This window comes from Citreicoccus inhibens (assembly GCF_019039035.1).
In the GTDB taxonomy this organism is placed as follows: domain Bacteria; phylum Myxococcota; class Myxococcia; order Myxococcales; family Myxococcaceae; genus Citreicoccus; species Citreicoccus inhibens.
Genome location: NZ_JAHNZT010000004.1, coordinates 57,672 through 173,014 on the forward strand (window position 1 = coordinate 57,672; position 115,343 = coordinate 173,014).

General features: G+C 68.9%; 87 protein-coding genes, 4 pseudogenes and 2 riboswitches (2 of these 93 cut by a window edge). Of the genes and pseudogenes, 46 read left to right on the plus strand and 45 right to left on the minus strand.

All coding sequences use genetic code 11. The features are described 5' to 3' along the window. Both KRR26_RS06720 and KRR26_RS06725 read right to left on the minus strand, forming a co-directional pair. Positions 1-1,662 carry the start of a DUF4215 domain-containing protein gene (locus KRR26_RS06720; protein ID WP_217079400.1) on the minus strand. Its footprint begins 2,142 nt before the window's first position, so only the first 1,662 of its 3,804 coding nucleotides appear in the window; its start codon is at positions 1,660-1,662; its stop codon lies off the left edge, out of view. A gap of 12 nt (positions 1,663-1,674) precedes the next feature. Then, complete coding sequence (locus KRR26_RS06725) at positions 1,675-3,489, minus strand: OmpA family protein (RefSeq protein WP_120203385.1); 1,815 nt, start codon at positions 3,487-3,489, stop codon at positions 1,675-1,677. A gap of 277 nt (positions 3,490-3,766) precedes the next feature. Here KRR26_RS06725 and KRR26_RS06730 point away from each other — a divergent pair, with 277 nt between their 5' ends. Then, positions 3,767-5,635, plus strand: coding sequence for a sulfatase-like hydrolase/transferase (locus KRR26_RS06730; RefSeq protein WP_120203292.1), 1,869 nt, complete (start codon positions 3,767-3,769; stop codon positions 5,633-5,635). A 290-nt stretch (positions 5,636-5,925) separates the two neighbouring features. Further along, positions 5,926-6,198 carry a hypothetical protein gene (locus KRR26_RS06735; RefSeq protein WP_217079401.1) on the plus strand — a complete coding sequence of 91 codons (273 nt, stop codon included), beginning with the start codon at positions 5,926-5,928 and terminating at the stop codon, positions 6,196-6,198. Between the two features lie 297 nt (positions 6,199-6,495). On the opposite strand, the gene KRR26_RS06740 is transcribed toward KRR26_RS06735, so the two are convergent. Further along, positions 6,496-7,290 carry a glycerophosphodiester phosphodiesterase family protein gene (locus tag KRR26_RS06740; RefSeq protein WP_120206129.1) on the minus strand — a complete coding sequence of 265 codons (795 nt, stop codon included), beginning with the start codon at positions 7,288-7,290 and terminating at the stop codon, positions 6,496-6,498. Positions 7,291-7,383: 93 nt separating this feature from the next. On the opposite strand from KRR26_RS06740, the gene KRR26_RS06745 reads away from it, so the two are divergent. The 9 genes from KRR26_RS06745 to KRR26_RS06785 all read left to right on the plus strand — a co-directional run bounded on the left by KRR26_RS06745 (position 7,384) and on the right by KRR26_RS06785 (position 16,632). After that, complete coding sequence (locus tag KRR26_RS06745) at positions 7,384-7,950, plus strand: Crp/Fnr family transcriptional regulator (protein WP_217079402.1); 567 nt, start codon at positions 7,384-7,386, stop codon at positions 7,948-7,950. A 181-nt stretch (positions 7,951-8,131) separates the two neighbouring features. After that, a riboswitch (cobalamin riboswitch) is annotated at positions 8,132-8,345 on the plus strand. A gap of 263 nt (positions 8,346-8,608) precedes the next feature. Further along, positions 8,609-9,973, plus strand: a complete 1,365-nt coding sequence (locus KRR26_RS06750) for an aminotransferase family protein (RefSeq protein WP_217079403.1) — start codon at positions 8,609-8,611, stop codon at positions 9,971-9,973. An 8-nt stretch (positions 9,974-9,981) separates the two neighbouring features. After that, positions 9,982-11,541: an aldehyde dehydrogenase family protein gene (locus KRR26_RS06755; protein ID WP_120206126.1), complete on the plus strand. Its 1,560-nt coding sequence runs from the start codon at positions 9,982-9,984 to the stop codon at positions 11,539-11,541. A 20-nt stretch (positions 11,542-11,561) separates the two neighbouring features. Next, a complete protein-coding gene (locus KRR26_RS06760; protein ID WP_217079404.1) occupies positions 11,562-12,935 on the plus strand; it encodes an acetyl ornithine aminotransferase family protein in 1,374 nt (457 codons plus the stop codon). Between the two features lie 18 nt (positions 12,936-12,953). Beyond that, complete coding sequence (locus KRR26_RS06765; RefSeq protein ID WP_217079405.1) at positions 12,954-13,862, plus strand: CoA transferase subunit A; 909 nt, start codon at positions 12,954-12,956, stop codon at positions 13,860-13,862. Then, complete coding sequence (locus KRR26_RS06770) at positions 13,852-14,625, plus strand: CoA-transferase subunit beta (RefSeq protein WP_233576894.1); 774 nt, start codon at positions 13,852-13,854, stop codon at positions 14,623-14,625. The genes KRR26_RS06765 and KRR26_RS06770 overlap by 11 nt, the downstream gene beginning before the upstream one ends. Positions 14,626-14,646: 21 nt before the next feature. Beyond that, a complete protein-coding gene (locus tag KRR26_RS06775; RefSeq protein WP_217079406.1) occupies positions 14,647-15,849 on the plus strand; it encodes a thiolase family protein in 1,203 nt (400 codons plus the stop codon). Further along, positions 15,846-16,202 carry a hypothetical protein gene (locus KRR26_RS06780; protein ID WP_217079407.1) on the plus strand — a complete coding sequence of 119 codons (357 nt, stop codon included), beginning with the start codon at positions 15,846-15,848 and terminating at the stop codon, positions 16,200-16,202. The genes KRR26_RS06775 and KRR26_RS06780 overlap by 4 nt, the downstream gene beginning before the upstream one ends. Next, the gene (locus KRR26_RS06785) at positions 16,192-16,632 is read left to right on the plus strand and encodes an acyl-CoA thioesterase (protein ID WP_217079408.1); all 441 of its coding nucleotides are present in this window, start codon (positions 16,192-16,194) and stop codon (positions 16,630-16,632) included. Before KRR26_RS06780 ends, KRR26_RS06785 begins: the two co-directional genes overlap by 11 nt. An 18-nt stretch (positions 16,633-16,650) precedes the next feature. Here KRR26_RS06785 and pdxR read toward each other — a convergent pair whose 3' ends face one another. Further along, positions 16,651-18,297: a MocR-like pyridoxine biosynthesis transcription factor PdxR gene (gene pdxR, locus KRR26_RS06790; RefSeq protein WP_328707068.1), complete on the minus strand. Its 1,647-nt coding sequence runs from the start codon at positions 18,295-18,297 to the stop codon at positions 16,651-16,653. 103 nt (positions 18,298-18,400) lie between these two features. Between pdxR and KRR26_RS06795 the strand changes: the two genes are divergently transcribed. Continuing rightward, complete coding sequence (locus tag KRR26_RS06795) at positions 18,401-19,129, plus strand: NIPSNAP family protein (RefSeq protein ID WP_217079409.1); 729 nt, start codon at positions 18,401-18,403, stop codon at positions 19,127-19,129. Between the two features lie 25 nt (positions 19,130-19,154). Beyond that, positions 19,155-19,661, plus strand: a complete 507-nt coding sequence (locus KRR26_RS06800; RefSeq protein WP_217079410.1) for a hypothetical protein — start codon at positions 19,155-19,157, stop codon at positions 19,659-19,661. Positions 19,662-19,670: 9 nt separating this feature from the next. Here KRR26_RS06800 and KRR26_RS06805 read toward each other — a convergent pair whose 3' ends face one another. The 4 genes from KRR26_RS06805 to KRR26_RS06820 all read right to left on the minus strand — a co-directional run bounded on the left by KRR26_RS06805 (position 19,671) and on the right by KRR26_RS06820 (position 21,767). Next, a complete protein-coding gene (locus KRR26_RS06805) occupies positions 19,671-20,450 on the minus strand; it encodes a hypothetical protein (protein WP_217079411.1) in 780 nt (259 codons plus the stop codon). 51 nt (positions 20,451-20,501) lie between these two features. Continuing rightward, positions 20,502-20,702 (minus strand): hypothetical protein, encoded by a 201-nt coding sequence (locus tag KRR26_RS06810; protein ID WP_120206116.1) that lies wholly within the window; start codon positions 20,700-20,702, stop codon positions 20,502-20,504. A gap of 72 nt (positions 20,703-20,774) precedes the next feature. Continuing rightward, positions 20,775-21,299, minus strand: coding sequence for a GNAT family N-acetyltransferase (locus tag KRR26_RS06815; protein ID WP_217079412.1), 525 nt, complete (start codon positions 21,297-21,299; stop codon positions 20,775-20,777). Positions 21,300-21,347: 48 nt separating this feature from the next. After that, entirely contained in the window at positions 21,348-21,767 is a 420-nt protein-coding gene (locus KRR26_RS06820; protein ID WP_217079413.1) for a DUF4267 domain-containing protein, read from the minus strand. 146 nt (positions 21,768-21,913) lie between these two features. Here KRR26_RS06820 and KRR26_RS06825 point away from each other — a divergent pair, with 146 nt between their 5' ends. Together KRR26_RS06825 and KRR26_RS36670 are read left to right on the plus strand one after the other, a co-directional pair. Beyond that, the gene (locus KRR26_RS06825; RefSeq protein WP_217079414.1) at positions 21,914-22,897 is read left to right on the plus strand and encodes an AraC family transcriptional regulator; all 984 of its coding nucleotides are present in this window, start codon (positions 21,914-21,916) and stop codon (positions 22,895-22,897) included. Between the two features lie 50 nt (positions 22,898-22,947). Beyond that, complete coding sequence (locus KRR26_RS36670) at positions 22,948-24,735, plus strand: hypothetical protein (protein ID WP_233576892.1); 1,788 nt, start codon at positions 22,948-22,950, stop codon at positions 24,733-24,735. A 68-nt stretch (positions 24,736-24,803) separates the two neighbouring features. Here the strand turns inward: KRR26_RS36670 and KRR26_RS37785 are convergent. The 6 genes and pseudogenes from KRR26_RS37785 to KRR26_RS06850 form a co-directional block, all read right to left on the minus strand. Beyond that, a pseudogene (locus KRR26_RS37785) lies at positions 24,804-25,235 on the minus strand (glycoside hydrolase family 6 protein); the annotation flags it as partial. After that, positions 25,162-25,431, minus strand: a pseudogene (locus tag KRR26_RS37790) (glycoside hydrolase family 6 protein); the annotation flags it as partial. The pseudogenes KRR26_RS37785 and KRR26_RS37790, both read right to left, overlap by 74 nt. Positions 25,432-25,494: 63 nt before the next feature. After that, positions 25,495-28,962, minus strand: coding sequence for a methylmalonyl-CoA mutase family protein (locus KRR26_RS06835; protein WP_217079415.1), 3,468 nt, complete (start codon positions 28,960-28,962; stop codon positions 25,495-25,497). 76 nt (positions 28,963-29,038) lie between these two features. Further along, on the minus strand, positions 29,039-30,025 hold the full coding sequence (gene meaB, locus KRR26_RS06840) for a methylmalonyl Co-A mutase-associated GTPase MeaB (protein WP_217079416.1): 987 nt from the start codon (positions 30,023-30,025) through the stop codon (positions 29,039-29,041). Beyond that, entirely contained in the window at positions 30,022-32,208 is a 2,187-nt protein-coding gene (scpA, locus tag KRR26_RS06845) for a methylmalonyl-CoA mutase (RefSeq protein WP_217079417.1), read from the minus strand. Before scpA ends, meaB begins: the two co-directional genes overlap by 4 nt. Then, entirely contained in the window at positions 32,208-34,103 is a 1,896-nt protein-coding gene (locus tag KRR26_RS06850; RefSeq protein WP_217079418.1) for a methylmalonyl-CoA mutase family protein, read from the minus strand. The genes scpA and KRR26_RS06850 overlap by 1 nt, the downstream gene beginning before the upstream one ends. A 143-nt stretch (positions 34,104-34,246) precedes the next feature. On the opposite strand from KRR26_RS06850, the gene KRR26_RS06855 reads away from it, so the two are divergent. Further along, entirely contained in the window at positions 34,247-35,005 is a 759-nt protein-coding gene (locus KRR26_RS06855; protein ID WP_217079419.1) for a dienelactone hydrolase family protein, read from the plus strand. Between the two features lie 3 nt (positions 35,006-35,008). Here the strand turns inward: KRR26_RS06855 and KRR26_RS06860 are convergent, their stop codons facing one another. Then, complete coding sequence (locus tag KRR26_RS06860) at positions 35,009-35,899, minus strand: LysR family transcriptional regulator (protein WP_158611467.1); 891 nt, start codon at positions 35,897-35,899, stop codon at positions 35,009-35,011. A 151-nt stretch (positions 35,900-36,050) separates the two neighbouring features. On the opposite strand from KRR26_RS06860, the gene KRR26_RS06865 reads away from it, so the two are divergent. Beyond that, positions 36,051-37,259, plus strand: coding sequence for a serine hydrolase domain-containing protein (locus KRR26_RS06865; protein ID WP_217079420.1), 1,209 nt, complete (start codon positions 36,051-36,053; stop codon positions 37,257-37,259). A gap of 9 nt (positions 37,260-37,268) precedes the next feature. On the opposite strand, the gene KRR26_RS06870 is transcribed toward KRR26_RS06865, so the two are convergent. From KRR26_RS06870 to KRR26_RS06900, 7 genes are all read right to left on the minus strand, one after another. After that, a complete protein-coding gene (locus tag KRR26_RS06870) occupies positions 37,269-37,592 on the minus strand; it encodes a Rieske (2Fe-2S) protein (protein ID WP_233576891.1) in 324 nt (107 codons plus the stop codon). Positions 37,593-37,642: 50 nt separating this feature from the next. Then, positions 37,643-38,980, minus strand: coding sequence for a homogentisate 1,2-dioxygenase (gene hmgA / locus KRR26_RS06875; protein WP_217079421.1), 1,338 nt, complete (start codon positions 38,978-38,980; stop codon positions 37,643-37,645). 30 nt (positions 38,981-39,010) lie between these two features. Then, positions 39,011-40,084, minus strand: coding sequence for a 4-hydroxyphenylpyruvate dioxygenase (gene hppD, locus KRR26_RS06880; RefSeq protein WP_120206100.1), 1,074 nt, complete (start codon positions 40,082-40,084; stop codon positions 39,011-39,013). A 196-nt stretch (positions 40,085-40,280) separates the two neighbouring features. Then, positions 40,281-41,657, minus strand: coding sequence for a hypothetical protein (locus KRR26_RS06885; RefSeq protein ID WP_217079422.1), 1,377 nt, complete (start codon positions 41,655-41,657; stop codon positions 40,281-40,283). 55 nt (positions 41,658-41,712) lie between these two features. Continuing rightward, on the minus strand, positions 41,713-42,030 hold the full coding sequence (locus tag KRR26_RS06890; protein ID WP_217079423.1) for a hypothetical protein: 318 nt from the start codon (positions 42,028-42,030) through the stop codon (positions 41,713-41,715). A gap of 34 nt (positions 42,031-42,064) precedes the next feature. Beyond that, positions 42,065-43,777, minus strand: coding sequence for a XopAJ/AvrRxo1 family type III secretion system effector zeta toxin (gene xopAJ, locus KRR26_RS06895; protein WP_120206095.1), 1,713 nt, complete (start codon positions 43,775-43,777; stop codon positions 42,065-42,067). Positions 43,778-43,973: 196 nt separating this feature from the next. Further along, positions 43,974-44,825: an alpha/beta hydrolase gene (locus tag KRR26_RS06900; RefSeq protein WP_120206093.1), complete on the minus strand. Its 852-nt coding sequence runs from the start codon at positions 44,823-44,825 to the stop codon at positions 43,974-43,976. A 110-nt stretch (positions 44,826-44,935) separates the two neighbouring features. On the opposite strand from KRR26_RS06900, the gene KRR26_RS06905 reads away from it, so the two are divergent. The 6 genes from KRR26_RS06905 to KRR26_RS06930 all read left to right on the plus strand — a co-directional run bounded on the left by KRR26_RS06905 (position 44,936) and on the right by KRR26_RS06930 (position 52,167). Further along, positions 44,936-45,364 (plus strand): hypothetical protein, encoded by a 429-nt coding sequence (locus KRR26_RS06905; protein ID WP_217079424.1) that lies wholly within the window; start codon positions 44,936-44,938, stop codon positions 45,362-45,364. 96 nt (positions 45,365-45,460) lie between these two features. After that, positions 45,461-47,509 carry a radical SAM protein gene (locus KRR26_RS06910; RefSeq protein ID WP_120206090.1) on the plus strand — a complete coding sequence of 683 codons (2,049 nt, stop codon included), beginning with the start codon at positions 45,461-45,463 and terminating at the stop codon, positions 47,507-47,509. A 98-nt stretch (positions 47,510-47,607) separates the two neighbouring features. Further along, positions 47,608-48,258 carry a carbonic anhydrase gene (locus tag KRR26_RS06915; RefSeq protein WP_120206089.1) on the plus strand — a complete coding sequence of 217 codons (651 nt, stop codon included), beginning with the start codon at positions 47,608-47,610 and terminating at the stop codon, positions 48,256-48,258. Between the two features lie 291 nt (positions 48,259-48,549). Then, on the plus strand, positions 48,550-49,569 hold the full coding sequence (locus tag KRR26_RS06920; protein WP_328707069.1) for a DUF3142 domain-containing protein: 1,020 nt from the start codon (positions 48,550-48,552) through the stop codon (positions 49,567-49,569). Further along, positions 49,556-51,598 (plus strand): hypothetical protein, encoded by a 2,043-nt coding sequence (locus KRR26_RS06925; RefSeq protein ID WP_120206086.1) that lies wholly within the window; start codon positions 49,556-49,558, stop codon positions 51,596-51,598. Before KRR26_RS06920 ends, KRR26_RS06925 begins: the two co-directional genes overlap by 14 nt. Before the next feature lie 86 nt (positions 51,599-51,684). After that, positions 51,685-52,167 (plus strand): flagellar hook-length control protein, encoded by a 483-nt coding sequence (locus tag KRR26_RS06930; RefSeq protein ID WP_120206084.1) that lies wholly within the window; start codon positions 51,685-51,687, stop codon positions 52,165-52,167. On the opposite strand, the gene KRR26_RS06935 is transcribed toward KRR26_RS06930, so the two are convergent. After that, complete coding sequence (locus tag KRR26_RS06935) at positions 52,133-53,065, minus strand: LysR family transcriptional regulator (protein ID WP_217079426.1); 933 nt, start codon at positions 53,063-53,065, stop codon at positions 52,133-52,135. The two genes, KRR26_RS06930 and KRR26_RS06935, sit on opposite strands and share 35 nt — an antisense overlap. A gap of 179 nt (positions 53,066-53,244) precedes the next feature. On the opposite strand from KRR26_RS06935, the gene KRR26_RS06940 reads away from it, so the two are divergent. Further along, the gene (locus KRR26_RS06940; protein ID WP_217079427.1) at positions 53,245-57,303 is read left to right on the plus strand and encodes a coiled-coil domain-containing protein; all 4,059 of its coding nucleotides are present in this window, start codon (positions 53,245-53,247) and stop codon (positions 57,301-57,303) included. 31 nt (positions 57,304-57,334) lie between these two features. On the opposite strand, the gene KRR26_RS06945 is transcribed toward KRR26_RS06940, so the two are convergent. Continuing rightward, positions 57,335-57,760, minus strand: a complete 426-nt coding sequence (locus KRR26_RS06945; protein WP_233576900.1) for a DUF2569 family protein — start codon at positions 57,758-57,760, stop codon at positions 57,335-57,337. Between the two features lie 301 nt (positions 57,761-58,061). Between KRR26_RS06945 and KRR26_RS06950 the strand changes: the two genes are divergently transcribed. Both KRR26_RS06950 and KRR26_RS06960 read left to right on the plus strand, forming a co-directional pair. After that, a complete protein-coding gene (locus tag KRR26_RS06950; RefSeq protein ID WP_120206077.1) occupies positions 58,062-58,595 on the plus strand; it encodes an ureidoglycolate lyase in 534 nt (177 codons plus the stop codon). Positions 58,596-58,922: 327 nt separating this feature from the next. After that, complete coding sequence (locus tag KRR26_RS06960; RefSeq protein WP_217079428.1) at positions 58,923-61,295, plus strand: ABC transporter permease; 2,373 nt, start codon at positions 58,923-58,925, stop codon at positions 61,293-61,295. A 79-nt stretch (positions 61,296-61,374) separates the two neighbouring features. On the opposite strand, the gene KRR26_RS06965 is transcribed toward KRR26_RS06960, so the two are convergent. Both KRR26_RS06965 and KRR26_RS06970 read right to left on the minus strand, forming a co-directional pair. Beyond that, positions 61,375-62,001: a DUF2306 domain-containing protein gene (locus KRR26_RS06965; RefSeq protein ID WP_217079429.1), complete on the minus strand. Its 627-nt coding sequence runs from the start codon at positions 61,999-62,001 to the stop codon at positions 61,375-61,377. Between the two features lie 121 nt (positions 62,002-62,122). After that, complete coding sequence (locus tag KRR26_RS06970) at positions 62,123-63,328, minus strand: serine hydrolase domain-containing protein (protein ID WP_217079430.1); 1,206 nt, start codon at positions 63,326-63,328, stop codon at positions 62,123-62,125. A gap of 409 nt (positions 63,329-63,737) precedes the next feature. On the opposite strand from KRR26_RS06970, the gene KRR26_RS06975 reads away from it, so the two are divergent. From KRR26_RS06975 to KRR26_RS36675, 3 genes are all read left to right on the plus strand, one after another. Next, positions 63,738-64,922, plus strand: a complete 1,185-nt coding sequence (locus KRR26_RS06975; RefSeq protein ID WP_120206070.1) for a hypothetical protein — start codon at positions 63,738-63,740, stop codon at positions 64,920-64,922. Between the two features lie 727 nt (positions 64,923-65,649). Then, entirely contained in the window at positions 65,650-71,685 is a 6,036-nt protein-coding gene (locus KRR26_RS06980) for an RHS repeat-associated core domain-containing protein (protein ID WP_217079431.1), read from the plus strand. Positions 71,686-71,731: 46 nt separating this feature from the next. Next, positions 71,732-73,135 (plus strand): hypothetical protein, encoded by a 1,404-nt coding sequence (locus KRR26_RS36675; protein ID WP_236068373.1) that lies wholly within the window; start codon positions 71,732-71,734, stop codon positions 73,133-73,135. Between the two features lie 231 nt (positions 73,136-73,366). Here KRR26_RS36675 and KRR26_RS37795 read toward each other — a convergent pair. Together KRR26_RS37795 and KRR26_RS06990 are read right to left on the minus strand one after the other, a co-directional pair. Further along, positions 73,367-73,684: pseudogene (locus KRR26_RS37795) on the minus strand (globin domain-containing protein); the annotation flags it as partial. Then, positions 73,669-73,974 (minus strand): putative quinol monooxygenase, encoded by a 306-nt coding sequence (locus tag KRR26_RS06990; RefSeq protein ID WP_120206065.1) that lies wholly within the window; start codon positions 73,972-73,974, stop codon positions 73,669-73,671. The pseudogene KRR26_RS37795 and the gene KRR26_RS06990, both read right to left, overlap by 16 nt. Positions 73,975-74,122: 148 nt before the next feature. Between KRR26_RS06990 and KRR26_RS06995 the strand changes: the two genes are divergently transcribed. After that, positions 74,123-74,344 carry a cupin domain-containing protein gene (locus KRR26_RS06995; protein WP_217079432.1) on the plus strand — a complete coding sequence of 74 codons (222 nt, stop codon included), beginning with the start codon at positions 74,123-74,125 and terminating at the stop codon, positions 74,342-74,344. Here the strand turns inward: KRR26_RS06995 and KRR26_RS37975 are convergent. From KRR26_RS37975 to KRR26_RS07015, 5 genes and pseudogenes are all read right to left on the minus strand, one after another. After that, positions 74,335-74,460: pseudogene (locus KRR26_RS37975) on the minus strand (AHH domain-containing protein); the annotation flags it as partial. The gene KRR26_RS06995 and the pseudogene KRR26_RS37975 overlap by 10 nt on opposite strands. Positions 74,461-74,575: 115 nt before the next feature. Then, positions 74,576-76,606: a membrane dipeptidase gene (locus KRR26_RS07000; RefSeq protein ID WP_120206062.1), complete on the minus strand. Its 2,031-nt coding sequence runs from the start codon at positions 76,604-76,606 to the stop codon at positions 74,576-74,578. Positions 76,607-76,811: 205 nt separating this feature from the next. Then, positions 76,812-77,840: a serine/threonine-protein kinase gene (locus tag KRR26_RS07005; RefSeq protein ID WP_120206060.1), complete on the minus strand. Its 1,029-nt coding sequence runs from the start codon at positions 77,838-77,840 to the stop codon at positions 76,812-76,814. A 36-nt stretch (positions 77,841-77,876) separates the two neighbouring features. Continuing rightward, on the minus strand, positions 77,877-79,031 hold the full coding sequence (locus KRR26_RS07010) for an oxygen-binding di-iron domain-containing protein (RefSeq protein WP_120206059.1): 1,155 nt from the start codon (positions 79,029-79,031) through the stop codon (positions 77,877-77,879). Positions 79,032-79,295: 264 nt separating this feature from the next. Then, positions 79,296-79,676, minus strand: coding sequence for a hypothetical protein (locus KRR26_RS07015; RefSeq protein ID WP_120206057.1), 381 nt, complete (start codon positions 79,674-79,676; stop codon positions 79,296-79,298). A gap of 94 nt (positions 79,677-79,770) precedes the next feature. On the opposite strand from KRR26_RS07015, the gene KRR26_RS07020 reads away from it, so the two are divergent. Continuing rightward, the gene (locus tag KRR26_RS07020; RefSeq protein WP_217079433.1) at positions 79,771-80,547 is read left to right on the plus strand and encodes a hypothetical protein; all 777 of its coding nucleotides are present in this window, start codon (positions 79,771-79,773) and stop codon (positions 80,545-80,547) included. 1 nt (position 80,548) lies between these two features. On the opposite strand, the gene KRR26_RS07025 is transcribed toward KRR26_RS07020, so the two are convergent. Next, a complete protein-coding gene (locus tag KRR26_RS07025) occupies positions 80,549-81,808 on the minus strand; it encodes an NAD(P)/FAD-dependent oxidoreductase (protein ID WP_328707070.1) in 1,260 nt (419 codons plus the stop codon). A 242-nt stretch (positions 81,809-82,050) separates the two neighbouring features. On the opposite strand from KRR26_RS07025, the gene KRR26_RS07030 reads away from it, so the two are divergent. From KRR26_RS07030 to KRR26_RS07050, 5 genes are all read left to right on the plus strand, one after another. After that, positions 82,051-82,674 carry a class I SAM-dependent methyltransferase gene (locus KRR26_RS07030; protein WP_120206054.1) on the plus strand — a complete coding sequence of 208 codons (624 nt, stop codon included), beginning with the start codon at positions 82,051-82,053 and terminating at the stop codon, positions 82,672-82,674. A gap of 108 nt (positions 82,675-82,782) precedes the next feature. Continuing rightward, positions 82,783-84,801, plus strand: a complete 2,019-nt coding sequence (locus KRR26_RS07035; protein ID WP_328707071.1) for an ArnT family glycosyltransferase — start codon at positions 82,783-82,785, stop codon at positions 84,799-84,801. 282 nt (positions 84,802-85,083) lie between these two features. Further along, complete coding sequence (locus tag KRR26_RS07040; RefSeq protein ID WP_217079436.1) at positions 85,084-87,933, plus strand: PPC domain-containing protein; 2,850 nt, start codon at positions 85,084-85,086, stop codon at positions 87,931-87,933. Between the two features lie 85 nt (positions 87,934-88,018). Further along, positions 88,019-92,023 (plus strand): PPC domain-containing protein, encoded by a 4,005-nt coding sequence (locus KRR26_RS07045; RefSeq protein ID WP_217079437.1) that lies wholly within the window; start codon positions 88,019-88,021, stop codon positions 92,021-92,023. A 263-nt stretch (positions 92,024-92,286) separates the two neighbouring features. Beyond that, a complete protein-coding gene (locus KRR26_RS07050) occupies positions 92,287-92,730 on the plus strand; it encodes a hypothetical protein (protein WP_147422954.1) in 444 nt (147 codons plus the stop codon). 87 nt (positions 92,731-92,817) lie between these two features. Here the strand turns inward: KRR26_RS07050 and KRR26_RS07055 are convergent, their stop codons facing one another. Next, positions 92,818-94,350 (minus strand): FAD-dependent monooxygenase, encoded by a 1,533-nt coding sequence (locus KRR26_RS07055; RefSeq protein WP_217079438.1) that lies wholly within the window; start codon positions 94,348-94,350, stop codon positions 92,818-92,820. A gap of 117 nt (positions 94,351-94,467) precedes the next feature. Between KRR26_RS07055 and KRR26_RS07060 the strand changes: the two genes are divergently transcribed. Continuing rightward, a complete protein-coding gene (locus KRR26_RS07060; protein ID WP_217079439.1) occupies positions 94,468-95,073 on the plus strand; it encodes a TetR/AcrR family transcriptional regulator in 606 nt (201 codons plus the stop codon). Between the two features lie 160 nt (positions 95,074-95,233). Here KRR26_RS07060 and ahcY read toward each other — a convergent pair whose 3' ends face one another. Continuing rightward, complete coding sequence (gene ahcY / locus KRR26_RS07065) at positions 95,234-96,664, minus strand: adenosylhomocysteinase (protein WP_120206043.1); 1,431 nt, start codon at positions 96,662-96,664, stop codon at positions 95,234-95,236. An 86-nt stretch (positions 96,665-96,750) separates the two neighbouring features. Continuing rightward, a riboswitch (S-adenosyl-L-homocysteine riboswitch) is annotated at positions 96,751-96,822 on the minus strand. A 224-nt stretch (positions 96,823-97,046) separates the two neighbouring features. Here ahcY and KRR26_RS07070 point away from each other — a divergent pair. Continuing rightward, positions 97,047-97,484, plus strand: a complete 438-nt coding sequence (locus KRR26_RS07070) for a hypothetical protein (protein ID WP_120206042.1) — start codon at positions 97,047-97,049, stop codon at positions 97,482-97,484. Positions 97,485-97,541: 57 nt separating this feature from the next. Here the strand turns inward: KRR26_RS07070 and KRR26_RS07075 are convergent, their stop codons facing one another. Next, positions 97,542-98,942: a M28 family metallopeptidase gene (locus KRR26_RS07075; RefSeq protein WP_120206040.1), complete on the minus strand. Its 1,401-nt coding sequence runs from the start codon at positions 98,940-98,942 to the stop codon at positions 97,542-97,544. Positions 98,943-99,131: 189 nt separating this feature from the next. Between KRR26_RS07075 and KRR26_RS07080 the strand changes: the two genes are divergently transcribed. Further along, positions 99,132-99,812: a hypothetical protein gene (locus KRR26_RS07080; RefSeq protein WP_120206039.1), complete on the plus strand. Its 681-nt coding sequence runs from the start codon at positions 99,132-99,134 to the stop codon at positions 99,810-99,812. A gap of 143 nt (positions 99,813-99,955) precedes the next feature. Here the strand turns inward: KRR26_RS07080 and KRR26_RS07085 are convergent, their stop codons facing one another. The 5 genes from KRR26_RS07085 to KRR26_RS07105 all read right to left on the minus strand — a co-directional run bounded on the left by KRR26_RS07085 (position 99,956) and on the right by KRR26_RS07105 (position 105,956). Then, on the minus strand, positions 99,956-100,480 hold the full coding sequence (locus KRR26_RS07085) for a DUF3592 domain-containing protein (protein ID WP_120206037.1): 525 nt from the start codon (positions 100,478-100,480) through the stop codon (positions 99,956-99,958). Between the two features lie 55 nt (positions 100,481-100,535). Further along, positions 100,536-101,696: a hypothetical protein gene (locus tag KRR26_RS07090; RefSeq protein ID WP_217079440.1), complete on the minus strand. Its 1,161-nt coding sequence runs from the start codon at positions 101,694-101,696 to the stop codon at positions 100,536-100,538. Positions 101,697-101,758: 62 nt separating this feature from the next. Next, positions 101,759-102,895: a DUF6348 family protein gene (locus KRR26_RS07095; protein ID WP_217079441.1), complete on the minus strand. Its 1,137-nt coding sequence runs from the start codon at positions 102,893-102,895 to the stop codon at positions 101,759-101,761. A gap of 27 nt (positions 102,896-102,922) precedes the next feature. Further along, positions 102,923-104,893, minus strand: coding sequence for a patatin-like phospholipase family protein (locus KRR26_RS07100; RefSeq protein ID WP_217079442.1), 1,971 nt, complete (start codon positions 104,891-104,893; stop codon positions 102,923-102,925). Between the two features lie 136 nt (positions 104,894-105,029). Further along, positions 105,030-105,956 carry a hypothetical protein gene (locus tag KRR26_RS07105; protein WP_217079443.1) on the minus strand — a complete coding sequence of 309 codons (927 nt, stop codon included), beginning with the start codon at positions 105,954-105,956 and terminating at the stop codon, positions 105,030-105,032. Between the two features lie 179 nt (positions 105,957-106,135). On the opposite strand from KRR26_RS07105, the gene KRR26_RS07110 reads away from it, so the two are divergent. After that, positions 106,136-106,720, plus strand: a complete 585-nt coding sequence (locus tag KRR26_RS07110) for a YdeI/OmpD-associated family protein (RefSeq protein ID WP_328707072.1) — start codon at positions 106,136-106,138, stop codon at positions 106,718-106,720. Positions 106,721-106,788: 68 nt separating this feature from the next. Here KRR26_RS07110 and KRR26_RS07115 read toward each other — a convergent pair whose 3' ends face one another. Then, complete coding sequence (locus tag KRR26_RS07115; RefSeq protein ID WP_120206027.1) at positions 106,789-108,405, minus strand: alkaline phosphatase family protein; 1,617 nt, start codon at positions 108,403-108,405, stop codon at positions 106,789-106,791. A gap of 89 nt (positions 108,406-108,494) precedes the next feature. Continuing rightward, a complete protein-coding gene (locus KRR26_RS07120) occupies positions 108,495-108,665 on the minus strand; it encodes a hypothetical protein (RefSeq protein WP_217079445.1) in 171 nt (56 codons plus the stop codon). Between the two features lie 201 nt (positions 108,666-108,866). Here KRR26_RS07120 and KRR26_RS07125 point away from each other — a divergent pair, with 201 nt between their 5' ends. From KRR26_RS07125 to KRR26_RS07150, 6 genes are all read left to right on the plus strand, one after another. Further along, positions 108,867-109,010, plus strand: coding sequence for a hypothetical protein (locus KRR26_RS07125; protein WP_217079446.1), 144 nt, complete (start codon positions 108,867-108,869; stop codon positions 109,008-109,010). 202 nt (positions 109,011-109,212) lie between these two features. After that, positions 109,213-110,331: a hypothetical protein gene (locus tag KRR26_RS07130; protein ID WP_217079447.1), complete on the plus strand. Its 1,119-nt coding sequence runs from the start codon at positions 109,213-109,215 to the stop codon at positions 110,329-110,331. Between the two features lie 2 nt (positions 110,332-110,333). Beyond that, on the plus strand, positions 110,334-111,149 hold the full coding sequence (locus KRR26_RS07135) for an AHH domain-containing protein (protein ID WP_217079448.1): 816 nt from the start codon (positions 110,334-110,336) through the stop codon (positions 111,147-111,149). Positions 111,150-111,154: 5 nt separating this feature from the next. Continuing rightward, on the plus strand, positions 111,155-111,775 hold the full coding sequence (locus KRR26_RS07140) for an imm11 family protein (protein WP_147422952.1): 621 nt from the start codon (positions 111,155-111,157) through the stop codon (positions 111,773-111,775). Further along, a complete protein-coding gene (locus KRR26_RS07145; protein ID WP_120206017.1) occupies positions 111,772-112,557 on the plus strand; it encodes an Imm49 family immunity protein in 786 nt (261 codons plus the stop codon). The genes KRR26_RS07140 and KRR26_RS07145 overlap by 4 nt, the downstream gene beginning before the upstream one ends. Before the next feature lie 475 nt (positions 112,558-113,032). Next, positions 113,033-113,965, plus strand: coding sequence for a transglycosylase domain-containing protein (locus KRR26_RS07150; protein ID WP_217079449.1), 933 nt, complete (start codon positions 113,033-113,035; stop codon positions 113,963-113,965). On the opposite strand, the gene KRR26_RS07155 is transcribed toward KRR26_RS07150, so the two are convergent. After that, positions 113,919-115,343, minus strand: the 3' portion of a protein-coding gene (locus tag KRR26_RS07155) for an O-antigen ligase family protein (protein WP_217079450.1). 300 nt of this gene lie beyond the right edge of the window; 1,425 of the gene's 1,725 nt are visible here — the last part of the coding sequence; its start codon lies off the right edge, out of view; it ends in the stop codon at positions 113,919-113,921. The two genes, KRR26_RS07150 and KRR26_RS07155, sit on opposite strands and share 47 nt — an antisense overlap.

Consider the following 115,343-nt stretch of genomic DNA (forward strand, 5'->3'; position numbering starts at 1 on the left):
CGCCGCGGGCTGGCTGCACGCGTAGCCCGGCTCCGCGCGGCACTCGGTGCCGCAGCCATCCAGCGGCGTGAGGTTGCCGTCGTCGCACTGCTCACCCGGATCCACCTGGCCGTTGCCGCACGTCTTCACGCACGGCTGGCCCACCACGGGGCACGCATAGCCCAGCTCCAGCGTGCACGCGTTGGAGCAGCCATCGCCCAGGTTGCTGTTGCCGTCGTCGCACAGCTCGCCCGGATCCAGGTGGCCGTTGCCGCACAGGGTGGCGCACTTGGAGGGGACATCCGAGCACTCGTAGCCGCGCTCGATGCGGCACGCCGCGGAGCAGCCATCCGAGTCGAACACGTTGCCGTCATCGCACTGCTCGCCGGGGTCGATGGCCCCGTTGCCACACGTCTTCACGCAGGCCTTGCCCTCGGTGGGGCAGGAGTAGCCACCCTCCACGCGGCAGCTCGCGTTGCAGCCGTCGCCCGACTTGGAGTTGCCGTCGTCGCACTGCTCGCCCGGGTTGAGCGCGCCGTTGCCGCAGGTGGCGGCGCAGGTGCTCGGCTGACCGGTGCAGCCATAGCCCGGCTCGATGCCGCAGGAGTTGCTGCAGCCATCGCCGTTGGCCGTGTTGCCGTCGTCGCACTCCTCGCGCAGCGAGATGACGCCGTCGCCGCACTTGTCGTCATACGCATCCACGAACAGGTAGCGGAAGGCATTGGGCGTGGCCGCCTCATTCTCGTTGCACAGCTCGATGCGGTTGAGGCCCACGCGCCAGGGCGAGGTGGCACCGAACTCGCGGAAGATGTTCTTCTGCCAGGGCTGGCCCGGCGGCTGGCTGATGACCGTGGGCGTCACGCTGGCGCCGTTGACCTTCGCGCTGTCGAACTGGTTGTCATTGAAGGTGGCCAGCCGCAGGCGGAACTGCGCCACGTTGGTCGTCGAGGGGACCATGAAGTCCTGGTACACGCAGACCGGCGCGCCCAGCGGCGCCGCCATGTAGCGCGCCGTCTGAAGCTCCTGGGGCCAGTCATTGGCGTTGCGCACGGCCGTGTCCGAGGGCGCGTTGGAGCCCACGTAGAGCCAGTGCGAGTCCTTGCCGGACTCCAGGCGCCGGTTGTGCTCATCCACGCCCGTGTTGAACACCGCCACGCCCGCGCGGACGCAGCGGCTGGGGCTGCCCGCGCACGCGAAGCCCGGCTCCACTTCGCACTGGCGGCTGCAGCCGTCGCCCTCGAAGCGGTTGCCGTCATCGCAGATCTCCTGCGCGTAGGACGGGTACTGCCGGTTGTCGAAGACGCCGTTGCCGCACAGCGACAGGTCGCACGTCGCCGAGCACCCATTGCCGGTGTCCACCTTGTCACCATCATCGCAGGCCTCGCCCACGTTGATGATGTTGTTACCGCACAGGCTCGCCAGCGAACAGGCGCGCCCGGGCACGTGGCAGAGGTAGCCCGCCTCGATGACGCCCGTGGCGGAACAGCCGTCGCCGCTCACGGTGTTGCCGTCGTCACACTGCTCGCCCGGCTGGAGCCGCCCGTCCCCCACGATGGAGAAGGACTGATGGGTCAGCGTGGAGGCCGCCGTCGTCGTGCGCGGCGCCTCCGACTCGCAACCCGTGAGGGAGGAAAGCAGCGCGAGCACCAGCGCCGCGGATTTGAGAGTCACACGTGTGTTCATGGAATGCATGCCTCAGTTCTTCTCGAGGGTGTCGGAGGTGGGGGCGCCCTGCTGCACCTGCACGCCCTCCGCCTCACCCAGAATCTTGAATTCCACGCGGCGGTTCTTCGCGCGGCCTTCCAGGGTCTTGTTGTCCGCGATGGGCTGCGTGGGGCCCAGGCCCTTGGACTCCAGGCGCTCGCGGCTCACGGCCTTGTTCACCAGGTACTTCACCACGGCCTCGGCGCGGCGCTGGGACAGGTCCATGTTGTAGTTGGCGTCACCCTTGTTGTCCGTGTGCCCCTCGATGCGCACCTTCTGGATGTTGGGGTGCGACGCGAGGATGGAGGCCACGGTGTCGAGCAGCTTGTTGCTGCGCGCGCTGATGACGTCCTTGTTCTGCTCGAAGTAGATGGACTCGAGGATGCGGATCTGCCCCTCGTCAATCTGCGCCAGCTGCTTCTCCTTGCAGCCCTTGTTCTTCTCCGGGCCCTTCTCGTCCGGGCAGTTGTCCAGCCGGTCCACCAGACCGTCGCCATCGCGATCCTGGTCGGGGCAGCCGCGGTTCTCCTTGGGGCCCGGCTCGTTGATGCACGCGTCCTTCGCGTCCGCGATGCCGTCCTTGTCGTTGTCCAGGTCCGGGCACCCGTCGGTGTCCTCGAACTGATCCATGTCCTCGGCCTGGTTCGGGCACGCGTCCTTCGAGTCCGCGATGCCGTCGCCATCCGAGTCCGGATCATCCGGGCAGCCGTCCGTGTCCTCGAAGCCGTTGATGTTCTCGGCCTGGGCCGGGCAGCGGTCCGCCAGATTCATGATGCCGTCGTGGTCGTCATCCGTGTCCGCGCAGCCGTTGAGCTGGGCGAGGCCCTTCTCGGACGGGCAGCGGTCCGCGACGTTCTTCACGCCGTCGCCGTCCGCGTCCAGGTCGGGACACTCCGCGATGGAGTAGGGACGCCCCTCCACACATTCCGCCACCCGAGCCCCGTCCGCGCCAAACGACACGCCGGCGAGCACGCGGAACTTGGGGGTCCCCGGCGTCTGGCCAAAGCCAGGGCCGCCCATCACATACACCTCCGAGCCACTGCCCACCGCGGCGCGCAGACCGAGGAGCGCCTCGAGCGACTTGGGCGCGTTGGCCACCGGCAGGGTGCCGCGCACCACCAACTCCTCGCGCAGGCCGAACAGCCCCGCCGAGACGTTGACGCCGCCGTTCATCTCCACGCCCAGCTCATCGCGCAAGGGCTGCGTCTGGGGCGTCAACGCATACTTCTTGGTGCGCACCAGCGCGCCCAGGTCTGCGCCCACGCGCCACGAGTTGCCCAGCGACTTGCCGAGCCCCAGGCGCGGGGTGAAGACAAACCCCTGGTCCTTGGTGAGGGCGCTCTCGCTGCCCAGCGGCAGGCCGACGCCCAGGTGCACGCCGAGGTCCATGGGGCCATCGCGGTCCTCGGAGAGGACGCCCACGCGACCCTGGAGCCACGGGGTGCCCAGCGCCATGGTCTCGGGCGAGGAGACGCCCAGGGCCGTGGTGTCCGGTCCCCACTGGGACATGATGGGCACCTGCGCGCCCAACTCCAACCAATCCGTGACGGCATAGGCGCCGCTCAGGTGCGCGGTGACGCGATCCGAGACGATGACGCCGTGCTGCTCGTCGCGCTCCAGCAGCACCAGGGGCTTGCGCTCGTAATGCGCGGTGAGGGCGAGACGGTACTGCCCCTTCTGGAGCAGGTCGCCCGTGGACAGCACCAGGCTGTCTCGTGCGCCGGGGTTGAGCTGCAACCGCTCCAGCTCGGTGCCGGGGATGCTCTGACTCTGGGCCTGCGCGGTGAATGCCCAGAGCACGGACATTCCGCCAAGCCACCAACGATGCTTTTGCGCGAACAAGGGTTCCTCCCAAAGAACAGGTGTCCGGATTTGCACGCACCGCGCCACCTGGACGCGGGACGCAGGCTCCGAGCGGGGACCGGGTGGACCCACCACATCGGACCCGGACGCGGCGCCTTCTGACACGTCAAAGGTCGGAACGCGAAGCCCTAAATGGGGCCGTTGACGCGTCAGCCGGGGGCCCTCCCTCTCGGATGGGGCGGATTCTCATGGAATGGAACGTGCTTCGTGACCCGCCACGATGAGTTCCACGCCGTCCAGCCCTCCCAATGTCTTGCTGCTCCTGGTGGGCCAGCTCCAGTTCCCCCGCTTCGCCTATGACGAGGCCAGCAAGGCGCACGTCGGCATGGCCCGGGGCATCAAGGAGGTGATGGGCTTTGCGCCCCTGAGCGAGGGCAATGCCTATGTGAGGCATTTCCCAGGCTTCATGGCGCTGCGCGAGCACGCGGTCTGCTTCCAGCGCCACACCATCGCCAGCTCGGCCTGCACCCCCAGCCGGGCCGCGCTCCTCACGGGGCACTACGGCGCGATGACGGGCGTGACTCAGTCGGAGGGCATCTTCAAGGAGGCCACGGACCCGGCCTTCCCCTGGTTGGATCCGCATGGCGTCCCCACGCTGGGGGACTGGTTCCGGGCCGCGGGCTATTCCACCCACTACTTCGGCGCGTGGCACGTCTCGCATCCCCGCCACGGCTCGCTCCAGGATTGGGGCTTTGGGGACTGGGAGCTGTCCCAGCCAGAGCCCCAGGGCGCCAGCCACGGCGACCTGGGGGTCTATCGTGACATCGGATTCACGGACCTGGCCGTCACCTTCCTGCGGCGCAAGGCGGCGGGCCTGGGCTTCGGCGGCAATCCCCAGCGCGCCCGAGACGAGGCCGGCAAGCCGTGGCTGGCCGTGCTGTCCTTGATGAACCCGGGGGACATCTCCGGCTATCCACAGCAATGGAATCAGGCGCTACCCGGAGGGATGGAGCCGGGCCAGCCCCGGCATATCCCCCCGCTCGGGGCGCGCACGCGGCCTCCGCCCCAGGGAACCCTGCCGGTGGCGCTCAACCCCGAGGGACTCCCGCTCGACTGCGCCACGCTGCCGCCCACCCTGGAAGAGTCCCTGGACACCAAGCCTCGGGCGCAGTTGGACGCGTCCTACAAGGTGGGGCTGGCCCTGGCCACGGGAGGCAACGGCGCGGGTGAGGCGCGCTCGCCCCTGCCGTTCCAGCTCAGCGGAAACCCGCGCGGTTGGTTCCTGGAGTACCTGCGCTTCTACACGTTCCTCCAGCAGTTGGTGGATCGGCAGATCGCCCGGGTCATGCGGTGCCTGAAGGACAGCGGCCTGGCGGACAACACGCTGGTCGTCTTCTGCGCGGACCATGGCGAGCATGGCGGGGCGCATCGCGGGATGATCCAGAAGTGGCACAGCGCTTACGAGGAGGTCATCCACGTGCCCTTCGTGGTGTCCTCGCGGCGGGTCAACCCGGGGATTGCCATTGAGTACCGGGACGCGGTGACGAGCCACATCGACGTGGTGCCCACGCTGTTGGGATTGGCGGGCTTCGACGCAAGCGCGAGGGACAGGCTGGCCAGGCAGATTCCGCACCAGACGGTGCAGCCGTTGGTGGGCGCCGACCTCTCGCCCTATCTGCGCGGAGAGGTGCCGAGCGTAACGGAGCCGAATGGGCAGTCGCGCGAGGCCGTCCTCTTCGTCACGGACGACATGGTGACCGAGCCCCTGCCCACGCCGGCCCAGGGCATCCGCATGAAGTTCGGCAGCTTCCTGGAGTCCGTGCGCCGGGCGGCGAGCGAAGCGAAGGCGCCCATCCGCCCGGGCGTGGTGACGCAGCCGTGCCATGTGCAGTGCGTCCGCGCGGTGGACTGGAAGCTGGTGCGCTACTGGGACCCCAAGGGCAACGCCGAAGCGGAGTACGAGTTGTATTACCTGCCGCAAGACGGCATCGAGGCGGTGAACCTGGTGAGCTGGCGCGGCGGAGAGCCCGTGCTGGAACCCTCGCGGATTCCCGCCCACTGGGGCCTGAGTGCGGACCGCGCGCTCAAGGCCCTGACGGGCCTGCGCGAACAGCTCACCTACCAGTTGCGTACGAAGCTGCGCGCGTAGCCACACGCCCAGCCGTCAAGGAGGCCGGATTGAAGCTGGGGAGTGTCCGGCACTCCGAGAAGGACAGAGGCTTCGTGGCTGGCGCGCCAGCGGCGGCGATTGGCTCGTGACTCCGAGCGGCACGAGCATTCATCCGAAGCCTTCATCCACATTGCGATGACTGGCCTCATGCCGCGCCGCCTCCAAGGCGCAGGGGGGGCCCAACGAACCTTGCGCCCTGGGGTCCTCCGCTCCAACGCAGTCGGCGTGCCCCCCACGAGCCGCCGCATGGCGCGCCATGTGGCGCTGATGTGAGAAGCCTGCTTCGAGCGCGTGAACGCTGTGCTCCACCGCTCATCGCGGCGATTGCATTCAATCAACCGGGCCCGCCCACGGACGTGTACCGGTACTTCTTCGACCCGCCGAAGCCCGAGGCACAGGAGCCGCTTCAGTGGCTCGTGAAGCTCACCGCCCCGGAGTCCTTCCACGTCTCCGTGGCTCAGGCCCACGACCTGGAGGACTTCCAGGTCGCGATGAAGGAAACCGTCCTGCGCCCCGAGGCGGGGAAGCGCATCTTCCGGTGAGCCACTCCGCGAGCCAGCAATCCCGAGCCGCAAAGGCTCACACGCCCGCGAGCGGCTCGCGCGACAACTCGACGACCGGGAGGGAGTCCCCATCGTTCCCGAGGAGCCCACAGGACTCATCGCGCCAAAGCACCACCGGGTCGGGGGTACACACCAACGTGGGTGCGAACTCGCCAGCGGCGACTGGCTTTAGACCAACCACGCCGACTGCGCCTGCAAGAACTCCAGGCGGCAGGCCACCGCGGTCGAGCACGCCAAGAGTATGAAGAGGCATCCACCAGACGGTGCAGAGTCCGTTCACCGATGGAACCGGCTGGGGAACGGCGTGAAGAACCCATCGACGCCCAGGTCGATGAAGCGCTGAGCATCCGCGGGGGTCTCGACGAGCCATGGCCAGACGCGCTCGCCCCGGTCGTGCGCGACATCAATCAGCCGCCGGGTGAGCACCTGCATCCCCGCGTGGCGCTCCGGCACCATGAGGATACAAGGGACTCCGGGCGCCAGCCTGTCCAGCCGCAGACGCTCCAACACCAACCGCGTGCGGGCCTGCCGCGCCGTCGCCGAGTAGAGCCAATCCGGACGAAGCTTCCGCGTGGCCTCGACCACCGCCGTGTGCTCACTCACCACGATGACCCGTCCTTGCGCCTGATGCTTCTCCACCCACTTCACCAACTCCCCCGGCGCCTCGGGGTGCTGGGTGTGGACATCGAGCGCGAACAGCGCCCGCGGATGCTCCGCGAGCAGCTCATCCAGCGTGGGCACCCGTACCCCCGCGCCTCGATAGGCATACGCCCCCTGCCCATCCTGAAATGAGAAGCCCGCGTCGAGCGACTGGAGCTGCGCCAGCGCGAGCGCGTCCACCCGGCCTCGGCCGTCCGTGGTGCGGTCCACCGTTTCGTCGTGCATCCCGACCAAGACACCATCACGGGTGCGCTGGATGTCGACCTCCAGCACGATGTCGTCCGAGATGCGGGCCGCGTGCTCGAACGCGAGCAGGGTGTTCTCGGGGCGCTCTCCTCCACCGCCGCGATAGGCGACCAGACGGAAACCAGACTCGAGCAATGGATGACGGAGGCGAGGCGAGGTGGACATGATCCGCCCTCTCTACGCCACGGTGGAGCAGTCCGGCGTTATCCTGGGATAACGATGCTCACGCCGCACCCTTCCGACGCCTTCCTGAGTTACGTGCGAAAGCTCGCTCCCGTGCCGGACGAAGAGTGGCACTTCGCGCGAACCCTCTTCCGCCCCCGACGCCTCGACCGCGGCGAATACCTGACCCGCGCGGGCGATGTCGCGATGGAGTTCGGCTGGGTGCTGCGCGGCCTCATCCGCAAGTACTACCTCGATCGGAATGACAGCGAGGTTGTCCGGGGCTTCGCGTCCGAAGGCCAGCTCGCGGGCGCGTATGCCTCCCTCTTGAGTCGCGCCCCCTCCATCCTCAACGTCCAAGCGCTGGAAAAGACGGCGCTGCTGGTGATGAGCCATTCCGACATCACCCAACTCTATGGGCGCCATGCCTGCTGGCAGGAATTGGGCCGCAAGGTGGCGGAGTCGCTGCTGCTCGAACGCGAGGAGCGCGAGTATCAACTGCTGCGCCTGAACGCCACGGACCGATACCTCGCGTTTCGCCGCGACCAGGGAGAGCTGGTGGGCCGGGTGCCCCAACACCAGATTGCCGCCTACCTGGGCATCACCCCTGTCTCCTTGAGCCGCATCATCGGCAGGTTGAAGCGGCGCGCCGAAACAGACTGAGCCCCGCACGTCCCTTCAATCACATACATTTCGACAGTCTCCTGTCATCAATCATGACCATTTGAAGGGAGACTGGGGACCCTCTTGGGTTCGCGTGTGGCACTGTCAGGCATCGAGCGCTGCATGCCCTCACGCGCCCACCTCGCGGGCTCGCCGCTTGACACCGCGAAGAAGCCGCCTGTACAAACCGCGCCGTGCTGGTGCCTGGATCTCGGTCCAGGCTTAAAAGGGAACCCGGTGTAATTCCGGGGCTGCCCCGCAGCGGTCAGTGAGAACGAACCCCGTCCATGACACTGGCTCCCCCTGGGAGCTGGGAAGTGACGGGCAGTAGGAAGCCGGCCCCCAAGGCCGAAGCGCTCACGAGCCCGAAGACCTGCCCGCATCCGACCGTGGGAGAAATCCACGGCCGGTTTCGACCTGGAGCCGCGTGGGACGGCCGGAAGGTCCGAGCAGCACGGGCGCTTCGTCGAGCCTCGTCGCGTCTCGGCTTTTCCGAACCTTCACCCCTCGTGTCTCCAGTCGCCCGTGGGGGCGAAGGTCGGTCCGTGGGCTCTTCCCGAGCCTGGTGCGCGCTCGCGCGCATCGCGACAGCCCTTCTTCCACGCGGGAGCCCTGTCGGGCGACCTCGGTCGCCCGCGCTGCGTGGAGGACCGACGGAATGCGGGACGAAGCAGGAACCAGCGTGCGCTACCCCCAGGGGAATGTGCTCCTGCGCAATCTGACGCGCGAGTTCCCCGTGGTGACGCATGGCCAGGGCGTGCATCTGTTCGATGCGCGCGGCAAGCGCTACCTGGATGCCTCCGCCGGAGCGCTCGTGGCCAGCGTGGGCCACGGCAACCGCGAGGTGGTCGAGCGCATCCACGAGCAGCTGCTCCGGGTCGCCTACGTCAATGGCACGCACTTCACCACCGACGTGACCGAGCAGCTCGCCTCACGGGTGTGCGCGCTCGCCCCCGCGGGACTGAGCCGCGCCGCGTTTCTCTGCTCGGGCTCGGAGGCCGTGGAGGCGGCGGTGAAGTTCGCCCGACAGCTCTGCGTCGAACGCGGTCAGCCCCAGCGCACCAAGGTGATTGCCCGCGTGCCTGGCTATCACGGCAACACGCTCTACGCGCTCTCGCTCTCCGGGCGGCCTCACTACAAGACGTTCTTCGGGCCGATGCTGGCCGAGGTCGTCACCACGCCCGCGCCCTACCCGTACCGCTCGGGGCTGGAGAACTACGCGCGCGACGGCGCGGCCCACTACGTGAAGCTGCTGGAGGAGACGCTGCGCCGCGAGGGGCCCGACACCATCGCGGCCTTCATCGCCGAGCCCGTCATCGGCTCGTCCGCGGGAGCCTCGCCCCCGCCTCCCGGCTACTTCGAGCAGGTGAGCGCGCTGTGTCGTGAGTACGGCATCCTCACCATCGCCGACGAGGTCATGTGCGGCTGCGGGCGCACCGGGCACTTCTTCGCCAGTGAGCGATTCCAGTTCACGCCCGACCTGCTGGTGCTGGGCAAGGGACTCGGCGGTGGCTACGCGCCATTGAGCGCGGTGCTCACGCGACAGGACCACCTGGACGAGATGCGCCGAGGCTCCGGCGGCTTCATGCACGCGCAGACCTATCTCCAGGCGCCCGCGATCACAGCGGCGGGACTCGCCGTGCTCGACTACTACGAGCGCCATGACCTGGTCGCCCACGCCGCTCAAGTGGGCGCGCACTTCCAGCGGCGGCTGCGCGAGTCGCTCCTGAGCCTGCCCCACGTGGGCTCGGTGCAGGGCGTGGGGTTGATGGCGGGCATCGAGCTGGTGGAGGACACCGCCAGCCGCCGGCCCTTCCCTCGCGCACGCAAGGTCGCTGAGCGCCTGCTCGCCGCGCTCTTCGAGCAGGGCCTCGTCGTCTGGTCCAACACCGGCCACGCCGATGGGACGAACGGTGACCTGCTGATGCTCGGCCCCCCGCTCGTCATCACCGAGGCCGAGGTGGACGAGCTGGTCGACACCCTCTCGCGCGGCATCCAGCAGTTCTTCCAGCAGTTCTCCTAGGAGGCGTCATGAGCTTTCGCATCACCTACTCGGTGCTGGATGCGGACCTGTCCGCGCTGCACGCCCAGTTCGACGCGGCGCTCGACACGGTCCGAGGCACGCTGGGCGCGCACCTCCCGTCGTGGATCGCCGGCGCGCCGTATCAGAGCGGAGAGCTGCTGGAGAGTCGCAACCCCGCGCGGCCGGACCAGCTGCTGGCCTCCTTCCATCGCACGCCCGTCTCGGAGCTCGACCGCGTGGTGCGCGCCGCGCGCGAGGCTCAGCGCGCGTGGGGCGCCACCGCGTGGGAGGAGCGCGTGCGCATCCTCCGGAAGGCCGCGGACCTCATCTCCGAGCGGCGCATGGAGCTGTCCGCGCGGATGACGCTGGAGGTGGGCAAGAGCCGGCTGGAGTCACTGGGTGACGTGGAGGAGTCCGCGGACCTGCTGCGCTACTACGCGCGACAGCTCGAAGAGGCCGAGGGCTTCCGCCGGCCCATGGCGAGCCTCTCCCCGCGCGAGCACACCCTGAGCGTGCTGCGCCCCTATGGCGTGTTCGCCGTGGTCGCGCCCTTCAACTTCCCGCTGGCGCTCGCCGCGGGGATGAGCGCGGGCGCGCTGCTGGGCGGCAACGCCGTCATCCTCAAGCCGAGCGAGGAGACGCCGTGGTGCGCCGAGGGCCTGTATCACGCGCTCGCGGACGCGGGCCTGCCTCCCGGCGTGTTCCAGGTGGTGCACGGCGAAGGCGAGTCGCTCGGCGCGGCGCTGGTGCGCCATCCGGGCGTGGACGGCGTCTCGTTCACCGGGAGCAAGGCGGTGGGCATGGACATCCACCGGCACCTGTCCACCGGCCGCGTGCGCCCGTGCTTCCTGGAGCTCGGCGGGAAGAACCCCGCCATCGTCTGCCGCGACGCGGACCTCGAGCTCGCCATCGAGGGCTGCTTCCGCTCCGCCTTTGGCCTGTCCGGACAGAAGTGCAGCGCGCTGTCTCGCATCTACGTTCACGAGTCACGGCTCAACGACTTCACCGACGGGCTGGCGCGCAAGGCGCGCGAGGCGAAGGTGGGAGACCCATCGCTCGCGTCGGTGTTCACCGGCCCCGTCATCAACGCCGCGGCGGTCCAGCGCTTCGAGCGCGCGGTGGACGAGGCGCGCCGGGACGGCGCCATCATCGCGGGTGGCGGACGTCCGCGATGGGAAGACGACCTCGCGCGGGGCCACTTCGTGGAGCCCACCGTGGTCGCGCTGGGACACGACCACCGCTTGATGCGCGAGGAGCTGTTCCTCCCCTTCGTCGGAATCACCCGCTTCCGCACCCTGGATGAAGCGCTGCGTCTGGCCAACGACTGCGACTACGGCCTGACCGCTGGAGTCTTCAGCCGCGACCCTTCGGACGTGGAGCGCTTCATGGCCGAGGCCGAGGCCGGTGTCCTCTATGCCAACCGGGGCACGGGCGCGACGACGGGCGCCTGGCCCGGCGTGCAGTCGTTCTGCGGTTGGAAGTCCAGCGGCGCGTCCGGCAAGGGCGGCTGCGGTCCCTATTACGTCTCTCAGTTCATGCGCGAGCAGGCGCAGACGCGGATGAGCTGATGCCCCGCGAGGAAGGCCCCATGAGCAAGCTCTTTCCCGAAGTGAAGGTGGCGCCCCCCGGCCCGAACGCGCAGTCCATCATCGCGATGGACCAGCGCCACAGCTCGCCCTCGTACATCAAGGAGTATCCCTTGGTCGTCGAGCGCGGCGAGGGCCCGTGGGTCTACGACGTCGATGGCAACCGCTTCCTCGACTTCATGGCCGGCATCGCGGTGGCGTCCACCGGGCACTCCCACCCCACCGTGGTGAAGGCCATTCACGCCGCCGCGGACCGCTTCCTGCACATCTGCGGCACCGACTTCTATTACGACGCGTTCTCTCGCCTGTGCGCGCGGCTCGCCTGCTACCTGCCCGAGATGGGGCCCAAGCGCGTCTTCCTCACCAACTCCGGCACCGAGGCCGTGGAGGGAGCGCTCAAGCTCGCGCGTCACCATACCCGGCGGCAGTACGTCGTGGCCTTCAAGGGGGGCTTCCACGGCCGCACCTACGGCGCCATCTCGCTCAACTCGTCAAAGGTGGCCCAGCGTGCCTTCTTCGGGCCGCTGCTCCCCGGCGTCATCCACCTGCCGTACGCCAATCCCTATCACTGCCCCAACGGCTGCGCGCCCGGCACGTGCGGTGACGCCTGCAATCCGGCCCTGGCGCTGGAGCGCGAGTGGTTCGTCAACCACGTGGATCCTCGCGAGGTCGCCGCCATCTTCGTGGAGCCCATCCTGGGCGAGGGTGGCTACGTGGTTCCGCCCGCGAGCTTCCTCCAGCACCTGCGCCGCATCTGCGACGCGCACGGCATCCTGCTCGTCTTCGACGAGGTGCAATCGGGCATCGGCCGCACGGGCCACATGTTCGCGGCCGAGCACTTCGGCGTGATGCCGGACATCCTCGTGTCCGCGAAGGGCATCGCCTCGGGCATGCCGCTGGGCGCCATCATCGCGCGAGAGTCGGTGATGACGTGGCCTCGCGGCTCGCACGGCAGCACCTACGGCGGCAACCCCGTGTGCTGCGCGGCGGCGCTCGCCACCCTGGACGTGGTCGAAGGGCTCCTCGACTCCGTGCGCTCCACCGGCGAGGTGCTCATGCACGGGCTGCGCGAGCTTCAGGCCCGGCATCCCGTCATCGGAGACGTGCGCGGCGTGGGCCTGATGGTGGGCGCGGAGTTCGTCATCCCCGGGACGCGCGACCCCGCCGGCGCCTACGTGGCCGCGCTGGAGCAGCTGGCCTTCCGAAAGGGGCTCCTGCTGCTGTCCTGCGGCAAGTCGACCATCCGCTTCGCCCCGCCGCTGGTGGTGGGTCCGCACGAAGTCGGAGTCATGCTGCGCATCCTCGAGGAGTGCCTGCGGGAGCTGCCCCTCCCCGTGCCCCTCTCCCAGCCCTCTGACGAGAGCGTGAAGCTCTGAAGCCCGCGAGGCGCATCCATGAACAAGCTCTGCTCCATGAAGGAAGCCATCGCTTCGAGCGTGCGCAACGGCGGCTCGCTGGTGATTGACGGCTTCACCCACCTCATCTGCTTCGCGGCCGGACATGAAATCATCCGCCAGGGCTTCCGAGACCTGACCGCCATCCGGCTCACGCCCGACCTTGTCTACGATCAACTCATCGAAGCGGGTGCGGTGCGCAAGCTCGTCTTCAGCTGGGCAGGCAACCCCGGCGTGGGCAGTTTGCACGCGCTGCGCCGCCGCAGCGAGGCGTCATCGGCCGAGCGGCTGGAGTTGGAGGAGTACTCGCACTTCGGGCTGCTGTCCCGGCTGATGGCCGGCAGCGCGGGGCTGCCGTTCTGGCCTCTCAGCAACTACCAGGGCGGCGATATCGCCCGCGTGAACCCAGCCATCAAGACGGTGCAGTGTCCTTACACGGGGCGCCAGTTGGCCACCGTGCCGGCCCTGCATCCTGACGTGGCCATCATCCACTGTCAGCGCGCGGACCGGGAGGGCAACGCCCAGGTCTGGGGCCTGCTCGGCTCGCAGAAGGAAGCGGCCTTCGCCGCGCGCAAGGTCATCGTCGTGGCCGAGGAGATCGTCTCCACCGAGCTCATCCGGAGAGACCCCAACCGCACGCTGGTGCCCGGAATCATCGTCTCGCACGTGGTGCATGAGCCCTGGGGTTGCCACCCCAGCTTCGTGCAGGGCTTCCACGACCGGGACAACGACTTCTACGTGAAGTGGGAAGACATCTCGCGCCAACCCGAGACGTATCGCGCGTGGCTGGAGGAGTTCGTCTACGGCGTGAAGGACCGACAGGGGTACCTGTCGAGGCTGGAGAGCGGGCTGCTCGACAAGCTCCGCGCCAAGGCGCGCATCTGCGAGGGGGTGGACTATGGCTATTGAAACAGGGGCAGGTCCCACCGCCTCCGAGCGGATGGCCTATCGCGCGTCGCAGGAGCTTCGAGACGGGGACGTCGTCTTCGTGGGCATTGGTCTGCCCAACCTGGCGTGCAACCTCGCGCGAGAGATTCACGCGCCAGGGCTCTTCATGATCTACGAGTCGGGCGCGGTGGGCGCGATGCCGGAGCGCCTGCCCGTATCCATTGGCGACCCGTCCCTGGTGACGAACTCGCTCGCCGTCGTGGGGCAGGCAGACATCTTCCAGTGCATGCTCCAGCGCGGCCTCATCGAGGTGGGCTTCCTGGGCGGCGCGCAGGTGGACCGCTGGGGCAACATCAACACCACGGTCATCGGCGACCATGCCAATCCCAAGGTGCGCCTGCCCGGCAGCGGCGGCGCGTGTGAGATTGCCGTGCACGCGCGGCGGCTGCTCATCGTCATGCGCATGAGCCGGCGCACCTTCGTGGAGTCCTGCGACTTCGTCACCAGCCCCGGGCACCGGGTGAATGGGCGAAGCCGCGAGGAGCTGGGCATGCCCGGCGGCGGGCCCACTCGCATCATCACCGACCTGGGCGTGCTCGACTTCGACACCACGGGCGAGGCGGTGCTCACCGAGGTGTACCCAGGCGTCACGCCCGAACAGGTGCGGCAGTCCTGTGGCTGGCCTCTGCGCGTGGCCGAGACAGTGCGCCAGTCCACGGAGCCAGATGCCTCCGTGCTCACGCTGCTGCGCGAGAAGCTCGATCCGAAGCGCCTCTATCTCTAACGAACCCCACACGGAGCACTCATGGCCGAGGCCTTCATCGTCGACGCGATCCGCACCCCCATCGGCAGGTTCCGAGGCGCCCTCCGGGGCGTGAGACCGGATGACCTGGCCGCGCAGGTCCTGCGCGCCCTCCTGGAGCGCAACGCCTTGGACGGCCTTCGGGTGGACGAGGTCTTCCTCGGCTGCGCCAATCAGGCCGGCGAGGACAACCGCAACGTCGCGCGCATGGCCTTGCTGCTCGCGGGACTGCCCGCGTCCGCGCCCGGCGTCACCGTCAACCGACTCTGCGCCAGCGGAATGGAGGCCGTCATCCAAGGCTGCCGCATGCTCCAAGTGGGCGAGGCGGACATCGTGCTCGCGGGAGGCGTCGAGTCGATGACGCGCGCCCCGTGGTCCATGCCCAAGCCCGAGGACGGTTTCCCCTCGGGCAAGTGGGAGGCCTGGGACACCGCCCTGGGCTGGCGTTATCCCAATCCCCGCCTCGCAGCCCTCTTCCCCTTGGAGCAGATGGGAGAGACCGCCGAGAACGTCGCCGAGAAATGGGGCATCTCGCGCGAGGCCCAGGATGACTTCGCGCTCGCCTCACACCGCAAGGCGGTGGCGGCACGCGAGAGCGGCGCCTTTGCTCGCGAGCTTGTCGCGGTCGAGGTGCCCCAGCCCAAGGGCGCCCCGGTGAAGCTGGAGGCCGACGAGGGCCCCCGCGCGGACACCTCGCTGGAGCGACTGGCCGCGCTGAAGCCCGCCTTTCGTCAGGGCGGCAGCGTGACGGCTGGAAACTCCTCCACGCTCAACGACGGCGCCTCCGCGCTCCTCTTGATGAGCGAGCGTGGACTGCGCGAGACGGGAGCCACGCCGCTGGCGCGCTATGTGAGCAGCGCGAGCGTGGGCGTGGATCCCCGCTACATGGGCGTGGGTCCCGTGCCCGCGACACGCAAGGCCCTGGCCCGCGCCGGGTGGAGCATCGACTCGGTCGACTTGCTGGAGTTGAACGAGGCCTTCGCCGCGCAGGCCCTGGCGTGCATCCGCGACCTGGAAGTGTCACCGGAGCGGGTCAACGTGCATGGCGGAGGCATCGCGCTGGGACACCCATTGGGCTCCAGCGGCGCACGCATCCTCACCACCCTGGTGCACGCGATGCGGAACCGAAACGTGCGCCGGGGACTGGCCACGCTGTGCGTCGGCGTGGGGCAAGGGCTCGCGATGAGCGTGGAGCGTGCCGCATGAAAGAGCAGTCCCGGAATGGAGTCCTGCGCATCTTCCTCGATGAGGAATCGTCCACACGCGCGTGGAGCTATCGCGCCGCGGTCCGCGGGCAACGGGCCGAGACGGGCGACATCCCCACCCTGGACGCACTGGCGGAGGTCCTCGGACGTCACGGCGCCCTGCTCACGGACCTCCCCTGGACGGAGCTGCCCACGTTCGGCGGACCGCCGCCTGCCACAACTGACAACGTGTGGAGCTGGGATGCGGAGCGACTGCTGGTGGGAACACACCCCGACTCGCTCATCCTCGTTCGCCGCGACAGCGCCCCACCCCAGCCCTCTCACTCCTCGCCCGAGCAACGTCATGACCTCTGAGGCCCATCCCCAGCGCATCGAAGCAGGTCTCGTCACCGAAGCCCGTCTCATCGAGATGGTCTTCCCCGAGCAGACGAACCACTACGGAACCCTCTTCGGAGGACAGGCCCTCGCGCTGATGGACAAGGCAGCCTTCATCGGCGCGTCTCGCTACGCGCGACGCACGGTGGTCACCGCGAACAGCGAGCGCGTCGACTTCCATGTCCCCGTGCGACAGGGGCAGCTCGTGGAGTTGGTGACGCGGGTTGTCGCCACGGGGCGCACGTCCATGACGGTGGAGGTGGACCTGTTCGCCGAGGACTTGCGCACCGGAGACCGGCAGCTTGGAACGCGCGGTCGCTTCGTGCTCGTCGCCCTCGATGCGCACGGGAAACCCACGCCCGTTCCACCCCTCCCCCACGCGGAGAACCCGGCCCCCGCCACGCGCTGAGTCACGTCTGTTCCTGAGTCACGGCGGCCGAGCCGCGTCGAGCGCCCGGGCCAGCAGCCGCGTCCCCGCGCGAAACGCCTCGGGGCGCACACACCCAAAGCCAAACACGAGCCCCGATTCCCGGCGCCGGCCCAGGAAGTAATCCGACAGCGCGGCCACCTCCACGCCCAGACGGGCCGCCTCATCTCGGACTCGCACATCGGACCACGGCGCCGCGAGCGCCGCACACGCCTGCATGCCCGTGTCACACGGCCGAGGCGTCAGCGCCCCTGCACAGTCCGCGCGCAACGCATCGAGCAGCGCCTCACCGCGCTCGCGGTAGGCCACGCGCATCCGGCGCAGGTGGCGAGCGAAGTGCCCTTCCGAGAGGAAGGCCGCGAGCGCCGCCTGCTCCAGCGACGAAGCCGGAGCCGACGCGGTGGACCGAGCCGCGGCAAAGACATCCACCCAGGCGGGCGGCGCGATGAGGAAGCCCAACCGGAGCCCGGGGAACATCGACTTGCTGAACGTGCCCACGTACACCACGCAGCCCCAGTCATCGAGCCCCTGGAGCGCGGTGAGCGGGCGCCCCCGATGTCGAAACTCGCTGTCGTAGTCGTCCTCGATGATGACCGCGCGCGAGCGCTTCGCCCACTGGAGCAGCGCCATGCGGCGCGCGAGGCTCAACGTGGAGCCCAGCGGATACTGATGCGAGGGCACCACCACCGCGGCGCGGGCCCGAGGCGCACGGGTGATACCCACGGCCACATCGAGCCCCTCCGAGTCCACGGGCACCGGCACCGGCTTCGCCCTCGCGGAGAGCACCGCGCGGCGTGCGCCTGCGTATCCAGGGTCCTCAATCCACACGGAGTCTCCTGGCCGCACCGCGAGCCGGAGGACCTCATCAATGGCCTGTTGGGTCCCTCCCGTGATGAAGACCTGCGCTGGAACACAGTGCACCCCCCGCGCGGCGGAGACATGCGTGGCGATGGCCTCGCGAAGGGACGCGTGACCGGCGGGGTCTCCCCCGTCGAGCAACGCGGTGCTCGCCCGAGAATGCACACGAGACACCGTGCGTCCCCACAACGCGGTCGGGAACAGGTCGAGCGCGGGCACTCCGGGCCGGAAGGCACGAGGCGCGGAGCCCAACCGCGGTGCCCCCACCGGTGAGGCCACGACACCTCGCGCGGTGACACCCGGCCGCGGCCCGAGAACAGCTCGCCCGCCGACCGGACTCACGTCCTCCAAGGGATGCAGCCCGGCTCCAGCGCGGTCCGCGCCTGGGGCCCGCCCCCGCGCGGAACGAACAGCCACCTCTGCGGTGAGCCACGTGGAGCGCGCCGGCTCGGAGGCATGAGCGTGGTTGGAAGCAATGGACGCGGAGCCGCGAGCCGCACGGGTCCGACTTCGGGACTCCGGGATGATTGGCAGCTCGGGCGCGACACGCGTGCAGGAGCCAGCGCGAGCCACCAGATACCCCTCGGCCGTGAGGGCATCCACCGCTTGGAGGACAGTGCTCCGAGCCACATCCAGTTCGGCCGCGAGCTGACGGGAGGACGGCAGCCGCAGACCGGGTGCCAGCGCGCCGGACAGGATGCGGGCTCGAAGGCCCTCGAAAATCTGCTCATGGAGGGGAACGGTCGACTGCGCGTCGAGGCGCAGCAGCAACGAGGAGGCGACACCCACGGAGGTCTTCAACTGGTATGGCCGATTCGCACGAAAGTGGTCTTTGTGACCCTACCAGTCCTGGGGCAAGGATGCGCCCAGCCCCACTCCCCTGGAAGTCACCATGTCGGCCCTCGGCTCTTGTTGCTCGGTCCTCGAACTGCGCCAGTACACGCTCCACCCTGGCCAGCGCGACGTGCTCATCTCCCTCTTTGAACAGCACTTCATCGAGACGCAGGAAGCCGAGGGGATGCATCTCATCGGGCAGTTCCGCGACGAAGAAAAGCCGGACTGCTTCGTGTGGATGCGTGGCTTCCGCGACATGGAGTCACGCCGGGACGCGCTCCGCTCGTTCTACGGAGGCCCCGTGTGGAAGGAGCACCGGAACACGGCGAACGCGACCATGGTGGACTCCGACAATGTCCTGCTCCTGCGTCCGGTCGGTGAGCACGGCGGCCTTCCGCATCCCAGCCAGCCTCGGCCTCCATTCGGAACAGACGTGCGCCCCGAATCACGCGTGGAGCTCACCCTCTGCTACCTGAAGGCCCCCGCCGACCTCACGCTGCTCACCCATTTCGAACAACACGTGCGTCCAGCGCTCGGGAGTATCGGCGCAGCGCCTCGCGCGCTGTACCAGACCGACGCCCGTGAGAACACCTTCCCCGCCCTGCCCGTGCGCACGGGAGAGCAGGTCTTCGCGTGGCTCACGGTGTTCCCCAACCGCGAACACCCTCACGAGCACATGCGGCGCCGAGCGGAGTCCGCGCCCTGGCGCGAGTCCCTCCAACCATGGCTGGGCGCGCCGCTGGAACATCTGAGCCTTGCCCCGACCGCCCGCTCGGAACTGCGCTGAACACGCCCGCGAAAGGATTTGCCCCATGAAGCCCCTTCCCCTTCTGCCTACGGGCACCGTGCGTGACTTCGACTTCGTCATGGGCGAATGGACGTGCGTGAACCGCAAGCTGAAGCAGCGGTTCGTCGAGAGCGATGACTGGGACGTATTCACATCGAAAATGCGCTGCCAGCCGCACCTGGGCGGCCTGACGAACGTGGAGGAGACAGACTTCGAGCCCGGCTTCTCGGGCATGGCGTTGCGCACCTTCGACCTGAAGGCGCGCCGCTGGTCCATCTACTGGATTGACAGTCGGAGCGGCGTGCTGCTCCCACCCGTGCTGGGAGGCTTCACGGGCGACGTCGGCCTCTTCTACGGCGAGGATACGGACGGAGGCCGGCCCATCCAAGTGGTCTTCCGGTGGACGCGACTGGGCTCTGACCGCGCACGTTGGGAGCAGGCATTCTCCCTCGACGGAGAGGTCTGGGAGACCAACTGGGTGATGGAGTTCACCCGCGTGGCGAAAGACGCAGCGCCCCTCGTGCGCGCCTGAGCGACGCCCTCAGAAGTCGACGCCCATTCCCAAGTAGAGCCCGAGGAGCCCACCATCGCGCGCGTGTGCCGCCAGCGCGCCCGCGTGGTCCAAGTAGATGCCGCGCGCGCCGCCCCGCACCACCAAGGCGCCCACGTGCGCCGCCAGCCCCGCGGTCCCGTCCACCTGTCGGTAGGGAAGCGGGGTCACCATCGCACGAAGCTCCACGTCGAGCGGTCCCCATACGCAGCCCTCGAAAGACAGCCCCGCCATGGGACCGAGTCGGTCCTTGTCAGGCGCCAGCAAAGCGCCAGCGCCGGCCTCCAGGCGGAGCCGAGCAAACTCGGAGGCCAGGAGCGCCCACGAGATCCGAAGCTCCGTGAGAACCAAGGCCGAGCCCAACTGACGACTCCGGGGCGACGACCGCATCCATCGCGCCGCCACGCCCAACCGCCCCAAGTCCATCCCCAGGAAGAAGTCCACCGCGCTGCCGTCTCGCAGCAACAACGCCTGGGCTCCGGTCCGAATCGTCAGGGGCTGCGCGTGGCGCAAGCCGAGCCCCTGATCCAACGGCGCCATGTCCAATCGCTCGCGATGCGTCCCGCCGTCCCGAAGCGCATAGACCAATCCCTGAACCAGGGCTTCGGCCACCGGCTTCAGCAGCTCGCCGATCGCGCTGTTGTCATGGAGGGTGGACGAGGGCCGCCCCTTCGGGGGCGTCGCGGGCCCGGGGAACGCCTGCACCGAGGGGCCAGCGAACAGGAGCACCCACAGCATCACACGAAGGATGGAGCTGGACCCGGAGACCATGGGGCAAAGCATACCGGGGAATTCACGAAGCCGAACACCACGCCCGCACGCCTAATTCTGAACGGCGAGGATGCGCCATGTCCGCACGTCCACGGCGTAGGTAGCGCCCATATCCAGAGCAATCCCATCCTGGACGCAAGCCCCCTGCTTGGGCGTGAAGGCGACCAGGACCACATCGTCGCTCAGCGACTTCGCCAGGGCGTCAATGGACGCCCTCGCATCAGGGAAACCCTTCTCGAACACGGCACGCATCCATGGCCATCCGTTGCGCGCCTCAAGGACTGCCCGCATCGTGCATGCGCTCAGAGCAGCGATTTCCCCACCTCAGCGCAAGCGGGCGTAGAGGTACTGGTCTCGGACCCGACCATCCTTCACGGCGCTTCGGCGCAGCAATCCCTCGCGCTGAAAGCCTGCCTTTTCCAACACGCGGCATGACGCCGTGTTGTCCGCGAAGGGGAGTGCGAACAGACGGATGAACTCGAAGCGCTCGAAGCTCGACGTGCAGAACGCGCCGAGCGCCGCCGTCACGATGCCGCGTCCCCACATCGCCGGTCCAATCCAATACCCGACCTCCGCCGAGTACCTTTCGATGTCCGTGCCAGGAATCAGCCCCATCGAGCCCACCGCCATTCCGTCGACCTCGATGGCGAGGTTCAACGACTGGGCGTCACCGGCGGCATGGCCGATCCACCACGCAGCATCCGCTTCCGTGTAGGGATGCGGGAAGCGGTCGCGAAGACTGCTCCACACGTCGCGATGGTTGGCGTGCTGAACCAGCGACGCCTCGTCCCCGAGCCTCCAGGGACGCAGGACACAGGGACCACAGTCGATTCGAAGCGGCGGGGCCATGACCCCACCCTTCCCAAAAGCTCCGTCGCGATTCAAGGCGCGCCCGACTCAAGCGCTGCGCACCGCACTCGGGCGCAACAGCGCGGCGGCGAGCACCACGCCGTAGACGACCGCGCTCCCGTGAACCATGAGCGCATAGGGCACCGAGGTCCCCGCCTGCACCACCGTCAGGGCATCCACCGTGGGCATCACGATGGAGGCCAGGACAAAGGCCCCCGCCGCCAGGCGCTGCCGGACCGCCACCAATCCGAAGATCCCCAACGCGATTCCCAGGTCACGCCCCGCCTTCACATGCATCCACGGGATGGCCTCGGTGCCCGTGAGAGACAGGCCAAACCCCTTGGCCGCTTCCACCGGGTTCAACACCCCGTTGATGCTGAGGAACAACATGAAGGCCCCCAGGATCAAGGTGAACACCGCGGTGGGCGAGGTGAGCTTCCAGGACAACTTCGTATTCGTCGAGGTCATGTGCGTCTCCGAGGGAGTGGGTGCGTCGTTGATGAGCGCAATGTGCCGAATCCGGCCCTCACGCACCATTCGCCCGCCGCTCAACCTTTTGCCTGAAACGCTCACCGCCTGAGCGTTTCTCGCATGCGCCTGTTACCTTCTCGGGCATGGACCTCTCGCATCCCTCGGACCTGCTCGGGCACATCATGGAGCGCACCCGCCTGCGCGGGCAGCTCTACTGTCGCACCGTGGCCCGCGCGCCCTGGGGACTGCGCCTCCCCTCCACCTCCACCGCGACCCTCCACCTGGTCATCGCGGGCACCTGCCACTTGACCCAAGGTCCCGAGCACGTCCCGCTCGGCCCCGGCGACCTCGTGCTGCTTCCCCGAGGCGAAGGCCACACCGTGGCCGACTCCCTCCGCAGCCCCAAGGTCAACCTGGACGAGTGGCTGGCCACGCGCGGCCAGAGCGCTTCGTCGTACCTGCTCGGTGGAGCCGGCGTGGAGTCGCGGCTCATCTGCGGCTTCTTCGCGTTCGAGGACCCGGGCGCGCACCCCGTCATGAAGCTGCTCCCAGAACGGGTCCACCTCCGGGGAGCCTCCCCTGAAGCGCGCGAGCTGCTCCCCACCATCGCGCTCCTGGAACGCGAGTACGAGCGCGCGGAGCGAGGCGCCTCCCTCGTCGCCTCGCGACTGCTCGACGTCCTCTTGATTCAAATGCTGCGCGCCTGGGCGGACGCGCAGCCTCCCGGCGGCGCGGGATGGCTCGGGGCACTCGGAGACCGGACGCTCGCGAGCGCCCTGGGCTGGATGCACGCGGAGCCCGGGACGCCCTGGACCGTCGACACGCTCGCGCACCGCGCGGGCACGTCGCGGGCCACGCTCGCGCGCCGCTTCGCCAGCGAGGTCGGGATGGCGCCACTCGAATACCTCACGCAGCTGCGCATGCAGGAGGCCGCGCGCCGGCTGCGAGACACCCAGGAGGGCCTCGCCGCCATCGCGGGCCACGTCGGCTACACCTCGGAGTTCGCCTTCAATCGCGCCTTCCGCCGCATCATCGGCGTCCCGCCCGGCGAGTACCGCCGGAGCCAGCCTCGGGAGGGGATTCCTTCCGCATCCCCGAAGCCCTTCACTTCCCGTCCCAGCGGATGACCTGGCGGGACCTATCTCGTGGGGGCACCACGCTGATAGATACTTGAAACATGGATACCACCTCCTCGCCGACCTCCAAGGGTTGGTCGTTTCGACGCTATTTCTGGATTTCAGTCGCGGCCGCGGGCCTGCTGAGTCTGCTGACCCTGAACAGCGGCCTCATGTTCGACGACTACGTCTGGCTCGGCGTCTGGGACAACCTGGTTCAGCCCGCGCCGCTGGCCAACACGCACTTCGACGTGTACCGCACCGCGACGGGAATCCCGGAGCACACCGCGGCGATGTCGCATGCCGGCATCTTCCCGTGGTGGGTGGAGCCCCATGTGAAGCTGGCCTTCTTCCGGCCGCTGGGCAGCGCGATGTATGGCCTGGACCACCTGCTCTACAACCGCGTCGTCCTCGCGTACCACGTGCACTCGCTGCTCTGGTACGTGGGCCTGGTGATGCTGGTGGCGCTGCTGTTCCGGCGCGTGCTGCCCACGTCCCTGGCCGCGTTCGCGCTGTTCCTCTTCGCCATCAACGGCTCGCACGCGGCGGTGGTGGGCTGGCTGTCCTACCGCGTCCTGCTGATGTCCATGCTGTTTGGAACCCTGGGCATCTGGTTCCACATCGAGTGGCGCGAGCGTCAGCGCAAGGGCGCGCTGGTGGGCTCGCTCATCGCCTTCGCCCTGGGCCTCGCGAGCGCCGAGACGACGCTCATCATGATTCCGTACATGCTGACCTATGAGGCCTTCATCGGGCCGGGGAATCGGGCACAGCGCATCAAGTCGCTCATCCCGTTCGGCGTGCTGATGGCGGGCTACTTCGTGATGTACCGCGCGCTCGGCTACGGCGCGGCGCACCAGGACACGCACCTGGATCCATTCGGCGCGCCGGCGCAGTGGTTCACCGCGATGTTCGACCGCGTCCCCGCCGCCATCGCGGGCCTGACGCTCAGCGCGCCGGTGGACTACATCCTCGACTCGTCGTTCGTCCCGATGTTCCGGCTCATCGGCCTGGGCGGCCTGACGCTGTTCTCGCTGGTGCTGTGGGGCGTGTGGCCCCTGGTGGAGCAGGAGGAGCGGCGTCTGGTGAAGTGGATGCTGACCGGCTCGTTCCTGTCCACGTGGCTGGCCAGCTCGCCGCTCGCCGGTTCGCGCACGCTCTTGGTGCCCAGCCTGGGCATGGCCGTGGGGCTCGCGGTGGTGCTGAGGGCCGCGTGGCGGGGCCGCGCGCGGGCGCTCCGTCCGGCGCTGGTGCTGGTGGGCGCGGGCGTGCTGTTCCTCGCGGACGTCCTGGCCTCGCCGTACGTCTGGACCCAGACGGCCAATGCCTACCAGAACATGAGCGAGGTGTTCCTGCGTGTGCACAAGCGCTACGAGGAGGCGCTCGACCTCAAGGAGCTGCCGAACCAGCGCCTGGTGGTGCTCAACTCGCCGGGCGGCACGATTGGCATCTACGCCTCCGTGCAGTGGTGGTCCACGGGCATGCCGCTGCCGAAGAACTGGTGGGTGCTCTCCTACAAGGCGGAGGACCAGGAGGTGACGCGCACGGGCCCCAACTCCATCGAGCTGTCGCTGCCCAAGGGCCAGCACTACCTCAACATGCTCGAGGAGCGCATCTACCGCGGCAAGAACTACCCGGTGGCGCAGGGTGACGAGTTCGACATGAAGGGCATGAAGGCCCGCATCGTCGAGGCGGACGCGGAGGGCCCCACGCGCATCTCCTTCACCTTCGACGTGCCGCTGGAGGACCCGTCGCTCAAGTTCGTCCACTGGAAGAACCGCAAGGTGCACACCTGGACGCCGCCCACCCTGGGCGGACCTGGGGCAACGCTGAACGCCCTGAAGGCGGACTGACGCGCGGGTGAGCTGAGAAGAAGCGCGCGGTGCTGGCAGTCATTGGCGCGGGGCCTCGGGTCATCGGGGCCATTGCCGTTGCGGCTGGTGTCCACCACGAACGGCGGCGTGTAGCCGTAGCGCGTGTTGAGCGACGCATTGACCGCCGCCCCGGGCGTCGTCGAATCGGCGGTGGTGGAGACGTCGGACACGCCCACCGCGAAGCCTCGGATGTTGTGCGCACCCGCTGACTCCGGCCGCTGCGCCATGGTGTCCGCGGCGCTCCACGGCGCGTTGCCGCCATCCAGGTAGGCCAACATGTTGGGCGCGTGGTCGCGGAACTGCTCGGTGGCGTAGCGCACGCTCCGCGTCGCTGGGGAGGCAGTCGACCTGGGCCGCCGCGTCCGGCTCGATGATGACCACGGCCGGTCGATTGCCAATGCCAGACGCGAAGGCGGCGATCCACGCCGGATACGCGGCCGCGCTCCCCGCGCCACCGGGGGACTGGCCGCCGCAGTCACGGCCGGGGACGTTGTACGCCACGAGGAGGGGCAGCGTGTCCGCCGCGCCCACGTAGCTCGACACCGCCGACGCGATGTCACCGCTCCAGTTGCCGAACCACTTCGCGCCCGGCTTGCTCGCGATGGACGACTGATGCTGGCCGCGCGCGCATCCCCACCGTTCTGACTCACCCAGTGCGCCGAGTTGCGGTCCCACGAGGACAGCCGCACCATCCCATTCTGGGGAAGCGGGACCGGGGCGCGTGAACGCCCCGACGGCTCACATGTTGCGGCGGTACTGCCCACCCACGTCGTAGAGCGCGCGGGAGAGCTGGCCGAGCGTGCACACCTTGCAGGCGTCCATCAGCGCGGCGAACACGTTGCCGTGGTCCAGCGCGGCGCGGCGCACGGCCTCCAGCGCGGCGGGGGCCACCTCCGCGTTGCGCTTCCAGAAGGCGTCGCGCGCCGTGATCGCGTAGTCCTTCTCCTCCTTCGTGGCGCGGATGACCTCGGGCGGGGTGATGGTGGGCGAGCCCTTGGGGTCCAGGAAGGTGTTCACGCCGACGATGGGCAGCGTCCCGTCGTGCTTGAGCGTCTCGTAGTAGAGCGACTCCTCCTGAATCTTCGAGCGCTGGTACATGCGCTCCATGGCGCCCAGCACGCCGCCACGCTCGGAGATGGCGCGGAACTCCGTCATCACGGCCTGCTCCACCAGGTCCGTCAGCTCCTCGATGATGAACGAGCCCTGGTTGGGGTTCTCGTTCTTGGACAGACCGAACTCCTTGTTGATGACCAACTGGATGGCCAACGCGCGCCGCACGCTCTCCTCGGTGGGCGTGGTGATGGCCTCGTCGTAGGCGTTGGTGTGCAAGGAATTGCAGTTGTCGTTGAGGGCGAGCAGAGCCTGCAACGTGGTGCGGATGTCATTGAAGGCGATCTCCTGCGCGTGCAGGCTCCGCCCGGATGTCTGGATGTGATACTTCAGCTTCTGCGAGCGATCATTGCCGCCGTACTTGTCTCGGATGGCCTTGGCCCAGATGCGCCGCGCCACGCGACCGAGCACCGCGTACTCGGGGTCCATGCCGTTCGAGAAGAAGAACGACAGGTTGGGCGCGAAGTCGTCGATGTCCATCCCGCGCGACAGGTAGTACTCGACGAAGGTGAAGCCGTTGGCCAGCGTGAAGGCCAGCTGGGAGATGGGGTTCGCCCCGGCCTCCGCGATGTGGTACCCGGAGATGGACACCGAGTAGAAGTTCCGCACCTTCTGGTCGATGAAGTACTGCTGGATGTCGCCCATCAGCCGCAGGGCGAACTCCGTCGAGAAGATGCAGGTGTTCTGCGCCTGGTCCTCCTTGAGGATGTCCGCCTGCACCGTGCCGCGCACGTTCTGCAGCGTGGACGCGCGGATGCGCTCGTAGACGTCGCGCGGGAGCACCTCGTCCCCGGACACCCCCAGCAACAGGAGCCCGAGTCCGTCATTGCCCGCGGGCAGGTCGCCCTGGTAGCGGGGCCGAGGCACGCCACGCTTCTGGTAGAGCGCGTCGATGCGCTTCTCGACCTCCTCCACCTTCCCGTTGGCGCGGATCCACTTCTCGCACTGCTGATCCACCGCGGCGTTGAGGAAGAAGCCCAGCAGCATCGGCGCGGGCCCGTTGATGGTCATCGACACCGAGGTGGACGGGTCCGCCAGGTCGAAGCCCGAGTAGAGCTTCTTCGCGTCGTCCACGTTGGCGATGGACACGCCCGAGTTGCCCACCTTGCCGTAGATGTCCGGGCGGTGGTCCGGGTCCTCGCCATACAGCGTCACCGAGTCGAAGGCGGTGGACAGGCGCTTGGCGGGCAGGCCCCGGGACACGTAGTGGAAGCGCTTGTTGGTGCGCTCCGGGCCGCCCTCACCGGCGAACATGCGCGCGGGGTCCTCGCCCTCGCGCTTGAGCGGGAAGACGCCCGCGGTGAACGGGAAGGCGCCGGGCGCGTTCTCCCGCAGCAGCCACGTGAGGATGTCGCCCCAGTCCTCGTAGCGAGGGAGCGAGATCTTCGGGATGCGCAGGTGCGAGAGCGACTCGGAGATGAGGTCCAGCTCGATGACCTTGTCGCGCACCTGGAACTGGTACTTGGACGCCGCGTAGCGCCGCTTGGTGGCGGGCCACTCGGAGAGCAGGCGACGGCAGTCCGCCGCGAGGCGGGACTCCAGGTCCTGGTACAGCGCCACCAGCTCCCCCAGGTACGCGGGCTCGCCCTCCACGCGCTCGGTGACGTGCACCACGTCCGAGGCGTCACGGGGCTCCACAATCTCCAGGCGCTTCTTGCCCACGTTGGTGCGCAGCGCCTCGATGGTGCCGTGGAGCTGGTACATGCGCCGCGCGATGGCGGCCTGGTCGCGGACGAACTGCTCGTACTTCTCGCTGTTCTCGACGATCTCCGCCAGGTAGCGGGTGCGCTCGGGCGGGATGATCCACTTCTTCTCGCTCATCCCCGGCGTGGCCACCGCGTGGGACTGGAGCGGCGCGCCCGTCTTCTTCACCACCGTGTCGATGATGGCCCGGTAGAGCTGGTTCATCCCCGGGTCGTTGAACTGCGAGGCGATGGTGCCGTACACGGGCACCGCGTCATCCGCGAGCGTGAAGGCGTTGTGGTTGCGCTTCCACTGCTTGCGCACGTCACGCAGCGCGTCCAGCGAGCCGCGCTTGTCGAACTTGTTGATGGCGATGACGTCCGCGAAGTCGAGCATGTCGATCTTCTCGAGCTGCGTCGCCGCGCCGTACTCGGCGGTCATCACGTAGAGCGACGCGTCCGAGTGCTCGGTGATCTCCGTGTCCGACTGGCCGATGCCGGAGGTCTCGACCACGATGAGGTCGAAGCCGGCGGCCTTGCAGATGTCGATGGACTCGCCCACGTGCTTGGACAGGGCGAGGTTGCTCTGCCGCGTGGCCATCGAGCGCATGTACACGCGCGGGTTGTCGATGGCGTTCATGCGGATGCGGTCACCCAGCAGCGCGCCGCCGGACTTGCGCTTCGAGGGGTCCACCGACAGCACCGCCAGCGTCTTGTCCGGGAAGTCGGTGAGGAAGCGGCGGACCAGCTCGTCCACCAGGCTCGACTTGCCGGCGCCGCCCGTGCCTGTGATGCCGAGCACCGGCACGCGCGGGGCCGAGGCCAGGTTCTCGGCGAGCGCGGCGCGCAGCGACTCTCCGGCCGACGCGAAGTTCTCCGCCACGGTGATGAGCGAGGCGAGGCGGGCGGGCTCGCGCTTCTTCGGCGCGGCGAGCGCGGGCGCGAAGTCCGGCGTGCGCTTCTCGAAGTCGCACTGGGACACCAGGTCATCAATCATCCCCTGGAGGCCCATGGCCCGGCCGTCATCCGGCGAGTAGATGCGGGTGACGCCGTAGCGGTGCAGCTCCTCAATCTCGGTCGGGAGGATGGTGCCGCCGCCGCCGCCGAAGACCTTGATGTTCGCCCCGCGCTCGCGCAGCAGGTCGATCATGTACTTGAAGAACTCGACGTGACCGCCCTGGTAGGACGTGAGCGCGATGCCCTGCGCGTCCTCCTGGATGGCGCAGTCGACAATCTCCGCCACCGAGCGGTTGTGCCCCAGGTGGATGATCTCCGCGCCGGACGCCTGCATGAGGCGGCGCATCACGTTGATGGCGGCGTCGTGTCCATCGAACAACGATGCCGCGGTCACGATGCGGACGTGGAAGCGGGGCTTGTAGGGCGAGGGAGCAGTGGTCGGCTGGGCGTTTCGCACGGCGCGTACACTAAGAGTGGCGCGAATGCCGAGGCAAGGGATTGGGACGCGCGTGCGGGATACGCGACGCGGGCCGTCATCCCGCTCGCGTGCTCGGCAAGAAAGCGTCCAGGACACGCAGTGCGGCCGACGTGGGCGTCGCACGACCCTCGCGCACGTCCGCCTCCAACGCGGGCACCAGCGTGGACACCTGGGGATGGGCTCGCAGGGCCGCCCGCAGGCCGTCCTGCACCATGGCCCACATCCAACCCACCTGCTGTGAGCGGCGACGGCGGCCCAGCTCGCCCGAGGCCTCGCGGCGCCCCACCTGCGTCTCCACCGAGGCCCACAGCTTCGCGATGCCCGTGCCCTCCATCGCGCTGCAGGTGGTGACCTCGGGCTCGGCGCCCGGACGCATCAGGTGCAGGGCGGCGCGGTATTCGGCGCGGGCGCGCTCGGCGCGCGGCTGGTTGTCGCCGTCCGCCTTGTTGATGGCGAGCATGTCCGCCACCTCGAGGATGCCGCGCTTGATGCCCTGGAGTTCATCCCCCGCGCCCGCGAGCATCAGCACCAGGTAGAAGTCCACCATGTCGGCGACGACCGTCTCCGACTGGCCCACGCCCACCGTCTCCACCAACACCACGTCGAAGCCGGCGGCCTCGCACAACAGCAGCGTCTCGCGCGTCTTGCGCGCCACGCCGCCCAGCGTGCCGCTGGAGGGACTGGGGCGGATGAAGGCGGTGAGTTCGCGCGACAGCCGCGCCATGCGCGTCTTGTCTCCGAGGATGCTGCCACCGGACACCGTGCTGGACGGGTCGATGGCGAGCACCGCCACGCGCTTGCCCTCACCGACAAGGTGCATGCCCAGCGCGTCGATGAACGTGCTCTTGCCCACGCCCGGCACGCCGCTGATGCCCACGCGACGGCTGCCGCCCGTGTGGGGCAACAGCCGCGTGAGCACCTCCTGCGCGAGCGCCGCGTGGCGCGGGTGCTCGCTCTCCACCAACGTGATGGCGCGCGCGAGCACGGCGCGGTCTTGCGCGCGCACGCCCGCCACATAGTCATCCGCCGACAGCGGCCTCACGCCTCCCCCAGCGCCGCCGTCAGCTTGTCGAGCAGCTCGATGGCCGCCTTCGCGATGACGGTCCCGGGCCCGAAGATGGCCGCCGCGCCCGCGGCGCGAAGCGCGTCGTAGTCCTGCTCGGGGATGACGCCGCCCACCACGACCATGATGTCCTCGCGGCCCAGGTCCTTCAGCGCCTGCTTGAGCTGCGGCACCAGCGTGAGGTGACCCGCGGCGAGCGAGCTGGCGCCCACCACGTGCACGTCGTTCTCCACGGCCTGACGCGCGGACTCCTCGGGCGTCTGGAACAGCGGCCCGATGTCCACGTCGAAGCCCAGGTCCGCGAACGCGGTGGCGATGACCTTCTGCCCGCGGTCGTGTCCGTCCTGCCCCATCTTCGCGATGAGGATGCGCGGACGCCGGCCGAACGTGGCGAGGAACGCGTCTGCCCGCGCGCGCGCATCGGCGATGCCCTGCGCCCCACCCGCCTCGGCGGAATACACCCCGGACACGCTGCGCACGGTCGCCTCGTAGCGCCCGAAGACCTTCTCGAGCGCGTCGCTGATCTCCCCCACGGTGGCCTTCGCGCGCGCCGCGTCGATGGCCAGCGCGAGCAGGTTGCCCTCGTTGCGCCGCCCCGCCTCGGTGAGCGCGTCCAGCCGACGGCGCACCTCATCCGCGTCGCGCTCGCGGCGCAGCTCGCGCAGCCGGGCAATCTGGGCCTCGCGCACCGCCGAGTTGTCCACCTTGAGGATCTCGATCGAGTCCGGGCGCTCGGGCGGATACTTGTTCACGCCGATGATGGCCTGACGGCCCGAGTCGATGCGGGCCTGCGTGCGCGCCGCGGCCTCCTCGATGCGCAGCTTGGGCAGCCCCGCCTCGATGGCCTTGGTCATGCCACCCAGCGCCTCGACCTCCTGGATGTGTCCCCACGCCTTCTGCGCCAGCTCGTGGGTGAGCCGCTCCACGTAGTAGCTGCCGCCCCACGGGTCGATGACGCGCGTGGTGCCGCTCTCCAACTGGAGATAGAGCTGCGTGTTGCGCGCGATGCGGGCGCTGAAGTCCGTGGGCAGCGCGATGGCTTCATCCAGCGAGTTGGTGTGCAGGCTCTGCGTGTGGCCCTGCGTGGCGGCCATGGCCTCCACGCACGTGCGCACCACGTTGTTGTAGACGTCCTGCGCGGTGAGGCTCCATCCAGACGTCTGGCAATGCGTGCGCAGCGCGAGGCTCTTGTCGCTCTTGGGCGAGAAGTCCTTCAGGAGCCGCGCCCAGAGCATGCGCGCCGCGCGCATCTTGGCCACCTCCATGAAGAAGTTCATCCCGATGGCCCAGAAGAACGACAGGCGGGGCGCGAACGCATCCACGCCCAGGCCCGCGGCGAGGCCCGCGCGCACGTACTCCACGCCGTCCGCGAGCGTGTAGCCCAGCTCCAGGTCCTGCGTCGCCCCGGCCTCCTGCATGTGGTAGCCGCTGATGCTGATGCTGTTGAAGCGAGGCATCTTCTCCGCCGTGAAGCGGAAGATGTCGCCAATGATTCGCATCGAGGGGGCGGGCGGGTAGATGTACGTGTTGCGGACCATGAACTCCTTGAGGATGTCGTTCTGGATGGTCCCGCTGAGCTGCTCCGGCTTGACGCCCTGCTCCTCCGCCGCCACGACGTAGAGCGCGAGCACCGGCAACACCGCGCCGTTCATCGTCATCGACACGCTCATCTGATCGAGCGGGATGCGATCGAACAGGATGCGCATGTCCTTGATGGAGTCGATGGCCACGCCGGCCATGCCCACGTCACCCGCCACGCGCGGGTGGTCGCTGTCGTAGCCCCGGTGCGTCGCCAGGTCGAACGCGATGGACAGGCCCTTCTGCCCCGCCGCGAGGTTGCGACGGTAGAAGGCGTTGGAGGCATCGGCCGTGGAGAAGCCGGCGTACTGCCGCACCGTCCACGGCTGCTGCACGTACATGGTCGCGTACGGGCCGCGCACGAAGGGCGGCAGACCGGGCAACGAGCCCAGGTGCTCCACGCCGTCCAGGTCCTCGCGCGTATACGAGGGCTTGACGGGGATGCCCTCGGGCGTCACCCAGCGCTCGGCGGCGCGCGTGGCGTCGGCGGCCTGCTGGCGCTGCGCATCGAGCGTGGCCGGAGTGGCCCGCGTCTCGGGAGCGTCGAAGTCGACGCGGGAGAAGTCAGGAACGGAAGCGCGCATCACGACACCCCGAGCTGCTGGTGCAGCGAGGACAGGAGCGCGACCAGGTCCGCTCCCGCGAAGAGGAAGAGGTCCACACCCGCCGCGCGGAACGCGGCCTCGTGCTCGCCAGGACGTCCGGCCACCGCCACCACGCGCGCACCCTTCGCCTTCAGCGCGGCGCTCAGCGCGGGCACCCACTCGGGATAGAGCGCGTCCGGTCCAGAGATGACCGCGAGCGAGGCGCCCGAACTGGCGAACCCGTCCACCGCCGCCGCGACATCCGCGAAGCCGTGCTGGTCGCGCGTCTCGATGCCGCCCACCGCCAGCGCGTTGGCCGTCCACATCGAGCGCGTGGTGTGCTCGGCCACCGTGCCCAGGCTCGCCATGAACGCGCGCGGCCGGACCCCGTGGGCCGTCTGGTATCGGTCGCTCGCGTCGCGCAGCGCCTCGAACGACTCGGACAGTCGCACCGGCTGCAACGGCAGCGCGCTCCCCGCCTTCACGGTGCTCACGTCCGATGCGGGCCGCGGCGCTCGGCGCACGGCCGCCTCGCCCAGGTGCGGGAACTCGCTGACGCCCACGAGCGGCAGCTTGCGCGTGCGCAGGGCCTTGTCTCGCGCGACGCGCGTCTCGGCGAGCACACGGGCGATGTCGCCATCCACGAGCGCGCGGGACATGCCGCCCAACGCCTCGATGCGCCGCAGCTCCGTCCAGGCCGCGCGGGCGAACTCACCCGTGAGCTGCTCCAGGTAGTAGCTGCCGCCCGCGGGGTCCGCCACGCGGTTGAGGCTGGACTCATCGCGAAGGATGAGCTGGGTGTTGCGCGCCAGCCGCCGCGCGCCCTCGTCCGGCGCGCCGAGCGTCTCATCGAAGGGAGACGTGCTCACGCTGTCCGCGCCCGCCACCACCGCCGCGAAGGACTCCGCGGTGGCGCGCAGGATGTTGACCCACGGGTCGCGCTGCGTCTTCGTCCCGCTCGCGGTGCGCGCGTGCAGCACCATGGCCTGCGCCTCGGGCGAGCCACCCGACGCGGCGACGACCTTGGACCACAAGAGCCGCGCCGCGCGCAGCTTGGCGATCTCCGGGAAGAACTGCCCGCCCACCGACAGCGCGAACTGCACCGAGCGCGCCGCGACCTCCGGCGACACGCCCGCGCGCTCCAGCGACCGCAGGTACTCCACGCCCGTGGCGATGGCCCACGCCAGCTCGTGCACCGGCGTCGCGCCCGCCTCCGCCACCGCGCGCGATGAGACAAGCAGCACACGCAGCCCGGGCGCGCTCTCGCGCAGCGAGGTCACCCTCGGCGCCGCCTGGGCCAGCACCGCGTCCAAGCCCCCCGTCAGCACGCCCGTGCGAGCCAGGGTGCCCAGCGGATCCACCCCCAGACAGCCGCGCAGGGACGAGCGCGCGACACCCTTGCGCTCCGCGGCGCTCAAGAAGAAGCCCGCGGCGGACAGCCCCTCCGTCTCCGACTCCAGGCAGACCGGGGTGCGGTCCAAGGGCACCGGCGCGAGCAGCCGCGCCATGGTGTCCGCGTCCGGGACGGAGATGCCGTGGGGCGCCCCCAGGCAGAGCCACACGCCGGTGGCGCCGCGCTCGAGGTCCACGCGCATCGCCTCGGCGGCGCTCGCCACGTCCGGGCCCGCGTACTCCTGGCAGACGCTCCAGCCGCCCTCGGTGAGGCCGAGCGCCTGGGTGCCGCGCAGGTAGGGGGCGACGCCCGGCGGCTCGGGGGGCGGCGCCTCGGCCGCGTCCTGCCGTGAGTAGAGCGGCTGCTGGGTCAGTCCGCCCTCGAGCGTGGACTGAAGCGACGTGAAGGGCTTGCCCTTCAGGTCCTTGTCCACCAGCCGGCGCCAGTCCTCCAGCGAGGGGGCCGGGAAGACCGAGGCGATGTGGAGAGGCACTTGCGACATGCTGCGTCCTCGCAAAGAGAAGGCGCCGTCCAGGGGACCGCGCCGTCCCTCCCCCATAGGCGCAATGGGGCGGCGGAGCAATGGTGAGGTGGGCCTCGCCGTCCGCGCCATGCATGATGGGGCCCCCCTCTAGGAGTCACGCCATGCCACGCGAGACCGTCGCCCTCTCCACCGCAGATGGCCCTTGCCAGACCGGGGTCTTCACGCCCGAGGGCGCGGGCCCCTGGCCGGCGGTCCTCTTCCTGATGGACGCCCCGGGCCCACGCCCCGCGCTGTTCGACATGGCCGAGCGGCTCACGCGCCACGGCTACCTCGTGCTGCTGCCAGACCTGTATCACCGCTCCCCGGAGCCCTACACGCCGCAGTCCATCCGCGACCTCATGCGGACCCCGGAGGGCGAGCGAGCGTGGCGCACCCTCTATTTCGACAAGGCGATGGCGCCGGCGAGCTTCCAGACCGACCTGCGCGCGATGCTCGACTTCCTCTCGACCCGGTCGGACGTGCGCCCCTCGGACGTGGGCGTGACGGGCTACTGCATGGGCGGCAATCTGGCGATTCGGGCCGCGGGGCTCGCACCCGAGCGCGTCGTCGCGGCGGCCTCGTTCCACGGCGGCTACCTGGCGACGGACAGCGCCGCGAGTCCCCACCTGCTCGCGCCGCGGATGAAGGCGCAGGTCTACGTGGCCTGCGCGGACAACGACCGCTCGTGCCCGGACGACATGAAGCAACGCCTGGATGAGGCACTGAGCGCGGCGGGCGTGGTGCACACCGTGGAGACCTACGCGGGCGCTCGACATGGCTTCGCCGTGCCGGGCAACCCCACGTACGACGAGGCCGCCAGTGAGCGCCACTGGAAGGCCCTGCTGGCTCTCTTCGAGCGCACGCTGCGGCCCCGCGCGTAACGCTCAGGCGGGATTGAGCTCACTGGCGCGCCGCTCCAGTTCGCGCACGGCGTAGTCGATGAACGCGCGGATGCGAGGGGTCTCTCGCAGATCCGCGTGGACCCCCAGGCGAAGGGGCAACACCGGGCCGGGCCGTGGTGTCGCCACCCGGCGCAGCATCGGGCGCGCGTCCGCCAAGATGCGCGGCAACACCGCCAGCGCCTCGCCCGCCTCAACGACCGCGAGCTGCGAGCGGATGCTGTTGGTGCGCAGGTTGCGTCGGGCCTCGGGAACGACCATGCACAGCCAGCCCGACAGGGACAGCTTCCCGGGCAGGTCGTTCAGCAGGACGACCGCGTGGCCCGCGCCCCCCACCGCGAAGTCCGGTGTGCCGTGCGCCTCCAGGTACGCCTGCGAGGCGTACATCGCATACGAGACGTCAGCGACCTTCCGCTCGATGAGCGACTCCTCGTCGAACGAGCCGAAGCGGATGGCGATGTCCGCCTCGTGGCGCGCGAGGTTGAAGCGGCGCCTGTCATTGATCAGATCCAGGCTGACCAGCGGGTGCTGCGCACCGAACCGCGCCAGGAGCGGCGCCACCACGTAGTCCCCGAGCCAGTCAATGCTCGTCACCGTGATGTTGCCCTCCAGGCCCGTGTCGCGCGCGGCCACGCGCCGCTCGATGGCCAGCGCGCCCTCCTCCATGCGCTCCAGGCTCTCCGTGAGCGCGGCGCACAGGGGCGTCGGGGTCAATCCGCCCGCGCCTCGCTCGAACAGCTTCACGCCCAGGGCCTGCTCGAAGGCATCCAACCGGCGCCCCACGGTGGGCTGCGTGGAGCTCAGGGTCCGAGCCGCCGCGCTCAAGGAGCCCTGCCGCACCACGGCGAGCACGATTCTCAGGTCGTCCCAATCCATGTCGCCCCAGCCACGTCCACAATCCGCCCGGTCATATACGGTTTCGTATGAGGGCCCTACGGAATCATGGGCGGAAGCGCGCGGCGCGAAACCGTACATCTGCCTGCGTTCGGGAAGCGCGCTCCCCGCGCCTCCCTCCAGGAGCCTCACCATGCCCTCCGCCGTCGCCAGCCTCACCCTCGCCGCCACCCTCGGCCTCGCCCCATCCGTCCCCACCGCCCAGGCCACGCCGCTCACGTCGCGACTGGACCGCGCCATCGACCGCGCGCTCGCGGAGCACCGCATCGTCGGCACCGTGGTGCTGGTCGCGAAGGACGGGAAGGTGGTCTACCACCGCGCCGCGGGAGACGCGGACCGCGAGGCGCACCGCCCCATGCGCGAGGACTCGCTGTTCCGCCTCTCCTCGCTGACCAAGGCGCTCGTCTCCACCGCCGCGCTGGCCATGGTCGAGCGCCATCAGCTCGACCTGGATGACCCCGTCACGAAGTGGATCCCCACCTTCAAGCCCAAGCTGGCGGATGGCACCACCCCAGTCATCACCGTGCGACACCTGGTGACGCACACCGCGGGCCTCAGCTACGGCTTCATGGAGTCCCCGGACGGCCCGTACCACCACGCGCAGGTCTCCGACGGCCTGGACGCACCGGGCCTCGCCATGGAGGAGAACCTGCGGCGCATCACGTCCGTGCCGCTGTCGTACGCGCCGGGCACGCGCTGGGGTTACTCCGTCGCCACGGACGTGCTGGGCGAGGTCCTCGCCCGCGCGGCCGGCGTCCCGCTGCCTCAGGTGGTGGAGCGGTTCGTGACCCGGCCGCTGGGCCTGAAGGACACGGGCTTCCAGGTGCGCGACGTGCCCCGGCTCGCGGCGGCCTACGCCAACGCGACGCCCGAGCCGGTGCGCATGGGCGAGGAGCATGTGGTTGCCTTTGGCCCCAGCGGCGTGCGCTACGCCCCGGGCCGCGTGTTCGACCCGCGCTCGTTCGCCTCGGGCGGCGCCGGCATGGTGGGCACCGCCACCGACTTCATGAAGTTCCTGGAGGTGCTGCGTCAGGGCGGCGGGAAGGTGCTCACCGAATCCACCACGCGGCGGATGATGGTGCCGCAGACGGCGCCGGAGACCGAGTCCCTGGGGCCAGGCTGGGGGTTCGGCCTGGGTGTGGGCGTGCTGGTGGATCCGGCCAAGGCGCACAGCCCGCAGCCCGTGGGCACCGTGCAATGGATTGGCGCGTACGGGCACACGTGGTTCATCGATCCGACGAACCACCTGACCGTCGTCGCGCTCACCAACACGGCCATCGAGGGCATGGCCGGACAGTTCCCCAACGACATCCGCGACGCCCTCTACGACGCGAAGCAGTGAGACCCGCGCTCAGGCGGTGCGCACCACACCGCCCACCACCTGCACCGGCCACGGCGTGAGCCGCGCGCCCGAGCACGGCCCGCCCACGCACAGCCCATCCTCGGGTTGGAACAGGGCGCCGTGCCACGAGCACGCGATGAGGCGCCCGTCCGGAGTGAGGTAGTCATCCAGCTTCTGCGCCAGCGGCAACCCGGCGTGAGGGCACCGGTCCACGTACCCCCACACCGAGTCCCCGCGGCGCACGAGGAAGCCATGGAAGAAGGCCTCCCCAATCTGGAGCACGAGGTTGCGCGCGCCCGGGTCTCTCAGCGAGTCCAGCGTGCACAGCCCCACGTTGGCCGGCGTGGAGAAGACCCGCGCGCGGCCCTGCGTTGAATCGGGACTCAGGGCAGCCTGGCCTTCTGGAAGCCCGACCAGCAGTGGTCGTAATCGGACTGGAGCGCGGCCGTCTCCATGGCGAAGCGCGTGGGCCGGATGACCCAGCGCGACTCGAACATGAAGGCGAGCGTGTCCTTGATCTTGTGCGGCTGGAGGTCCACCCGCACGGCCTGCTCATAGCTCGACTGGTCCGGACCGTGGCCGCTCATGCAGTTGTGCAGCGACGCGCCGCCCGGAGAGAAGCCCCCGGCCTTGGCGTCATAGGCGCCGGTCACCAGCCCCATGAACTCGCTCATCACGTTGCGGTGGAACCACGGGGGCCGGAACGTCTTCTCCGCCACCATCCAGCGCGGCGGGAAGATGACGAAGTCGCAGTTGGCCGTGCCTGGCACCTCGCTGGGCGAGGTCAGCACCGTGAAGATGGACGGATCCGGGTGATCGAAGCTCACCGTCCCGATGGTGTTGAACCGGTTCAGGTCGTACTTGTACGGGGCCAGGTTGCCGTGCCACGCCACCACGTCCAGCGGGGAGTGGTCGAACTCGGAGACCCACAAGCGGCCCTGGAACTTCTGCACCACGCGCGTGGGGCGGTCGATGTCCTCATACGCCGCGACGGGCGTGAGGAAGTCGCGCGGGTTGGCCAGTCCGTTCGAGCCGATGGGCCCCAGGTCCGGCAACCGGAACGGCGCGCCCAGGTTCTCGCAGATGTAGCCCGCCACCGGGCCGTCCGGCAGCTCGGCCCGGAAGCGCACGCCGCGCGGCACCACGCCCACGTCACCGGGCACCAGCTCCAGCACGCCCATCTCCGTGACGAGCCGGAGCCGGCCCGCCTGCGGAACGAGGAGCAGCTCGCCATCGGCGTTGAAGAAGACCTTGTCGGTCATCGACCGGTTGGCGAGGTACAGGTGGATGGCGATGCCCGCGCCCGTGCCCGGGTCGCCGTTGCCGGCGTAGGTGACGAGCCCCTCCACGAAGTCCCGAGGCTCCGTCGGCATCGGCTGCGGACTCCAGCGCAGCCGGTTGGGCGACGGCGGAACCTCATCGAACGGGCCGCCCCGCAGGAGGCCCTGCGGATGCGGCTGGAACGGCGGATGGTTCGCGCTCGGGCGGATGCGGTAGAGCCACGAACGCTTGTTCTCGCGGCGCGGCGCCGTGAAGGCCGTGCCCGAGAGCTGCTCGGCGTACAACCCGTAGGGCGTGCGCTGCGGCGAGTTCTGTCCCTGAGGCAGCGCTCCGGCCACCGCCTCCGTCGCGAACTCGTTGCCGAACCCTGAGAGATAGCCGCCCGACGCGGGCTTGAGGCCCGAACCGGGTACCGCCCGTGCTTCCGTGTCCGTGGTCACCTGAGTCTCCTCCGAAGCGCGCCGAGGGATTTACCGCGCCGGGTCGACCTTGATGACCCCGCGACGAATCTGATCCAACTCGATGGACTCGAACAGGGCCTGGAAGTTGCCGTTGCCGAAGCCCTCGTTGCCCTTGCGCTGGATGATCTCGAAGAAGATGGGCCCGAAGAGGTTCTCGGTGAAGATCTGCATGAGCAGGCCTTCCTTCTCGTTGCCGTCGATGAGGATGCGGTTCTTGCGCATCCGGGCCAGGTCCTCGCCGTGGTTGGGGACGCGCTTGTCCACCAGGTCGTAGTACGCGTCCAGGGTGTCCTGGAGCGCCACGCCCCGCGCGCGCAGCCGCTCGACGGTGCCGTAGATGTCCGGCGTGGTCAGCGCGAGGTGCTGGATGCCCTCGCCGTTGTACTGGCGGATGAACTCCTCGATCTGCGACTTGTCATCCTGGCTCTCGTTGAGCGGGATGCGGATGGCGCGGTCCGGGGCGATCATCGCCTGGCTGAACAGACCCGTCGCCTGGCCCTTGATGTCGAAGTACTTCTGCTCGGTGAAGCCGAAGATGCGGTTGTAGAAGGTCGACCAGGTGCGCATCTGGCCCCGGCGCACGTTGTGCGTCAGGTGGTCCAGCGTCTCGAGCCCCACGTTGTTGCGGGCCTCGGCCTCGACGGCGCCCGGGATGGGCTGCCACGCGTCGTAGATCGAGCCCTTCGGGCCGTAGCGGTCGACGAGATACAGCAAGCTGCCGCCGATGCCCTCCAGCACATAGGAGCCCTGCCCCAGCGCGCCGCGCGAGGGGTCCGCCGCCTTCGCGCCACGCTCCAGCGCCAGTTCGTAGGCGGCGCGGGCGTTCTCCACGCGGAACGCCATGCCGCTCGCCGAGGGGCCGTGCGCCGAGCGGAACTCGGCGGCCTGTCCGGTGGGCTCGCGGTTGATCAGCAGGTTGATGTCACCCTGCTTGTAGCGAATGAGGTCCTTGGTCGGGTGCTTGGCGTTGGCCGTGAAGCCCAGCCGCTCCAGGAGCTGCACCATGACCTCGGGCGCGGGGCCCGTGAACTCCACGAACTCGAAACCGTCCAGCCCCAGCGGGTTCTCAGGGGTAATCGCCATGGCACCGCCTCCATCCGTGTCCTGGGAGCGCCCGAACGCAGGGCTCCGTCTGACTCGAACGTAAGAACGGGCACTCTCCAGCGAAAGTACAAAGATGGGCCAGAGATTGTCAGGGGATTGCACTGACGCGACGGCCCCACACGCGCGGTCTCAGCCCACCTTCGCGCACCCTCCAGAGGGGCACGCCCCGCAAACGTCAGCGATTGAACGGCGTCTCCTGGATCCAGTTGAACCCTCGACTCACGAGGAGGAAGCGCGACTCGTCCACCTTGCGCAGCCGGACGGCGATGGGGGTGTCCCGGACCGTGCCCACCATCAAGAGGTGCTCCGCATCCATGACCGTGTAGTGGAAGCTCAGCGAGGTCGCGGTGGGACCCGAGCCGTCGCGCAGGACGAGCGACTGTGCCTGGGGATCCATCTCGGCGGTGAAGCGCAGCATCGCGTCCCCCACCGTCCGGACCCACACGCGATTGCGCAGGACGACGGCGACGTAGCGCCAGGGTAGCGGGCCCTCGCGCAGCATCAAGGCGGGGGCCTGTCCCTCGGACGGCACGGACTCCACCTCGTAGAGCCCGTAAAGCGGGGGCTTGGGAGCCGCCTCGCCGTACTGGGTGCGGAAGTCCAAGGCCTCGCCCACGTTGGTCCACACCAACCACCCGACCACGAGGAGCTTCAGTCCTCGCAGGCCCCATGTCTCTCGCGCCGAGAAGACGAAGGGCGGCGCCAGCGCCACGGCGCGCGTCGCGCGGTTCAGCACCAGCACGTCCGCCAGCCGGCGCAGGTCCGGCAGCAGCAGGAGCACGGCGAACAACAGCAGGTGCGAGGAGTAGATCTTGACCGGGACGTCGTAGAAGAAGTTGAGCGCCACCACGTTGGACATGACGCCCACGACGACCAGCGCTCCCAGCGTGGTGGTGCGGCGCGAGAACAGCAACAACCCGCCCAGCACCTCGGCGCTGCCGGTGAAGAGGTTGTAGCCGGTGGAGTACCCCATGAAGGTCCACAAGAGGCCCATGGGCGACAGCTCTCCCAGCGGCTCCATCAAGCGCCCGGGGCTCGGCGCGGGGAACTGCAACTTGATGACCTTCGCCATGCCGTAACTGAGCATCGCGGCGGCGAGCACGTAGCGCACCAACGTGCGCAGCACGTCATGGGCTTTCACATACTGGGGGCGGCGCCAATCCCAGACAGACCACGCCGCGGTCACGGCGCCCGCCAGCGTGAGGTACAGCAGCAACTGCACGTAGTTGTACGTGGTGTCGCCACTGCCGTTCTGGAAGGTGGTGATGTCCGCCCCCAGGCGCAGCACGTGCTTCCCGAGCCACGGCACCACGACGTGCCAGACCTGGTCATTGAGGAACCGGGAGACGAGGTCTCCGCTCGGCAGCGACTCCATCAACAAGGAGAAGCCGTAGAGACAGACGTAGGCGCACGCGAAGCGGAAGGCGAGGCGGCTCGCGAGGCTCCACGCAGGCGGAGGCGCGGGCTGCGGGGGCTCCAGGGGGGCGGACTCCCCTCCTGCGTGAACAGCGGTGGGCTCGAGACCGACGGGCTGCGGCACGGCAGGGGTCATGGGACGCTCCTGGCGCAAGCATAGTCAGCCGCGCCAGCGCACCCAATGACACCCTTCAACCCGCATCATTCGTGAACAACCACATCAGGTGCTCCGCGAACTGCGGAAGCGTCTTCACCTCGGGTGGCGCGGCGAGATAGTATTTGCGCTCGTAATCCTCGACGTCGCCGGGGCCCAGCGCGCGGTCACCCACGTCGAGGCTCACGTCATAGAGCTGCTTGAACTTCTCGATGTCGAACGGCTCACGCCCCGACGTGGCGCGCGCCTGACGGATCGCGGCCCGCTCTTCCTCACGGCGCTTGTCGCGGGCCTGCCGCAGCTCCTTGAGGGTCTCCTCGGCGGTCTTCGGTACGAACTTTCCTTCAGTCGTCATGGCTGTTCCCAGTCGTTGAGCCCGTCACCGTCGCTCATTGTTTCGAGTGCGCATCCAAGGCCTGGTCGAGTGTCTTGCCTTGGTAGGCCTCGAGCGACACACGCGTCTTCTCCGCCACGGCGTCCGCACCCGGGAAGCCCTGCGCCTTGATGCCATCCACCTGCTTCTTGATGAACGCGGTGTCGATGACCGTCGCCTTCACCTGGGCGATGTCCTGGCTTGGATCCGCCCCGACAGCCTGGTCGAACAGCGCCTGCTTCTTGGCGGTATCCGGCCCGAGCCACTTGCCGTCGCGCTTCTCCGCGACCAGGGTCTGCTGCCCCTGCGCATCCGTCACGTAGAGCTTGTAGTCGGTGATCTGCTTGTTCTCGATGACGCCCTGGAAGCGACCTTCCTCGGGGCCATCCTCCCGCCCCAGGAGCAGGTCCTGCCGATACTGGCGCACCCCGCTGAAGCCGCCGCCGACAGGCGCGAAGGGAACCAAGGGGTCCGCGGTGCCCGGCTTGCGGGTGAGCACGCGGACGCAGGAGGTCTCCAGCGGGACCTCCAGGTCGATGAGCTTGAGCTTCCGGGTCCCGATGGCCTTGAGCAGCTGCGGGATGTCGTTCGCGCCCGCGAAGCGCTTGTCCAACACGAGCGAGCTGTCCGGCTTGGCGAGCATCGCCCGCTCCACGCGCTGGGACATCGCCGAGCCCTCCCAGTGGGACTGCTGGGTGCTGATCTTCCCCGCGTGCGCGGCGACGAGCTGCGCCTTGATGGGGTCCGGGTTCATCGCGCCCCGCGTCTCCCCATCCGAGTCCAGCACCTTCTTGCTCAGCTCGGGGTCCTTCTTGACGGTCGTGCTCTTGCCGGAGGCGGTGTTGCCGCGCAAGGCATAGACGACCCCCGTCTCGCCATGCTCCGCGATGCGCGCGGACAGCTTCTCGGCGTGGCCCACTTCCTTCCCGACAATCTCGTCCTGGAGCGCGAGGCGCTCGGGGATCCAGTTCGAGCGGTCGATCATGAACGAGGACAAGTCCTTGGTGGGCAGCTCCTTCAGGGTGAAGGCCTCATGGGACTCCACCTTGCCGCCCGAGTGCTCCAGGATGGCCTGACGGGCCGCATAGGTCCCGGGCGCGGTCCCCGTGGGGTCCGCCTTCTTGAGCTTCCCCAAGAGTTCCTTCGCGTTGTCCGGCGTCACCTTCTCCGTGGTGACCTTGCCTTCGAAGGTCAGCGTGATTTCGCGGCCCTTCGTCGCGAAGCTCGCGCCCGCTCCCGAGGCCGCGCGGGTCCGGCCCAACGACAGACTCCGGGCGATGTGCTGCTCGGGCCTGGCCGCCTCGACCAGCGGGTGGGGATTCGCCTTGTCGCTGAAGCTGGAGCCCTGCGTCTTGGCTTGCGCCGCCTTTCCCGCAGCCTCCGCATGGGATGTGGCCCTGGTGGCGGCGACCTGCGCGGTCTTGACGTGGGCCTGGAGCTGCGCGAGGGGCTCAGCGCCCACGCTCTCGGGGGGAGCCTTCTTCGCCTCTTCGAGCGCGGCCTTGGCCTGGTCGAGCGCGGCGTGGGCCTGCTTCGCGGCGTCCGCCGCCGCCTTGGCCGCCGCGCTCGCGTCCTCGGGAGTGCGGGCCTTCTTCGTCGCGTCGAGCGCGGCGCGGGCGGTCTCCTCCGCTTTCGTCGCGTGCTCGGCGGCGGTGTGCCCTTGGGCGAGCGCCGGGTGGGACGAGGCGTTCTGCACTGGCTTCGTGTTGCCACCGCCCTCGATTCTCATCACGCGCTCCTGCCTGTGAGGCGACCCACCTCGGGCCGGCGTGGGGAGAGCGCCAACCCGAGGCCGCGACATCATTCCTGCTGGCAGGGGCATTGTCGCGGGGGAAACATCGGGAGGTTCCCCGCGCGGACGCGGGTGTCGTCCGTTCACCACTTCACTTCACCCGGGGTTGCTCACGCGACGGCGTGTCCCGGACCTAATCCGGGGCACCGGCCCGAGGCGCCGGGGCGAGCCATTGGCGCAGGGCTCCCGGCGCGACCGCGCGATAGATGGTGCCGTGGGTGAGGTCCGGCCGAGGCTCGTACCGCCACCGCAAGCCGGGCGAAGCATGGGCCTTCAGCGCCTCCGCCAGGCGCGCGGCCTGGGGCGCGATGGTGTCCTCATCCGCGGAGGCCAGGTAGAGCGCGCCGCGAGGGCCGGGCTGACGCGCGAGGCGCTCGGCGGCCTTGCGGACCAGTTCGTCGCGGTTCCACCACAGGCTCGGACTCAAGGCGATGTAGCTGTCGAACAGCGTGGGCTCGAGGAAGAAGGTCTCGACGATGAACAGGCCGGCGAGCGACTCGCCGATGATGGCCCGCTCCTCGGTCACGCGGTAGCGCTGGCGCACCTGCGGCATCAGCTCGTCGCGGATGAAGCGACGGAACGCGGCCGAGCCCCCCACGCGCGGAGCAATCTTGCGATCCTCGGCCACGCGCGTCGGGCCCGTCATGTCGCGGCGACGCTCGGTGTTCTCGATGCCCACCACGATGAACGGCCGCAGCTCACCCGCGCGGATGCCCGCGTCCACGGTGGCGGCGACGTGCGGGAAGTCCTCCTGCTCTCCGCCGTCCGGCATGTACAGGACGGGATAGCGGGTGGTGGCTCCGGGCGCGTCGTAGCCCGGCGGCAGATAGACGAGGATGTGCCGCTGCTCCTTGAGCACGGTGGAGGTGAGCGTCAGCGACCCATGCGGCGGCGCCTGCTCGGCGGGGGGCTCCACGGCGGGCTCCGCGTGGGCCAGCGCCCCCATCATGAGCAGCAAGGACAAACACCAACGCGACGACGGCATCACAGCAGGCTCCTCGGGTGGATTCTCGAGAACGACCCGGAGTGTAGACCCATGGACCCCGACAAGCTCCGTGCTTGTTTCGCACCACGACCGGGCGACATCATCGCGGCATGAACAAGGTCGAGCTGTTTCACGCGGTGGCCCAGATCTTCCAGTTGGCGGGGCCCCTCGTGAGTGGAGGCATCCTGGGCCTCCTCCACAAGAAGTACGCGCTGCCCAAGATGACCGAGTTCCTCCAGGAGCGTGCCTGGCTGCTGTACTCGCCCCTCAACGTGGCGATGAACATCGTCTTCATCCTCGTGACCCTCGGCGTCGCCGTGGCGAGCCACGAGTCGAACGTGGCGGCGACGCTCGCCTGGGCGGCGGCGCATCCCTCGGCGATGCCAGTTGCCCTCTCGCCCGAGTTGCTGCGGATCGCCTTCTACGCCTCGACGTTCCTCTGCGGTCACGCGCTCGGAGCCTTCCCCACCGAGCCCCCCGAACCGATGGAGCGCACGGCTGCCTCTCCCCTCGGCGCTCGCGCCAAGGGCTCCTCCTGACACGAGTCCCCTGAACCGGGCGCGCCCTCACGCGGAGCCTGTCAGGTTCGCGGGGCTCGGGCTGTAGGGGACCGCTGCACTCGCTGGAGGAACTCCGTGACACCGCTCCCCGACTGGCGTCCCCACGCACTGGATGGCGCCTTGCTGTGGTTCCACCCGCGCACGGGCACGCACCTGCGCATCGACAGTCCGGGCACCCGCCACCTGCGACGCCGGGCCCCACGGCTGGTCCTCTTCGGCATCACCAACGCGTGCAACCTGACCTGCGGCTTCTGCTCCCGGGACCGCGCGGCGCGGAGTGACTGGACCCCGGACTCGGCCTTCGACGTCCTCTGCGGACTGGCCCGGGCTGGCACGCTGGAGGTCGCGTTCGGCGGCGGTGAGCCGCTGGCGTTCCGAGGCTTCGACACCCTCGTGGAGCGCCTCGCCACCGAGACGCCGCTGGCCGTCCACCTCACCACGAACGGCACGCTGCTGAGCGACGAGCGGCTGGCGCGACTGGCCCCGCACCTCGGCGAGGTGCGCGTGTCGCTCTACGAGGACAACGCCTGGGAGGAGACCGTCCAGCGACTCGCGCGCGCGGGAGCGACGTTCGGCGTGAATGTCCTCGCCACGCCCGAGCGCCTGGGCGTGCTGCCCGCGATGCTGCGCCGGCTGCGCGACCTGGGCTGCCGCGACGTGGCGCTCCTGCGCTACGTGGGGCCCGACGCGCGGCTCCACCTGAACGCACGCGACGAGGCGCGACTCACGCAAGCGGTCGCAGCGAGTCCACTCCGGACCCGCCTGTCTGTCTGCTTCGGCGACGCGCTCGTCGAGGTGCCCCGACTGTTCGAGGGTGACTGTGGCGCGGGCCTCGACTTCGTCACCCTCACCTCGCAGCGGGAGCTCAAGGCCTGTTCCTTTCAAGCCCGAGGCATCCCCATCGCCTCGGCGCAAGACGTGCTCGCCGCGTGGGCCCAGCGCCCGGACACGCTCGCCTCCGCGGCCCCCTTGCGTGGCTGCGCGCGGGCGGGTGCTCCTCCCGCGGCGTCCCTGACTCCAGGCGTGCGCGTGTGGCAGGGGTACTCCGGGAACAACAGCGGCGACTGTCTCCTGGTGGGCCGCTTCGAGTCCGCGCAGCAGGCCTCGGACCTGGTGGACGCCCTCGCACTGCCCCTGGGCTCGAATCCTCGCGGCTATCCTGAGCCGTGGCTGCGATTGCTGGAGGCCGAGGGCATCCACGTCACCGAAGACGAGACGCCCCCCGAGGCCCTCTTCTCCGTCGGGCAGACCGTCATGCTCTACACCGACATGACGCTGAACGATGACTTCCCTTCCCTGCGGCGGCTCGTCTGGAAGCGCGGCGGACGGGAGGTCCACTCCTCCATCCATGGACACGGGCAGACCTCCTTGGCGGTGGGCTTCACCGCCAGCTCCGAGCGCGCGCTCGAGGCACTGGAGGTCCAACTGGCCGCGGAGGACGTGGGAGACTTCGCCACGGAGTCCTCGGCGTCGGTCCTCTTCGGCGTCGTCCCCTTCTCCATTGCCACGGACCACAGCGAGGCCCTGCTCCCGCGGGTCGAGTGGCTGAAGGCCCTGGCCGAGCGACATGACGCGCGCCTCGCCGCGGAGCTGGTGGATGCGCCCGACGCGGCACTGCTGCCGCTGCGGCTCGCCATCCAACGCCAGCCCGAGGGCCCCGAGCGCCTGTGGCTCAAGTTCAAGGGTGAGGACTCGGCGACGCGCTTTGGGAAGAACCTCCGCGGTGACTTTCGGGTGGCCGGGCAGCACATCCTCGTCGAAGCGCCCCACATCGGAGCGCGGCTGGGACAGCTCGCCCTGAAACACGGCGGCACCGCGCGACTCCTCACCAGCCATCGCATCGAGGTGGCGGCGTTCTTCTGGAACACGAAGCGCGAAACCGCCGAGCTCACGTCCCTGCTGCGGCCCTACTTGAAGCCCGAGGATCAGCTCACGGCCACGGCCGGTGCCAAACGGGTCACCCTCGCGGTCGAAACCCTCGAACCGCTGCGCGTGCTGCCCGCGCTCATCGAGCTGGGGACGCTGGTGGGTGAGAAGCCCTGGGTGCGGCTGGGCGCGGCGAATCCCCTCGCGGAGAGCCTGCGGCGCATCCGGCGGGAGCTGCTGCTCTCCAAGGGACGCTGAGCCGTGACGTGTCGGATGCCGCGGCCCGAACACCCACCCACACGTTCCCATCTTCTGGGTTGACACCTTGGAGCCAAGGCGGGCATGCCAGGGCCGCCATGCCATCCTACGAACAGCTGTTCGAGAACAACCGCCGCTGGGCCGCTGAGAAGACGAAGGGCGACCCCCAGTACTTCGAGCGCCTGTCCGCGGAGCACAATCCGGACTACCTCTACATTGGCTGCTCCGACAGCCGCGTCCCCGCCAACGAAATCATGGGCGTGGAGCCCGGCGAGGTGTTCGTCCACCGCAACGTGGCGAACCTGGTCAACAACGTCGACCTGAACGTGATGGCGGTCATCAACTACGCCGTCCGCTACTTGTCGGTGAAGCACATCATCGTGTGCGGTCACTACGGCTGCCAGGGGGTGCGCGCCGCCATGCAGCCGCGCGACCTGGGCATCCTCAACCCCTGGCTCCGCAACGTGCGCGACGTCTACCGCCTGCACAAGGCAGAGCTGGATGCGCTGGCGGACCAGGAAGCGCGCTACGCCCGGCTCGTCGAGCTGAACGTCACCGAGCAGTGCATCAGCATCATCAAGACCGCCGCCGTGCAGCGCTCCTACGTGAACGGGGGGTTCCCCACCGTGCATGGCTGGGTCTTCGACATGCGCACCGGGCACCTGAAGGACCTGCAACTCGACTTCCCCCAGCTCCTGCGCGGCGTGCAAGAGGTCTACAACCTCACCGACAAGGACACGATCTTCTAACGCCCGGGCCGCCCCTCGGCCGGGAGACGCGATCGTGCACTTCGGGCCATGCGCCTGGACATCCCTGGGTGTCCGGGCGCACTCGGGTCCTGCCGCGCCCCTGAGCGTGCAAGCAGCCACCTCGACGAGAGCAGCGCACGCGTCGTCCAGACATGGCAGCATGGATGCCGTCCGCCGCGGTCCGTCATGCCCTTCACCTCACAGTCCTGGAAGTCAGGCCACGCCAGGCTCATGGGAGCCGTGTGCCTCGCGCTCGGGCTGGCGTGTTCTCGGGAGCGGCCTCGGCCCCTCGTGCATGACGCCTATGTGTGGCAGCGCGAGTGGTCGCCGGAGCTGAGCGAGGCCGTCCGCGAGGCGCCCGCGCAGCTGAGCGCGCTGCGCGTGCTGGCCCGCGAGTTCTCCGGGCCGGAGCGCGTGCCCGTGGACGTGCCGGTGGACGTGGAGGCGTTGGCGCGCGGAGGTCGCGAGGTGGTGGCGGTGATGCGCGTGGACGGCACGGCGCCGCTGGATGGGCTCTCGCTCGAGGAGGTCGCGGCGCGGGCCCGGGACTGGCGGGCGCGCGGCGTGCGGGTGGGCGGCGTCGAGGTCGATCACGACTGCGCCACGGCCTCGCTGGGGGCCTATGCGGACTGGCTCGAGCGCGAGCGCGCCACGCTAGAAGGACTGCGGCTGTCCATCACCGCGCTGCCCACCTGGGCGTCCTCGCCGCACGTGGCACGCCTGGTCTCTCTTCCTGACGAGGTCGTCCTCCAGGTGCACGCCGTGCGCGCCCCCACGCTCTTCACGCCGGAGCAGGCGCGCGCCTTCGCGGAGTCGTGGGCGAAGGCCACGCATCATCCGTTCCGTCTGGCATTGCCCACGTACCGCGCGAGGCTGCGCGATGGCACGCGACTGGGCGTCGAGCCTCGGGACGTGGGCCGCTTCCTGACCGCGCTGCGCGAGGACCCGGTGGAGGGCGTGGAAGGCATCGTGTGGTTCCGGCTCGGGTCGCGGGGCGACCTGGATGCGTGGAGTCCGGCCACGCTGGCCGCGGTCCTGACGGGCGGCGCGTTGGAGCCTCGGCTCGCGTCCCAGTTGGTGGATGCGGGCCACGGGACGCGCGACATCGTCATCGAGAACACCGGCCTCGTGGACGCGGACGCGCCGTCACGGCTCTCTCTTTCTGGAAACATCGAGGTCCTCGAAGGCGTGGCGGGCTATGCCACGCAAGGGACCTCGCTCGTGGCGCGCACGCCTCCTCGCCTGCGCGTCGGTGAGCGTCGCATCGTGGGCTTCGTGCGAGGAACCGAGGTGTCCCTTGTCGCTCCGTAGTGTGTGGCTGTCCGCTGTCGCCGCCGTGACGCTGCTCGCGCCCTGGCGCGCCGCGCGGGCGTGCGGCCCTGACTTCCCTCCCATCCTGCTCAATGACCGCGCGAGGACCTTGGCCGAGCTGCCCGAAGGCTCCTTCGCCCTGGAGGCCTCGCGGCTGGTGCCGCCCCCCGAGAAGCCCTTCCCAGTCATCGAGGACTGGGAGGAGCCCAAGGGGGCGCGGGTGGGCGGCGGTGCCCAGGAGACGCAGCTCTATGAGTCGGGCGCGGCGGCGTTCAAGGCGGGAGACAGCAGGCAGGCGTACGCGCGCTTCCAGGCGGTCCTCGACCTGCCACCCGAGCAGCGGCGCCGATTCTCCACCTTCGCGCGCTACATGCTGGGCCGCACGTCCGGCGCGGGCTTCCAACACGAAGCCATCCCCCACTTCCGCGGGGTGCGGGAGCTGGCGCGCCAGGGCTTCGAGGATCCACTGGGGCTCGCGCTGGCCAGCTTGGGAGAGGAGGCGCGCCTCCTGCTGGACGCGGGTGACGACGCGGGGGCCATCCGCCTCTACGCGGAGCAGGCCGCGCACGGAAGTCATCACGCGGCCACGTCCCTGCTGCTGGTGGCGCGGGCCCTCACCCGCGACCCGGCCCGGCTGCAGAAGGCGCTGAAGGAGCCGGTGGCGCAGCGGCTGATGGCGGCCTATGTGTGGACGCGCGCGCGCGAGTGGGAGTCCTCGGACGACCACCGCATGGAACGCGTGGCGAGGACCCTCGACGCGCTGGCGGCCGTGCCCGGACTGGCGGGCGCGGATCGACTCGCGGCGGCGGCGTGGCGAGCGGGCCGCTTCGAGCAGGCCGAGCGCTTCGCCGGGCTGGAGCACACGCCGCTCTCCACCTGGGTGCGCGCCAAGCTCGCGCTGCGCCGAGGCGACGCGGCGGAGGCGGAGCGACTGCTCGCGGAGGCCTCGGCGGGCATCCCCGCGACGGAGGACTGGACGGGCGAGGGCTCCACCCCCAACTTCCGCCCGCACCTGCGGCTGGAGGGTGAGCGCGCGGTGCTCGCGCTCGCGCAGGGTGACTTCGCGCGCTCCGCGGAGGCGCTGGTGGAGACCTGCTACTGGCCCGACGTGGCGGAGGTGGCCGAGCGCGTCCTCACGGTGGAGGAGCTGAAGAAGCTGGTGGCGACCCACGCCCCGTCCACCACGGTCCACACGACCGCCGAGCAGGCCGGGCTGAACTGCACGCCCTTCGCGCCCTACGGGGCGAAGGAGAAGAGCACGGCGGAGATGCTGCGGCGCCTGCTCGCGCGGCGCCTGCTGCGCACGCACGCGGACCAGGAGGCGCAGGAGTACTTCCGAGGCACCGAATGGGAGCAGCCGGCGCGCGAGTACGCGGACCTCCTCGCTCGCGCGCGGAGCACCTCCAACGCCGTCGACAAGGCCCAGGCGCTGTACGCGGCATCGCGGATCGCGCGACGCCTGGGCATGGAGCTGCTGGGGACCGAGGCGTCTCCAGACTGGGCCTGGACCGCGGGCGACTACTCCCTGGACACCGACGAGGAGTTCAACACCCCGGACGACTCCATGCGCGACGTGCTCTCCCCCGTGCTGAAGGGGAAGCCGCTGCTCTCGGACGCCGAGCGCGCGCGGCGCACGGCCCACGCGCCGCCCTCGCCCCTGCGCTTCCACTACCGCGCGACGGCGGCGGACCTCGCCGAAGAGGCCGCGGCGCTCATGCCGCCGCGCAGCCAGGCCTACGCGATGCTGCTGTGCCACGCGGCGCGCTACACCTCCTCCATCGACCCCGAGCGAGGCCAACGGCTGTGGCGCACCTATATCCAGAAGGGCGCGAGCATCCCGGGGACCTGGCAGTTCGGACAGGCGTGCCCAGACCCTGACTTCGCCAGGGTCCGGGCCAGCCAGTCCAGGATCTCCCTGCCGTGGAAGAACGTGCGGCGCCGCACGCTGGCCGCGGCCTTGGGGGGAGGCATGTTGCCGTTGGCGATGGGCGCCGCGCTGTGGCTGCGCCGCCGACGTCAGGCGCCGTAGCCCGCTCGACACTCCTCGCCACACATGGGGGCCCGAGGGATGGGCCCCCTTGCATCTCCCGTCGCGCGTTCCCAAATCCGAGCGCCATGAACGGACGATGTGACGTGCGACTCGCGGTGTTGGGAATCTCCTTGCTGGCGGTGCCCACCGCGCTCGCCTCGGGAGGGCGGGGCATGACGTGGTCGAAGCTCGACCATGTGGCTGGCGTGGACCATGTGGGCTGCGCCAGCTGCAATGCCTATCAGGGCGAGACCGCGTGCACGGCGGTCCTGCCCGTGCTCTGTCTCAAGCAGGATGGAGCCCCTGTCCCGCCGGGCGTCACGCCTGACTTCTACAACGGATGGACCTCCGCGAACCTCGCCACCACCTTGCCCGTGGCGGGCACCTCGCTGACGAGCCTCTCCGTCGCCAACCAACTGTGCGCGAGCACATTCGGCGCGGGCTGGCGCATGGCGGAGTTCCACGACGGTGGAGGCGGCTGGAACTGGTACGGCTACGGCAACGTGCGCGGAGACCTCCGGTTCTGGACGTACATCAACGACCAGCGAGCGAACTGCTGGAACCCGTAGTCGCGCCCAGCCCCTCCGTGGCGGCGAGGAAGTCGCGCACGTGGGTGAGCACGAATCGGATCTTCGGAATCTCGGCCAGGGCCTCGGGCACGCTGATGCGCACCGCGCGAACACGGCCGACCGACTCGGGCAGCACCGCCACCAGGGAGTCTGGCGGAACGCCCGGGTCGGGGAGGTCCACGCTGGGCACCAGCCCGATGCCCTGCCCCGCCAGACAGCAGGTGCGGATGAAGTGGATGTCCGGCGTGATGAGCGCCGGCTCGACCGTGAACAGGGAGCCGCCCACGCGCGGCCACTGACGCGCGTCCTCGTGCGGCGCTTCCCAGGCGAACAGCTCGTGCTCGCGCAGCGCCTCCACCGAGTCGGGGGTCCCGCGCCGCTGGAGGTACTCCGGGCTCGCGACGAGCCCCTCGCGCACCCGCATCACCACGAAGGACAGCCACGGCCCCTTGGGCACGTCCTCGCCAAAGTGCGCCGCGAGGTCCACGCCCTCCAGCGGCTCACTCAGCGGATCCACGCTGAAGCGAGCGTGCACGCGCAGCAGCGGGTAGGCCGCGCGCAGCAAGCCCAACAAGGGGCTCAAGAGATGCGGCGGGAGCCCCACCGGCAAGACCACGCGCAGCACGCCTGAGGGCGCCTGCCCCACCTCGCGGATGGAGGCCAGCAGGGCGCTCGTCTCCTGCATCATCACGCGCCCGCGCCGCGCGAGCACACCACCCGCCTCGGTCAGGACGATGCCCTGGCTGGTGCTCTTGAGCAGCGGCACGCCTGCTCGCGCCTCCAGCGCTTCCACCCGCCGACGCAGCGTCGTGCGCGACACGCCCAGCGCGTCCGCGGCGGCCAGAAACGAGCCGGTCTCCGCCACATCGAGAAAGGCGCGCAGCTCTTCCAGGTCCATGCTCGCTCCTCGCCGCGAGTCTAATCGCATCCACGCGGTCCCCGGGCAGCGCGGCGGCTTCCCATCCCGAAGCGGAGCGGACAAGAATCGCGTCGCTCCACGTTTCATCGGGAAAGAGGCTCCATGGCACCGGGCCGAGGCACCTCTCCCCCCGCGCATCCCGTTCCCGACCTCCCTTGATGCCCCATCCCCGCTCCGCCGCCGCGCTGGTCGTCCTCACCCTCCTCTTGCTGGGAACCTCCGCCCCCGCGGCCCAGCGCCCGCTGCGCGTGCGGAGCATCACGCGGGTGGTGGAGGCGTGGAAGGAGTCGCAGCACCTCTACGTGAAGGGCGACGTGGGAGCTTCCGACGAGCAGCTGCGCGAGTTGGAGGTCTGGCTGAGCCAGGAGGCGCCGCACTGGACGGTGGTGCTCTCCAACGACGCGGAGCAGGAGCGCTTCACGGACGCCTCGGGCAGCCGCTTCGAGGGAATCGAGGCCGCGAAGCAGGCGCTCGGAAAAGGGCTCTCGAACCGCACGAGCTTCGGCGCCCTGCGCCATCCGGACACGGGAGAGCAGGACGGCGCCATCTTCCTGCTCTCCCTGCGCGAGCGGAACCTGTCGTATTTCGGCTCGGACGCGATGGACAAGCGCGGGCTGGGCGAGGCGCACTGGCAAGGCAACCTGGACGCCTCGGCCATCGCCGCCATGCGCAGCGGAGGCCGAGTCCTCGACGCGGCGCGCGATACCGTCACGACCATCCAGGGACGCCTGGCGCAGCAGCTCCAGAAGGAGCGCGAGGCACGGCGGGCGGAGCTGGACGCCGTGCGCGGGTCGCTCCAGGAGCTGGGCGCGGCGCTGGACACGCTCGGGGCCCGACATCGCACCCTGTTCGAGGGGCACCCGCCCGAGGGCGTGCGTCAGGCCAACCCGGACCTCGGAGGCATGCGAACCCGGCTCGTCGAGGCGCTCGGCCACCTCGAACCCGAGGCCCGTGCGAACCCCGAGGCCGCCAAGGCACTCCAAGCCGAGCTGCGCGAGGCCCTCTCCCGAGCGAGCCAAGGGCTGACGGAGTACACGGAGGCCCTCACGCAACAGCGTCAGCGGGAGGCGGAGCTGGCTGCGCTGCTGGCCCATCCCCTCCAGCCCATGCTCCTCCCGGAGGTGGAGGACGCGCGCGGGGAGGTCGAGGCCGCGCGCGTCGCGGTGGTGTCCCTGGCGCCCGACTACGCCAAGCGCCTCGAAAGCGCCGCCACCCGGCTCAACGCAGCGAGCACCCTGCTCGACACCCTCGTCACAAGACAGAAGCGGCTCCAGGAACTGCCGGAGCAGGTGGAGGCGCTCTCCCGACGCCCGCTCGCCTCGGTGGCCCAGGCACCGCTCTCCACCACGCGCGAGGCGCAGCGACAGGCCCGCACGGCCTTCGAGCATCAGGACCGGGCCACGTTCCTCCAGGAACTCGCTCGGGCCGACGCGGCGCTGGAGTCCGCGCAAGGAGCCATCCGACACGCCGAGGCCATGCGCGCGCTGCGGAACCTGGTCATCTTCATCGCCACGGTCAGCGCGATGGGGCTGCTCATCCGCGCCCGTCGCCGCCGCAACCGCCACCGCGCGGAGGCGCTCACGCTGCTCTCCCAGTGGCGCACGGCCCTGGACGAGAAGACCCAGGCGCTGTTCGGCATGCTGGAGCGCACGCACCTGGTCGCGGGCACGAGTCAGGAAGACATCCGCGCACGCTTTGAGGGCATCACCCAGGCACGCGCCCTGAAGCTCGCCTCCGACGTGGACGAACTGTTCCTCTTGTCCGTCGCCGCCACGCGCGTGCTCTCCTCGGCGGAGGAACAACTGGAGGCGCGAGGCGCCTGGGGCCTCCTCGTGGCCCACCTGACGACCGGGCCCTACGTGCGCGCCGTGAGCCTGCTGCGGGATCAACCCATCGCCTTCGAACCGGATGATGGCGTCGAGTGGGTGCTGCGCGGAGGTCGCACCCAGACGCAGAAGCTCCTGGGCAGCGTCTCCAGCTATCAACCCTTCTCGCTCTCCTTCGCGGCGCTCGTCGAGGCCTTCAATGGTCGCGCGGGGAGCGCGGCGGACGCGCTGGAGGCGCTGGAAACATCGACCGAGCGCACCCAGGAGAGCGTGTCCGCGATGGAGCGCGTCCTCGCGGAGCTGAGCGCCCTGGCCGCGCTGGGGTCCGTGCTCCACGTGGCCTCGCTCCAGTCTCGTGTCACTCCCGCTCTGGAGAAGCTCCTGGGACAGGCGCGCCCCTTGCTCGCGAAGGACCCGCTCGCCGCGCTGGAAGGGCCGCTCACCGAAGCACGCCGGCCGCGCGAGGACGCCGACGCGCTTCACGCCACACTCAAGCAAGGGCACGGCGAGCTGCTCCCCGTCACCGCGCAGGCGGCCACCGCGCTCGGCGGGCTGGGCCTGGCGGGCGCGTGGCTGGATGCCGGCCTCGCCGCGCTCGCCCGGCAGGCGGAGGAGATCGCTTCCGTGCTGGTGAAGCGCGACGTGAGCGCGGACATCCAGGCGCTGACCGTGGCGATGGACCGGCTGCGCGACCGGAGCGCCCAGGCCGAGACGCTCGCGGGCGAGGCGGTGCGCGTCAAGGTGGAGCTGGACCGTTCAGCCCAGGGCGTCGACTCGGCGCGGACGGAGCTGGGCCGCGCGTTGGGGCTTCCGGCCTCGGCGATGTTGCGCGAGAAGGACGAGAACCCCTCGGGCCGACTCTCGGCGGGTGAGGCCGCGCTCGCGCAGGCCCACGCGGGGCTGGGGAGCGGTGAGCTCGGGCCCGTGCGCGAGCACCTCGACACGGCCCAAGCCCGGGTGACGGACGCGGACGCGATGGTCGCGAAGTCTCGCGAGGCCGAGGCGCGCTACGCGTCACGCCTTCACGCGGCGCGCGCCCTGCTCGGGGACATGAAGGCGCAGCGCGCGGAGCACGAGGCCCACCTGGGCAGCACCCTCCCGCGCTATCAACCCGCCGCCCTGCGATTGCGCGCGGGAGACCCCACCCATCCTCACGCGAACGGCACCGTGCACGACAACCTCCAGGAGGCCACCGCCTGCTGGGGACAAGCCCAAGAGGCACTCGACGCGGCGCCACCCGCGCATGACCAGGGGCACCTGCTCGAAGCCGATGCACTCCTCGGACAGGTCGAGGGCTGCTGTGCGCTCGTGAAGCACCGCCTCACGGAGCTGGCCGAGAAGCTTCAGCAGCTCGCGGCCCTGGAGGTGCGCAACACGGAGCAGCTCGCGGTCACGGAGCAGCTGGCCCAGCAATGTCTGGCCATCGCCACGGATCGACGCACCTCCGCCTCGACCATCTCCCACATCACCCGAGCCCAGCAGGACCTCACGCACACGCGAGACGCGGTCCACGCCCGGCCCGCCGAGCCCTTCGCCGCCGCCGAGCAGCTCAGCACCGTGGGGCAGGCCCTCCTGCAACTCCACCAGCGAGCCAAGGCGAACCACGAGGAGCACACCCGCGTGGAGACGAGCCTGCGGCTGACGCGCAAAGCGGTCGAGAACGCCGAGGGCCTGGCGCGAAAGGCGGCCAGGGACGGCATCGCGGACAGCGTAGCGACCACCGGCGCCCGCGCCTCCGTCGAGGCGCTGGCGACCGCGCTCGCACGCGCGGATGCGACCCTGCTCGAAGACCATGGCGACTGGGAAGCCCTGCATGCCGAGGGAGACCGCATCGCGGAGGCCGCCACGAAGGCATCCGCCGTGCTGACTCGCGAGATGCAGGCGGCCAAGGACGCCCAGGAGGCCGTGAATCAAGCCACGCAGGAGGTCCGCAAGGCCAGCCGCTGGTCCGGGGGCTATGGCGTCACCCTGACGGGAGACACGGGCAATCCGTCGCTCACGAGCGCTCGCACGGCCCTGAACGGGGGAGACTATCGACGCGCCACGACCGACGCGCGCCGGGCCGAACGGCAGGCCCAGGAGGCCATCGCCGAGGCCGAGCGCATCGTCGAGCACCACCGCCGCGCGGAGGCCGCACGGCGCGAGGAGGAGCAACGCCATCGCGAAGAGGAGGAAGCCCGGCGCCAGAGCGAGGAGCGGCACCGTCGCCAGATGGCCTCCGCGCACACCTCTCATTTCTCCTGGAGCAGCAGCTCGTCCTCCTCGAGCAGCAGTGACGACTCGGGATTCTCCAGCTCGTCCTGGAGCAGCGACGGAGGAGGTGGAGGCGGCAGCGACGACAACTCATCGTCGTCAGGGGGTGGCTCCGGCTTCTCCAGCTCCACGTGGTGAGGGGGCGCTCGCCGCCCCCCCCGGCCACGCATCACGTGACGAAGGTCTGCTTCACGTCGTTGCTTTTCGCGAAATAGAACATCCAGACACCTGTCATCAACAGACCGCTCAAGAGACTCCCCATCAAGTTGGGAACGGCCGTCTCCAACTGGCCAGGCGGGAGCATCATGGCTCTAGAAACCGCGACCAATACACCTCGAAGGACCAGATTGCAGACGAGGAAGTACTGCATCTGACGTGGGATCCACCGACGGCGCATGAGATAGGCCGGCGTCAGGATGAGCCCATAGAGAGCAAGGACTCCCGAGCCCAGGAGCTCATAGCCGGTGGCGCTGAGCCAATCCATGTTTGCCCAGATGTCTCGCCATCCCGCGCCGCTCGCCGCCTGCTGAGCCGTGGTGGCCACAGAGAAGAACAACACGGGCTGCCCGGCCAGCATCAGCAGAGCGAGCCACATCAAGCCCCTGAGTCCTGGGCGGGCGTTCCCCTGGAGGACCTGGACACAGGCGTGGCATCGGGTGGACTCGACCGGATGCCGACACTCCACGCAAAGAAAGACACCGCATCGCTTACACGTCCCGATGCAGGCGCGCTCGGGGTGGACTGGACAGGACTCGGGAAGCTGCGTGGGGGGCGGGGAGGCCGCCGCCGCACTCGTTTCGGGCATGGCGCTTCCTATCGGAAAACAGACGGTTCGAGAACGGCACCGGACCTACCGGCATTGCCTCACGGCCGGTCCAAGTCGATAGGCTCCACGGATGACGAGCCGCGTCCCTTCGCACCACGCCCTCCTCGCGCGAGCCCTCACTCCAGAGGGCTTCGCGCCCTTCGGTGACGTCGTGTCCGCGGGGCTCTCCGAGGGGGCGACGGCGAACCAGGGGACCGCGGTGCGCTACGACTGGACCGCGAGGCTCGAAAGCACGCGCGACGGAGCCAAGCCCAACCTCGCGGTCTTCCGCGCGCTGCCTCAACCCCTGCCCTTCACGGTCGGACTGCTCGAACATCACCCACGGTCGAGCCAGACCTTCCTCCCCTTGCGCTGCTCCCGCTACCTCGTGTGCGTCGCCCCCGCGCGGGCCTCCGGTGGCCCCGACCCGGAGCGACTCCTGGCCTTCGTAGCGGGACCGGGCCAGGGCGTGAACTACCACCGTGGCGTCTGGCATCACCCCATCATCGCGCTCGATACACCCGCCGAGTTCGCCATGCTCGCGTGGGAGGACGGCGGCCCCGAGGATTGCGTCGTCCACCCGCTCGCGACACCGCGCCTCGTTCATCTGGCCGAATCCGACTGAGGGTCGCCGCTCATACCGGAGAGCACGAGCTGCCTGCCTGGCCGCATCCCCGAAGCCCAGGCGCCTTGCGTTGACCTGGTGACCAGAATAGGAATCTGGTCAATGAGTTCGGATCCGCGCGCGGCCATCCTCCTCGCGGCTGGCGAAGCCTTCCTCCGCGATGGCTTCAAGAAGGCCTCGGTCGAGGACATCGCTCGCCGGGCAGGCGCGGGGGTTCGTCGAGTTCATGCACTGTCTGTGCGTCGGCTTGCTCTCGAAGGGCTTTGAGGCCCAGCGCCACCGACCCCTGGGCGCATGCTTCGAAGTCTTCCTCCGCGGGCTCTCCGCATGAATCCCCTTCCCTCGCTCGAAACCCCATTGCAATCCCCACCCCCTGAACGACAGACCGCCTACCGCTGGACCTATCTCTGGCTGGGGGCGGGGGTGGCCCTCGTGGGCTTCGGACTGCTCGCGGTGGCGCTCCTGTCCGCCCATGCGTGGGAAGAGGCCAGCCCCGCACTGGGGCTCTCCCTGCTGGGCTGGGGCAGCCTCGTCCAAGTCCTGAGCGCGGCGCTGCTCGCGGCCCACCAGGACCTCGCCCCGGTGTCGAACCCCGGGGTGCTGCTGGTGGGGACGGCGGTATGGCTCGCGGGCTGGGGGTTCATCGCGGCGGGCATCCGCCGGGTGCCAGCGTCTCCGGACGGCCCGAGTCCGGCCGCGGGCGCCGCGCTGTATCCGCGGCTGGCGCGCTACCAGGACTTCTCTTGGCGCACCCTCGCGGCGTATGGAGGCGGCCTCCTGCTGGCGGAGGTCCTCCTCATCGCCCTGCAGACGTGGCTGTCGGATGGGGGAGCGCACCCGGAGTTCGCGGGGACGACGGAAGCGAGCAGTGGAGTCCTGTCATTGACGCCCACGGGGGCCTTCGCCCTGGCCCTGCTCGCGGGAGGAATGGTGGCCTTCCTCTTCGGATTCCTCGGCGCCTCGCGGGCGCAGCGGCTGTCCTTGCCCGAGGCCACCCTCGGCGTGCTGTACCTGGGCCTGCCCATCCCCATCGTCCTCACGCTGGTGGGGCAGGTTCCGGAGCTCCAACTCGCGCTGGGCCCTCATCTGCGCGAGGTGACGAACGTCGCGGCGCTGCTCGGTCGCGCGGAGCTGGGGTACTGGCTCGTCTTCACGTCCCTGGTGCTGCTGCTGGTGCTGGGCATCAACACCGGGTTCATCGCCGCCGGCAGCGGACGCCTCGACCTGCGGATGGGCTTCGAGCTCTTCGTCGCGCGCCGGCACGTGGCGGTGTTCCGTCCCTCGCTGCTGTTGGGCACGCTGGCCGTGCTGATGCTCGGCATCATCCCGCCGCTGCTCGTCGCCTTCATCCTCCGCTCGACGGAAGCCGCGGTGGAGCGCACCCGCATCCGAAGACTGGGGCTGACGGATCCGCTGGCCGCGGCGGCCGACCTCAACCGCCTCAAGCAGCGAGTGCAATCCCCGACCATGATGATGACCGCCCTGTCCGTGGGCGGCGTGGGCGTGGGGGTCATGGCGCTCATCATCGTCATGTCGGTGATGAGCGGCTTCGAGACGGAGCTGCGGCAGAAAATCCTGGGCACCAACGCGCACGCCGTGGTGTCCAAGTACACGGGCGGCCTCACCGAGTATCCCCAGGTCATGGACACCGTCCGCAAGGTGCCCGGCGTCGTGGGACAGACGCCCTTCCTCATCAACCAGGTGATGATTGCCTCCGAGCACAACGCCGACGGCGTCGTCATCAAAGGCATCGACCCCGCCACGGTGGGCGAGGTGACGGACCTGCCGCGCAACATCCAGGGGAGCGGCTCCATCGACCTCCTCGGCGCCCCAGAGAAGATTGTCCCTCACGAACCCTCCGACGAAACCCATGACGCGAAGAGCGGCGCGCCCCCGAAGCCCGTCGTGTTGCCCGGCATCATCATCGGCCGAGAGCTGGCGGCGTCGCTGCGCGTGGTGGAGGGCGACACGGTGAATGTCATCTCCCCGCTGGGAACCGGGATGGGCCCCTCCGGCCCGATTCCGAAGAGCCGCGCCTTCCGCGTGGCGGCCATCTTCTACTCGGGCATGTACGAGTACGACTCCAAGTTCGTCTACATCCTCCTGCGCGAGGCGCAGGACTTCTTCGCCGTCGAGGGCGCCACGGGCATCGAGCTGAAGGTGGCGGACATCGACGACGCGCGGCGCATCGCGGCCCAGGCGGTGAAGGCGCTGGGCGGCTATCCCTACCGGGCGCGGGACTGGGGCGCGATGAACAAGAACCTCTTCTCGGCGCTGCGCCTGCAAAAGCTGGTGATGGGCATCATCCTCTCCATCATCATCATCGTGGCGGCGGGGCTCATCGTCGCCACCGTCATCATGTTGGTGCTGGAGAAGCGCAAGGAGATCTCCGTCCTCAAGGCATTGGGCGTCCCGGACGGAGGCATCGTGAAGATATTCCTCGCCGAGGGTCTGCAAATCGGCGTCGCGGGGGGCCTCCTCGGACTGATGTCTGGCCTTTCGTGGTGTGTGTTCATCGAGAAGGTAGGCATCAAGATGGACGCGGCCGTGTACTTCATGCCGGCGCTGCCGGTGCGCGTCGAGCCGGTGCAGACCGCGCTGGCTGTCGTCATCGCCGTGCTCGTCACCTACCTCGCGTCCATCTACCCAGCCCTCAAGGCCAGCAGCGTGGAGCCGGTGGAGGGACTCAAGGCCGAATAGGTCGCGGCAGAAGCCCCGCGGCCGAACGCCGTCCCATGCCTCACCTGAAGCGCACCCCACACCCGGGGCAACGAGGTCGTCACGAAGGCACGAGCAAGCGCGCCTGCGAGTGCCTGCGCGAGATGACGAATGCCACGCCGAGGTTGGGGAGCCAGCAGAGCCAGGCGACGACCCTGTAGGCCGAGACGAAGTCGCCCAGTGCGTGAGTCAGGACCGGCATCCAGAGCCTCAGCGTGACCGCCGCGAAACAGGCGGCATCGCTATAGGTCATCATGCGCCGGTGTCCTTCGATGTGTCGGTTCCGAATGAGTCGGTAGGCAGAGGCCGTGGTGTAAAGCCAGACGACTCCCAGGCTGACGAAGCCCGCTGCGGCGACGGCGCCCCCCTGGGCGAAGAAGCCCAGATAGACAGCGGCAAGCCCACTCAGCAGGGCCGCTCCGACGTAGACCTTTCCGACGAGCCGGTGCGCGCGCGGAAACTTGAGCCGCAGCCTTGCCACGAACTGCGTCCAGCCAAGGCCCAGAGCCAGTCCGCCCAGACAGATATGGGTGTAGAAGGCCGCATTCCAGACGGAGCTGGTCAGGAGTTCTCTGCTCTTCAGGGCTCGGATTCCGACGTTCGAGGCGGAGAGCAAGTAGCTGCCGGGATAGAGCCCCACGGCCAGACAGAGGGCGGCGAAGAGGATCCAGCGGGCCTTGCTTACCACCCTGGAGACTCGTGGTTCGGAATGAGGGGCTCAATCGTTCGCTCCAGCGCCCCCCGCTAGACTCCAGGGCGCTTGGGCTGCGCGTGAGGCCCGTCCGTCGCGGGGCCTCACGGCCCCCAGCTCATGACTTCTTGCAGGTTGTCTCGGGAGCGACCTTCGCGACGTCGGCGCCCCACAGGCAGATGATTCGATCCAAAGCCAGACCACTGCGCGAGTTGCTGAAGAAGACGATGCCGTCGCCAGATTGCGGACGCATCAAGAACTTGGCTCGGAAACCAGCCTGGTTGCGTCCGTCATGCCCCACTGCGGTGCTGCCATCGCCAAGGCGTTCGATGAAATGCCCCAGGCCGTAGACCGCCTCGTTCGGCGCGCGCGGCGTGGTCAGCTCCGCGGGGGTATACATTTGGGCCAGTTGCGCCTGGGACAGAGGATGCGCGCCAGCGGTGTTCGCCATTCCAGCAATCATCCAGCGGGCGAAGTCGTGGACGGTGGTGGTCAGGGTGGAGGGCGCCTGCTCCACGTAGTACCGCGGCGGCACCGGACTGCCATCATCGTCATGGCCCTGCGCGGCACCCGCAAGCACCTCCGGCGTCATGGCGACGCTGCTCTGTTTCATGCCCAGCGGCCGGAACACCAGTTCGCGCGCCAGATCCGAATACTTGCGCTGGGTGGTCCTCTCGATGGCCAACTGCATCAGGGTGTATCCACCTCCGGAGTACTGGAACTTCGCCCCGACCGGCGCGAACAGCTCCACCGCGCCACGCCCATTGGTCTTGCCGGCCAGGGACTCCTCCAGGCTCGGCAGCTCCTTGAAGTCGAGCCAGCCTTGATACCCGCCCAGGGTCGTGCCCGCGGTGTGCGACAGCAGGCGGCGGATCGTGATTTGACGCGGGTCGAACTCGCTCTTCGCCAGCGGCCAGGGCGATACCATCTCGGCCACTGGCTTATCCAACTGCACGCGCCCCTGCTCGGCCAGGCGCATCGTCACCCAACTGGCGATCGGCTTGGACAGCGAGGCCGCGACGAACACGGTGTCGGGCGTCACTGGCACCTTGCCCGCATGGTCGGCGAAGCCAAAGCCCTTCGCGTAGACCAGCTTGCCGCCCACAATCAGCCCCACGGCCGCGCCCTGAATGTGGGCCTCCTTCATGAGGGCTGGCACTTCGCGCTCGAGGACCTGCGTGAATGGCGGTGACGCCACAACACGGGCGCGCTCGGCCGCGACCGCGGTCCCCGTGAGCGCTAGCGCAGCCGTCAGCACCCACGCAGGGAGCGCCCTGACACCGGGGGTGGGCGACAGGCCGTGGAAGAAGAGTCTGGAGGTCATGGCGTCCTGGGCCCGGAGAGAGTTCGTGGAGGCACTGCGGGACTTCCAAGGCCCCTACGAGGCCCGGCGCACTCGATTGCGCGCTCGAACGAAAATCCCATGTGTCGGCCGATGTGCGCCGCGATGGGGCGCGCGGAAACATGCCGAGACAGCCCGCCCGCGTGTCTCCAATCCATACGTTCACGCGCGCGGCAGATTTCACCAGGAAGCCTGACACGTCAGCCCCCAGGCCGGACATGTCATTCCCAGACATGGCACACCTCGCACACGGGCGCCCGAGAGGAAATTCCTCGACTTACGGGACTGGCACCATGCCTGCATTGATGGCGCGTGGGCAGTCGGGCCGAAGCCTGTAAGCCCAGACCTACCGCTGCACGAAGTAGGTCCCACCACGGCACAGAGGAATCCTATGGCATCCCCCATCACTCCCCTCAATCTCTGTCAGAAGGCCTTTCTCCTCACCTGGGAATCCAACCGCGTCGGTGACATCGCGGGCGCTTCCCAGACATTGGCGCAGACCCTGAAGTCCAAGCTGACGACCTTCCTGGCCCTGCCGGACGTCCAGCAGGCCATGGAAGGCCAGTGGTCGGTCGTCTGGGGGCCGGCGGTCTTCGAGGCCAAGGACAGTCCCGAGAGCTTCGCAGACAATGTCATGTACGTCGCGGCGAACCCCGACCGGTCTGTCTACGTCGTCGCCATCGCAGGCACCAACGGGTCGTCCGCCTATGACAAGGATGACGAAGACAACAGCGTCAACACCACGACACTCTGGACGGCGGCCTTCCCGAGCCTGCCCTCCTACAGCGTGCCCCAGGGAATCAATCCGTGGCCCGTCATCTCGACAGGGACCGCGCTGGGAACCAACAACCTGCTCGGCATGACCGACTCGGTGACCACCCGGCAGACCCTGGTGGAGTTCCTCCGCTCCTTGAGCGACACGGGCTCGAAGACGCTCATCTTCGGTGGCCACAGCCTGGGGGGCGCGCTGGCGCCCACGCTCGCGCTCGCCCTGTTCAATCCCTCGGGCGGCGTGTTCAGCACCGGCAATTGGGGCAACGTCTACGTGCTTCCGGTGGCAGGCCCTACGCCTGGAAACAAGGGCACCTCCGACTTCTTCGGTCAGGTGTTTCCGCCCGTCAGCCTGAACCTGTCGCAGCCGCAGTACGCCTGGAACCAGAACATCTGGAACAGCCTCGACGCCGTGCCGCACGCGTGGGTCGTCGACATGCTCAAGAAGATCCCCACCCTCTACCCCACGAAGTGGGCGGGTGGACAAGTCCCCTCGGACATCACGAACCTGGTCAATGCGGCCGTCACCGCCTCGGAGCTCGGCGGCGCCCTCCCGGGCCCCTACACGCAGCTGCCCAACATCCCGACGCCGGGCACCGTCGACGGCCCCAATCCCATCACGACCGAGGACGAGTTCTGGGCCGAGGTCGCGTACCAACACCTGAAGGCCTACCAGCTCCTCTTCGACGTCGAGTCGCTGGTCTCCGAAGGCACTCAGACCGCGGCCCAGCAGATGTTCAAGCGGTGGCTGTCCAAGTTCCCCCGGCTGGCGCCCCAGCCGGTCAAGCGCGCCGCCAGGCGCTGACGGGACCGAGCCCCTCGAAGCAAGCCCAGCGGCGTTGCCCGAGCGTCACTCGAATCCAGGGTGCCGCTCGGGCGGTCGCCCACGAAGCCTCGCCTGCCAACCACCAGACCGCGGGTCGAGGGCCGTCCAGAACGACGCCATGGTGCCCATGAGCTGGCCAGATTGATGTCGTGCAACTGCGGCGCGCCGAGGTCCGCCAGACTGCTCGCCACGACGACGTGCCCACCCTCTGCGGTAGCTGGGGTTGGGCCCTCGCGAGGCGGGTGGCGCCATCGCTCGTCACCGTGTCGCCCGGGTGGACCTCCCCTCCCCGGGTCCACGCCTCGCCTCATGCCATGCATCAGGGTCGTGATGTTCGCCACCGTCTCCACGGCCATCCTCATTCACTAGCGAACAACCCCAGGCATCCGTGCACCGCCGTTCCCCTGGTGGGAAAGCGACACTCTTCACGGCCGCGAGTCTGAGCTGACAATCTCTGCTCGACTTTCCCCGAGCCCCACTGCTCTTATTGAATGGCATTCATCGCATTCTGATTGTGGAGGGAGAACCGGTTCCCCTGGTCCACACATCCTCACGTGAGTCCACCTGCCCGGGTGGACCTCGCCGAGCCTCCTGCTGAGAACGACACTCGCTCGCCCGCCAGAAGGCGCGGCGGGTCCACCACTCACGCCACGCCTCTCGGGGGCGACGGCGACGGGCGGGGCTTCGCCCGGCACGGGGGCATGCAATGGCAGACAGCACCGGCAGGCTCACGGACCAGTTCCAGGTCGACAAGGACGGTGGCGCTTCCTATGCATTCGAGCTGAAGGTCCCTCCGGGGACCGCGGGCCTCGCACCCGCGCTGGGTATTGCCTACAACAGCGGCGGCGCGGATGGGCTGATGGGCGTGGGCTTTGGCCTGAGCGGGCTCTCCTCCATCACCCGCGCGGGCCGCACCGTCGCGCAGGACGGCCAGCACGGCGCCGTCTCCTATGACCTGGATGACCGCTTCACGCTGGATGGGCAGCGATTGATGGCGGTCTCGGGCGCCTACGGGCAACCCCAGACGGTCTACCACACGGAGATCCAGTCCTGGCGCAAGGTGGTCCCCCAATATCCCGCGGGCTGGGACATCCAGCGGGGTCCGCGCTCCTTCATCGTCCATGCTCGGGATGGACAGACATGGGAGTACGGCACGACCGAGGACTCGCGCGTGCCAGCGTCGAGCACGCAGCCCGCCATCCGCTTGTGGTCCCTCCAGCGCGTCACCGACCGGCATGGCAACTTCATGACGGTGACGTATGAGCAGGACGCGCAGAACAACGTCCACTATCCGAAGCTCATCGAGTACACGGACAACGCCCGCCACCCCATCGCCAAGAAGCGACAGGTCCGCTTCGCCTACACCGAGCGGCAAGACGCCACCACGCAGTACGTGGGCGGCCATCCCTTCCGCACCACCCGCCTGCTGTCCCAAGTGCAGACCTTCGTGGATGGCGCGCTGGTGCGCACCTACCGGTTCGACTACCAGCTCAGCAAGGCCACGCGGCGCCCCCTGCTGCACGCCGTCTCCACGGAGGCCCGAGACACCTCCCTGCCCCGCACCACCTTCGCGTGGCAGGGCCAGGGGGACGCGGAGCCCACGCTGTTCCAGCCGCCTCGCTCACTCGGGAAGACGTTGCAGGGTGGCCTGCGCATCCCCATGGACGTGAGCGGCAACGGCCTCACGGACGTGCTGCACGCGTACGCCACGAACCAGCAACTCCGCTTGGACCTCTATCTGTCCACCAAACAGGGCCTGGAGGGCCCGCACGCCGTGGACCTGGGCGGCGCGACGCTTCCCTGGGGCGGAGCGTTCTGCCCCCTGGACGTGGACGCGGATGGCCACATGGACCTCGTCTACGCGGCCAACAACGGGGGCCGTCTGGGGTTGACCCTCTTCAAGGCCACCGAGCGCAATGGGCGCTGGACGCTCGCGCGCCAGGGGCCGGTGAACGGCGCGGGCCCCTCCGACCTCATCTGGGGTGGGCGGCTCCTCGCCCTGGACGTGGATGGCGATGGCCGCTCCGACCTTGTCTACGCCACGAACAACGCCGCGATGCTGAAGCTGGACGTCCTGTACTCGCAGGGGAACAGCTTCGCGCCGTCCTCCAGCGGCCCGGTCTCCACCTCGCTGCCATTTGGCGGACATCTGGTGCCGCTGGACTTGGACGGGAATGGGCAGACCGACCTCGTCTACGCCACGAATGACAGCGGCTTCCTGAAGCTGACGTGGCTCAAGGCCGCACCCGAGCGCCAGGGCTTCCAGGTCCAGACCCCGCCGCTGCTGCCCTCCGGCACACGGGTGCCCTGGGGTGGCAGCCTCCTGCCCATCCACTTGAGCGGCAACGGCACGCTGGACCTGCTCAATCCCTATACAGATGGCAGCACGCTGCACCTGCGCACGCTCCGCAACACCGGCAAGGGCTTCGTCCTCCAGGACCTGGGCAGCACGGGGCTCGCGTTCGGCGCCATCATTCCGCAGCTCATGCCCGCGGACGTCCGAGGCAGCGGCCGGGACGACCTGATCATCATGGGCGAGCACCGGCCAGCGGGCGCGCCGGCCCCCAGTCGCCTCGCGGTGCTCGTCAACGAGGGGGGCACCCTGCGCGCCTACCCGAAGGTGTCCCAGCTGCCCGATTTCGTCGCCGCGGGCGAGTCCACCGCCGCGCTCGGATTGACGGGCATCGGCAAGGCCGACGTGCTGCACGTCGATGGCTCCGGCGCCACCCACCTGCTGTCCGCGACGCTCGATTATCCCGACCTGGTCGCCTCCATCACCAATGGCCTGGGGGGGCGCTTCGAGCTGACCTACAAGCCGCTCACCGATTCATCCATCTACAGCCGCAAGCCGCCCGCCTCGGACGCGGTGGACATGCAGGCGCTGTTCAACAACCAGCTCCCCGGGGCCACCTATGCGCTGGCCGCGCAGCCCGGCGCCCAGACCCACCCGGTGGGCATGAGCTTCGCCTCGCGCTCCGTCCAGTACCCCCGCTACGTCGTGGCCGCCTACGCGCAGGTGTACTCGGCGGCCCAGGGCTCCACCCATGCCTTCACCTATGCCGGCGCGCGGCTGAGCCTCCAGGGACGCGGCTGGATGGGCTTCGCGTCGTGGTCCAAGACGGACCCGCAGACAGGCGCCTCGGGCGTCATCACCGAGACGCGCTACCACCAGGACTTCCCTCGCACCTCCGCCGTGGAATCACAGACGGTGCGTCGCGCGTCGGACCAGGCGCTGATGGCGCGCTCCGAGTACGTCTACAGCACCCCGGAGAGCGCGGGCGTGTACCAACTCCAGACGACGGAGGCGCGCAAGAAGCTCTACACCTTCGCCACCACGGACTCGCCCGACTGCGTGCGCACGAACTCCTTCCAATACGACGACTACGGCAACGCCATCGCCATCACGCAGACGGCCACGGGTACCGCCACCGCGCCGCTCTACACAGCGCAGTCCTTCCAGAACAGCGTGGAGCACCACCGCTTCGGCTTCCTCACCGAGCGCAAGCTCAGCGCCGACCCGCAGGGCACCCAGCCGCTCCATTGGGAGCGCACGACGTACGCCTCCGACACCTGGGACGTGAGAACCCACGCCCGCTGGAGCGGCGCGGACACGTGGCAGGTCTACACGTACGCGTATGACGACTGGGGCAACACCACGCGCCTGGAGGACCCCGCGAAGGCGGTCGTCACGAACCACTACGAGAGCACCTACCGCACGTTCCCGAGCAAGCGCGTGCTGCCAACGCCCCCCTCCGGACGCGCCCTGGAGTTCGAGTTCCAATACGACGCGGCCCTCGGCGTCCTCACCTCGCAGACGCTGCCGACCGGCGCGCGGGAGGTGCACCTGCACGATGGACTGGGCCGTCCAGTCGAGACCCAGCGCACCGGCCCCGAAGGCGCGCTCGTCGCCACCCTGCGCTACCAGCGAGGCCAGGACGCGGAGGGGAGATATCGCCGCACGCTGACCCGACAGGAATGGAACCAGGACAGCTGGAAGTCCCAGACGGACTACGTGGACGGTTTCGGGCGCGTGACGCGCATCGCGCGCCAGGGCATGGAGAACGGGACCCTGGTGGGCCGCGCGGTCCAAGAGGACTCCGTCCTGGATGCGCACGACCAGCCGGTGGAACAGTCCCTGCCCTACTTCCGAGGGGACTCGCCCCAGCGTGCCCAGGCGCTCACGTATGACGAATACGAGCGGGTGGTGCGCCGGGAAACAACCGGCGTCGGCACGACGACCCATGTGACGACCTACGAGTATCCGCGCGCCAACCGCGTCGTCGTCACCGAGGGCGCGACCACCAGCGAGACCCGCACCCGCACCCTGACCCACGGGTTCTATGGCGAAGCCCAGTGCCTGGTGGAGTTGCAGGACAGCCACGGCAACACCACGCGCTACGCCCACGACGCCCTGGGGCGACGGCTCACCGCGACCGACCCGAAGGTGGAGAGCACCTTCACCTATGACGGCTTGGACCGCCACCTCGTCATCGCCACGCGCGCGGGCAGCACCACCTTCACGCGCGAGACGTATGCCTACCGAGACGACCAACGCCAGTGGACCCACACGGACGGCGCCGGGCAGGTGACGACGTTCCAGTACGACCCGCTCCAACGACTGCTGTCGAAGCGCGTGGGCTCCGAGGAGACGACCTACACCTATGACGAACCCACCAGCGACTGGTCACTCGGCAAGCGAACCCGCGTGCGGCTCCCGGACGGCACCACGTATGCGTATGGCTATGACGCCGACGGGAACGTCCTCTCCTCGCGACTGACGCTGGATGGGACGCAGTACACGCTGGGCCAGGAGTTCACCCCCGCGCATCAGCTCTCTCGGCTCGTCTACCCCAACACAGCGAAGACCGAGCTGCGCTACCAGCGCGACTCCATGGAGCGGCTGCAGCGCATCACGGAGGGCGGCACCGAGCATCTCCTCCAGTCGGACTTCACGGCGCTGGGGGCCCCGGCCGCGGCTCGGTATGCCAATGGCGTGCGCACCGCCTGGACGTACACGGCGGACGGACATCAGCTCACGCAGGACGTGTATGGCCACGACGAGCGGCCCGTGTCCGCCAACACGCTGGAGTGGAATCCCTTCTGGCAGGTGAGCGCCGTTCGAGACCGGCTGGAGTCGCGGCGCGACGAGACGTTCACCTACGACACCGTGGGCCAGCTGCTGCGCGCCCAAGGTGGAGACCTCGGCCTCAAGGAGTATGCCTATGACACGGCTTGCAGCCTCATCCGCAAGGACGGGCTGACGCTGGAGCGCGCGGGCTATCAGCTCACCCGCGGGTTCTCTCCCGCGAGCACCGACGCGGTCACCACGCGCTACGACGCGAACGGCAGCCTGGTGGAGCTCCAGCACCAGGGCACGACCACGCGGTTCCGCTACGACGGCGAGCGACGACTCATCCAGGCCGGCGAGGTGAGCTTCACCTATGACCACGACGGGCGCCGGCTCAAGAAGGTGGAGCCGGAACAGACGACCTACTACATCGCCCCTTGCTACGAGGTGGTCGTCTTCTCCTCCGGCGCACGCCAGCACACGCGCTACGTCTTGGATGGTGAGCACCTCATCGCCTCCGTCACCGCCACGGAGAGCGGCGCACCGCCGAGCGGACTCTCTGGAATCCCCACGCCCGGCACGCGCTACTTCCACGTCAACAACACGCGCAGCACCACGCTGTTGACCGATGAGCGGGGCCAGGTCGCCAGTGCCATGGATTATGACCCGTTCGGCACCCCTCGACTGCGCGCGGGCAGTGATGACTTCCGGCGCAAGTACACCGGCCTGGAGATGGACAGCACCGGTCTCTACTGCGCGGCCTCTCGCTACTACAGCCCCTTGCTGGGTGGCTTCATCACCACGGACACCCAGCTCGCCACGCAAGAGGACCGCACCGGGGCGTTCAATCGCTACGCCTACGTCCTGAACGACCCCGTCACGCACATCGACCCGTCGGGCTTCGGCTTCTTTGGCAGCATCAAGAACTTCTTCACCAACACCCTGCCCGACTGGTTCTCGCGGAACTGGGAGCACATCGTCACCTACGCGGTGGACATCGCGCTCATCGCGGGTGGCATCGCGCTGTCCTTCGTCCCGGGCCTGCAAGGTGTCGCGGCCATCGCGGTGGGCATGGCCGTGGGCGGACTGGTGGGCGCGGGCCTGGGCGGCCTTGCCTACAACATCAGCACCAACGCCACGGGCGGAGAGTTCAGCTGGAAGGGCTGGGGAGCCCAGGTGGGCATTGGCGCGGCGGCGGGAGCCATCGCCGGGGGCTTCTCCGCCGCGGGCGAACTGGCGGCCACGGGACTCAACCTCGCCAGCCGCAGCCTGCTCAACATCGGCGTGCGCGCGGGCGTGGACCTCGTGGGCGGCGTGGCGTCTGGAATTGCCAGCCAGGTGATGGGTAACGCCATCGCGGGCGCGCCGCTGGGCGCGGACCTCACATTCGCCGCGGTGTTCGGCGGGGCGGCGGGCGTGGCCGGCAGCGTGGTGGCCTCGGGAGGCAAGGCGTGGTTGTCGCGCGTGGCGCGCTCGCTGGATGACGTGGACGGGCTCGCGGATGGGCTGCGTCGCGCGTCCTACAACGTCTCAGGGGGCCCCACGCTCCAGCTCGACGTGGAGGGCATGCGCAAGGTCATCGCGCTCACCCTGGGCGGCACCTTCGGCACCTCGCTCGGGTACACGCTCAGCTACCTGCACGCCGAGCAGTTCCTCCTTCCCGGGATGACCTGAGCGCCGACTCCCGGCGGCGATGAATCGACGTGGAGGGCAGTCACACATGAAGACCACGACACACACGAGGCCACGCATCCTGTTCACGGGTGCACCGGCGGGACACGACTTCTCCGCGCTGAAGGAGGTGGGGGACGTCACTGTCAAACAGGGCAAGGAAGGGCTCGAGCACGCGGAGGTGCTCTGGGTCGACTGCGCCACCACGAAGCCCGAGCACTACACGTCCCTGCTGCGCTCGGCTCTCGACGCGGGCAAGACGGTGGTGCTCGGTCGCCCGGATTCAGCGGCGCGCGAGGCGCTGGCGGGCCTCGCGTCGCTCAGCCTCGAAGAAGGAGCCACGGCCCTGCTGGTGACCCGTGATACGGACATCGCCACGCCCTCCAGCTACTCGGTCACCGCGCTGGGCAGCGCCCCCCTCGACGAGCCCGCGGTGGAGCACCAGTCGGGCGGGGACAAGGGGGCCGTGACGCCCCCCACGCCCGAGGCGCGCGGCCCTCGGCTGGTGCATGACGCGGACGCGCTGAAACACGACTGGGGCGCCATGCTGGAGGCGCACCACCACCGCGCCCGCCGCTCCGTGGGCGGCCCCGGCCTCATCCCTCCCACCGGCGTCATGTATGGCATTCGGACGCTGAGCCGCAGCTTCCCCATGACCATCACGCACGGGAGCTGGTCCGCGACGAGCGGCAAGAGCCAGTCCACCGAGGCGGGCTTCACCAGCTCGTTCTATGTCTACCGGGAGAATGGCAAGGCGAGCGCGGACTACGTCGTCATCCGCATCCAGGAGGCCACCTTCTCCACCGGCTCGCTCATGGTGCGCGCCGACAACGCCAAGGGCTTCTGGCAGTTTGAATTGCAGACGGAGTGCGCCAACAACCGGAGCGTGGGGCTCATCAGCAACAGCCCGGGCACGACGAACGGCCCCGGCGTGGGCGCGCAAATCACCCTCCCGGTCAACGTGAAGCTGGTGCAGGACGGAGGCTGCGTCCCCACCCACTGGTCCGCGTCGCATGGCCCCGTGCCCCGCTCCATCGAGGGATGGGGACTCGTCAACCGGAGCACGGTCAGCACAGGACGGGCCACCTGGTACTACCACCAGCGCGATATCTGGAATCCCATCAACGACCCGCCCACGCAGTTCAGCCGCTGGTGGGCCGGCATGTTCGACGGCGGATATGGCGGCCGGGTGAAGAACCACACCTCGCTCGCGGGCGCATCGTTCACGGTGGAGACCGTCGCCGCGTGGCGATTCAGCGCGAGCACCATCGCGTCCGATCCCAACGTGAGGTTCACCGAGAACCTCGCCATGAACTACGCGGCGTTCGCGAACCCCTCGGGCACGAGCAACGGCCACCACCAGATTGCCTATTACACGTCGATGATCTCCCGCTCCGACTCGCTGACCATCAACCTGGTCTCCGCGACGGACATCGCCAGCCCCTGCAAGTGACTCACGCGACGGCGGGCTCCGAGCCGCGACCTCCGCTCGGAGCCCGAGCCGTCCACGCCCTCGCGGGCGATAGGGACCTCCCGGCACGCCCCAGCCCCAGACGGGCACGGGCGCATCAAAGGTCACGCTCGCGCCGGGCTGGGAGTTGATGAGCGCGAGCCGGGAGCCCCACTCGAGGTACGCCACCAAGGCCGAGCGGAACTCAGGGTCCGCGGGCAGCGCTGCTTCGTCGGCGGTGTCGAGCAACAGCGCCACCCACCTTCGCCGCTGCGCTTCAGTCAGGTGCTTCTCCAGGTGATGCCGCAGCATGTGCGCGTGTCCGCCATGCGCCCCGCGGTAATGCGCCGGCCCACCGAGCACCTCGCCCAAGAAGAGGGCGACGTGGCCGGGGTGTGCCGAAGACATCCGCGCGAAGACGGGCCCGAGCAACGGATCCGTGCTCACACGCGCATAGAAAGACTCGGGCAGCCGCGCGAGCACCTCGGCCCCGCCAGCCCAGTCGTACAGCGAGGGCACGCCGGCTGTGGCCTCGCTCACGGACGGCTCCACGTCCCTTCGACGCGGTAGTGCTTCATCTCTTGGATGTCGGCGATGAACGGCCGCACCAGCGCGAGGAACGCGGGAAACGAGCCGCCGCCACGAAACCCCTGGAGGTGCCCCTCCAGAGAATCCCACTCGATGCGCACGATGAAGTGACGCGGCTCCTCGGCACCTCGGGTGACCTCGTAGCGCAGACAGTGCGACGAGGCGCGCAGGTGCTCACCCGCGAGGCGATAGGCTTCGAGCAAGGCCTCCGCGCGCTCGGAGGGGATGTCATAACGGATGTCCTCCACGACCATGTGATGCGACTCATTGCTCACGGGGGGACGCGACGCGACTCCGAAATGGAGCGCCGGCCCACGCGCACCCAGGTAAGAACCTGGGCGACCACGCGCTGGGTCCCCCGTCCCGATTCATGGGCCGGCCGTACCGGAAGGAGCGGATGGGATGGAGCCACTCTCGGCGGTGTTGAGCGGGGTGCGCCTGAAAGGGAGCATCTCCGCCGCCTGGGAGTTGCACGCCCCCTGGGGCATGGTGCTCCCCGAAGCGCCCTTCGCCGCGTTCCACCTCGTGGAGCAGGGCGAGTGCTGGGTGCACTCCGGCGACGGACACCATCGGCTGGAAGTGGGCGAGCTGGCGGTCCTGTTCGGTGGGCGTCCCTGTTCGTGATAGCCGCGAGGATGAGGGCCATGGTGCCCTCGAATCCGAACCTGATTGACCGGGTCGGTCAGCTCCATACCCGCCTGCCGGAAGAATCTCTCGAATACCGGGGTCCAAGGTCCCCCCTCGTGCTTCGGCCCTCGACTTCGATGGATTCCGCCCCTCCAAGCAAGAGCTGAGCGCGACGAGCCCCACGAACACCGAGACGGCGCCACACAGCGCCGCCCCGGTGGGTCCGACTCAGCCGCAGGTCAACCACTTGCACGAGTTGGACAGACACTCGCGCGCGCTGGAGCACAGCGCGCCCTTCGCCTTCTTGTTCACGCAGCTGCCCGAGTTCAGGCCCCAACCGCAGTACTGATTGGTGCCACAGTGCGCGTCGGTGACGCAGAGGCACGAGCCCGTCGAGCCGGAGCAGCCCTCCGACGTCGTGCACGAGTTGCTCTTGCACTCCGCGGCGAAGCGGCAGGTGTCACCGACCGCCTTGGACGCCGGCGCGTAGGCCTTGCCACACTGCTGGGGATACGCCGCCTCGCGGGTGGCCTTGGGGACGTAGGTCGCCACGCCGCTGGTGTCGATGTCCGCCGCCGCGTCCGCCATGCCCGTGCGCGCGCTGTTCGCCCGCTCCCACATGCGGATGAAGTTCTCGGCCGAGCCCTCCAGGCCCGTGGTGTTGACGCCGAGCTGCTTCAGGTCGCGCACCACATCCGGCAGGAAGCCCACATGCGCCAGACCATAGACATCGAAGTCCGTGCCCAGGCGTCCCGGGCCCGACGTGCGCTGCTGATCCATCTGCGCATCCGCCTCCGCGCGGAAGCCCGCCGAGCACGCGCCGAAGTTGCCGAAGCGCGGGCGCGTCTGCTGGATGAAGCCGTTGAGGTCCGCGCCGAAGCCCATGTTGACCTTCAGGCCCTGGCGACCAAACTCATACGCCTGCGCCAGCGAGCGCGTGGAGCCCTGGCAGTTGTTGGCCACTGTCGTGCGCGTATAGGTCCGCGTCTCGTCATGCGCCGTGCGAAGACCGAACATGCCGCCCGTCTGGCGGATGTCGCGCACCACCCACGCGGGCGTCGTCTTCTCGTTGGCGGCCAGGTCCGGGTTCATCACCTCGCGGAAGTGGCCGTGCGAGACGAACAGCGGGTAGTAGGTGTTCGCCTGGGACAGCGCGAAGGCGTCCTGCACGCTGCGCTCGGACATGTGGGCCATGTCGATGAGCATGCCCTTGGCCATCATCTCCTGGACCAGCGCCTTGCCGTCCGTCGTCAGGCCCTTGGTGTTGCGGCAGTTGGCGTCCACGTCGAAGCCGAGCGTGAAGCCCGAGCCCGTCAGGCCGCAGTCCGTGTCGATGTGGCAGTTCTCCAGGAACTGCGCGACCTGGAAGATGGCGTTGTGCGGCGCCGCGCCACCGAAGCGGTTGTCCAATTGGTGCACCGGCTGCAACGAGCGCACGCCCAGCCCGTACACGCGGTTGAGCTCCGCGCGCCAGTCCTTGGTGCCGAACAGCTTGCTCGACTCGATGGACAGCACCATGGCGAGCTTGCCCGCCGCGATGATCTGCCGCGCGTGCGCGGGGGACAGGGCAATCTCCACCCAGTCATTGCGCGCGTCGAAGTCTCGGGCCATCTGGAGCTGGAGGTCCACGTCCGCCATCTCATCGCAGGGCCGCTTGAGGTTCTGGTACGGCAGCGCCTTGCAGAGGAACTCGTTGCTCACGAGCGACACCATCACCAGGGACATGCCGCCGTCCTTGGCCTGCTTCAGCCAGCCTTCCCACGCCTGCTGATGGGCGATGGTGTCCCAGCGCGGCCACTCGGTGGGGGTGTTCATGCGGCCCAGGTGCAGGCCGGTGTCACCCTCGGTGCCCTCGATTTGACCGATGACCTCCGAGGCCACCGCTCCGCCCACGCCAAACACGTCCGACAGGATGGGCACACCGCTCAGGTTCACGCTGCCTGAGTTGGGACACAGGTTGAGCAAGTCCCGAAGGTCCATGCGCACCCGCGCGTGGTCGCTCTCCGGAGCGCCTCCGTCACAGCTCGCGAGCGCACCGGTATAGCTGCCGTGGAACCAGCCCCCTCCGAACGCCTCCTCGGCGAACATGTGGTGGTGCATCTCCGCGAAGCCGCTCACGGCCAACGGCTGCGCGACCGACTCCGGCTGCGGAGCGGGGGTCGGCTCCTCCGCGACGGGACCACAGGACAACGCAACCGCGGAAGCCAACCACCAAGGGGAGAACAACTGGCGCAAACCACTTCGGAGACGACGCTGCATGCGAGGCACCTTTCCGAGCTGGGGGGAACCTCCGCACGTATCAGCACTTGTTCTCGCTAATCAAATATCGCTGCTTATTCTCGCTCTCTCGTTTTGTAGATGACGCACCGCGAGGCGGCGAGAGAGGGCGCGCCCGGACACATCCCGCCTGGAATGTATTTTCCGTGAGGACAGACAGAGAGCCGGCGGTGAGCGGGCGCTTCCCTCACGCGCGAGGCAGCACGAGCGGCCACAGCTTCGCCAGCGCGGCGCGCAGGGCGGTGGCGCTGGGATAGCGCTCCTCGGGGCGCTTGCGCATGAGCTTGAGCACGATGCGCTCGAAGGGCTCCGGCAGGTCCGGGCGCAGCGTCCGCGGCGGGACTGGCGGCTCTTGCACGTGCAGGAACATCAGCGGCACCGGCTGTGAGTGGCGGAACGGCAGCTGCCCGGTGAACAACTCGTAGGCCACCACGCCCAGCGCATACAGGTCCGTGGCGGGCGATACGGGCGGCGTGCCCATCACCTGCTCGGGCGCCATGTACTCGGGCGTCCCCAGCGTGGCGCCCTGGGCAGTGCTGCCCATGACATGCGCGCTCTTGGCGAGGCCGAAGTCCATCAGCTTCAACACGCCCGTGCGGGTGATGAACAGGTTGCCGGGCTTCACGTCCCGATGCAGCACCCCGTGCGCGTGCGCGTGCTCCAGCGCCACCGTGGCGTGGGTGAGCCAGCGCAAGGCATTGGCCAGCGTGGGCCGCTGCTCCAGCAACACCTGACGCAAGTCCTTGCCGTCCAGCAGCTCCACGGTGAGGTAGTGGCGCTCGCCGTCCCAGCCCACGTCGAAGACGTGGAGGATGTTGATGTGCTCCAGGGCCTGGGCGTGCTGCACCTCCTGGCGGAAGCGCCGCACCATGTCCTCGTCCGCGTGAGGCACCGCGAGCACCTTGAGCGCCACGCGCTGGTTCTTCGCCAGGTCCATCACCTGGTACACGGTGGACGTGCCACCCGCGCCCAGCCACTTCTCCACGCGATAGCGATTGGCCACCATCTGCCCGGGGATGAGGCCCCGGTTCGGCGTGGGCGACGGCGGCGTCACCGCGCCCTGCAACAGCGTGCCCTGCGGCGACACGGGCGGCGTCACGCGCGGCAGCGTCTCTTCCAAGGCGGGGTCGGCGGCCCCCGGGGCACGACGCGGACCGAGCGCCTTCACGCTCAGGTACGTCACGCCCGCGGCATCGTCATCATCCGGTGGGTGCACGGCGTGCTCCCCTCTCGCGCGGGTGGGGCGGTGGGCTCAGGACTCCAGCAGCGAGATGGGGGCCGGAGCGGCGTTCGCCCCCTCGATGTCCAGGTGCGGCGTGGGCAGGTTGTACTCCGCCGCGGCGGACGTGGCCTCCACCAGGATGGGACCGGCGATCTCCGGCGGCTCGCCCTGGCAGAGCAACTCCACCACGTGCTCCAGCGTCCACTTCCCCATGCGCGTGATTTCCAGGCGCTTGCCCTTGAACTGCGCCGTGTCCGCCAGCTGCGTGCTCGCGACGAGCTTGGCGTCCACCGAGTCCCCCAGGTAGCCCCGCGCCAACGCCAGCACCCGGTCCACCACCGTGTTCCAGGCCTGCAGGTACGTGCGGTCCTGCGCCTCGTCGATGATGTCCAGGCCCACCTGGAGCCGCTCCATCCGCTCCAGGAACTGCTGCACCAACCGGCCACGAATCACGCGCCCGTGCTGTGGGGCGATCATCTCCACCGCGGGCGTCAGCTGGCGGATGGCCGCCACCGCGCGCACCAACGCGGAGTTCACCGGCATGTAGATTTGATGGAAGGCACGGATGCCCGTCCAATCCGACTCATCCGCCCACAGGCCCTGCGCCTTCGAGTCCGTCAGGCCGCCGAAGAGGTCGCCCGTGAAGAGCACGCGGGTCTGCGGGTCATAGAGCATCACCGCGCCGCGGAAATGACAGAACGGCGAGGGCACCGGGATGAGCTTGTGGCCCGTGGGCACGCTCAACCCCTGGGAGAACTTCTCCGTGGGGATGAAGCGATTGCGCGGCAGGTTGAAGTGGACGATGAGCCGCCACGTGTCCTCGGAGCACAGGATGCTGGCTCGGGGCGAGTAGCGCGCGGAGATGATTCCCGCCGACGAGCCCACGTCCGGGTCCTGGTGGTTGATGAACAGCGCGGACAGCCGGTCCATCCCGCCAATGAGCGACACCACCTTGGTGTGGATGGTGGAGAAGTCGCTGCTCGAGCCCGGGTCGATGAGGAGGTTGAACTCCGAGGGCTTCTGCGTGCGCGTGTCCGTGCCCCGGAAGCGGCGCAGGAACGGGTTCGCGTAGAAGATGCTCCCCGCCTCCCGCTTGCCCACCCAGAAAGTCTCGGGAGCAATCTCCACCGCGACACGATTGAGGTCTGGCTGGGGATTCGGGGTGGAGGCGTCGCTGCTGCTCATGAACGGGTCCCTGCGCGCGAAGAAGAATGAGACGTCCCCGAGCCTATCAGTCCCGTGCGCCTCTCGGCCCGCTTCCTTGCTCGTACGCAGGGGCAGTGCGCATGAGGTGCGCTTCTCGCTGCGCCCCCTTTTGAGCCACGCCACCACGCGCAGTCAGCGCCACTCCAGACAGGGCGTTCACAGACACCACCGCGTGGGTCGGAAAAGCACCCCTGGCGAGGCCCACCGTGGCTGACCGGGCCCGCGCGACCCAGGGCCCGCGGCTCACCTCGGCCGCGCTCCGTCCCCCTCCTCCAGCTCACGCAGTCGCGCCAGGAAGCGCACCATCCGGCGCCGGCGAAAGAGACTGACGCGCTCCTCGCGCAACCGGCGCTCCAGCTCGCCCCGGAGCTGGCGCGCGGCGGCGCGAGTGGCCTCCGCCCCTCCCCGCCCATCCTGGTTGATGAGGGCTTGAAGCTCCCGCGTGAGCTGAAAATCCACCGCTGCCGCGTGGAAGATCATCTCCCGCCCCACGAGCACTCCGCCCACCCACAGGCCGGACACCAGCGAAACCAGCGCCAGCCGCCCGTGATGGAGATAGGCCAGGACTCCAGCCTGGGCGAACAGGAAGCAACACCCCGCGAAGAGCATGAGGAGGGGACACATGGAGGCCAGTATCACTCCCCGGCGGCCCGTTCGCGATGGGGCGGCCCCCGCGCGGCGGAGGTGGCGCTATGCTCTGGCGCCCATGGTGGCTCGCGTGCCCGCCCTCCCCTTCCTCGTCCGATGTCTCAGTGTCTGGCTCGTGCTATCCGCCCCGCTCGCCGTCGCCGAGTGTCCGCTGCGGATCCACCGCACGCATCGCGCCGTGACGGTCACCACCTGCCGGGACGAAACCGTGGAGCTGTGCACGTCCGCCCAGCCCACGCAGCGCTCCTGCCGCTACCAGCTCGCGGTCTGGGATGCCGTCCTCTCCTCGGATGGGAGAAGCCTCCTCGTCTGGTATTCGAGCGAGGTGGAGAAGGGCGCGCGCTGGGTGGATGTCTTCGATGTGCCCTCGCGTCAGCGCGTCGCGCACTTCCATCCCGGCGTGGGCGGCGGCTTCCGGTGGAGCGGGAGCGACATCCTGCTCACCTCGGGCTGCGGAACCGACTGCGCCCACGTCCTGCTGTTTTCACGCGCGGGCACCCGACTCCTGGACGAGGAGGGCACGTCGCTCTCCTTCGCGCCGGACCTGAGCGCGCTCGTCTTGAGTCAGCAGGGTGAACTGAGCTGGGAGCCCGGCGCGTCGCGGCGACTGTCCGTCTGCTACCTCCCGCTGGACACCCTGCGCGGGCGGCGGCTGTCCTTCCTCGTCCCCAAGAGCGCCGATCGCGCGACCACCGACCCCGAGGTGACCTGGGGCGCCTCCGTGAAGCTGGACCTCACCTGGGAGCGAGAAGGCGTCGAGCATCACGCCTTCTTCGACTTTCCTCGGACCGACGACGACGCGAACGCGCCGCGCTGCCTGCCCGAAGTGAAGCGCCCGGCCGGGTGACTCACGCGCGCCCGCGCAACATTCCATCCCAGTACAGCCGAGGCAGGCCGTACTTCTTGAGCCAATACATGTCTCGCCGCTCCTTCAGCGTGTTGAGGAACGGGATGCTGGGCGAGGGCTTGCCGTCGTAGTCGAACTCGGCGAGCAGCAGCTTCCCGTACGCGGTCACCAGCGGGCAGGAGGCGTAGCCGTCGTACCGCGCGGGGGGCGTCTGGCCTCGCATCACCGCGCACAGGTTCTCCACCAGCACCGGCGCCTGGGCGCGAATCGCCGCGCCCGTGCGAGAGGTGGGCAAATCACTGGCGTCCCCGAGCGCGAAGACATTCGGATGGTCGGGGTGCTGGAGCGTGTGCTTGTCCGCCTTCACCCAGCCCGCGTTCGGCCCGCTCGCGTGCGCCAGCGGGCTCTGCTTGATGAAGTCCGGCGCGCTCTGCGGCGGGGTGACGTGCATCATGTCGTAGGGGATCGTCACCTGCTCGGTGCCGGTGTCCGTCGTCGCCGCGAAGATGGCCTCGCGCGAGTCCGGGCGGATCTCCACGAGGTTGTGGCAGAAGCGCGTCTCGATGGCGTAGCGCTTCACCACGCCCTCCAACACCTCCGCGAAGGGCTTCACGCCGAAGATGGCCTTGGCCGCCGAGCCGAAGACGACGCGTGAGCGCCCCGCGAGCCCGGTGCGCCGCAGATGGTCCGCCACCAGGTACATGATCTTCTGCGGCGCCCCCGCGCACTTCACCGGCCCCGCGGGATGGGTGAACACGGCCGTGCCGCCCTTGAACGCACGAACCATCTCCCACGTCTTCGGCGCGAGCCGGAAGTCATAGTTGCTGGAGACATACGGCGTCTCCAAGGCCTCGCGCAGCCCCCGGACCTTGTCCCAGTCCAGTTGGATGCCCGGCGCCACCACGAGGAAGTCATAGGACAGACACAGCCCGCCGCGCGTGCGCACCTGATGGCGAACCGGATCCACCTCGGCGGCCCAGTCCTGAATCCAGCGCGTTCCCTGGGGGATGTAATCCGCCTGAGGCCGCACGGTGCTCGCGATGTCCGCCGCCCCTCCGCCCACGAGCGTCCACAATGGCTGATAGTAGTGATGAGTCGAAGGCTCGATGATGGCCACGCCGTCCACTCCGGCGCGCTTCAGTCGCGCGGCGACCGTGATGCCCGCGGTGCCGCCCCCCACGATGAGCACCCGATGGTGCTCCACGCCGGGGGCGACCGAGAGGGCTGCGGACTTCGCGGGCGAGTGCGGAAGTGAGGACACGTTGGCTCCTTGCCTGTCGAGACTGGGCACACCTCGGGAATGACGGCGCCTTGCCGTCCCAGGGAATGCACCTCGGTGGGAAGTGAGAGCCATGAAGCGAGACAAAGGATTCACGACGCTCGCGCGCGCCCGGTCGCCCTCCGGACCGGCGGCCCTCGAAACACTTCCCCAGGCGCCCTCGAACCTCCATGCTCCTTGAAGCCCCTGCCGCGACATCGCGCGCGGACGAACGAGGTCGCCCCATGGCCGAGCAACCCCCGGACGCAGCCACGTACTGGAACACCCGCTTCAGCGGTGACGCGTATGCCTATGGCACGCAGCCCAATGACTTCCTCGCGGAGATGGCCGCTCGCCTCCCCGCGCAGGCGCGCGTGCTGAGCCTGGCCGAGGGAGAAGGCCGCAACGCGGTCCACCTCGCGTCGCTCGGCCATGACGTCACCGCGGTCGATGCCTCCAACGTGGGACTCGACAAGGCGAAGAAGCTGGCCGCCGCGCGCGGCGTCACGGTGCACACCGTGGTGAGCGATCTGGCCGACTTCACCATCGCGCCGTCCACCTGGGACGCGGGCATCCTCATCTTCTGCCATCTGCCGCCCGCGCTGCGCCGCGCGACGCATCAAGCCCTCGCGCGCGGCCTGAAGCCCGGGGGGCTCATCCTCCTGGAGGCATACACGCCCGCGCAGCTCACCTTCCGCACCGGAGGTCCGCCCGTGCGGGAGCTGCTCTACACCGCCGAGGAGTTGCGCGAGGACTTCGCCGGGCTGGAGCTGCCCGTGCTCCGCGAAATCACGCGCGACGTGCGCGAGGGCCGGCTTCACACGGGCACCGCCGCCGTGGTCCAGCTGGTCGCTCGCAAGCCCGCCTGAGGGGCCCCAAGCTGGCGGACCGGGGGCATTGATGGTGGTATCCCCGGCTCTTCCGCGATGAGCACTCCCTCCGCCTCCCGCTCCGCCCCTTCTCGAACGAAGCTCGACGTGGTCCTGCTCGCGGCGCTGGTCATCTGGGGACTCGCGCAGCTCGCGCCGCATCTGGCCCATCCCGCCATCTACAACTGGGATGAGGCGATGCATCAGGCCGCCGCGCGCGGCACGCTCGACACGTTCTTCACGCCGCACATCTACAAGGACCCGCTCTACCCGAGCGATCCACGCCACTGGTGGGCGGCCCACGTCTGGATGCACAAGCCCACGGGCCCGTTCTGGTTCGCGGCGCTGATGATGCGTGTCATCGGCGTGACGCCGCTGGCGCTGCGGCTCGCGTCGCTGCTGGGGCATCTGGCGGCGGCGGTCTCGCTGTACCTCATCGCGCGGCGGCCCGCGGGACGAACCTGGGCCATGGTGGGCGCGGCGGCCTTCCTCGCGCTGCCCTTCGGATGGCAGCTCGTGCAGGGCCGCTTCTTCGGGGACGTGACGGACTGCACCCTCGCGGGCTGCAACGCGGTGGCGACAGCGCTCCTCTTCCATGCCACGCGGGAGAGGTCCTGGCGCTGGGGGATTGTGGCGGGCGTGGTGGTGGGGCTGGGCTTCCTCTGCAAGACAGGGCTGGCGCTCACGCCGCTGGGCGTGGCCGTCTCCCTCTGGGTGCTGGGTCGGCTGCGCTTCTGCGAGGGACCGCGCCTGGGCACGGTGGTGGCGATGCTCGCCGCGGCCTGGATGGTGGCGGCGCCATGGAGCTTCTATTCCGCGTGGAAGTGGCCCGAGTTGCACGCGCTCGAATCCCGCGTGACGCGCGCGCACCTCATCGATGACCCGTCGGTGGACGTGGGCCCCTGGCGCCGGCCCCTCGACGCCATCATCAACGAGATCAACACCACCAGCTTCCAGCCCATCCCGGGCGTGGTGCTCCTGCTGGCCTATTGCGCGCTGCTGGTGCGCGCCGTCCGGCGACGGGAGCTGGAGGTGGTGGGGCTCTCGCTGTGGGTGGGCGCCACGTGGTTCGTGCTCTCGCTGGGCGCGGTGAAGGTGCCCGCCATCGCGTGGGGCGCGGTGCCCGGCGCGCTCGCCAGCCTGGTCATCGTCGGCTCGGAGGCCAGACGTCAGCCCGTGGTCGCCGCCCTCCTGACAGGAGGGCTCGCGAGCCCGCTGGCCATCCGTCACCTGCCCGTCCTCACGCGCGCCCGAGAGATGATTCCCGTCTCACCCCGGCTGGAGCAGACCCGCACGTGGCCCGGGCTCGCCGAGGGCTTGATGTTGGCCTCCGCCGCGATGGTGCTCGGCCTCGTCATCTGGCGGCTGTCGCGCAAGGCGCCGTGGCTGACAGCCGTCGTCGGCATCCCCGCCTCGGCGCTTCTCGCGTGGCAATTGCTCATCACCGTGCCCGTGGAGAAGGCGCGCTATCAGGGCGCGCATGCGCAGGAGCTGTATGTGAGCTCCTCGCGCGAGGTCGGGCTCGCGCTGGCGAAGGCCACGCCCGCGCGCAGCGTGCTCTTCGAGGCGGTGGAGATGGACCCTCCGCTCACGTTCGAGACGCTGAGCCTCATGTTCTGGAGCGGGCGCATGGCCTACCGCGTGCCGCCGGATGTCCCGCTCGCGCGCTCGCGCGGCTACCACGCCTACCTCGTCTCGCCCCTCGCCGAGCCCTACGCACCCGTGCCCGGCGTCCCCGCCCACGCGGCGATGCGTGCCTATGACCTGGAGGAGCCTCGCCCCACGCCGCCCCCGCTCCCGGAGGGCGTCACCCCGCTCTCCATTCGAGAGGGAAACCTGGAGGTGCTCGGCTATGCGACGGGCGACGCGGGCGGCGGCCAGGACCGTTACGCCTTCTATGTTCGCGTCCTCGGCCCCGCCCAGACATTGCGAGTCACTTTCCATTCTTCACAGGATGGAATTGAGGAGCGCGAGCTGCCCCTCTCCGCCTCGCTGCGCCATCCGCCCGCCCTCTCCTCCGCGAGCTGGTTCATCCTGCCCACGGTGGGTCCTCGCCTCTCCCAGCTCACCCACCTGGAGCTGGGCAGCGTGGGCCAGCGCGTGGCCGTCGCGCCCGCCGCGCCCTGAGCCGCGAGCCACGCGCTTTCGCGGGCTCTGAGAGTCTGGCCATGGCTGCCTTTGGCTCGCCATGTCAGACCCCTTTCTACACTCCGCGTCGCATTCGGGTTTCCAGGCCATCTCGGCCATCCCCGACGACGAGGAGCAACCATGCGTCGAAGTCTGATGTGCGCAGTCCTGGGCGCGCTCATGTTCGCGAGCGCGTGCGACCGCGGTGAGGAGGCCCCGGTCCCCGAACCCGCGACACACGCGGAGGTCCCCCTGCTCACACAGGGGGAGTCCCGCCAGGAATTGTCAGGCATTTCGGGCGGGGAGACGGTCTTCGGACTGGAGGTGCCCGCCGGTCAGTCCAAGCTGACCGTCACGTTGGCGAACGCGACCAACGTGGACCTGTATGTGAAATACGGGGCTCAGCCCACGCTGACCAGCTACACGTGCCGGTCCAAGACAACCACCGACACAGAGCAATGTGTCATCACCGCGCCCACGGCGGGCATGTGGTTCATCACGGTGCGCGGCACCGCCGCCTTCACCGGCGTCACCCTCACGGCCGTCGCCACGCCCGCGCCGGATCCCAGCGTGGTTGCCCTCACCTCGGCCCTGCCGGTGACGGGCATCTCCATCCCCGCCGACGAGACGCGCTACTACACGCTCGACGTCCCCGCCGGGCAAGGCCGAGTCGCCTTCGAGCTCACCGGAGGCACGGGCGACGCGGTGCTCCTGGCCAACTTCGCCGCCAAGCCCTGGCCGCTGTCCGCGGACTGCACGGGCAACCTGCGCTCGGGGACCGCGAGCTGCGTCATCAACCAGCCCCGCGCTGGCACCTGGTACGTGGCGGTCCAAGCCAAGAGCGCCCTCGCCAACTACAAGCTCCAGGGCACCTTCACGCCCGTCGCGGAGGCGGCCGAGGTCGTCCTCGCGGATGGGCAATGGATGCCCTTCGCCAGCACGCCCACGCAGGACGCGATGTTCCGCATCGACGTGCCCGTGGATCAGGTGGGCCTGACGATGGAGCTGTCCGGCGCGCCCGACGTGGCGGATGTCTATCTCAAGACCAAGGGACGCCCCACGCCCACGGACGCCCGCTTCTGCACGGGCAGCACCTCCAGCAGCTGTTCCTATTACACGCCGGAGCCAGGCCCCTGGTACGTGCGCGTGCGCTCGAACGCGACCGCTTCGGACACACGCGTGCGTGCCACGCTGGCGCCCATCGCGCCCCTGGCACCGGGTGAGTCCCAGACACTGACCGCGGTGCCGCAGAGCCGCACGCTCTACTACCGCCTGGACGTCCCCGCGGACGCGAAGGGCCTGACGGTGACGGCCACCAGCGGCACCTCGGTGGGCCTGGCCCTGCGGCCCGGTTCCTGGTCGGCCTCCGCCCTCTCCACGTGCAATCAGAATCGCTGCACCGTCACGAAGCCCCAGGCCGGCGGCTGGTTCATCACCCTCAATGTCGCCGCGAACACCGCGGCCACCTTGCTCGCCACCGTGGAGCGCAGCGACCTTGCGACCATGGAGCTGGCGGACACGGCGCCGGTGAGCGTCTCGGTCCCCATCAACACCCGTCAGTACTTCCGGTTCGAGGTCCCTCCCAACAGTGAGCAGGTCGTCTTCGACCTGTATGCCCGCCTCCCCGCGCCCGTGGGTGCCTCGATGTTGGTCCAGTATGGACGCGAGCCGACCACGTTCGACGCCGCATGCGCCAGGTCCTACGGGTCCCCCACCGAGTCGCGCCGCTGTGTCTTCACGCGCCCCGCCGCGGGCACGTGGTACGCAATGGTCACCTCACCCGTGCCCCTGACGGCCACGGTGCGCGCCACCACCGCCCAGCCCTATCCCCTGTTCAGCGGTTGGATGGAGCCTGCCTTGACGGGGACCCAGAACTCCGAGCGCCTGTGGACGGTGGATGTCCCCGCGGGCACCAGCGACCTGCTCGTGCAGCTCTCCGAGGTGATGAACGGCTGGGATGTCTGGTCCCAGGGTGACGTGGCGCTGCTGGTGAGGCGCGAGGGCATCCCCAACTCGGCGGACTCCGACTGCAAGTCGGACGTGCCAGACGCGCCGCTGGAGACCTGCGCCATCGCGAACCCCCAGCCGGGCCGCTGGTACATCCTCGCCCGAGGGAAGACAGACTTCTCCAACGTGCAACTCACGGCCACGACCTCGGCCACGCCCGCGGACGAGGTGGAGGCGCTGGAGAATGGCGTGGCGCGGGTGAACCTCACCGGCAAGGTGGGCGCCTATCGCCTCTGGAAACTGGACATCCCAGCCGGGCAGAAGCGCGTGGAGTTCGATGTCTCGGGCGGCACGGGTTCGCTGGACTTGTATGTCCAATCCGGCACGCGCCCCTCGCCCACGAACACCGTGTGCCATGCGGCGCCGGCCTCCACGGGTGAGCGCTGTGTCATCGACCAGCCCCAGGCGGGCACGTGGTTCGCGCTCGTCCGCGCGGCCTCGGACTTCAGTGGCGTGTACCTCACTGGGCGCTACTCCCAGGACACGGACGTCGCGCCGCTCACGCCGCACATCCCCGTGCCCAACCTGACGGCGGAGGGCACCATTCCACGACTCTTCGCCATGGACGTTCCGGCCGGGCGGACGCAGCTGCGCGTCCACGTCTCCGGCGACTTGCAGAACGTGGAGCTGCGGGCGAAGCGCGCCGCCGTCCCCACCCTGACGGATACGCGTTGCACGTCTGGCCTTGGCAGCCAGTCCATGGACTGCGTCGTCTCGGCGCCGGCCGCGGGCACCTGGTACGTGCTGCTGACCGGCAAGTACCGCGGGGCGACCCTCACCGGGATGGATCAGCTCACCCAGGCGGTTTCGGGCATCGAGCCGCTCCTGAACGGCTCGCGGATCCGCGTGCCGGCCGGGGCGGGCTCTCACTACTACGTGGTGTCAGTCCCCGCCGGGGTCTCGGCCCTCGAGGTGTCGACCGTGGGCGTCCCGAAGAAAACCTCGGGCTCCACCAACCTCTATGTGCGACGCGGCGATGCGCCCGTCTCCACCTACGACTGCGCCTCCACCCTCTCTGGCACAGACGACGCCTGCACGCTGACCTATCCGCAGGCGGGCCTCTGGTACATCGATGCCCGCGGCATCAGCTACAACGACGTCGAGCTGCGGGTGCGCCATGACTAGCCACGCGCGCGCCGCTGCATCCCTGCCTTCTCAATCCCTCTCCACACGCGCCGGCGCGACTCCGCCCCGGCACGAGGATGGCGTCATGTCTTCGCGGTCCAGGGTCGTCTGGTTTGGATGTCTGCTCGGGCTGTGCCTGAGCGCATGCGGTCCCACCGCGAGCCGCCCGACTCCGGGGCAAGAAGCGACTGGCACCACGATTGGCGGGGCGACGCTCACCGCCGTCGCGCTGACGGCGGGCCAGGCCACCTCCGTGTCGGGCGCGAAGGACGAGCAGAAGCTGTTCACGCTCCAGGTGCCCCCCGGCCAGAAGGTGCTCAATTTCAAGACATCGGGCGGCACGGGGGACGTGGACCTCTTCGTGCAGTTTGGCGCCGAGCCCACCACCACGTCCTACCGGTGCGCGTCCACGGCCGCGGGCAACACGGAGCTGTGCGCCATTGACAACCCCGAGGCGGGCACCTGGTACGTGATGACCCGAGGCTACGCCGCCTTCGCGACCGTCTCGCTGCTGGGTGAGTACGCCCCGCTGGCGAACGTGCTCGGCAGCGGCCAGTTCGTCACGGTGAGCGGCGCCGCGGGGAGCCAGCGCTACTGGACCGTGTCGGTGCCCGCGGGCCAGACGGCCCTGCACGTGCGAACGATGGGCGGCTCGGGCAATCCGGACCTGTATGTGTCGTTCGACACGCCTCCGACGACCACCGCGGCCACGTGCACCTCGGCGAGGTCTGACTCCTCCATCGAGGAGTGCAACATCGCCAATCCGCAGGCGGGCACCTGGTACATCATGGTCCGCGGCACCACGGACTACACCAACGTGCGCGTCACCAGCAGCCTCCAAGCGGCAGACGGAACGCCGGTGATGTTCCTGGGCAATGACCGGGTGGAGAGCCCGCTGAGCGCCAGCGTCAACGAGTTGCTCAACTATGCCATCGAAGTGCCGCCCGGGCAGACCGTGCTCCGGGTCCGCACGACGAGCAGCATGATCGAGAACTCCAACCTCTACGTGCGGTTCAACGAGCGCGCCACCACGACGACGTATGACTGTCTTTCCGAGCAGCCATACGCCATCGACGAGTGCGTCATCAACAACCCGCAGGCGGGGACCTGGTACATCCAGTTGCACGCCAAGAGCGCCTTCATCGGCGTCGCGCTCCAGGCGTACTACGCGAACGGCGCGCTCGCGCCGCAGGAGCTGACGCCGGGCAAGCCGTCCTCCGGCTTCACGTTGATGAGCGCCAGCGACACCCGCGCCTTCACGCTGTCCGTCCCACCCAACGCCGGCAAGCTGCGCATCTCGGTGAACCGGGGCGACAACGCCATCTCGCCGACGGTCTATCTGGCGTATGGCGCGCTGCCCAAGCCCACCAACAGCAGCACCTACGCATGCTCATCCACCTCGAGCTGCGAGGTCAATGAGCCACAGGCGGGCACCTGGTATGTGCTGGCGACCACGGACTCCACCATCCGGCTGAACACCACCTTGCGCGTCTGGTACTCCGGTGAGGTGAGCGCGCCGGTGGCGCTGGTGAACGGGCAGGCGCTGAGCGGCATCTCCGCGTCACCGGACGACAACCGCTACTACACCCTCAACGTCCCCACCGGGCAGCGCCGCCTGCGCTTCGACATGACGAGCAGCGCGGGCCAGCCGCGGATCGCCATCCGCTCGGGCACGCGCCCCGTTCCCGCGGACACGTCCAGCTACAATGATTGCCAGGGCACACTGACGGATGGGCGCACCAGCTGCGTGTTCGACCTGCCCGTCTCGGGCCTCTGGTACGTGCGGATGCGGGCCACCAAGGAGGTCGCGGACTTCTTCGTTCGCGCCACCTTCACCGCCACGGCGCCGGAGCTGCCCACCGAGCCCCTCACGGTCGGCCAGTGGGTGACGGACCTGTCCGGCACGTACATGGTGGATCGCTTCTACAGCTTCAGCGTGCCGGTGGGCATGCAGAGCCTGAAGTTCGAGCCCCTGCCCGGCGACGGAAACGCCGCATACTTGATGCAGGCCGGCGCGAAGCCACCCGCAACCGGAGGCAGCACCTGCACGAGCGCGTGTGAAATCACCGCCCCCACCTCGGGCACCTGGTATGTGCGCGTCCGCGGTCGCGAGAACTACACCGGCGCGGGCCTGCGGGTCTCCCTCCAGCAGTACCCCGAGCTGCCCATGAACCAGTGGGTGGGCCCGTTGGCTTCGTCGCAGTACGGCTCCGGCAGGTTCTTCCGCATCGAGGTGCCAAGCGGCCTGTCCGCGCTGACCCTCGAGGGCCGCCTCGGCAATGGCTCCTTCGCGACGCTCCAGGCCACACGGAGCACGCCCCCCACGACGAGCGTGGACTGCAACGGGGTTCAGCCGGACGGTGGACGGCGGTGTGTCATCGCGAATCCCCAGGCGGGCACCTGGTTCCTCCAGGCCGGCAACCCGACGGGGAACACCACCGACGTGACACTTCGGGCCAGCGCGGATCGCCTCCCTGACTCCACGCTGACGCTGGCGGACAACGTCCCGCTCGCGCTGACGGACTTCGCGGGGCGCTACCGCTACCTCACCCTGAACGTCCCCGCGGGCCAGACGCTGCTCACCGTGGACCTGCTCACCCAGCAGGACGCGGAGCTGTATGTGAAGCAGGGCAGCGCGCCCACCACGACGAGCTACAAGTGCATGGCCAGCTCCACGCAGGCGCAGCCCGGCGCCTCGTGCGCGGTGCAGGCCCCCGCTTCGGGCCTCTGGTACGTGATGGTCAAGGCGGAGGATGGCTTCCAGGGCCGCGTGCGCGCCACCACGTCCACCACCCGCACGCTCACCTCGGGCATCTCCGAGGTCGCCATCTCCGGCGCGCTGGGCGAGCAGCGGCTGTATCAGTTCGACGTGGCCCCGGGCATGAGCGACCTGGCCTTCAATCTGCGCAACACGACGGGCACGGCCAACCTCTTCGTGCGCTACGGAACCCCGCCGGACAACACGACGTCCGACTGCACCGTGCAAGTGGTGGGCAAGGCCGAGGACACGTGCGCCTTCAGTCAGCCGCAGGCGGGCACCTGGTACGCGGCGGTCCGCGCCGTCTCCGCGGCGTTCACCGGCGCGGTGCTGACGGCGACGTCGGCGCAGACTCCCGGGGAAGGCGTCCCGGAGCTCACCCGCGGCGTCGCCATCAACGGCCTCCACGGCGAGGGCTACGCCGTGCAGCTCTACAAGCTGGAGGTCCCGGCCGGCCAATCCCTGCTCAAGTTCAACCTGTCGGGCGGGGACGGCTTCGCGGACCTCTACATCCAGCGCGGCGTGCGCCCCACCATGGCCAATCCGGCCTGCTTCGCGGAGGGCACTTCGGGCAACGTCGCGACGTGCCTCGTGCAGAACCCCGAGGCGGGGACCTGGTTCGTCGCGGTGGGCCGGGCGTATGCCTTCAGCGGCGCCAGCCTGACGGGCACGTACTCCAACGAAGGAGATGTCTTCCCGCTCGCGCGCGGCGCCCCGGTGCCCAACCTCTCCAGCACGCCGGTTCAGGCGCAGTACTTCCAGGTGGAGGTGCCCGCGGGCCAGGGCTTCCTCAGCCTGGACCTGTTCGGCGGCGGAGCCAACGCGGTGATGACCGCGCGCGCGGGCGCCCTGCCCACCGCGAGCGACACCGCCTGCGCCGTCAAGACGACGAGCCGACGCGCCTGTGAAATCCAGAACCCCACGCCGGGCCTCTGGTACGTGCGACTGAGTGGCACCTTCAACGGCGCGCTGCTCAGCGCGGACTACGACGCGGTGGGCGCGCCGGATGGCATCCAGCCGCTGGTGAACCGGGCGCTCGTCATCAACCCGTCCTGCATCAACGCGAGCTCGCCGCTCCAGTACAAGCTGGAGGTGCCCCCCGGCGCGACGAAGCTGACGTTCGTCACGCAGGGCACCGTGTCCTGCAACGGGGCGGGCATCGACCTGCGCGTCCTGCTGGGAAGCCCCGCCACGCAGACGGACTACGACTGCCTGTCCAACAACGTCGGCAGCGCGGAGACCTGCACCTTCCAGAGCCCCGCCGCGGGCACCTGGTACGTGCGCCTCTCCGGGGTGGCCTCATCCGTGGGAGTGGTGGGCACCTACGAGTAGTCCTGGATGCACCGGGGCCCGGTGACGCCCGTGCGTCACCGGGCCCTTCTACGTTTCCCCATCGGGCTCTCGACACCGCCCTCGAACCCGCGTCCCTCCGACGTCCGCTGGCGCTCGCTTCCATCTCCAGGCTGAGCACTGAGCAACGCGCGGAACGTTCATGGCCGAGCAACGCCAAACCTCACGGCGCTCTCTGCTTTTGCAGCGAGTTATGGAAACACCCGGCTGTCTCAGCCAGATGTCTTCACGCTGTGGAGGAGTGCTTGAATATCCATCGTCACGCGGCGCGCTGTCTCGTTCTGTCCGCCATGTCCTGGGCGTTGGCCTTCGCTTCCGGCTGTGGTGTCGCAAGCCCTTCGGAGAGCACCGCGCCCGAAACGGAGTACACGCAGGACGACTCCGAGGTCTCGGCGCAAGCGCAGGAGCTCGCCGGCTGCAAGTTCTACAATTACTATCACGACGAAGGGACGAACCCCGGAGGGGCCAATCGCTGCTCGAACGCCTGTCAGTGCGACGGGATGCGCACGTGCAGCTCCTTCGGGTGGTGCCAGGGCACCGCGCGTCCTCCGGTGAGCTGCACCAGCCCCCAGTACTACTGGAATGAGGCGTGGAACCCCCAGGGCTCGAACCGCTGCTCGAGCAACTGCGATTGCGATGGTCGGCGCACCTGCAGCTCCGCCGGATGGTGCCAGGGCACCGCGCGCTGAGTCACGCCGCGCACGCCTCGGCCCCAGTGTCTCCGGGCCGCGCCCCACGAGAGGGGAGCGGCCTTGGGCGCGGCAGCGGTGAGCGGCTCAGCCGAGGCTGAACCACCGCGAGGCGGCCTGCACCACCTCTTCAGGCGTCGCCGCCCCGTCGCTCGCCCACGCGACGAAGCCATCCGGGCGCACGAGCAACGCGGAGGCCCCCAGCCGCGCCTTCGCATCGCGCGCCACGTATTTCACGCGCGAGCCCCACTGGCCCTCGAGGCCACCGAGCCGTCGGTCGAAGTCCAACAGCACGCCCTGGCCACCTCGCAGCAGCGCGCCGAACCTCGTGCCGTCATCCAGCTCGAAGTCCGGGCAGCTCCGCCCCACCAGCGGATGCGTGCCCCCCAGCTCGTAGCGCAGGGTGCGCCCCCAGAGCCGCTCGGCGAAGTAGGTCGCGCCGTCGCGGGTCTCCAGCAAGTCGCGGATGATGGCCTGGAGCGCGCTCGACTTCGGTCGCATCAGCGCGACCTGCGCTCGGGTCCAATCCAAGATGCGCGCGCCCATGGGGTGCCGCTCGGCGGTGTAGCTGTCGAGCAGCCCCTCGGGCGCGTCCCCGCGAACCACGGCCGCGAGCTTCCAGCCGAGGTTCATCGCATCGCCAATCCCGAGGTTCAGCCCCTGGCCGCCGAGCGGCGAGTGGATGTGCGCGGCATCCCCCGCGAGCAACACGCGCCCCTGGCGATAGGTGCTGGCCTGCATCGAGCGATCGGACCAGGTGGTCGCCACGTGCAGCGCGGTGACGGTCACCTCCTTGCCCGACACGCGCCGCAGCATCGCCTGGATGTGCTCGAGCGTCATCGCGCGCGTGCGATGCGCTGCCCCTCCGTCGAACTCGGCCGCGATGACGTAGCCCGGCTGCCACTGCTGATACCTGCCGGTCTCCGTGAGATACGCGCCCATCGGGAGCGTCGCCGGGTCAGCCACGTCGACATGGACCGAGTAGCCCGTCAGCTCGGGCTCGGTGCCCACGAACTCGAAGCCGCCCTGCTTGCGGACGGTGCTGCGACCGCCGTCGCAGCCGACGAGATACTTCGCCACGAATCGCTGCGCGCCGGCATGAACCACGACCTCATCCGCGGACTGCTCGAACCCGCTGACGCCATGGCCACGGCGAATCTCGACCCCAAGGGTTCCCGCGCGCTCGGCGAGGACCCGCTCGATGTGGCCCATCTCGAGGCCCAACTGCACGTCCGCGGGCCCGGGGATGCGGTGCACCCAGCGCGACGCATCCACGTGGGCGAAGTCGAACTGGATGCTCGCGAAGTGACCCGCGGGACCGCTCTTGTCGGAGATGGAGCGGCGCTGCTTGAAGCGCCCCCCCGCGTGGTCATCCGGTGCATCCGCGAGCGCGTCCAACAGGCCGCGCCAATAGAAGGCCTCGATGCTCGGTCCCCAGAGCCCCCGGCGTCCGAACGGCAACCGCTTGAGCGGCGAGCTGGGGTCCGCGGCCTGCTCGAGCACGAGCACGTTCAGCTTCGCGAGTCGCAGCTCGCTCGCCAGGAGCAACCCCACCGGCCCCGCCCCCGCGATGACCACGTCGTAGCGCGCCCCGTGGCCCTGGGTTCGACTTGAATTCATGCGGGGCATCATGCGAATTTTTATTCGCATTCTCAATTCGCGTTCAGGACCATGCCCCGCACGAACCCCGCACGGACGAAGTTCGCCCCGAGGAAAGCGCCTCGACAGGAGCGGTCGATGGCGATGGTGGCCTCCATCCTCGACGCCGCCATTCGCGTTCTGAGCAAGCAGGGGTACGAGGCAGCGACCACCATCGCCATCGCGAAGATGGCGGGGATCAGCGTCGGCTCCCTCTACCAGTACTTCCCGAACAAGGAGGCCATCGTCGTCGCGCTGGGCGAGCAGCACTCCCGCGAGGTCCGCGAGCGGCTCGACGCGGCCTTCCGCCAGGCCGCCACCGCCGAGCCGCGCGAGACGCTTCGCGCCGTCATCCACGCGACGCTCGACGCCCACCGCGTCAACCCCAAGCTCCACCGCGTCTTCACCGAGGAAGTGCCTCGCCGGCGCATCCAGAGCGGCCCGGACACGGGGCGCTTCGTGATGCGGCGATTCACGGAGTTCTTCGAGGCCCAGCGAGAGGCGCTGAATGGACGCACGCCCCAGATGGCGGCGTTCATCACGGAGACGGTCATCGAGGCCCTGGCGCATCGCGCGGTGATTGAGCCGCACGAGGGACTCTCGACGGAGGACGTCGCGGCGGAGGCGCTCGAACTCGTGAGCACCTACCTGTTCGGCCCCGCCAGCGGACGACGCCGGGGACCGAGCGGTTCAGCGAAGCGCTAGGCCCTAGCGCTAGGCCCTCCTTCCCTCAACCCCGTGGCAGCGGGGCGCTCCCCGCTGCCACGGCACGACAGAGACCGATTCGCGCCTCGCCCTCCGCCGGTGCGCCTCCGCGCCATCCGGCCCAGGGCGCCCAGTCCAGGGCGAGGCGCGGAGGTCGGTCTTAGTAGCGGTAGGTGTCCTGCTTGTACGGGCCGCTCTTCTGCACGCCGATGTACGTGGCCTGCTCCGGCGTCAGCTCGGTGAGCTGCGCGTTGAGCTTCTTGAGCTGGAGCCGGGCGACCTTCTCATCCAGGTGCTTGGGCAGCACGTAGACCTTGCCCACCTGGTACTTGTCGCTGTGCGAGTACAGCTCGATCTGCGCGATGGTCTGGTTGGCGAACGAGCTGGACATCACGTAGCTGGGGTGGCCGGTGCCGCAGCCCAGGTTCACCAGGCGGCCCTTGGCCAGCAGGATGATGCGCTTGCCGTCCGGGAAGATGACGTGGTCGACCTGGGGCTTGATCTCCTCCCACTTGTACTTCTCGAGCGAGGCGACCTCGATCTCATTGTCGAAGTGGCCGATGTTGCACACGATGGCCTGGTCCTTCATCCGCGCCATGTGCTCGTGGGTGATGACGCTCTTGTTGCCGGTGGCGGTGACGAAGATGTCCGCCTTGTCCGCCGCGTAGTCCATGGTGACCACGCGGTAGCCTTCCATCGCGGCCTGGAGCGCGCAGATGGGGTCGATCTCCGTCACCCACACCTGGGCGGACAGCGCGCGCAGCGCCTGCGCCGAGCCCTTGCCCACGTCACCGTAGCCCGCCACGACGGCGATCTTCCCGGCGATCATCACGTCCGTGGCGCGCTTGATGCCGTCCACCAGCGACTCGCGGCAGCCGTACAGGTTGTCGAACTTGCTCTTCGTCACGCTGTCGTTGACGTTGATGGCGCGGAACAGCAGCGTGCCCTTCGCGGACATCTCCTGGAGGCGGTGCACGCCCGTGGTCGTCTCCTCGGTGACGCCGAGGATCCTGGCGCTCTTGCGCGAGTACCACGTCGGGTCCTGCGCCAGCTTCGCCTTGATGGCGCTGTACAGCTCGCGCTCCTCCTCGCTCTGCGGCGAGGCCAGGACGCTCGCGTCCTTCTCCGCGCGCTTGCCCAGGTGCATGAGCAGCGTCGCGTCACCGCCGTCGTCGAGGATCATGTTCGGACCCTCGTGCTCGCTGCCGGCCGGGCCGAAGTCGAAGATGCGGTGGGTGAAGTCCCAGTACTCCTTCAGCGTCTCGCCCTTGTGAGCGAACACCGGCGTGCCGGCCTCCACCAGCGCGGCGGCGGCGTGGTCCTGCGTGGAGAAGATGTTGCACGAGGCCCAGCGCACCTCGGCGCCGAGCGCCTGGAGCGTCTCCACCAACACCGCCGTCTGGATGGTCATGTGCAGCGAGCCCGTCACGCGGGCGCCCTTCAGGGGCTGCTGCTTGGCGTACTCCTCGCGGATCGCCATCAGCGCGGGCATCTCGCTCTCGGCGATGCGAATCTCCTTACGACCCCACGCCGCCAGGGAGATGTCGGCGATGGCGTGGTCCTGCTTCTGCGTCTTGGTCACAGCGGTCATGGCAATGGCTCCTGATCCAGGTTGCGCCGCGCGCTGACGAGGTCCAGCCGAGCCGCTTCAGCGGACTCACCCTCGCGAGCAACGCGTACAGGTGAGCGCCGTTGGGTCCATCGCTTCGAGCCTGGGGCCCAACCGGCCTCGCAACGCTCCTCGAAGTCCGGGGGAAACTACGGGAAGCCCCCCTGAATTTCAAAGGGAGAATGCCTCCCACCAGGGAGGGAGAGCGTCCGACTGTGAACCGCCCACCACTCCCGGGGTCGAGCGGCCCCAGGCAGCGGGGCGATGCGTCGGCTGACTGGTGGACGGACCGAGTCGACCGCTATGGTGCCGTGCCATCGAGCGGTAGCCAGTGCTGTCTCCCCCAGTCCCTCAACGAGGACCCATGACGACCCACGGTGCATCCCAGGTTTCGAAGACGTCGACCCCGCACGACTGGTTCTTGGAGCTGCTGTTGAACATGGTCAACGACCACGGGCTCAACGTCGGCATCACGCTGACCGTCGGGGGCACGCAGGTGTCCGGAGAGCTGGTGTCCGGCGCGGAGTTCATCAAGAACTTCGGGTCCACCTTCTCCGGCGCCCTCAAGCGCGCGGGCGCGGGAGACGCCGCCGCGTCCCTACAGGCGAAGTACGAGACGATGGCCGCGCAGGTCTACGACGCCAAGAAGGCGGAGTCGGCCCATGAGCCCCTCACCTTCATCCACCTGCGCGACGCGCGCATCGTGGGCCCCAACGGCGTCCTGCAGCCGCCGCAGATCTGGTGGCGCGGCCGGCTGTCCGAGGTCCAGGGCTGGTCCCTGGGCGTGCTCAACAAGGAGTAGCCCCGCCGCACCGGGCACGTGCCGCCTCTCACCCGGAGAGGCGGCAGGGCCCCAGGCTCACTGCTCGGCCACGCGGTTCGACGCCATCCCGATGACGTTGACCAGGAGGTCCTTGATGCGGCGCGGCTTCTGTCCGCCGTTGTCCTCGATGATCTTCCCGATGTCGTCTTCCGGCTCGTGGTACTCGGGGATGAGGTCGCCGCCGCCCTTCGGGTTGGACAGGCCCTCGAAGAGGAAGAGGACGTCCTCGCCCTTGCGGCCAAACGACGCGCCGTCCTGCCGGTCCCGGTAGACGTTGATGTCCCGGTTGATGCGGTCGAACGGATCCGCCAGCTTCTGGTTCGCCTGGTCCACCATGTCGTGGAAGTAGTTGGGCTGGCCCTTGGTGTTGGTGTCCACCACGGACAGGCGCTGATCATCCCAGCGGCCCACCATGTCCGTGTTGATGACGCCCGCGATGTTCTTCATCTCCAGGCCCGGGATGGGGTGGTCCACGAAGTACTGCGAGCCCACCAGGCCCTTCTCCTCGGCCCCCGTCCAGATGAACAGCACCGAGCGGTCCAGCTTGCCGTTCTTCTGCATCTCGGCCAGCTCCGGCACCGAGGCCATCAGCACCGCGCTGCCGGACGCGTTGTCGTCCGCGCCGTTGTAGACGTTGCCCTTCCGGTCCGTGCCCACGTGGTCCAGGTGGGCCATCACCACGATGACCTCGTCCTTGTGCGGCCCGGTGCCGGGGAGCATGGCCATGGTGTTCACCGCCTGCCCCGTCGCCGTGGCCACCTGCCGCAGCTCCTCCACGCTGCGCTGCTTGCCGGAGCGCGGCGCCACCGCGGACTGCCCGGTCGCCTTCATCGTGCTCTCATACTGCCGGTTGAGCGCGGCCAGCGTGTCCTTGGGCATCTGGTCGTCCAGGTAGAACCCCTCCTCGAACGTCTTGTGCCCGAAGTCCTTGTGCGGGGCGTGCAGCTCGCCCTTCGCCGCGGGGGTGCCCAGGAACGAGTAGACGTTGAACTTCTGCTGGAAGGGGTTCTCCGGGTTCTTCGAGTTCGGCCCCACGAGCCCGTACTTCTTCACGTGCTCCTGCACGTACGCGGAGGCCGCATCCAGGCCCGCCGAGGGGCTGTCGCGCCCCTTCATCGCGTCCGAGGACAGGTACTCGATGTACTTCATCGGATCCGAGTCCGCCGACGCGGGCGGCTTCGAGGGGCCCCCCTCGGGAGGCACCTGCGGCGTCGTCGGGGTGGACGGGGCCGGCAGCGACAGGATGGGCGGGGGCGCCGGCAGCGACAGGATGGGCGGCGGGGCGGGCAGCCGGGGCGGCTGGCTCGCGGACTCGAAGCCATCCTTGAACGCGAGCGGACGGCTCTGGGGCTTCGCCTCCGCGCCCTGGGACTCCTGCGCGGCGGGCCGCGAGACATTGAGACGGGGACGCGAGCTGTCTTGAATCTTCGTGGCCATGATGGGAGTCCGAGGGAGAAACCGCGCTCCCCACATTATCCGCGGGAGCCCGCCCCGAGTTGTGCGCGCACCCTCACTTCCGCACAAGGGCACCTAGAACTCCGAATAATTCGTGGAACCCGTGTTCAAGCAGCGGGGTCCAAGGGCGCGCTCATGCACCGCATGGCTCACCTCGATTCGGGAGTTCCCATGTCCCCTTCTCGTTGGATGCCCCTCGTCACGCTGCTCACGTCCGCCGCGCTCCTGCCGGGCTGCTTCGGCTCTCGAGCCGCGAACTCGAATCCCAAGTTCCTTACCGACGGCCACTGGAGCGCGCTCGACTCGCCCTATGCCCTCACCCCCATGTTGATCTGCGCCTACTCCGCGCAGGGCAATGACAAGGTCAACCGCGCGGTGCAGGACTATGTCGGGCCCGCGCTCTGGACTGCTTATGGCCAGGACTCGTCCGGGGCGAAGTTCAAGACCCTGGCCGGTACCAACGAGTGGTGCGAGACCATCCCCCGCATCGGCCTGGACAACTTCATCGTTCCGCCGCGCGTGCAGAAGGAGCTGGCCGAGTACGTGAAGCGCTCCGGCGCCAAGGGCGTCATCATCCCCATGGCGCTCGTCTTGCGCACGGAGGTGGAGAAGGAGATTCGCGCCGCGGACGGCTCGACGATCGCGGTGGTGGACACCGACCAGTTCCGCGCCACGGGCATCGCGGAGTTCTCGGTCCACTACATCAACGAGCAGGGCGAGCTGGTCCACACCCGGCGCGCGATGAGCCGCGGCTACACCTGGCTCGAGGAGAACCTCAAGACCATGCGCGATGAAGCCCCCACGCTCGCCCAGGAGTTGCTGAAGGGCGCGCCACCCGTGACGCTCCCGTAGCCCCCGGGTATCAACCTCCCTCGCCGTGTCTCGGCGAGGGAGGGCCTGAGCCAGCGCCCGGCTCAGTCCGTCGACTCGGGCTGGGGCGAACAGCGGGCGCCAGCGAAACCATGCCCGCGGGCCGCATCAGCTTCGCGCCCGGCTCACAGCCGCCCCAGAATCTCCGCCCGCTTCGCCTCGAACTCACTGGGGCTGATGAGCCCCGCGTCCGCGAGGCGTTGCAGGTCGGTCATCGCCTGCACCGGGTCCTGCGGCGGCGCGGCGGCGGCCCCCAGCACACGTGCCAGATCGACGGCCTGTATGGGCCCGAGGATGACGAGGCGCTGCGGGTTGTTGGGATCGACCCGCACGTTGATCCGCAAGCCCGGGCCCCAGACCGCGAGGCCACTCATGTGCGTCAAGCGCGTCCGCGTCCGAACCTGATAGGGCGCTCGCCCCTCCATCCGGACCTCCAAGAGGATGGAATAGACATGGGCGCGGTTGATGCGAAGCGCGGTGTCCTGCATCTCCAGGACCGTGGCCGTGGCCGGTGTCCCCTCCGCGCGGAGGCGAGCATCCGCGGCCAGGAGTCCGCCCTTGACGCGAAGAAACCCGTACATGGCCAGGCCCCCGCCAAGCAGATACGCGCCGAAAGTCAGCCATCGAGTGAGCACGGTCATGTCGGACATGGAGGGCCTCGAAGAAACGCCGAGCGCGCATCGTAGCGGGCCTCGCCCGTCGTGTTCAGCGCAAGAGGCCCGTCCACCAACGAATCTGGAGCCCGGGCTCGGTGACGAGGGGCGCGAACTCCACCAACGTCCCCGTGCGGGTGAGGCGCAGCCACGCACCGTGACACGGGGGCGAGGGCGGCGGAACGACCACCTCGCCACAGTCGACCCCGGCGGCCGTGCGCACCTCGATGAAGGGCGTGCACGCGAAGTCGCCCTCCGGCGAGGTGAGCCCGAATCCGCTCCCACCTCCAACCCAGCCCACGTCGAGCTGTGGCTGCGAGGCGAGCCAGGGCGGGGCCAGCAGCAATGACTTGTCAAAGGGACGGAACCGCCCCAGCCACGCGCGCTGGGTGCGCAATCCCAGCTCACCACGGAGCAGCGGCTGCACCTGGACATCCGCCCACGCGGACAGATGGGCCGCCACCTCGAAGGACTCGCCCACCGCGACGCCTCCGGGCTTGAACCAACGCGCCCCCCATTGAAGATGGTCATCGCTCTCCGAGAGGGCGAAGACGACGAGCGCCGCATCCGCGGAGGTGGAGCCCAAATGGACCGGCGTCGCGCGAGTGCTCGAGAAGCCCGTGATGAAGAGCGGGCCTGAGACCGGCGCGCCCGTCGCGTCCAAGGAGAACGCCTCCACGCGCCGGGTGTTCGAGGAGATTGGCCGGACTCGGACGAGCAGCGTGCCGCGCCCCATCCAGGGAACGGCATCCTGGACGCCCGAGTAGGTCTCCGGACGCTGGGTCAGTTTGCCATCAGCGGACAGCACGCGGAGCACCGGGGTGAGGTCGGTGGACGACAGCGCGCCCATCAGATGAAAACCCGTGGCCTGTTCCACCACGTGGGACTGCGGCGGAAGGTCGAAGAACCGCGCCACCCGGACGCCATTCGGGCGGAGCAGATCGAGCCGGTAGGAATTGGCCACGCCATTGCGGTACTCCGCCAACACATTGCCGGCCCCATCGACCCAGACATTCACGCTGTCATCGGGGTCCGTCGATTCGAGCGTTCCCGTGGGCTCACCCAAAGGCCCGGGGAGCAGCGCCTTGCACTCCGAGGACACAGGCCCAGCCCCCAGCAGGAGTGCACCAGGTCCCGAGCCCTCACGTGCCCCCGCCGCGTTGCCTCCCAGACAGACCGCGACGCAGATTCCCAGCATCCCCCAGCCACGCATGTCGTCGGCTCCCCCATCGAGAAGCCACGAAGCTAGGTGGGCGTCGTCCGATGGCGAGCCCCTCAGCCCTTCGGGGTGCTCCGCTGTCCGCCCACGGCCATTCGCAGCGCGTCCATGCCCTCCCGCGTGAGGGGAGCGACCCAGGGAGCGATGAGCGCACCGTTGGGGTCGGTGCCTGCCTCCATGGCCCGGCTGAGTGCGTTCAACATGGCGCTGCGCGCGATGACAACATCGAGCTGCGACCGCGTCAGTGACTGCTCGGAGAACACCTGCTCCGCGAGGCGCATGGACTCGGCCCACAGTGGATCGTGCTCCAACTCGACCTCGTGCCGCTCCCCGGGCGCGGCCTCATCCATGAAGATGAAGGAAGTCGGCAGCTTCACGCCCAGGTCACGCACCACCACGCTCGCCAGCGCCTCGGGCAGATAGACGACCAGCTTCTCCGCTTCGAGCAGGCTGGCGCCTGCCTCCAACGCCTCCTGGCGCAGGACACTCAACGGCCGCGAGGGCGGCTCGACGAACGAGGCCAGGACCCGGCTCGCGTCGACGCCGCCTTGGATGATGGCGAACAAGCGGTGGCTGAGGAACGCCTCGGCGCGGGGCCAAGGGGCGGCCTCCAGCGCGGCGCTCAACTCGGGCCACGGCGCGTTGTCGAGCTGGACCTCCAGCGTCATGGGGGCGTGGTTCATCTGCGCGAAGAAGACTCGCAGCGCATGGACCCCCGGCGACAGCGCCACCGTTTCCAGAGCGCCCCACAGCGCCTTCAGCCACGTGGGCGCCCCCGCCTGCGCGGATGGTCGAGTCGAGCGGATCAAGAGGTCGCCCACGATGACCCGGCGAAGTCGTCCCCCAATGCGCCATTCCTGAACGTCAACGTGCGAGTCCGGGGCCCGAATGAATGCCCCCAGCAAGACATGCAGGGAGCCGCGCACGAAGTTCTGCACGGCGTCCTTCCTGGCCTCTGCCTGCGATCCTCCGAGGCCACCGAATGACTCGACCCAGATCCGGCCCGCCCACGGCGCGATGGCGACATCGAGCCGAACGGTGCGCCGCGGATCGCTCCCTTCGGCTTGAATCCATGCCGCCTGGGCGCGGACGCTCCCCTCGCCTACCCGGAGCCACTCGCCCTCCTCCTGGCAAGCGACTCCGTGGGACTCCAGCAGCTCGCGCAGGATGGGATTCGCGGACTCGATGCTCATCGCGGGCCGAGCCTACCCGCCCAGGGTTCAGAAAGGCAGCCAGGAGGGCCGCACGCTGCGCGGGTTCGCGAGCGCGCTGCCGAGCTGAACGCTGAGGTCTCCGAACGCCTGATTGTCCAGGTACATGGACTCAATCTGCTTGCGGCCCAGCTTCACCTGCGTGGCCTTGCCGCGCGCGTCCGTCGCGGTGACGAAGTCGCCCCCGGCGTAGGAGACCTTGAACGCCTCGCCCTTCACTGTCACCGGCACGTCGAACTTCATGTTCGCCGGAACCTGGGTGACCATGTTGGTGCCGCGCGAGCCCGGCACCTTGAGGTCATCCATGAAGTTGCGCAGGAAGTCGCGCGTCACCTGATGCGTCTGCTGATCGAGAATGGGGTCGACCTTCTCGTCGTAGCCGAAGCTCAGCATGCTGTCGCCCTGCTTCGGGTTCTCCAGGTTCCAGGTGGGAACGCTGAGCATGAACTGGTTCGCCCCAGGCTGCGCCTTGTCGCGCCAGTCCTGCGCGGCCGTGGCGTTCTGGTTCAGCAGCATCAGGCCGTTGACGCTGTTCCAGAGCACGTCATCCGTGTCGAGCTGGCCCGTGGGCAACGGCTTCGGCGTCGCCTGACCGTTCGAGGGATGCGAGCCGCCGCGCGAGTAGAGCGACGCGCCAATCTGCGGCAGGTCGTTCTTGTTGTAACCCATGGGCATGTTGTCGAGCGTGCCGCCGTCGACCAGGTGGACGTTGCGGCCCGTGGTCGGATCCACCATCTGCACCGGCTCGAAGACCCCGGGGATGGCCATGGAGGCGCGGATGGCGAGCGCCACGGGCGTGTCCGGCGTCGTCTCCTGGCTGAAGACGAAGATGCGGTCCTTCGCGCTCTTGAATCCCTCGGGGCCCACCGCGCTGTCGTACGCCTTGGCCGCCACGAGTTGCAGCGGGACCTTCAGGTCCGCGAACGTCACGGGCCGATCCTTGATGCCCGTCAATTCACGCAACTTCGAATCGAAGAGGTCGTACGCGGCCTGTCCATTCAGCAGACCGCCGTCCTTCATGTCCAAATCCAAGTCATACAGCTTGGACAGACGCGGGTCCTTGGCCAGCGCTTCAATCTGCTTCGGATCCGCGCCCGTCGCGGCCATGGCCGCCGCGATGGAACCCGCCGAGGTGCCCGAAAGGCTCACGGGGACGACGCCCAGGTCATGCATCTCGCTGAGCATCGCGGCGTAGCGTTTGCCTTTGCCGCCACCGCCCTCCAGGCTCAGGTGCACGCCAATGGGCTCACCGTCCTTCACCGGCATGCCCGCCTGCGCGCGGTTCTTCGCCACCGAGGCCGTGTACGCCTGCGCCTTGGCCACGTCCCCACCGAACAGCAGGTCCTTGGGCGTGGGCGGCTTCGTCACGGGCGTCCCCGTGGGGAAGCGGCTCGCGGAGACCTGCCCGTTGGGCAGCTCCTTGGCCAGGAACTGAGGATCCACCCACAGGGAGCCCGGCTTCGGCGCGTTGGCGCGCGTGTAACCCGTGGTGCGGGTCAGCTCGCCCTCGGCCTTCTCCAGCGCGGCCTTCACCTCGGCGCGGCGCGGGTGCGCCGGGGGCAACATGTCCAGCTCCGCCGCCAACGACCGGACCTTGCCCAGCGTGTCGCGGAAGCCCTGCGTCTGGGCGATGAACTTCTTGCCCTGAACGTCATCAATCTTCTGCGGGATGATCTTTTCCAGCACCTTGCGCAGCGCGCCAAGGTCCACCGAACGCAGTGCGTCAGTGGGAATCTTGAGGGGCTTGCCGGTGAGGGTGATGCCATCCCAGGGCTTGGCGCCATGGGTGGGCTTGAGCCCGCCCAGCTTGGGCAGGTGCGCCTCGAAGGTGTCCACGAGCTGCTTGGCGCCCCGAGCCACGTTCTGCACGCCCTGCGCGACGCGCTCGAGCAGGTTGGGCTTCGCCGCCTTCTCCGCCGCCTTCGGAGCAACGGTCCGGGGCAGGGACGAGGACGACGAGGACAGAGGCTTCACGCTCATGAGCGACTCCAGACGAGGGGGCGTGGGGGATTATCGGGCGCACGATGTCGTCGGTTGTGTGTACGTGCGTTTTCACACGGACGGTCCACGACACAGTGCGTCCTTGACGCAAGACATGGCGCGATGCGCCGTGAGCCTATTTGGCGCTGGAGCCGTGATACGTCTTGCGCAGCTTCAGCTTGGTGACATCCACCGAGGAGCTGCCCTGCCCCGCGGACGTGCAGGACCAGAGCGAGGTCTTGGGGGCCTTCTTGCCGTGGCCATGGGACAGCCCGTTGTAGACCGAGCCCGCGATGAGGTAGCGGAAGACGTTGGGCGCCCCGTCACCGACCAGCGAGTCGTGCTGCTGCATCCCCTTCCAGAAGACACAGTATTGCTTCAGGGCCGCCCAGGCGCCCTTGGAGTAGCGCGGGCTCGCCAGCATCCAGACCTCGATGAGCGAGCACATCTCCATCGCGTAGTTTTCGTCTGGGAGCGTGTAATTCATGGCCTCACAGACACTGCCGGCGGCGCTGACGTTGAGCGTGACGTCGCCCTGGCCCTGCCACCCCGCGAGCTGACTGAGCTGGATACGCCACATGCCCAACGAGTCCACCTCGTTCAACGTGGGCGCCATGAACGTCTTGGGCTCGGGAAGGGAGAAGGTGCCTCCGTCGATGGGGCCCACGCCCGCGTCCATCACGTAGCCCCCCCAGGTGTACATGAGGAAGAGCGACCACGCGTCCTTCACGAAGGCCCGGTAGCTCCGAGGCGTCGCCGCGTCCAGGCCCCACGTGAGGATGTCTGTCATTGCCGCGACAGCCCAGTCATCCGACTCCGAGTACCAGTAGTACCAGCGATACGCCCTTCCCGTCGCCGCGCCCAGGAAGGACTGGATGCCTCGGACGGTGACGTTCTTGTGGCTGGCGAAGTCGCGCTGATACGTGGCGACGTGCGCGTCGAGACACCAGAAATAGATCTTGATGCCCTGGCCCGAGCACCGCGTGGCCAGTCGCCGCGGCGCATCGATGTCCTTGGTTCTGTCCGTCGGGGGCTCGCCAATCCAGGTGTAGTGGACATCCATGTTTCACGGCTCCAGCGCTGATACACGCGAGCCTACGGATGCCCCACGGGGGCCTCAAGAAAATCACGCCCATGGCAGGGCGGTCTCGCGGCTCCGCGGTGGCCTCGACAAGGACCGGTGGCTTCGGCATCCTGCCCCAAGGTCGAGGCGCATCGATGCCTCCTGTTGGAGTCTCCCGCGTGCCAACGAAGTCCGCCTCGCCCGAGGCGCCGGTCATCGCCTTCCGTGACGCCAAGGCCTTCGAGGTCTGGCTGGAGCGGCATGCCGCCGACCCCGTCGGTGTCTGGCTGAAGCTCGCGAAGAAGGGCTCGGGCATTCCCTCCCTGACCGACGATGAGGCGGTCGATGTCGGCCTGTGCTTCGGGTGGATCTCCGGCCTGCGCAAGTCCCTCGATGCCACGCACTACTTGCAGAAGTATGTGCCCCGCCGACCACGCAGTCGCTGGTCCCAGGTCAATGTGGCCAAGGTCGCGGCGCTGACCCGAGCGGGGCGGATGCGCCCCTCGGGACAAGCGGAAGTCGACGCGGCCAAGGCCGATGGGCGATGGGCCGCCGCGTACGAGTCGCAGCGCGACGCCAGCGTCCCACCGGACCTCGCCGAGGCCCTGCGCACGAGTCCGCGCGCGACGAAGACCTTCGAGGCGCTCGGCAAGACACGACAATACGCGCTCATCTTGAGGCTCTTGACCGCGCGAACCGCCACGGGCCGCGCGACCCAGCTCCGCAAGGTGATGGACACCCTCGAAGCCCCGTCCACGGAGTGAGCCCCGGGCGCTCGAAGCGCCCTGCACCCATCGCGCGAAGCAGGCTCGCCGCGAGCGAGCCTGAGCCCCTACCCTCCGGTCAGCGCCTCCGCGCGCGGCTTGCCCTCCGCCGCCGCGGGCATCCCCATCTCCAGCAGCGCGGACAAGGTGGGCGCCACATCCACCGGGTTGATCTCCTCCAGATACACGCCCGGCTTCACGCCTCGGCCCACGAACACGACGGGCACCTGCGTGTCATACGAGTAGGGCGTCCCATGGTTCGTCCCGCGCGGGTAATCGCTCACGACGTGGAAGGGCTTCGCGACGAAGAGCACGTCCCCGCTGCGCTGCGGAGAGAACCCGCGCCGCAGCGGCGCCACGAGCCCCTCGATGTCAGGCGCGGCGGCCAGGTCATCCTTCGCCACGGCCAGCTCCACATAGGGCTGCTTCGCGAGCCAGACCGCCGCCGCGCGTCGCACCGCCACCGCGTCCAATTGACCCGACTCCAACGCCTTGCCGCCCAGGTAGGCGTCCAGTTCCATCATCTTCACCGTCACGTCCGCGCCGAACTTCGCGCGCAGCTCCTGCGCGAGCCCCTTCTCCACGTCATTGGGGTTGAGGCGCATCGCGGGCGCCCCTGCCTGAGCCCAGGCCTCGGGAATCTCCGCGCCGCCGTGGTCCGCCGACAGCGCGATGACCAGATTCTCGCGCCCCCCCGCAGCGCGCTCGGCGGCGGCGATGAGCTCGCCCATCGCCTGGTCCAAGCGCAACAGCGTGTCCTGCGTCTCCCATGAGTACGGACCGAACGCATGGAACACCGCGTCCGTGCCACTGAAGCTCACCGCGAGGATGTCCGGCACGTCGTCCTGGCCGAGGTGCTCGGCCTCCATCGCCGCCTTCGCGGCCTGCACGAGCAGGTCATGCGACAGCGGCGACACCGCGAACGCGCGATACGACGCGGGCCCCGGCGCCGAGAGTCCGCCCTTCAGCGAGTGAGGGAACGTCCGCCCCATCCCGTAGGCCTCCGGCTCCACGTCGCGGGCATCCTCGCCCACGTATTCAGTGCGAGGACGCAGCAGCTCCCACGTCTTGCCGAAGCCCGCATCAGCCAGCTTGCGTGCGTTGAACGCGCGCATCCACTCGGGCTCTTCCTTCGCGTACCAGGTGCTCGTCACCATCCGCCCGGTGGACTCATCGAACCACCACGCTTGTCCCTGGCGTCCGGCCAGGGGAATCGCGGCGCGAGCCTTGAAAGAGAGCGCGACCACCTTGCCGCGCCCCTGCGTGGAGACGCGCAGGCGGTCCGCGAGGGACTCGGCCATGAGGTTGACGGGGCTGGTGTCGGAGCCCGGAGCGGTCGTGGCGTTGAGGAGCGACTGCTTCGGATCCCAGTACGCCTGGAGCACCTGCCCTGTCGCGCGGTCGTAGACCTCATTGTCCACGATGCCGTGGCGCCAGGGGTTGGCGCCGGTGGCCAGCGTGGCATGTCCCGGAGCGGTCCGCGCCTCCGCATAGGCATACCGGGCATAGGGATAGTACGCACCGGTGGAGAGGAGACGGCCCAGGCCGCCAGTGAGGCGCGGGCGGTTGCGCAAGAGGACGTCGCTTCCCATCGAGTCCACGCTGATGAACAGCGTGAGCTTCGGGGCCTTGGCGGAGGCAGGCAGAGCGAACAGAACCAGGAGGGCTGCGAGGAGGCGCGACATGGGGGCGGCAGCCTCCCCGGACGGATGCGCAGAAGCAACCCACATGAGTGAGCGCTCGGTGGATATCCCGTGACGCGCGCCCCCCCATCTCACGCTCCGTCCGCCACGCCCCAGCGCCTCGCGGACTTCGCCCCTGGAGCAAGCGAGCGCAAGTCAGCGCGCGCCGCCAGCCCCCGCGCCGTGGCGCTCACGTCACTGCGCATGAAGCACGAGTTGATGCGCGCCTGGAGCGAAGCGCGCGTGGCGTACTCCAGGCGCATTCCCCCACCACGCCGCATCCGGGTTCCGGCCTTCGACGAGGTGACAGCTCCCGCAGTGGAGTCGTCCCCCGTGAACTCCGGGAGCAACCCGTAGGGATGCGCGGCAATGGACTGGCCGCGCATGACCTGATGCCCGAGAAGGTGAAGTCCGAGGAGACGAACGAGTCCTGGCGCAGCGTCCGCGCCGAGGCATGACAGCCGATGCAGGTCGACGTCTCCTGGACGAAGGTCTCCATCGAGGTGTTGGCGAGCACGGGCCGAGACACGCCGAGCACAGTCGTCGGCTGCGGCGCCGCATGGGCGGAAGCCACGGGGACCTGGGTGTCCACCAGCGCGCAGTGCTGAGGTACGGAACCCGCCGAGCTGAGCGCCGCGCAGGTCCGCATTCAACGTCACCACATCATCGGAGCAGGCGGTGCCCCCATCGCAGACGGGTGGCGTGGAGGGAAGCGGCGCGGTGTGGACGACCTGGGCGGGTACACCCAACTGGGTCTGGGCATTCACGCGACAGTCCTTGCAGGCGGGGTCCCTTATTTGTGGAGTCGAGATGCTCGCCGTCACTGGAATCGGCATGGTCTCGGCGCTGGGGAGAGGCGTCGTGGACGGATGCGCGGCGAGCAGGGCAGGACTCCTACGTATCGCTCCACTGGATGAGCCACGCCTCTTCGACGCAGATGGCGGTGGGAGTCAGGCCCCACAAGGGCACTCTATTCCCTGGGTCACGGCAGGGTTCTCGGGCCTCGGTCGTCTCACCGCGCTCGCGGTCGCGGGGCTGGCGGACCTCGCCCTGAGCGTGGAGGTCCGAGACCTCTCTCGGAGCGCGCTCTACCTCGTTGCGCCAAGCGACATTCACCGCCGCATCTTGGAAGAATCAGGCCTCCTCCCCGAGGAGTGCGATGCCCGGCGAGAGGTCTACACAAGGCGGTTGATGCCCGCGGTGCTCAAGAACATGAGGTCATGCATGCCTCCCGCCATTCAACGAACGTTGTTCGGCGATGCCGGCCTCTTCGAGGCACTCCGCGATTCAGCAGAGCTGCTTCGAACCCACCAGGTCGACCGCTGCATCATCGGAGCCCTCGACAGCCTGGTCGAGCCGCAGGTGGCTTGGTCGCTGGACCAACTCGGCCTGCTCAAAGGCCCCGAGCACCCAGTGGGCGTCCTCCCAGGAGAAGCCGCGGCCTTCGCCGTCCTTGAGCTGCCCGCCTCCGCCAAGCGTCGAGGAACCTCCATCGAAGCGTCCATCAATGCCTTCCATTTCGAATCGGAGCGATTCCACCGTCGCTCGCGGCAGCCCGCCTTGGGGCAGGCACTCTCGCGCTGCGTCCGGACAACCCTGGAGGCCCTCTCTGACAGAGGGGAGGAGACCGGACTCATCATCGGGGCATTGAACGGAGATGCCTACCGGGCACAAGACTGGGGCACCGCGCTGGTGCGCCTCAGCGACCTGCCACTGAGGACGACACGGCAGTGGTACCCTGCCCAAAGCGTTGGGGAGATTGGTGCGGCAACTGGACTGGTTGGCCTCTGCATGGCCATCCGTGGATTCGCTCGAGGCTATGCCCAGACTCGGGATGTCCTTGTCTGGACCGCCGGTGACGACGGCGGCAGGGGTGCGTTCCACGTCAAAGCGCCCGAGCGCTCGCTGCGAAAGGAAGGGAGGACCTAGAGATGGCCACTGGCAAGCACGTTGCCCTCGCGAAAGAGAAGGACCATAAGGACCAGAAGGGCTGCGTGAACAAACATGAGGTCACGTTCGACAGTCCGACCTATCCCAACTGCGCCTACAAGCCCAATGGGTACAACGCGGCACTGGGCGAGGTCGTCAAGGGCACAGCTACTTCAAAACACTCCCTTTACGAATACGACTTCACGAAAACCCATCCAGAAGGAACCCCGCTCGAGCTGAATCATCGGGCGCGCTTGCCCAACCAGATGGCGGTGTTCTCGTCAACCGGCCGACAGCCCAAGGCAGAGAAGGAACTGGGCCTTCCGCGCAAGGAGCACAAGAATACCGACCCGCGGCTCACCACGAATGCTTGGCACTTCGTGGGCAGCAACTACAAGGTCGGTCATCTTCCTTTCGGGCATGAGTACCACCACATCATGCCCGAGGAGGCCATCTCCGAGGCGCTCACGGAGAAAGAAGCAGAGGTCCTCCAAGCCGCCGAGTACAACATCAATACCGGCAAGAATTTGATCATCCTCCCCATCACCCAGGATGTCGCCTTCGCGCTGATGCTCCCCAAGCACAAAGGGTGGCACCGCGCCTACAACCAGTCCTGCATCAACGTCCTCAACAGCTGCAAGCAATCCCTATCAGAGAGTGAGGACGGACACGAGATCACGGCGGCCAATGTCGCCGGTGTTCGGACCCAGATCGAAACGTGGGAGGACAACACGTTTCGATCGATTGTCGCCGCGGGGAAGACTACCGCGATGACGAAGAAGGCCGCGGCGAAGATCAACGACCTCTTTCGGAAGTAGTCCAGATGTCCCCCACCATGGAAGCAACCGCGATGACGTCGAGCGAATACTTCATTCTGGACTGGCTGGTACTCGATGGGTACTGCGCCATCTTCAACATCCCGGAAGGGATGTCGAAGATACACAAGCCCGCGCGCGGGATTCGCATGGGCACCGAGTATCCAGACGGCCTTCGGTTCAGCATGACCAAGCAGGAACCGGGTCTGAAGATCGCTGACGTCATCCCGAATGCCCTGAATTACTTCATGGTGACCAAGCGGATGAAGGAGCTGCTGGAACAGCACTCCGGCGCGGAGATCGAGTTCCTCCGATTCACCCTGCTGAATCATCGGGGTCGGGTCGCCAGTGAAGATTGCTATATCGCGAATGTCATTGGCACGCAGGAGTGCGTCGACATGCAACGCACAGAAGGAGATCTGGATCCGCTGAAGCCGGAGCGATTCATGTATTTGAGGCGCCTCGCCTTGAGCGAGGACAAGATCGAGACCTCCGCGGGAGTCTTTCGGAGCGCGGCGGTCCCCCGGCTGATGATTGTCCGTCGTGCACTCAAGGAGCAGCTCGAGAAGGAAGGCATCACGGGGGCCACCTGGTACCCGGTGGGTGACGAAGTGGACATCACCCTATGAGTCACGACTACGTGGACGTGGCCCGGTACAACATGTCCCTGAGCCTCCACGCCAGCGTGGAAGGCATGGCGCTTCAGGATGAGTCCCTGGCCCACCACATATCGAACGCCTGCGTGACCCACAGGGTGCTCGGCATCTGCGCTTTGCTCCTGAACGCCGATGCCGACACGTTCGCGGCGTCGCTCTGCAAGGCGGGGCAGGCCCGGCATCACCTGCTGACCCTGACACAGACCCGCGCCATTCCGACGGAACTCCGGCTGGGGAGCGACACCGTCGGGTTCAGTGATGCCTTGGCCGCGGGTGATCTCCCTACCGCGCGTGAGATTGCACTCCTCTCCTCGCGACACCACATCGAGGGCATGGAGTACGAAGAGGACTTCCTCTTCGCGCACTTCCTGCACCAGATGATGGACACGCGCCGCAGCGAGGATGCACTTCATCGTGTGCTGACGCACTGGGAGGCCGTGCTGGAAGGAGGGCTCGACCCACGGCGCGAGGTCTGTCACGCCCTGCTCCTGAAGGACGTCTCCGCCTTCGAGGCCGCGTTCACGTCACTCCTCTCCGAGCGGAAACGAGAGTTCACGGAGTACCGTCGGCGGCCGGATTTTGATGCCGAAGTCGGAGCGACAACGGGCCGGATTCACGTGGACGGGCTGGCATTGCTGCGACTCGCGGAGCTGGAGGGCCTGCCTCCACTGCCTGCCCTCGAGTTCGTTCCCGCCTTGGCGAGAGTTCCACGCGGGACTCCGCTGCCTCCGGCCCAGTCCTGGAGAACAGCCTGAACAGCGACGAACCGCCTCGCAGCAGTCCTCCGTGAACCCCAGCACTCACGTGTTCCCTCTCGCCAAGAGAGCGCGTCCCAGTTCGGGGGGCATCAATCACGCGGCCTCGCCTCACGTGAGTGAGCCAAGGCGCACCACCGAGAGCCCCAGCGTGTGCAACGTACTGGGTGGCACAGCAGACGTGACGAACGCCGAAGGCACGACTCGCCGCACCTGTCAGCCTGCGGAGCTCGAGCGTGTTGTTCACGGTGCTGCCAGCCTTGGCGGTACGCACCCTCGCGGGCTCACAGCTGGGAGCCACCCTAGGTCGGGGCGCGCCCTGGAGTGCGGCATCGTCAACCACGTGGCGCCATGTTCGGATACGGTATGCCCCCGAGAACTACCGGAGTTCTCGGGGTCGTGGCGGCCCAGAATCATCTGCGCAGGCACCCAAGCATCCCGAGGCAGCGAGCATGTTCACATGGGAGTCGGCAGGGTGAAGCGAGGTATCCGGCGTGCCCTTCTCGTTGTCGCGGTCATGGGCCTCGTGGCGTTCGCCTATGGCCTCTGGCTGTGGCACGGCACGCCGGATGTCAGCGCACTTCAGACCGAGCGCCCCACGACCACGGCCCTGCTGCGACTGCGCGAACATGAGCGCAAGCCAGATGCGCAGCTCGCACCGGAGGACTGGATGCCGCTCCAGCGAATGCCCTTGCTGGCGTGCGCCGTGGTGAAGGCGGAGGACAGGAAGTTCTTCCGACACGGAGGATTTGACTGGGGTGAGATCCGGTTCGCGCTCCAGGATGCGGTGCTCACGGGGCGACTGCGCGGCGCCAGCACCATCACCGGCCAGCTCGCTCGAACACTGTTCCTTTCACCCGAGCGCACCCTGGGACGAAAGCTGCGCGAGACGTTTCTCGTGCGTGACCTCGAAAGAACCCTCCCGAAGCAGCGCATCCTCGAGCTCTACCTCAACACCATCGAGTGGGGAGACGGCGTCTACGGGGCCAAGGCCGCTTCCCGCGAGTACTTCGGGAAGTCCCCTGAGACGCTGACTCCCTTCGAGGCCGCGACGCTGGCGAGCCTCATCGCCGCTCCGCGCGCCCCCTTGGTGGGCCCCAACCTCGACCGATTCACTCGCGCCCACGCGCGAGTGCTTCGCCAGCTCTATTACTCACGCCTCATCACTCGGCAGCAACGGTACGAGGCCGAACTCGCGTGGCGGACGCTCCTCACCTCCCACGCCGAGGCATCCAGCCCGGTGCGCTTCACCTCATCCAGCACACCCGAGACTGCGTTGAAGTCTCACGACGGCCTCGCGCCGCTCCTGGCGCACGAGTGCGACTTGAACTCCGAGGTCGCGGCCCCCGAGGCGGGACCGACTACGGATGCTCCGCCTTCGCCGACTCCAACAACCGCAGGACCGTGACGCAGTCGTGGGTCGTCGACCCTCCGAGCCTCGCAGCAAGATGAGGTTCCACCGCGTCGGCTCGGAGTGCGAACTCGCGGGCCGAAGCGACGTCTCCGCGCGCCTCCGCGCACCTCGCGGACAGACACAGCAGCCCGATGAGATGTGGCGCATCCGCGACCGCTCGGTCGAGCAGGGGAGCCGCGGCCTCGCAGTCGCGTCCACGCGTCAGCCGCAGCGCCACCCGCGCGAGGGCCTCGACGTGCCCCGTGGACACCAACGCCCGAGTCGGCCCCCTGACCGCAATCCAGTAGTAGCGCCCCAAGGCCCCTGTTCCGCCGACGACCAGAAGCATCAGGCCGGCGAGAACCAGCTTCCGCCCAGCGACAGGAATCGCGAGCGGTCTGGCGCCCGCCACCGAGAACCCCACGAGCACACCGAGCGCCGCGAGTTGCTCCGCGTGCAGGAGGGGCTGATCAAAGAGGGCATGCGTGGCGAGGACCATGAACGCAGCGCCGAGCCCCGGCACCCTGGCGCCGTCGGTCCGCCCCCTGCGCGCGACCCTCCACGCCCAACCCAACATCGCCACGAACCCGAGCAGACCTGTCTCGACCAGGACGCGCAGGAGCTCCGACCGCGGCGCCCGACCATCTCCATACGGTGGAGGATGCAGGCCCGCCGAATGGGCATACCGCGAACTGGCATCTCCCCACCCGGTGAGCCCGACGCCAAGAAGGGGCGCCGAGGAGACAATGGCCCAGGAGACCTGGGCCTGCTCGATGCGGTAGCGCCCCGACCCTTGGTCATACTCCACGAGCCGAGCGAGGGAGTCCGCGAACGGACGTGATTCCTTCCACTGCAATCCCGGCCACGGAATCAAGACCGCGAGGCCCACGGAAGCAGCACACACCCACACCCCTCGCAGAACACGCGAGCGCAGGTCGGAGGACAGCGGGGCCCGCAGCAAGCTCACCCCCACCATGAGGACCGCGATGCCGAGCCCCAGCCAGACACTCCGGCACCGCGTGAGCACGACCACCGTCCCCAAGATGACCGCCGAGACGCCCCAGGCGCGTTCACCCCCCCGCGAGAAACGTGCAACAGCCAGAGGGAGGATGAGCGCAACGAAACCCGCCACCTGATTGCGCCCTCCCAGCGTGGATGCGGGACGGCGAATCTCGCCCCATGGCAGCGCCAGTCCCAGCGCCTCCAGCAAGGCAACCATCGCAACCAACACGGCGGCCCACGTCAGCAGCGCTACGAGAGCATTGCGACCCCTGTCGTGCCCCGCGATGCGCGCAGCCGACATCGCGATGACCAGTGCCGAGGCATCCGACGCCAGCCGCTCGAAACCAAGCGGAAGGGACACGGACCCGAACACGACGGATGCCAGGGACAC

Bases quoted from the DNA above. Each gene is read 5' to 3' on its own strand.
- KRR26_RS06725 (WP_120203385.1), bottom strand. From the start codon at position 3,489: ATGTCCGTGCTCTGGGCATTCACCGCGCAGGCCCAGAGTCAGAGCATC.
- KRR26_RS06730 (WP_120203292.1), top strand. From the start codon at position 3,767: ATGAGTTCCACGCCGTCCAGCCCTCCCAATGTCTTGCTGCTCCTGGTG.
- KRR26_RS06740 (WP_120206129.1), bottom strand. From the start codon at position 7,290: ATGTCCACCTCGCCTCGCCTCCGTCATCCATTGCTCGAGTCTGGTTTC.
- KRR26_RS06750 (WP_217079403.1), top strand. From the start codon at position 8,609: ATGCGGGACGAAGCAGGAACCAGCGTGCGCTACCCCCAGGGGAATGTG.
- KRR26_RS06755 (WP_120206126.1), top strand. From the start codon at position 9,982: ATGAGCTTTCGCATCACCTACTCGGTGCTGGATGCGGACCTGTCCGCG.
- KRR26_RS06760 (WP_217079404.1), top strand. From the start codon at position 11,562: ATGAGCAAGCTCTTTCCCGAAGTGAAGGTGGCGCCCCCCGGCCCGAAC.
- KRR26_RS06765 (WP_217079405.1), top strand. From the start codon at position 12,954: ATGAACAAGCTCTGCTCCATGAAGGAAGCCATCGCTTCGAGCGTGCGC.
- KRR26_RS06770 (WP_233576894.1), top strand. From the start codon at position 13,852: ATGGCTATTGAAACAGGGGCAGGTCCCACCGCCTCCGAGCGGATGGCC.
- KRR26_RS06775 (WP_217079406.1), top strand. From the start codon at position 14,647: ATGGCCGAGGCCTTCATCGTCGACGCGATCCGCACCCCCATCGGCAGG.
- KRR26_RS06780 (WP_217079407.1), top strand. From the start codon at position 15,846: ATGAAAGAGCAGTCCCGGAATGGAGTCCTGCGCATCTTCCTCGATGAG.
- KRR26_RS06785 (WP_217079408.1), top strand. From the start codon at position 16,192: ATGACCTCTGAGGCCCATCCCCAGCGCATCGAAGCAGGTCTCGTCACC.
- KRR26_RS06795 (WP_217079409.1), top strand. From the start codon at position 18,401: ATGTCGGCCCTCGGCTCTTGTTGCTCGGTCCTCGAACTGCGCCAGTAC.
- KRR26_RS06800 (WP_217079410.1), top strand. From the start codon at position 19,155: ATGAAGCCCCTTCCCCTTCTGCCTACGGGCACCGTGCGTGACTTCGAC.
- KRR26_RS06805 (WP_217079411.1), bottom strand. From the start codon at position 20,450: ATGGTCTCCGGGTCCAGCTCCATCCTTCGTGTGATGCTGTGGGTGCTC.
- KRR26_RS06810 (WP_120206116.1), bottom strand. From the start codon at position 20,702: ATGCGTGCCGTGTTCGAGAAGGGTTTCCCTGATGCGAGGGCGTCCATT.
- KRR26_RS06815 (WP_217079412.1), bottom strand. From the start codon at position 21,299: ATGGCCCCGCCGCTTCGAATCGACTGTGGTCCCTGTGTCCTGCGTCCC.
- KRR26_RS06820 (WP_217079413.1), bottom strand. From the start codon at position 21,767: ATGACCTCGACGAATACGAAGTTGTCCTGGAAGCTCACCTCGCCCACC.
- KRR26_RS06825 (WP_217079414.1), top strand. From the start codon at position 21,914: ATGGACCTCTCGCATCCCTCGGACCTGCTCGGGCACATCATGGAGCGC.
- KRR26_RS36670 (WP_233576892.1), top strand. From the start codon at position 22,948: ATGGATACCACCTCCTCGCCGACCTCCAAGGGTTGGTCGTTTCGACGC.
- scpA (WP_217079417.1), bottom strand. From the start codon at position 32,208: ATGCGCGCTTCCGTTCCTGACTTCTCCCGCGTCGACTTCGACGCTCCC.
- KRR26_RS06850 (WP_217079418.1), bottom strand. From the start codon at position 34,103: ATGTCGCAAGTGCCTCTCCACATCGCCTCGGTCTTCCCGGCCCCCTCG.
- KRR26_RS06855 (WP_217079419.1), top strand. From the start codon at position 34,247: ATGCCACGCGAGACCGTCGCCCTCTCCACCGCAGATGGCCCTTGCCAG.
- KRR26_RS06860 (WP_158611467.1), bottom strand. From the start codon at position 35,899: ATGGATTGGGACGACCTGAGAATCGTGCTCGCCGTGGTGCGGCAGGGC.
- KRR26_RS06865 (WP_217079420.1), top strand. From the start codon at position 36,051: ATGCCCTCCGCCGTCGCCAGCCTCACCCTCGCCGCCACCCTCGGCCTC.
- hppD (WP_120206100.1), bottom strand. From the start codon at position 40,084: ATGGCGATTACCCCTGAGAACCCGCTGGGGCTGGACGGTTTCGAGTTC.
- KRR26_RS06885 (WP_217079422.1), bottom strand. From the start codon at position 41,657: ATGACCCCTGCCGTGCCGCAGCCCGTCGGTCTCGAGCCCACCGCTGTT.
- KRR26_RS06890 (WP_217079423.1), bottom strand. From the start codon at position 42,030: ATGACGACTGAAGGAAAGTTCGTACCGAAGACCGCCGAGGAGACCCTC.
- xopAJ (WP_120206095.1), bottom strand. From the start codon at position 43,777: ATGAGAATCGAGGGCGGTGGCAACACGAAGCCAGTGCAGAACGCCTCG.
- KRR26_RS06900 (WP_120206093.1), bottom strand. From the start codon at position 44,825: ATGCCGTCGTCGCGTTGGTGTTTGTCCTTGCTGCTCATGATGGGGGCG.
- KRR26_RS06905 (WP_217079424.1), top strand. From the start codon at position 44,936: ATGAACAAGGTCGAGCTGTTTCACGCGGTGGCCCAGATCTTCCAGTTG.
- KRR26_RS06915 (WP_120206089.1), top strand. From the start codon at position 47,608: ATGCCATCCTACGAACAGCTGTTCGAGAACAACCGCCGCTGGGCCGCT.
- KRR26_RS06930 (WP_120206084.1), top strand. From the start codon at position 51,685: ATGAACGGACGATGTGACGTGCGACTCGCGGTGTTGGGAATCTCCTTG.
- KRR26_RS06935 (WP_217079426.1), bottom strand. From the start codon at position 53,065: ATGGACCTGGAAGAGCTGCGCGCCTTTCTCGATGTGGCGGAGACCGGC.
- KRR26_RS06940 (WP_217079427.1), top strand. From the start codon at position 53,245: ATGCCCCATCCCCGCTCCGCCGCCGCGCTGGTCGTCCTCACCCTCCTC.
- KRR26_RS06945 (WP_233576900.1), bottom strand. From the start codon at position 57,760: ATGTGGCTCGCTCTGCTGATGCTGGCCGGGCAGCCCGTGTTGTTCTTC.
- KRR26_RS06950 (WP_120206077.1), top strand. From the start codon at position 58,062: ATGACGAGCCGCGTCCCTTCGCACCACGCCCTCCTCGCGCGAGCCCTC.
- KRR26_RS06960 (WP_217079428.1), top strand. From the start codon at position 58,923: ATGAATCCCCTTCCCTCGCTCGAAACCCCATTGCAATCCCCACCCCCT.
- KRR26_RS06970 (WP_217079430.1), bottom strand. From the start codon at position 63,328: ATGACCTCCAGACTCTTCTTCCACGGCCTGTCGCCCACCCCCGGTGTC.
- KRR26_RS06975 (WP_120206070.1), top strand. From the start codon at position 63,738: ATGGCATCCCCCATCACTCCCCTCAATCTCTGTCAGAAGGCCTTTCTC.
- KRR26_RS06980 (WP_217079431.1), top strand. From the start codon at position 65,650: ATGGCAGACAGCACCGGCAGGCTCACGGACCAGTTCCAGGTCGACAAG.
- KRR26_RS36675 (WP_236068373.1), top strand. From the start codon at position 71,732: ATGAAGACCACGACACACACGAGGCCACGCATCCTGTTCACGGGTGCA.
- KRR26_RS06990 (WP_120206065.1), bottom strand. From the start codon at position 73,974: ATGGTCGTGGAGGACATCCGTTATGACATCCCCTCCGAGCGCGCGGAG.
- KRR26_RS06995 (WP_217079432.1), top strand. From the start codon at position 74,123: ATGGAGCCACTCTCGGCGGTGTTGAGCGGGGTGCGCCTGAAAGGGAGC.
- KRR26_RS07000 (WP_120206062.1), bottom strand. From the start codon at position 76,606: ATGCAGCGTCGTCTCCGAAGTGGTTTGCGCCAGTTGTTCTCCCCTTGG.
- KRR26_RS07010 (WP_120206059.1), bottom strand. From the start codon at position 79,031: ATGAGCAGCAGCGACGCCTCCACCCCGAATCCCCAGCCAGACCTCAAT.
- KRR26_RS07015 (WP_120206057.1), bottom strand. From the start codon at position 79,676: ATGTGTCCCCTCCTCATGCTCTTCGCGGGGTGTTGCTTCCTGTTCGCC.
- KRR26_RS07030 (WP_120206054.1), top strand. From the start codon at position 82,051: ATGGCCGAGCAACCCCCGGACGCAGCCACGTACTGGAACACCCGCTTC.
- KRR26_RS07045 (WP_217079437.1), top strand. From the start codon at position 88,019: ATGTCTTCGCGGTCCAGGGTCGTCTGGTTTGGATGTCTGCTCGGGCTG.
- KRR26_RS07055 (WP_217079438.1), bottom strand. From the start codon at position 94,350: ATGAATTCAAGTCGAACCCAGGGCCACGGGGCGCGCTACGACGTGGTC.
- KRR26_RS07060 (WP_217079439.1), top strand. From the start codon at position 94,468: ATGGCGATGGTGGCCTCCATCCTCGACGCCGCCATTCGCGTTCTGAGC.
- ahcY (WP_120206043.1), bottom strand. From the start codon at position 96,664: ATGACCGCTGTGACCAAGACGCAGAAGCAGGACCACGCCATCGCCGAC.
- KRR26_RS07070 (WP_120206042.1), top strand. From the start codon at position 97,047: ATGACGACCCACGGTGCATCCCAGGTTTCGAAGACGTCGACCCCGCAC.
- KRR26_RS07075 (WP_120206040.1), bottom strand. From the start codon at position 98,942: ATGGCCACGAAGATTCAAGACAGCTCGCGTCCCCGTCTCAATGTCTCG.
- KRR26_RS07080 (WP_120206039.1), top strand. From the start codon at position 99,132: ATGTCCCCTTCTCGTTGGATGCCCCTCGTCACGCTGCTCACGTCCGCC.
- KRR26_RS07085 (WP_120206037.1), bottom strand. From the start codon at position 100,480: ATGTCCGACATGACCGTGCTCACTCGATGGCTGACTTTCGGCGCGTAT.
- KRR26_RS07090 (WP_217079440.1), bottom strand. From the start codon at position 101,696: ATGCGTGGCTGGGGGATGCTGGGAATCTGCGTCGCGGTCTGTCTGGGA.
- KRR26_RS07095 (WP_217079441.1), bottom strand. From the start codon at position 102,895: ATGAGCATCGAGTCCGCGAATCCCATCCTGCGCGAGCTGCTGGAGTCC.
- KRR26_RS07100 (WP_217079442.1), bottom strand. From the start codon at position 104,893: ATGAGCGTGAAGCCTCTGTCCTCGTCGTCCTCGTCCCTGCCCCGGACC.
- KRR26_RS07105 (WP_217079443.1), bottom strand. From the start codon at position 105,956: ATGGATGTCCACTACACCTGGATTGGCGAGCCCCCGACGGACAGAACC.
- KRR26_RS07115 (WP_120206027.1), bottom strand. From the start codon at position 108,405: ATGTCGCGCCTCCTCGCAGCCCTCCTGGTTCTGTTCGCTCTGCCTGCC.
- KRR26_RS07120 (WP_217079445.1), bottom strand. From the start codon at position 108,665: ATGCGCCTGGAGTACGCCACGCGCGCTTCGCTCCAGGCGCGCATCAAC.
- KRR26_RS07125 (WP_217079446.1), top strand. From the start codon at position 108,867: ATGCAGGTCGACGTCTCCTGGACGAAGGTCTCCATCGAGGTGTTGGCG.
- KRR26_RS07130 (WP_217079447.1), top strand. From the start codon at position 109,213: ATGCTCGCCGTCACTGGAATCGGCATGGTCTCGGCGCTGGGGAGAGGC.
- KRR26_RS07135 (WP_217079448.1), top strand. From the start codon at position 110,334: ATGGCCACTGGCAAGCACGTTGCCCTCGCGAAAGAGAAGGACCATAAG.
- KRR26_RS07140 (WP_147422952.1), top strand. From the start codon at position 111,155: ATGTCCCCCACCATGGAAGCAACCGCGATGACGTCGAGCGAATACTTC.
- KRR26_RS07145 (WP_120206017.1), top strand. From the start codon at position 111,772: ATGAGTCACGACTACGTGGACGTGGCCCGGTACAACATGTCCCTGAGC.